Annotated in this window: 75 protein-coding genes and 1 riboswitch (2 of these 76 running past the window's edge); of the genes, 47 read left to right on the plus strand and 28 right to left on the minus strand. The window is 44.1% G+C overall.

The genetic code is table 11. The annotated features are described in order from the left end of the window. The 11 genes from GKC25_RS01830 to GKC25_RS01880 all read left to right on the plus strand — a co-directional run. Window positions 1-1,039: the 3' portion of a hydantoinase B/oxoprolinase family protein gene (locus tag GKC25_RS01830; protein WP_342689890.1), read on the plus strand. 947 nt of this gene lie to the left of the window's left edge; only the last 1,039 of its 1,986 coding nucleotides appear in the window; the start codon falls outside the window, past its left edge; its stop codon occupies window positions 1,037-1,039. Next, window positions 1,036-2,121, plus strand: a complete 1,086-nt coding sequence (locus tag GKC25_RS01835; RefSeq protein ID WP_034664150.1) for an ABC transporter substrate-binding protein — start codon at window positions 1,036-1,038, stop codon at window positions 2,119-2,121. Before GKC25_RS01830 ends, GKC25_RS01835 begins: the two co-directional genes overlap by 4 nt. 8 nt (window positions 2,122-2,129) lie before the next feature. Continuing rightward, a complete protein-coding gene (locus GKC25_RS01840) occupies window positions 2,130-3,221 on the plus strand; it encodes an ABC transporter ATP-binding protein (protein ID WP_034664147.1) in 1,092 nt (363 codons plus the stop codon). Further along, entirely contained in the window at window positions 3,221-4,090 is an 870-nt protein-coding gene (locus tag GKC25_RS01845) for an ABC transporter permease (protein ID WP_034664145.1), read from the plus strand. The genes GKC25_RS01840 and GKC25_RS01845 overlap by 1 nt, the downstream gene beginning before the upstream one ends. Beyond that, a complete protein-coding gene (locus tag GKC25_RS01850; protein WP_034664143.1) occupies window positions 4,083-4,886 on the plus strand; it encodes an ABC transporter permease in 804 nt (267 codons plus the stop codon). Before GKC25_RS01845 ends, GKC25_RS01850 begins: the two co-directional genes overlap by 8 nt. A 369-nt stretch (window positions 4,887-5,255) precedes the next feature. Continuing rightward, window positions 5,256-5,348, plus strand: a riboswitch (cyclic di-GMP riboswitch). A 144-nt stretch (window positions 5,349-5,492) separates the two neighbouring features. Then, window positions 5,493-16,199 carry an amino acid adenylation domain-containing protein gene (locus GKC25_RS01855; protein WP_342689891.1) on the plus strand — a complete coding sequence of 3,569 codons (10,707 nt, stop codon included), beginning with the start codon at window positions 5,493-5,495 and terminating at the stop codon, window positions 16,197-16,199. 20 nt (window positions 16,200-16,219) lie between these two features. Next, complete coding sequence (locus GKC25_RS01860; protein ID WP_342689892.1) at window positions 16,220-26,911, plus strand: amino acid adenylation domain-containing protein; 10,692 nt, start codon at window positions 16,220-16,222, stop codon at window positions 26,909-26,911. A 44-nt stretch (window positions 26,912-26,955) separates the two neighbouring features. Next, window positions 26,956-30,789: a non-ribosomal peptide synthetase gene (locus GKC25_RS01865; protein WP_268496460.1), complete on the plus strand. Its 3,834-nt coding sequence runs from the start codon at window positions 26,956-26,958 to the stop codon at window positions 30,787-30,789. Between the two features lie 63 nt (window positions 30,790-30,852). Next, window positions 30,853-40,983 (plus strand): amino acid adenylation domain-containing protein, encoded by a 10,131-nt coding sequence (locus GKC25_RS01870; RefSeq protein WP_034664135.1) that lies wholly within the window; start codon window positions 30,853-30,855, stop codon window positions 40,981-40,983. Window positions 40,984-40,996: 13 nt separating this feature from the next. Continuing rightward, window positions 40,997-49,192 carry an amino acid adenylation domain-containing protein gene (locus GKC25_RS01875; RefSeq protein ID WP_342689893.1) on the plus strand — a complete coding sequence of 2,732 codons (8,196 nt, stop codon included), beginning with the start codon at window positions 40,997-40,999 and terminating at the stop codon, window positions 49,190-49,192. A 6-nt stretch (window positions 49,193-49,198) separates the two neighbouring features. Beyond that, window positions 49,199-49,939, plus strand: a complete 741-nt coding sequence (locus tag GKC25_RS01880) for a thioesterase II family protein (protein ID WP_034664131.1) — start codon at window positions 49,199-49,201, stop codon at window positions 49,937-49,939. Window positions 49,940-49,967: 28 nt separating this feature from the next. Here GKC25_RS01880 and GKC25_RS01885 read toward each other — a convergent pair whose 3' ends face one another. From GKC25_RS01885 to GKC25_RS01910, 6 genes are all read right to left on the minus strand, one after another. Continuing rightward, window positions 49,968-50,507 (minus strand): hypothetical protein, encoded by a 540-nt coding sequence (locus GKC25_RS01885; RefSeq protein ID WP_034664129.1) that lies wholly within the window; start codon window positions 50,505-50,507, stop codon window positions 49,968-49,970. 20 nt (window positions 50,508-50,527) lie between these two features. Next, complete coding sequence (locus GKC25_RS01890; protein ID WP_034664127.1) at window positions 50,528-51,061, minus strand: stage II sporulation protein M; 534 nt, start codon at window positions 51,059-51,061, stop codon at window positions 50,528-50,530. Next, complete coding sequence (locus GKC25_RS01895; RefSeq protein ID WP_034664125.1) at window positions 51,018-51,707, minus strand: ABC transporter ATP-binding protein; 690 nt, start codon at window positions 51,705-51,707, stop codon at window positions 51,018-51,020. Before GKC25_RS01895 ends, GKC25_RS01890 begins: the two co-directional genes overlap by 44 nt. Window positions 51,708-51,715: 8 nt before the next feature. Next, complete coding sequence (locus GKC25_RS01900) at window positions 51,716-53,137, minus strand: hypothetical protein (RefSeq protein WP_034664123.1); 1,422 nt, start codon at window positions 53,135-53,137, stop codon at window positions 51,716-51,718. Between the two features lie 67 nt (window positions 53,138-53,204). Next, window positions 53,205-53,504, minus strand: a complete 300-nt coding sequence (locus tag GKC25_RS01905; protein ID WP_034664121.1) for a hypothetical protein — start codon at window positions 53,502-53,504, stop codon at window positions 53,205-53,207. Window positions 53,505-53,875: 371 nt separating this feature from the next. After that, window positions 53,876-54,790 (minus strand): DMT family transporter, encoded by a 915-nt coding sequence (locus GKC25_RS01910; protein WP_034664118.1) that lies wholly within the window; start codon window positions 54,788-54,790, stop codon window positions 53,876-53,878. A gap of 130 nt (window positions 54,791-54,920) precedes the next feature. Between GKC25_RS01910 and GKC25_RS01915 the strand changes: the two genes are divergently transcribed. After that, window positions 54,921-56,258 carry a PLP-dependent aminotransferase family protein gene (locus GKC25_RS01915; protein WP_106038512.1) on the plus strand — a complete coding sequence of 446 codons (1,338 nt, stop codon included), beginning with the start codon at window positions 54,921-54,923 and terminating at the stop codon, window positions 56,256-56,258. Here GKC25_RS01915 and GKC25_RS01920 read toward each other — a convergent pair. From GKC25_RS01920 to tcyA, 5 genes are all read right to left on the minus strand, one after another. Next, complete coding sequence (locus GKC25_RS01920; protein ID WP_034664114.1) at window positions 56,255-56,947, minus strand: 4'-phosphopantetheinyl transferase family protein; 693 nt, start codon at window positions 56,945-56,947, stop codon at window positions 56,255-56,257. The two genes, GKC25_RS01915 and GKC25_RS01920, sit on opposite strands and share 4 nt — an antisense overlap. A 186-nt stretch (window positions 56,948-57,133) precedes the next feature. Then, on the minus strand, window positions 57,134-57,778 hold the full coding sequence (locus tag GKC25_RS01925) for a YczE/YyaS/YitT family protein (protein WP_034664112.1): 645 nt from the start codon (window positions 57,776-57,778) through the stop codon (window positions 57,134-57,136). Between the two features lie 144 nt (window positions 57,779-57,922). Further along, window positions 57,923-58,666, minus strand: a complete 744-nt coding sequence (locus GKC25_RS01930) for an amino acid ABC transporter ATP-binding protein (RefSeq protein WP_003214030.1) — start codon at window positions 58,664-58,666, stop codon at window positions 57,923-57,925. Between the two features lie 12 nt (window positions 58,667-58,678). Further along, on the minus strand, window positions 58,679-59,371 hold the full coding sequence (locus tag GKC25_RS01935; RefSeq protein WP_034325166.1) for an amino acid ABC transporter permease: 693 nt from the start codon (window positions 59,369-59,371) through the stop codon (window positions 58,679-58,681). Next, entirely contained in the window at window positions 59,358-60,173 is an 816-nt protein-coding gene (gene tcyA / locus GKC25_RS01940) for a cystine ABC transporter substrate-binding lipoprotein TcyA (RefSeq protein WP_003213831.1), read from the minus strand. Before tcyA ends, GKC25_RS01935 begins: the two co-directional genes overlap by 14 nt. A gap of 325 nt (window positions 60,174-60,498) precedes the next feature. Here tcyA and GKC25_RS01945 point away from each other — a divergent pair, with 325 nt between their 5' ends. Then, window positions 60,499-61,932: an amino acid permease gene (locus GKC25_RS01945; protein ID WP_187704332.1), complete on the plus strand. Its 1,434-nt coding sequence runs from the start codon at window positions 60,499-60,501 to the stop codon at window positions 61,930-61,932. Window positions 61,933-61,977: 45 nt separating this feature from the next. Here GKC25_RS01945 and GKC25_RS01950 read toward each other — a convergent pair whose 3' ends face one another. Next, window positions 61,978-63,471, minus strand: a complete 1,494-nt coding sequence (locus GKC25_RS01950; RefSeq protein ID WP_034664107.1) for a peptide MFS transporter — start codon at window positions 63,469-63,471, stop codon at window positions 61,978-61,980. Window positions 63,472-63,733: 262 nt separating this feature from the next. Between GKC25_RS01950 and GKC25_RS01955 the strand changes: the two genes are divergently transcribed. The 8 genes from GKC25_RS01955 (at window position 63,734) to GKC25_RS01990 (ending at window position 72,353) form a co-directional block, all read left to right on the plus strand. Continuing rightward, on the plus strand, window positions 63,734-65,518 hold the full coding sequence (locus tag GKC25_RS01955) for a right-handed parallel beta-helix repeat-containing protein (protein ID WP_095285963.1): 1,785 nt from the start codon (window positions 63,734-63,736) through the stop codon (window positions 65,516-65,518). 200 nt (window positions 65,519-65,718) lie between these two features. Further along, window positions 65,719-67,044, plus strand: a complete 1,326-nt coding sequence (locus tag GKC25_RS01960) for an LLM class flavin-dependent oxidoreductase (RefSeq protein ID WP_034664103.1) — start codon at window positions 65,719-65,721, stop codon at window positions 67,042-67,044. Between the two features lie 17 nt (window positions 67,045-67,061). Beyond that, window positions 67,062-67,565 carry a GNAT family N-acetyltransferase gene (locus GKC25_RS01965; RefSeq protein WP_095285964.1) on the plus strand — a complete coding sequence of 168 codons (504 nt, stop codon included), beginning with the start codon at window positions 67,062-67,064 and terminating at the stop codon, window positions 67,563-67,565. Window positions 67,566-67,587: 22 nt separating this feature from the next. Next, window positions 67,588-68,379 carry an amino acid ABC transporter substrate-binding protein gene (locus tag GKC25_RS01970; protein WP_034664099.1) on the plus strand — a complete coding sequence of 264 codons (792 nt, stop codon included), beginning with the start codon at window positions 67,588-67,590 and terminating at the stop codon, window positions 68,377-68,379. A gap of 24 nt (window positions 68,380-68,403) precedes the next feature. Next, window positions 68,404-69,078 carry an amino acid ABC transporter permease gene (locus GKC25_RS01975; RefSeq protein ID WP_060595532.1) on the plus strand — a complete coding sequence of 225 codons (675 nt, stop codon included), beginning with the start codon at window positions 68,404-68,406 and terminating at the stop codon, window positions 69,076-69,078. Window positions 69,079-69,090: 12 nt separating this feature from the next. After that, window positions 69,091-69,837, plus strand: a complete 747-nt coding sequence (locus GKC25_RS01980) for an amino acid ABC transporter ATP-binding protein (RefSeq protein WP_060595533.1) — start codon at window positions 69,091-69,093, stop codon at window positions 69,835-69,837. 33 nt (window positions 69,838-69,870) lie between these two features. Further along, window positions 69,871-71,028: an amidohydrolase gene (locus tag GKC25_RS01985; RefSeq protein ID WP_106038518.1), complete on the plus strand. Its 1,158-nt coding sequence runs from the start codon at window positions 69,871-69,873 to the stop codon at window positions 71,026-71,028. After that, entirely contained in the window at window positions 71,019-72,353 is a 1,335-nt protein-coding gene (locus GKC25_RS01990; protein WP_187704333.1) for an MmgE/PrpD family protein, read from the plus strand. The genes GKC25_RS01985 and GKC25_RS01990 overlap by 10 nt, the downstream gene beginning before the upstream one ends. Window positions 72,354-72,408: 55 nt before the next feature. Here GKC25_RS01990 and GKC25_RS01995 read toward each other — a convergent pair whose 3' ends face one another. From GKC25_RS01995 to GKC25_RS02010, 4 genes are all read right to left on the minus strand, one after another. Continuing rightward, entirely contained in the window at window positions 72,409-73,254 is an 846-nt protein-coding gene (locus GKC25_RS01995; RefSeq protein ID WP_034664090.1) for a GAF domain-containing protein, read from the minus strand. A 164-nt stretch (window positions 73,255-73,418) separates the two neighbouring features. Beyond that, on the minus strand, window positions 73,419-74,795 hold the full coding sequence (locus GKC25_RS02000) for an aspartate kinase (protein ID WP_034664088.1): 1,377 nt from the start codon (window positions 74,793-74,795) through the stop codon (window positions 73,419-73,421). A 173-nt stretch (window positions 74,796-74,968) separates the two neighbouring features. Then, window positions 74,969-76,402, minus strand: coding sequence for an MDR family MFS transporter (locus tag GKC25_RS02005; RefSeq protein ID WP_034664086.1), 1,434 nt, complete (start codon window positions 76,400-76,402; stop codon window positions 74,969-74,971). A gap of 16 nt (window positions 76,403-76,418) precedes the next feature. After that, on the minus strand, window positions 76,419-77,285 hold the full coding sequence (locus tag GKC25_RS02010) for a TetR/AcrR family transcriptional regulator (protein ID WP_066031326.1): 867 nt from the start codon (window positions 77,283-77,285) through the stop codon (window positions 76,419-76,421). A 478-nt stretch (window positions 77,286-77,763) separates the two neighbouring features. Here GKC25_RS02010 and GKC25_RS02015 point away from each other — a divergent pair, with 478 nt between their 5' ends. After that, window positions 77,764-78,075 (plus strand): ArsR/SmtB family transcription factor, encoded by a 312-nt coding sequence (locus tag GKC25_RS02015; protein WP_034664461.1) that lies wholly within the window; start codon window positions 77,764-77,766, stop codon window positions 78,073-78,075. Window positions 78,076-78,104: 29 nt separating this feature from the next. On the opposite strand, the gene GKC25_RS02020 is transcribed toward GKC25_RS02015, so the two are convergent. Next, complete coding sequence (locus GKC25_RS02020) at window positions 78,105-79,529, minus strand: PLP-dependent aminotransferase family protein (protein WP_187704335.1); 1,425 nt, start codon at window positions 79,527-79,529, stop codon at window positions 78,105-78,107. 108 nt (window positions 79,530-79,637) lie between these two features. On the opposite strand from GKC25_RS02020, the gene gabT reads away from it, so the two are divergent. From gabT to GKC25_RS02035, 3 genes are read left to right on the plus strand one after another with little or no spacing between them, the layout of a single operon-like run. Then, window positions 79,638-80,954 (plus strand): 4-aminobutyrate--2-oxoglutarate transaminase, encoded by a 1,317-nt coding sequence (gene gabT, locus GKC25_RS02025; RefSeq protein ID WP_187704336.1) that lies wholly within the window; start codon window positions 79,638-79,640, stop codon window positions 80,952-80,954. A 21-nt stretch (window positions 80,955-80,975) separates the two neighbouring features. Continuing rightward, entirely contained in the window at window positions 80,976-82,364 is a 1,389-nt protein-coding gene (locus GKC25_RS02030) for an APC family permease (protein WP_034664075.1), read from the plus strand. Then, window positions 82,339-83,733, plus strand: a complete 1,395-nt coding sequence (locus GKC25_RS02035) for an NAD-dependent succinate-semialdehyde dehydrogenase (RefSeq protein WP_106037096.1) — start codon at window positions 82,339-82,341, stop codon at window positions 83,731-83,733. Before GKC25_RS02030 ends, GKC25_RS02035 begins: the two co-directional genes overlap by 26 nt. A gap of 44 nt (window positions 83,734-83,777) precedes the next feature. Here GKC25_RS02035 and GKC25_RS02040 read toward each other — a convergent pair whose 3' ends face one another. The 3 genes from GKC25_RS02040 to GKC25_RS02050 form a co-directional block, all read right to left on the minus strand. Then, window positions 83,778-84,374 carry an NAD(P)H-dependent oxidoreductase gene (locus tag GKC25_RS02040; RefSeq protein WP_034664068.1) on the minus strand — a complete coding sequence of 199 codons (597 nt, stop codon included), beginning with the start codon at window positions 84,372-84,374 and terminating at the stop codon, window positions 83,778-83,780. A gap of 157 nt (window positions 84,375-84,531) precedes the next feature. Continuing rightward, a complete protein-coding gene (locus GKC25_RS02045) occupies window positions 84,532-85,146 on the minus strand; it encodes a YcnI family protein (protein WP_034664065.1) in 615 nt (204 codons plus the stop codon). A gap of 16 nt (window positions 85,147-85,162) precedes the next feature. After that, window positions 85,163-86,797, minus strand: a complete 1,635-nt coding sequence (locus GKC25_RS02050) for a copper resistance CopC/CopD family protein (RefSeq protein WP_034664062.1) — start codon at window positions 86,795-86,797, stop codon at window positions 85,163-85,165. Window positions 86,798-87,303: 506 nt separating this feature from the next. On the opposite strand from GKC25_RS02050, the gene GKC25_RS02055 reads away from it, so the two are divergent. The 5 genes from GKC25_RS02055 (at window position 87,304) to GKC25_RS02075 (ending at window position 92,867) form a co-directional block, all read left to right on the plus strand. Next, window positions 87,304-88,746: a PTS mannitol transporter subunit IICB gene (locus GKC25_RS02055; protein ID WP_034664061.1), complete on the plus strand. Its 1,443-nt coding sequence runs from the start codon at window positions 87,304-87,306 to the stop codon at window positions 88,744-88,746. 97 nt (window positions 88,747-88,843) lie between these two features. Beyond that, entirely contained in the window at window positions 88,844-89,278 is a 435-nt protein-coding gene (locus GKC25_RS02060; RefSeq protein ID WP_034664060.1) for a PTS sugar transporter subunit IIA, read from the plus strand. Between the two features lies 1 nt (window position 89,279). Next, window positions 89,280-90,401 carry a mannitol-1-phosphate 5-dehydrogenase gene (locus GKC25_RS02065; protein WP_106038526.1) on the plus strand — a complete coding sequence of 374 codons (1,122 nt, stop codon included), beginning with the start codon at window positions 89,280-89,282 and terminating at the stop codon, window positions 90,399-90,401. A gap of 98 nt (window positions 90,402-90,499) precedes the next feature. Then, window positions 90,500-92,248 (plus strand): methyl-accepting chemotaxis protein, encoded by a 1,749-nt coding sequence (locus tag GKC25_RS02070; protein WP_034664058.1) that lies wholly within the window; start codon window positions 90,500-90,502, stop codon window positions 92,246-92,248. Window positions 92,249-92,474: 226 nt separating this feature from the next. Beyond that, on the plus strand, window positions 92,475-92,867 hold the full coding sequence (locus tag GKC25_RS02075) for a RidA family protein (RefSeq protein WP_034664057.1): 393 nt from the start codon (window positions 92,475-92,477) through the stop codon (window positions 92,865-92,867). A 41-nt stretch (window positions 92,868-92,908) separates the two neighbouring features. On the opposite strand, the gene GKC25_RS02080 is transcribed toward GKC25_RS02075, so the two are convergent. Genes GKC25_RS02080 through GKC25_RS02090 form a run of 3 tightly spaced genes read right to left on the minus strand, consistent with a single transcriptional unit; the run spans window position 92,909 to window position 93,855 of the window. After that, window positions 92,909-93,133: a DUF2651 domain-containing protein gene (locus GKC25_RS02080; RefSeq protein ID WP_392387686.1), complete on the minus strand. Its 225-nt coding sequence runs from the start codon at window positions 93,131-93,133 to the stop codon at window positions 92,909-92,911. Window positions 93,134-93,158: 25 nt separating this feature from the next. Then, complete coding sequence (locus tag GKC25_RS02085; RefSeq protein ID WP_106038527.1) at window positions 93,159-93,452, minus strand: DUF5316 domain-containing protein; 294 nt, start codon at window positions 93,450-93,452, stop codon at window positions 93,159-93,161. Window positions 93,453-93,477: 25 nt separating this feature from the next. After that, a complete protein-coding gene (locus GKC25_RS02090) occupies window positions 93,478-93,855 on the minus strand; it encodes a VOC family protein (RefSeq protein ID WP_187704337.1) in 378 nt (125 codons plus the stop codon). A 184-nt stretch (window positions 93,856-94,039) separates the two neighbouring features. On the opposite strand from GKC25_RS02090, the gene GKC25_RS02095 reads away from it, so the two are divergent. The 8 genes from GKC25_RS02095 (at window position 94,040) to GKC25_RS02130 (ending at window position 100,726) form a co-directional block, all read left to right on the plus strand. Then, window positions 94,040-94,309, plus strand: a complete 270-nt coding sequence (locus GKC25_RS02095) for an excalibur calcium-binding domain-containing protein (RefSeq protein WP_080769491.1) — start codon at window positions 94,040-94,042, stop codon at window positions 94,307-94,309. Window positions 94,310-94,412: 103 nt separating this feature from the next. Further along, entirely contained in the window at window positions 94,413-95,192 is a 780-nt protein-coding gene (locus tag GKC25_RS02100) for a Cof-type HAD-IIB family hydrolase (protein ID WP_370876201.1), read from the plus strand. A gap of 183 nt (window positions 95,193-95,375) precedes the next feature. Then, window positions 95,376-96,134, plus strand: a complete 759-nt coding sequence (locus tag GKC25_RS02105) for a LamB/YcsF family protein (RefSeq protein WP_034664046.1) — start codon at window positions 95,376-95,378, stop codon at window positions 96,132-96,134. Between the two features lie 26 nt (window positions 96,135-96,160). Continuing rightward, on the plus strand, window positions 96,161-97,378 hold the full coding sequence (locus GKC25_RS02110) for an NRAMP family divalent metal transporter (protein ID WP_034664043.1): 1,218 nt from the start codon (window positions 96,161-96,163) through the stop codon (window positions 97,376-97,378). A gap of 5 nt (window positions 97,379-97,383) precedes the next feature. Beyond that, window positions 97,384-98,175 (plus strand): putative hydro-lyase, encoded by a 792-nt coding sequence (locus GKC25_RS02115; protein WP_095285971.1) that lies wholly within the window; start codon window positions 97,384-97,386, stop codon window positions 98,173-98,175. A gap of 18 nt (window positions 98,176-98,193) precedes the next feature. Further along, entirely contained in the window at window positions 98,194-98,940 is a 747-nt protein-coding gene (pxpB, locus tag GKC25_RS02120; RefSeq protein ID WP_034664039.1) for a 5-oxoprolinase subunit PxpB, read from the plus strand. After that, a complete protein-coding gene (locus GKC25_RS02125; RefSeq protein ID WP_034664037.1) occupies window positions 98,937-99,950 on the plus strand; it encodes a biotin-dependent carboxyltransferase family protein in 1,014 nt (337 codons plus the stop codon). Before pxpB ends, GKC25_RS02125 begins: the two co-directional genes overlap by 4 nt. A 14-nt stretch (window positions 99,951-99,964) precedes the next feature. After that, window positions 99,965-100,726 (plus strand): IclR family transcriptional regulator, encoded by a 762-nt coding sequence (locus GKC25_RS02130; protein WP_034664034.1) that lies wholly within the window; start codon window positions 99,965-99,967, stop codon window positions 100,724-100,726. Window positions 100,727-100,771: 45 nt separating this feature from the next. On the opposite strand, the gene GKC25_RS02135 is transcribed toward GKC25_RS02130, so the two are convergent. Further along, window positions 100,772-101,407, minus strand: a complete 636-nt coding sequence (locus GKC25_RS02135; protein ID WP_034283819.1) for an FMN-dependent NADH-azoreductase — start codon at window positions 101,405-101,407, stop codon at window positions 100,772-100,774. Window positions 101,408-101,811: 404 nt separating this feature from the next. Here GKC25_RS02135 and GKC25_RS02140 point away from each other — a divergent pair, with 404 nt between their 5' ends. The 3 genes from GKC25_RS02140 to GKC25_RS02150 all read left to right on the plus strand — a co-directional run bounded on the left by GKC25_RS02140 (window position 101,812) and on the right by GKC25_RS02150 (window position 105,831). Further along, window positions 101,812-102,441: a GDSL-type esterase/lipase family protein gene (locus tag GKC25_RS02140; RefSeq protein ID WP_034664032.1), complete on the plus strand. Its 630-nt coding sequence runs from the start codon at window positions 101,812-101,814 to the stop codon at window positions 102,439-102,441. Between the two features lie 89 nt (window positions 102,442-102,530). Beyond that, window positions 102,531-103,613 (plus strand): C45 family peptidase, encoded by a 1,083-nt coding sequence (locus tag GKC25_RS02145; protein WP_342689894.1) that lies wholly within the window; start codon window positions 102,531-102,533, stop codon window positions 103,611-103,613. Between the two features lie 130 nt (window positions 103,614-103,743). Next, the gene (locus GKC25_RS02150; RefSeq protein ID WP_187704338.1) at window positions 103,744-105,831 is read left to right on the plus strand and encodes a BglG family transcription antiterminator; all 2,088 of its coding nucleotides are present in this window, start codon (window positions 103,744-103,746) and stop codon (window positions 105,829-105,831) included. 17 nt (window positions 105,832-105,848) lie between these two features. Here the strand turns inward: GKC25_RS02150 and GKC25_RS02155 are convergent, their stop codons facing one another. Continuing rightward, entirely contained in the window at window positions 105,849-106,487 is a 639-nt protein-coding gene (locus GKC25_RS02155) for a class I SAM-dependent methyltransferase (RefSeq protein ID WP_254637603.1), read from the minus strand. 128 nt (window positions 106,488-106,615) lie between these two features. Here GKC25_RS02155 and GKC25_RS02160 point away from each other — a divergent pair, with 128 nt between their 5' ends. Together GKC25_RS02160 and GKC25_RS02165 are read left to right on the plus strand one after the other, a co-directional pair. Beyond that, complete coding sequence (locus GKC25_RS02160) at window positions 106,616-107,485, plus strand: SDR family oxidoreductase (RefSeq protein ID WP_034664026.1); 870 nt, start codon at window positions 106,616-106,618, stop codon at window positions 107,483-107,485. Window positions 107,486-107,778: 293 nt separating this feature from the next. Further along, on the plus strand, window positions 107,779-108,201 hold the full coding sequence (locus tag GKC25_RS02165) for a pyridoxamine 5'-phosphate oxidase family protein (protein ID WP_034664024.1): 423 nt from the start codon (window positions 107,779-107,781) through the stop codon (window positions 108,199-108,201). 480 nt (window positions 108,202-108,681) lie between these two features. Here the strand turns inward: GKC25_RS02165 and GKC25_RS02170 are convergent, their stop codons facing one another. Continuing rightward, on the minus strand, window positions 108,682-108,864 hold the full coding sequence (locus tag GKC25_RS02170; RefSeq protein ID WP_095285977.1) for a hypothetical protein: 183 nt from the start codon (window positions 108,862-108,864) through the stop codon (window positions 108,682-108,684). Window positions 108,865-109,254: 390 nt separating this feature from the next. Here GKC25_RS02170 and GKC25_RS02175 point away from each other — a divergent pair, with 390 nt between their 5' ends. Next, window positions 109,255-111,504, plus strand: a complete 2,250-nt coding sequence (locus GKC25_RS02175) for a hypothetical protein (RefSeq protein ID WP_342689895.1) — start codon at window positions 109,255-109,257, stop codon at window positions 111,502-111,504. A gap of 177 nt (window positions 111,505-111,681) precedes the next feature. On the opposite strand, the gene GKC25_RS02180 is transcribed toward GKC25_RS02175, so the two are convergent. Continuing rightward, complete coding sequence (locus GKC25_RS02180; protein ID WP_034664017.1) at window positions 111,682-111,978, minus strand: DUF3817 domain-containing protein; 297 nt, start codon at window positions 111,976-111,978, stop codon at window positions 111,682-111,684. Window positions 111,979-112,114: 136 nt separating this feature from the next. Then, on the minus strand, window positions 112,115-112,789 hold the full coding sequence (locus GKC25_RS02185; RefSeq protein WP_034664015.1) for a GntR family transcriptional regulator: 675 nt from the start codon (window positions 112,787-112,789) through the stop codon (window positions 112,115-112,117). Window positions 112,790-112,943: 154 nt separating this feature from the next. Between GKC25_RS02185 and GKC25_RS02190 the strand changes: the two genes are divergently transcribed. From GKC25_RS02190 to GKC25_RS02200, 3 genes are all read left to right on the plus strand, one after another. After that, window positions 112,944-113,771 (plus strand): helix-turn-helix domain-containing protein, encoded by an 828-nt coding sequence (locus GKC25_RS02190; protein ID WP_034664455.1) that lies wholly within the window; start codon window positions 112,944-112,946, stop codon window positions 113,769-113,771. Next, window positions 113,761-114,693, plus strand: a complete 933-nt coding sequence (locus tag GKC25_RS02195; RefSeq protein ID WP_095285978.1) for a DMT family transporter — start codon at window positions 113,761-113,763, stop codon at window positions 114,691-114,693. The genes GKC25_RS02190 and GKC25_RS02195 overlap by 11 nt, the downstream gene beginning before the upstream one ends. A gap of 99 nt (window positions 114,694-114,792) precedes the next feature. Further along, window positions 114,793-115,343 carry the 5' portion of a tartrate dehydrogenase gene (locus GKC25_RS02200; protein WP_034664012.1) on the plus strand. 505 nt of this gene lie beyond the right edge of the window, so 551 of the gene's 1,056 nt are visible here — the first part of the coding sequence; it begins with the start codon at window positions 114,793-114,795; the stop codon falls past the right edge of the window.

Genomic DNA, 115,343 nt, shown 5'->3' on the forward strand with positions numbered 1-115,343 from the left:
GATTGAAGTGATTTCACCTAAAGGGACGCTGGTGCATCCAGAATACCCGGCCTCTGTTGGTATTCGGCATTCGATTACGATGAGGCTGTATAATGTCGTGCTAGGCGCCATTGGTAAGCTGTTACCTGAAGCAGTGCCGGCAGCAGGTGCAGGTCAATCTGCTATTGTTGTTCTCTCTGTTCCTGATGATCAAACAGGTGGCAGGAAAATGTCTGTTGTCGAACCATTAGGCGGAGGCGGCGGTGCTCAAAATGGAACGGATGGAGTAGATGGCATTGATCATTCATCTGGCTTTTTGAAAAATACACCCATTGAGAGTTTAGAACAGCATATTGATATTCATGTTCACCGATATGAGCTTTTGCCGAACACAGGCGGGGCAGGAGAAAACCGAGGTGGACATGCGATTGGTTTGGAATTTGAAATGATCAAGCCTGAATCTATGGTGACCGCACGAGGAATGGAACGAATGAAGTTTCAGCCTTGGGGGTTAATGGGCGGCCGAGCAGGAGCTGTTGGTGAGGTCAAGCTGATCACAGCAAAAGGTGAAAAACAAGACCAGCCAAAAATAGATGTTCTGCGTCTTGAAAAAGGTGATATTGTGCAATTAATATCACCAAGTGGAGGCGGCTGGGGAAATCCATTTGCTAGAAATAAAGAAAAAGTGCTTCAGGAAGTGGAAGCAGGTCTATTAAGTGAAGAAAGAGCGCTGCAGCAATATGGCGTTAAAGTGTATCTAGACCAAAATGAATGGAAGATTGATGAAAAGCAAACGAATAAGCTTCGTGAAAAGGTTGATCATCCTGCTGATATCATGTGGGATTTCGGAGAACACAGAGAAGCTTATGAGAAAGTATGGACGGATGAAGCCAGCAGCGAGCTTGCCGTGCAGCTGCGTTCTTACCCAGCTAATGAACGTACGCATTATAAACATGCAGTTCATCAACATTTCAGTCATAGAGATGAGCCGTTAACAAAGAAAGATATTATTCAAGCACTTCGTCATATGGATGGACAAAAAGGGGGAAATCAATCATGAAAAGAAGATTAATCACTATTTTTGCAGGTGTACTATCAATGATTCTACTGCTGACAGCTTGCGGTGGAAATGGACAGGATCAAGGTAAACAGCAGCAGACTGTGATCGTTGGCGTATACGGAGGCGATTGGGAAAAGAATATCAAACCAATCCTCGAAAAGTTTGAAAAAGATACGGGAATTAAAGTCCAAACCGTCTCTGGAGCGGATTCTGAATGGTTTACGAAATTAAAAGCGTCCAATGGAAAAAATCCACCGTATGACCTGCTTATTTTACAGCCTGATACGATTCAAAGAGGCATTGCAGCAAATGTTCTTGCGCCGATTGACGAAGAGCAAGCACCGAATGTCAAAAAACTTTACCGTTCTGTCCAAAAGAAGCTCACTATTGATGGGAAACAATATGCAGCAGGCTTTAGCATGGGGCAGCTAGGAATTGCTTATCGAAAAGATCTTGTGAAGCAGGAACCAAACAGCTGGACAGACCTATGGAGCAGTCAGCTAAAAGGGAAGGTGGCGATATCATCTCCGACTTATTCAGCTGGTTTGCAATTTTTTTCTGCGCTTGTCCATGCTCAAGGTGGGACAGAATCAAATCCTAAGGATATTGATAAAGCCTTTAAAAGCCTTTCACAATTAAAAGGACATGTAGCTGCTTTTCCAGATAATCCAGGGTCTATTCAAACCTTGTTAGAACGTGGTGACGTGGCAGCAGTTCCATATTGGGATGGACGAGTATTTGCACTTGAAGAAGAAGGAATGGATATAGGTTTCTCATATCCGAAAGAAGGCGCTGTTGCAGCTGTTGCGAGCTGGGCTTTAACGAAGGGAAGTCAGCATGAAGAAGCGGCTTACAAACTATTAAACTATTTAAGTGGAAAAGAAGCTCAGGAGGCTTTCTCGGAAAAATCTTATTATGGCATGTCGAATTCTGATGTGAAATACGGTGACAAGATTAAGGGGAAGGTCAAGGTTGGAGAGAATTATTATAGCAAGCTGACTTGGGTAGATTACGAAACAGCAACTTCAGAGCTTGGCAATTGGACAAATCGATGGAACGAAGTATTAGGCGGAGGAAAATAGGTGATCGCATGAGTGGAATCCATTTAGAACATATCAGCCAGCATTTCGGCGAGCAGATTGCTCTTAACGATGTCAGTCTTACGGTGAATGAGGGAGAGTTTTTCTCCCTTCTTGGCCCTAGCGGCTGCGGAAAATCAACGTTATTAAACATCATTGGCGGTTTTTTAGAGCCAACAAAAGGTGTCGTCTATATTGGTGATCAGGATGTGACGACTTTACCGCCTTATCAAAGAAAAACGGGTATGGTCTTTCAAAGCTATGCACTCTTTCCGCATCTGACCGTATTTGATAATGTGGCGTACGGGTTAAAGGTTCAAAAGAAAAAGAAGGCAGAAATCAAAGAGAAAGTAATGGAATGTTTGTCTCTTGTGCAATTAGAGGCGTTTGCGAAACGTATGCCGCATCAATTAAGTGGTGGACAGCAGCAGCGGGTAGCGATTGCAAGGGCGCTTGCAATTCAGCCGTCTGTTCTTCTTCTTGATGAACCGCTCAGTAACCTAGATGCAAAACTTAGAAAAAATATGCAGACAGAGCTTCGAAATATTCAAAGGAATGTCGGAATTACAACCATCCTCGTGACCCATGACCAAGAGGAAGCATTAAGCCTTTCTGATCGGATTGGGATTTTAGGTGAGGGAAGAATCCAGCAGATTGGGACGCCTTTAGAGGTGTATCGCCAGCCAAACAATCGATTTGTTGCTGAATTTATCGGACAGGTGAACCTATTTGAAGCAGTATATGATGAAGCTAAAGCTGCATTTATCGTTCCTCATTTAACCCAGTCAAACGGGCAGCATGTTGAGTTAAAGGCTGCGGCACACCAAGAGAAGAAGGGGAATCATTTACTCATGCTCCGTCCAGAAAGAATCAGCATATCTTCTGAGTGGGAAGACGTTCAGCCCAACCATGTATCAGGCGTGCTGGCAGATGTCAGTTATATTGGTCACTCATTACGTTTAGTGGTGGGGCTCGATAGCGGTGAAATGATTGTCCATGCTTCTGATGCAGCATTTCCTGAACTGCCGAAAGCTGGAGAAGCAATTCATATCAATTGGCAGCCTGAAGATATCGTTTTCCTAGATTCGAAGGTGCATACGTGATGCGTATCAAGAAAAAGAATCAGCGATTTCATTGGTTCATGCTGCTGCCTGCGTGTTTGTTTCTTGTTGTATTTCTACTAGCGCCGCTTGTGATGATGTTCGTCCTCAGTTTTCGTGATGTGGATTCAATGATGAATACATTACAAACATATAGCTTTTCTCAATATATTCATGTGTTCACGACAGATGCGTATGTGAAGGCGATTGGAAGTACAGTGTGGGTAGCCCTGCAGACAACGGTGATTTGTTTATTGATGGCATACCCCGCAGCATACGTGCTCGTCAAGGCACCTCATCCGCGTCTGCGGGCATTTTTCTATATCTTACTTGTCTCGCCGCTTTTGACAAGTGTTGTGATTCGGACGTTTGCATGGATTGTCCTTCTTTCGCAAAATGGTCTGGTCAATGGCATGTTATTAGATTTACATGTGATTGAAAAGCCGCTCTCTATGCTGTGGAATATGAATGCGGTGATTATTGCTTATGTTCAGGTCATGCTGCCTTTTGCAGTGCTGCCTATCGCGACGAGCTTAACCGATATGGATCGTCATTTACGACCGGCTTCTATGAGTCTAGGAGCTGGACGTATTCGAACCTTCTTTCATGTGACCTTTCCACTGACCATTCCAGGTATGGTGACTGGAGCTATTATTGTCTTTTCACTGGCGGCTGGGAGCTATATCACCCCGCTGTTAGTCGGCGGAAGGATGCAGCCTCTGCTGCCGCTGTCTATTTATCAGCAGGTCATGCAGGTGTATAACTTGCCTCTTGCTGCAGCGATGTCCTTTACGTTATTGGTTTGTGTGCTTGTGGTGGTCAGTTTATTAAGCTATCTATTGAAGCGTTGGGAGGCGAGGATGCATGCGTAAAAAATCATTAGGTGACCGCTTGCTTTCAATCCTGATTTGGACTGCTGGGTCATTGGTTTATCTCTTTTTAACCATACCTGTTCTTGTCATCGTCCTATCTGCTTTTAGTCCAAATGCCTTTCCTGAATTTCCGCCGACTTCGTTCTCCGTTCGTTGGTTTCAAGAGGTCGTGTCGAATCCAGAATGGATGGAGTCTCTGCGTATCAGTGTGATTTTGCTATTCATCGTAACGCCGCTCACGGTTCTTTTAGGCACGATGGCTTCGTATGCTTTAGCAAGGCTTACCTTTAAGGGAAAGGAGGCCATCCAAGCCTTCATTTTGTCACCACTTATGATTCCTCAGGTAGTGTTGGGGATTGCCATGCTTTATTTGTTTACGGCTATGGGGTTTACGGGATCTTTGTGGGCGCTTGTCATAGGTCACGTCATTATTGGCTTTCCCTATGTGGTTCGAACAGTAGGCGTCAGTGTCTCGAATTTGGACCCGCGGCTTGAGCTAGCTTCAATGAATCTTGGTGCAGGACCCATTCGCACATTCTTTCGAGTGACGCTGCCTTTGATTAAGCCAGGAATTATTGCAGGCGGGGTGTTTTCAGCTGTGACGTCATTTGGGGAAATATCGATCAGTTTGTTCGTTTCCTCTCCCCAAACCATTACGATTCCCATCAGGACGTTTAATTACATTGAGCAAACCTTTGATCCGAGTGTCAATGCGATATCTGTCATATTTATTATCATTTCTATCATTGCGTTGCTCATCATTGAGAAAACGATTGGCCTGTCTAAGGTGATGTAAATATAATGAAGAAACAAGGGAGCTGTCATTTGAAATGGCAGCTCTTTTTGTGTTGTTTTTACGGTAAATATTTTCAATTTTTCAGGGAATATAGTTCTTAAGATTTAAGAAATTTTGGATAATGAAAGGAGACCTCTATCCTGCATTTTCGGTCATATTTGCAAATTTTAAGGGGAAACATGAAATTTTTGCGGTATTTAGTCGATTATTTTCGGTTGAACGCAACTATTATTAGTTATTTTCGGTAAATATCGTAAATTATCATGTGATTCATTCGGTATAACGCATGAATCTTTACACCCATTTTTCGGTGAAAAAAACAATAATTTCATATAAAGTGGACGTAAATAGAAAATATTTAAAAAGAAAAGAAGAAAAAGGCAAATCTATGGAAACGTAGAGACGCAAAGCCATGTCCTAAGGTAAATGTTGCTTTTTTACTATGGTCGGCAGGTTACCGAATCAAAATGGGAGTCCCTCCGTTTTATTCGGGGTGGGCTTCTTTCCGTATTGCGTCTATTTAATCAAATAGACTTGGTTCTTTTGATATAGAGGGTTCAGGGTGTCACATTGGTGGAGAAAACATAAAAGAGGCGGAGGATAAGAATGAATACAGTTTATTACCCCTTAACACATGCGCAAAAGCGAGTATTCTACACGGAAAGATTTTATCCAGGTACAAGTATTTCTAATTTGGGTGGATTCGCCAGATTGAGATCGGTATCAGGTTTAGATCCATCTTTAGTCGTTGACGTGCTTCAAGCGTACATTCGCCAAACTGACTCCCTTCGTTTGAGGCTGGTGTATCGACATGAGCAGGAGGAGCCTGTTCAATATATGAAGCCTTATGAAGAACAGCCGATTCGCATGGAGAAGGGCTGGAGTGAAGAAGAAGTGAGGGCTTGGGCGAATGAGCAAATCCGTGAGCCAATGCCGTTAATTGACAGCCCCTTGATTGAATTTACGGTCTTTCAAATCAGTGATCAAGAGTGCTGGCTGTTCTGTAAAGCACATCATATTGTGGCGGATGGTATCTCGATTATCTTGATGGGAAATCGCATTATCGACTTATACCAGGACATGCTGCACGGGGTAGACATCTCACCGGTTGAGGAGATTTCCTTCGTTGATCACATCATGAGTGAGCAAAGCTATGAAACTTCTAAACGATTTCAAAAAGACCAAGCCTTTTGGAATGAGCAATTTGCCAATATTCCAGATTTCGCTTCTTTAAAACCGCATAAGGGATACGAGATGAGTTTACATGCGCAGCGATTTTCGGGGGATATTCCAGATTCTTTGAAGGAGAAACTTCGTGCTTTTTGTGAAGAGCAGAAAGTCAGTATGCTCTCGATGTTTATGTCCACTGTTTATGTATATTTACATCGTTTTAGCGGCTTGGAGGATGTTGTTCTTGGAACCTTTATGGGCAACCGAACGAATGCCAAAGAAAAAAAGATGATTGGTATGTTTGTTTCCACGATTCCAATGCGTGCATCTGTTCATGGATCGCAAACATTTCTTGATTTCGTAAAACAGGTCATGGCGGATCAAATGAAGATCTTGCGTCACCAAAAGTACCCTTACAATCTCCTCATGAATGATTTGCGAGAAAGAGAAGGGTTTACAGGGCGCCTTTTTGATATTTCTTTAGAATACCAGGTCATGCAGTGGCAGAAAAAAGAGAATCTGTCTTTTATTACTGAACCGATTTTTAGCGGGAGCGGAATGAATGATATTTCAATCCATGTAAAGGACCGCTGGGATACAGATACATTGACCATTGATTTGGACTACCGTACAGATGTATTCACCGAAGAAGAAATCAGTAAAATGTTTGATCGATTTTTGATCATACTAGAGGCGGCGGTCTCTCAGCCTGACCAGCTGATCGGGAGACTTCCTTTACTTCCATCAGATGAACAAAAGGAACTGCTGCAACTATCTGAGAGAATTCCGTTTGAAAAACCAGCTGAAAAACCGGTTCACCACATGTTTGATGAGACAGCAAATAAGTATGCAGAGCGGACAGCCGTTGTAGCGGAAAATGGAGCATTTACTTATGGAGAGCTGTATCAAAAGGCAGAAAAGCTGGCGCGGTTTTTACAAATGAAAGGTGTCTCGCGTGATGTGCCTGTTGCTGTCCTAATGGATCGGAAGGCAGATGCTATGGTGGCGATCTTCGGCATATTAAAGGCTGGCGGGGCATATGTACCGATTGATCCGGCATTACCTGAGGAGCGCATTCAATATATTGTGGAGGATTCTGGTGCTTCCATTGTGTTAACAGAGGAATCGTTCGTTTCAACATACCGTGCCCTCTCGGAAAAAATGGTCGTTCAGCAGCAAATCGAATTAGATGATGGTCTGCTGCCTGAGCTTGTAAATCAGTCGGCACCTGAGGATTTGGCTTACATGATTTATACATCAGGTACGACTGGAAAGCCGAAAGGCGTCATGATTGAGCATCTTCAGCTGCATCATTTGGTCCATGCCTTGCATCATGAGATTTATCAAGGGGCGAGTGAGCTTCAAATGGCGCTTCTTGCACCATTTCATTTTGATGCATCGGTGAAACAAATCTTTGCTGCTCTTTTATTTGGGCATACGCTTCATATCATCCCGCGAGAAACGACGAGAAATGGTGTTCAATTAGCGGCTTATTATAAAAAACATCAAATTGAAGCAGCAGACGGAACACCGGCGCATGTGCAGCTTTTACTTGCAGCGGATTTGGACGGGCTGTCATTGACACACATGTTGATTGGGGGAGAAGCATTGCCTGCGAAAGCAGCACACTCTCTTATCGAAGCGGTTCGTATGAGTGAGCCTGATTTTACTTTGTGGAATGTGTATGGTCCGACTGAGACGTGTGTCGATGCGGCGGTTCATCGTCTGGAACTAAGTGAGCTGCGCGAATCATCTGAACAGCAGCGTTATGTGTCGATCGGAAAACCACTCGGTCATCACCGTCTTTATATTTTAAATGACCATGATCAATTACAGGTGCAGGGGGCTGTTGGAGAGCTATGCATTGCAGGGATAGGTGTTGGACGAGGCTATGTGAATCAGCCTGAATTAACGGAGAAGGTATTCACGGCAGATCCGTTTTCTCCACACGAGCGTATGTATCGAACGGGGGATCTAGTCAGATGGCTTCCGGAGGGCACGATTGATTATCTTGGCAGAATGGATGATCAAGTAAAAATAAGGGGTTACCGCATAGAAACAGGCGAAATTGAAGCAGTGATGGAGCAGGTAGATGGAGTCGATCAAGCTGTCGTACTTGTGGTTGATGAAGCGGACGGGGAAAAGGCGTTAAGTGCTTACTATCAAGCTCGTCAAGAAGGTGTGTCAGTTGACATGCTGCAAGCCGCTATCAAACATCAGCTTCCAGCTTACATGATGCCGCTCTATTTCAAAGAGCTTGATGCATTTCCACTCACAGTCAGCGGCAAAGTCGATCGTCGTGCACTTGCTGCTTTAAAAGGCGACAAAGCAGTTCATGCTGTATATGCTGCACCTAGAAACGATCTCGAAACGAAGCTTGTGCGTTTGTGGGAAGAAATCCTTGGTCAAGAGAAGATTGGTGTATATGATTCTTTCTTCGAGCGAGGTGGTCATTCACTTAAAGCGATGACAGTACTCACACATGTTCAGCGAGACTTTCAGGTGGAAGTGCCGCTCTCCATTTTATTTGAACAGCAGACCATTGCCGCTTTGGCTGCCTACATTGAGCAAGCGGAAACATCTTCTGAAACGGTGATACCAAAAGCGCCGGCAGCAGACCACTATCCATTGTCACCTCCACAGCAGCGCGTTTATATGGTGAGTCAATTGGAGCAAAGCACCGCATACCATATGCCAGCTGTTGTGAGGTTAAAAGGAACATTGCAGCGAGAGAAGCTGACTGAAGCCTTTGAAAGACTCATCACACGTCATGATATGCTGCGTACTTCTTTTCATACGTTGAAAGGTGTTCCATGTCAGCAGGTAGCTCCATCAGTGCCATTTCAAATAGAGCAGCTGACAGGCGGCACGATGGAAGAAAATATGCAGCAATTTGTCAGACCTTTTGACCTTGAGTGTGCACCACTTCTTCGTATTGGCTTGAAGTCATTACATGATCAGGAGCACCTGCTCTTTTTCGATATGCATCATCTCATCTCAGATGGTCTTTCGATTGATTTAATGCTGCGTGAGCTGTCAGATGCTTACGAGGGATCGGTCAAAGCACCATTGAAGCTTCAATATCAAGATTATGCTGTTTGGCAAGAACAACAAGATTTTCAAAAAGAAGAGGCATTCTGGCTGCAGGAATTTTTGGGTGATCTTCCTGCTTTACAGCTGTTGACCGATTATCAACGCCCAGCGGTCCAGTCTTTTGCAGGGGACCGTGTGATCAAAGAAATAGATGAAACGTTAAAGGAACAATTGCAGGAGCTTGCGGCAAATCACCACACGACACTGTATACGGTTCTGCTTTCTGCTTACTATACATTGCTTGCGAAGTACACGGGTCAAAAGGAATTCGTGGTTGGAACACCGGCGGCAGGGCGTGTGCATGCAGACCTGGATGACATGATCGGCATGTTTGTCGAGACACTTGCTTTGCGGTCAGAGGTTGATCCGAATGGAACCATGTCGCAGTTGATCGAGCAAGTTAAGGAAAAGACGATGCATGCATTTGAGCATCAGCAATATCCATTTGAACGGCTGCTTGAAAAGCTGAATATACCAAGAGATTTTAGCCGTCATCCTTTATTCGATACCGTTTTTACACTCATGCCAGATCATGGAGCAGCCCAGCATATTGGAGAGATGCAAGTTGAAATTGAAGAAACCAATTTCCATATTGCAAAGTTTGATTTAACGCTGCAAGCGATGGAGTCAGATCAAGGTTTATCCTTTGTCCTCGATTACAGTACGGCGCTATTTAAACGAAGTACAGCCGAGCAAATGCTGCATCATTATATGTATTTGCTGGAGCAGATGGTCCAATCGCCGGAGGAAGCGATTCGATCCTATCGATTACTGTCTGAACAGGAAGCGGAAGCTCAACTGAATCTGTGGAATCCGTTACCGACGCCTTATCCGGCAGAAGAAACCATTGTGACGCAGTTTGAAGCGCAGGTGCAGGAGCATGGTCATAAGTCTGCACTCCAATGTGAAGGTGTGATTCTTTCTTACCAAGAACTGAATGACCGAGTGAACCAGCTGGCTCATTATTTGCGTGAACATGGGTTTGAAAGAGGGATGAAAGCGGCCTTATTCTTTGAACGATCCAATGAGATGGTACTCTCTGTTCTAGCTGTGCTTAAGGCGGGCGGCGTCTATGTACCAATTGATCCTGATTTCCCTGATGAGCGCGTGAAGCACTTTTTGACAGATAGCGGTGCACAATTTTTACTGACACACCAGGTGCTGCGCCAACGTTCGGTACTCGCTTCTTTTGAGGGAACCGTCGTCGAAACAGAAGATCAACTGATTGTTCAGCAGTCAGGCAGCAATATAGACATACCTATTTTACCTGAGGACTTGGCGAATTTGACCTATACATCTGGTACAACTGGCAAGCCGAAAGGAAATATGGTGACACACCGGAATATTTTGAGAACGGTGAAGCAATCAAATTATCTTGCCATTCATCATGAAGACACGGTGATGAGTCTATCAAACTATGTATTTGATGCTTTTATGTTTGATGTGTTTGGTGCTTTATTAAACGGAGCGAAACTGATTGTTCTGCCAAAGGACCATATCTTAAATATGAATGAGCTTTCTGGAGCGATTGAGAAGGAAAAAGTCAGTATTTTAATGATCACGACAGCTCTTTTTCACTTACTCATCGATATGAAAAAAGACAGCCTGAAGAACGTCAGAAAAGTTCTGTTTGGCGGAGAGCGAGCTTCCGTGCCTCATGTCATGACTGCACTTGAAACGGTGGGGGAAGGCAAGCTTGTTCATATGTACGGTCCTTCTGAAAGCACGATTTTCACTACGTATTATCCAGTGAATCACATTGAGAAGCAGGCGTTATCCATTCCAATTGGAAAGCCAGTGAGTCAAACGGCTGTTTACATTGTAGATGAATTTGGACATGTGCAGCCGCCGGGTGTTGCGGGAGAGCTATGTGTCGCTGGTGATGGACTGGTGAAAGGATATTATGGGCAGCCAGAACTCACAAGCGAAAAATTTGTGGAAAATCCTTTCCGCCCTGGTGAGGTCATGTATAAAACGGGTGATCTTGCACGATGGCTGTCAAATGGAGAGATTGAATTCATTGGACGGATTGATCATCAAGTGAAGATTCGAGGTCAGCGTATTGAACTTGGAGAAATTGAGCATCAGCTGCTGCGACATCCGCAATTGAAGGAAGCCGTCGTCATTGCAGCTCCAAATGATACATTATGTGCGTATTTCACAGCAGAAGGGTCTGTCTCATTAACTGATTTGCGCGAGCAAGCAGGACGTGAACTGCCTGTGTATATGATGCCGTCGTTCTTCATGCAATTAGACGAGCTTCCGCTGACGAATAACGGCAAGGTAGATAGGCGCGCCTTACCGGTGCCTGACCTAAGTGAGCAGGGGGTAAATGAGTACATCCCTCCTCAAACCGAAACAGAGCATCACGTAGCGCGCATTTGGGAGGAAGTTCTTGAAGTGCCGAGAATCGGCAGGGACGATCATTTCTTTGAATGCGGTGGCCATTCGCTGCGCGGCATGAAAATGCTGAACAGGCTGTATGAAGAGATGCACGTGGAGCTCACTTTGAAGTCTTTATTTGAATCTCCAACATTAGAGGCGTTTGCCTTTGCGGTTGATCAAGCGGATCAAACGGAGATCAAGCGGGTGGAGGTTGCAGAAGAAGCGGCCTATTATCCAGTGACATCTGCTCAGAAAAGGCTGTTTGTATTGGAGAAAATGACCGATGCGGAGCAAAGCTATCATATGCCGGCTGCTTTAAAGCTAGAAGGTGTTTTTGATGAAAAACGATTTAAAAAAGCGATTGAGCAGCTTGTCCATCGTCATGAAGCATTTAGAACGAGCTTTGACTTTGTTCAGAATGAACCTGTTCAACGGATTGAATCAAATATTTCCTTAGACATTGAGGAAATCGAAGGGAACGGAAGAGACATACAGGAATTGATGAATGACTTTATCCGTCCATTTGATGTAGGAAAGGCGCCTTTACTCAGAGTAGGTCTAGTTTCTGTTTCCGTAAATGTCCATTATTTACTGATTGATATGCATCATATCATTTCAGATGGCGCATCTGTTGGCATTTTAATTGAGGAGCTTTCAGCCTTGTATCGAGGAGACAAACTACAGGAATTACCTGTTCAATATAAGGATTATGCGGTTTGGTCAAAAAGTGAGACGTTTGCTGCACAAAAAAGAGCTGAAGAGGCGTTTTGGCTGGAGCAATTACAAGGAGAGCTGCCTGTACTGGGACTGCCAGAAGACCTGCCAAGACCAAAAGTGCAAACATTCGCAGGAGATCGCGTCTCATTTACAATCAATGGGCCGCTTAAAGCGAAATTGGATGAGCTGGTCAGAGCGCTCAACAGTACGACGTATACAGTCCTGCTCACTTGCTACAGTACCCTTTTAAGCAAGCTATCAAGACAAGAAGATATCATCATCGGTTCACCGATTGTGGGCAGAACTCACCCTGATATTCAATCTGTCATTGGTATGTTTGTGAACACGCTGGCACTTAGAACAAAGCCAGCAGGACATCTGACAGCTGCAGAATTTGCGTCAAATGTTCATCAACTTGTGTTAGAGGCAAATAAGCATCAGTTGTACCCATTTGAAGAATTGGTAGACCAAGTACAAACGGTTCGAGACACTAGCCGTCACCCAATCTTTGATGTAGTGTTCTCGATGGAAAATGCGGATATCCGTGATTTAACGATGGATGGACTTTACATCGTTCCAGAGCCATTTGAAGAAAATATCGCCAAATTTGATTTGACCTTAACTGGAAACGAATCGGCTGATCACATTGAGCTTGTGTTCGATTTTAATACTTCTATCTTTCAACAGTCTTCGATTGAAAAGTGGAAGGAGTTTTTCCTTCATTTATTGGAACAAATGGTATCAGCGCCAGATCAATCGTTAGATCAAATGCAGCTATTATCACCGAAGCAGCAGCAAAAACTGCTCAGCGAATGGTCAGGACCTGTCCTAGACGTCCCGTCAGATCAAACGGTCCATGCACTGATTGAGGCCAAGGTACATGAGGCACCCCTACAAAAAGCGGCGACTTTCTGCGGAACGAGCTGGACGTATGAAGAGCTCAACAGCCGGGCGAATGTAGTTGCTTCAAGACTTATCTCAAGCGGTACAAAACCAGGAGACCGCGTCGGTATTCTCACCCGCCCATCGCTTGATATGACGGCCGCTGTCCTTGGAGTTCTCAAGACAGGTGCGGCATTCGTTCCAATTGATGCGGATTATCCTGATCAGCGTATTGCTTACATGATGGAAGACTGCGGGGCAGAGATACTTCTGATGCAAAAAGGATTAACTGCACCAACTTCCTTTGCAGGTCATGTCCTGCTGATAGAAGATGCGGTAGAAGGCGAAGCAAAAGAGATTCAGGTTCATATGAAACCAACAGATCTCGCCTATATGATTTACACGTCTGGAACGACTGGACAGCCGAAGGGTGTCATGGTCGAGCACCAGTCCCTTGTCAATCTTGCTTTCTGGCACAATGATGCCTTCCAAGTGACAAATGCGGATCGAACCGCCAAATATGCCGGCTTTGGCTTTGACGCCTCCATTTGGGAGATGTTCCCGACATGGATCGCCGGCGCAGAGCTGCACATCATCGATGAAGCGATTCGTCTCGATATGATCAAGCTCAACGCGTATTTCAATCAAGAAGGTATCACCATTGCGTTCCTGCCGACCCAGTTATGCGAGCAGTTTATGTCAATGGACAATCATTCACTGCGCTACCTACTGACTGGCGGAGACAAGTTGAAACAGGTAAAGCCTGTTCCATATAAACTCGTTAATAACTACGGTCCGACGGAAAATACAGTCGTGGCGACAAGCGGGATCATCAACCCAGATCAAGGAACGCTTCCAATCGGAACAGCGATTGCCAATACCCGTTTTTACATTATGGGTTCGTTATATGACCTCTCGCCGCCAGACGTACCGGGTGAGCTCGTGATTGCGGGGAAAGGACTGGCAAGAGGGTACTGGAATCTTCCAGAGGAAACCAACAAACGATTTGTCCCAGATCCATTTTATCCAGGTGAGCGCATGTACCGTACAGGCGACTTAGTGAAATGGACAGAGGATGGCGAGCTGATCTATCTCGGCAGAAAAGACCATCAGGTCAACATTCGAGGCTTCCGGATTGAGTTGTCAGAAATTGAGGCGCAGCTTCTTGAACTGAATTCAGTCAAAGAAGCAGTTGTGACAACGGTGAAAGATACGAGCGAACAAGATGCGCTTGCCGCATATGTCATCACGGAGAATGAAACAGAAGACTTAAAAGAAAGCTTAAAACGCACGTTGCCAGACTATATGGTGCCATCATACATCATCAAGCTTAACCAACTGCCGATGACGGCAAATGGCAAAGTCGATCTGAAAGCATTGCCAGCGCCTGATATGGAAGCAAACCAAACGGCATACGAAGCCCCAAGAGACGAAGTTGAAACACTGCTTTGCGATATTTGGGCAGATGTCCTTGGCGTGAGCCAAGTCGGCATTCACGACCACTTCTTCTTCCTTGGTGGAGACTCAATTAAAGGCATCCAAATGGCAAGCAGACTCACGCAAGCGGGCTGGAAGCTTGATATGAAGCTATTGTTCCAATATCCAACGATTGCGGAGCTCCGCCCATATATTGAAGAAGCTGATCAAATGACAGCCGACCAATCACCAGTTGAAGGGGAAGTCATTTTCACACCGATTCAGCGCTGGTTCTTTGAGCGAAACTTTACGAGTCAGCACCATTGGAACCAATCGGTTATGCTCCATGCGCTAAATGGCTTGGATGAAGCCATCGTTCAGCAAGTGTTGGAGCAGCTGATGATCCATCATGATGCCTTGCGAATGGTGTATCAGCTTGAAGAAGGGCGCATGATCCAGCGTCATCGAAGAATTGAGGAAAACATGGTGGCTGTTGAGGTGATGGAAGTACAAGGAGAACTGTCGCAGCAAATCCAGCAGGTAGAAAAGCTTGCAAATGAAGTGCAGGCGAGTATATCGCTGGCGGAGGGACCTTTAGTGAAGCCAGTCATTTTCCGAACGGATCAAGGGGATCACTTATTGCTCGCTGTACACCATCTTGTCATCGATGGTGTGTCATGGCGTATTTTCCTTGAAGATTTTATGGCTCTTTATGAACAGTCGAAGCGGGGGGAAGACCTGACACTTCCTGAAAAAACACACTCCTTCCAAGAATATGCCCAGAAGCTGACGGAATACGCGATGTCAGATGAACTGCTATCGGAAAGAGCTTATTGGAAAAAGGTACTTGCACATTCCGTTACACCGCTTCAAAAGGATCATGTGACGGAGGATCAGCGGATGCTTCATACACAGACCATTCGCTTTACATTGTCTAAGGAGGAAACACGCAGTCTGCTGACAGATGTACATGAAGCATACCAAACAGACATCAATGATATTTTGCTGACAGCATTAGGATTGTCCATGAAAGAGTGGACAGGTGAAGAGAGACACTTTATTCATCTTGAAGGACACGGAAGAGAGGAAATCCTCCCTGGGGTCGATGTATCACGAACCATCGGCTGGTTTACAAGCATGTATCCTGTGTTACTGGATATGTCGCATGCAGACGATCTTTCTTATCAGATCAAGCATTTAAAAGAGGAACTCAGGCACATTCCGAACAAGGGAATCGGCTATGGCATATTAAAATATTTAACCCCTGACAAGATGAAGGACGATATCTCATTTGATGTCACACCAGATATCAGCTTTAACTATCTTGGTCAGTTTGATGAACAGATCGGCGGTGAGTTAAGCCGCTCAACGTGGCATCCAGGACAATCGTTGAGCCCTGAATCAGAGAAGCCTCATGCACTTGATATTGTTGGTTTCGTAGAACAAACAATGCTCCATGTGACGATTTCTTATCATCATCTTGAATTTGAAGAAGGTACGATGGAACAATTCAAGAATCTCCTTGAAAAGAATGTGAAGGCGCTGATCTCACATTGCGTATCACAGGAGGAAACCCAGATGACACCTAGTGATGTAGGGGATGAAGATCTCACCATGGATGAACTTGAAAAGCTAATGGATATATTTTAAGCAAACGAAGAGGTGGACTTATGAGCAAGCAGAAGATTCAAAAGGTATATCCTTTAACACCCATGCAGGAGGGCATGCTGTATCATGCCATGCTAGACCCTAATTCCTCCTCTTATTTCACACAGCTTGAGCTTGGAATAAGCGGAGAGTTTGATCTCGCTCTTTTTGAAAAAAGTCTCAATGAGCTCATACGGACATATGACATTCTCCGTACAGCCTTTGTCTATCAACAATTGCAAAAGCCTCGTCAGGTTGTACTGGCTGAACGTCATCTAGATGTGTATCGAGAAAATCTATCTCATCTGAATCATCAAGAGCAGCAAAAGGTATTGGGTCAATATAAAAAGCAAGTGAGAAAGCAAGGATTTCACTTAACGAATGATCTATTATTGAAGGTCGCTGTTTTTCAACTAAATGAAACAAATTGGCATCTGATTTGGAGCAACCATCACATCATCATGGACGGTTGGTCCATGGGTGTTTTAATGAAAAAACTGTTTCATTACTATGAATCTTATCGGAACGGTCGAACGCCGGATCGCTCACAGGGTAAGCCTTATGCAGATTATATCCATTGGCTTGGAAAGCAAAATAAACAAGAAGCGGAAAGCTATTGGAAGAAGCGTCTAGATGGCGCTGTTCAACATCAAGGACTGCTGCAGCAAAAAGAATCGAACGGACAATACGACCATCGGGAATGGACGTTTACATGGGATGCTCATACGGTACAAGCCATTCAAGATGTGGCAAGACAAAGCCAAGTGACGGCACCGAACTTGTTCCAAGCGGTCTGGTCCGTTCTTTTAGGCACCTATCATGCAGCAGATGATGTGACATTCGGAACCGTTGTATCAGGCAGACCTCCTAGTGTATCTGGGATTGAGCGCATGGCAGGGCTGTTTATCAATACGATACCCGTTCGGGTGACATTGGATCAGGGGCAGACGTTCAAACAGTTGTTTCAAAAGGTTCAGCAGCATGCACTGGAAGCGGAAAACTATGATTTTATGCCGCTTTATGACATTCAGCAAAAGACAGCTGCTGGAGGGCAGCTCTTTGATCATTTGGTTGGGTTTGAGAACTATCCTTTAGATCAGGAGCTGTCTGGTGATACCATGTCTGCACGGCTTGGTTTTTCCATTGATGTAAAGGACGGATTTGAACAAACGAATTTCGACCTAAATGTCCTTGTTTATCCAGGTGAAACGTGGACATTGAAAATCAAATACAACGCCATAGCTTTTGAAGAAAAGATCATTGAAAACATATCAAAACATCTGACCAATCTCATGAAGCAAATCATCCAAAACCCTGATGTACGCCTTCATGATGTGACATGTATCACAGAAGAGGAGAAGCAGCAGATTGAAGCGTGGAATCAGACAGAGCGAGATTATCCGAAGCATCTGTCTATTCCTGAGCTGCTTAATGAACGTATGAAGGCGCAGCCTGACTATCTGGCATTAGTTGAAGGCGATCGAACATTCACGTACGGGGAGCTTGGACAAGAAATCCGTCGTTTAGCCGGCAGTCTTGTTGAAAACGGCGTACAGCCGGGGGATGCTGTCGCGGTGTATATGAACCGATCAACAGATGCGGTGATCGCCATTTTAGCAGTTCTGCACGCAGGGGCTGCTTATGTGCCGATTGATCCTTCCCAGCCTGAGGAGAGAATCCGATGGATGCTTGAAGACAGCGGCGCATCCATTTTGCTTCATGCTGACAATCAGCCGCCAGTTGATGAACATATCAAGGCTGTACATGTGACGAGTAAGCCTCATCACTCACACGTGGATTTATCAGCCCGGACGTCTCCATCTCAATTGGCGTATATCATGTATACATCAGGATCAACTGGACAGCCAAAAGGGGTTCAAATTGAGCATCAGCATATTGTGAGATTGGCTTGCTCTCAGGAGAAATTAGGCTTGACCCAGTCGGATCGTATGGCGCATACAGGGGCCGTTAGCTTTGATGCTATTACCTTTGAGATATTTACCACGCTGCTAAATGGGGCGACGCTTTATCCTGTTGACCGTGATACTTTATTGGATATCCATCGATTCGAACAATTTATCCAAACACATCAGTTGACGGCGCTCTTTTTAACAACTGGATTATTTAATCAGCTCGCTCAGCAGCGGCCGCAAATGTTCGAAGGATTAACCACATTAATTACAGGCGGTGACGTCATCAATGTGAAGAGTGCGGAGCTTGTGAAACAGCATCATCCAGCACTTGTCTTACTGAATGCCTATGGCCCAACAGAAAATACAACCATCTCGACCATTTACGAAGTAAGAGGAGATGAAACGGGGCCGATCCCAATTGGCCAGCCGATCAACCATTCGTCAGCTTATATTTTAGATGATGATCAAAGATTGCAGCCAATTGGAGCGCCAGGAGAGCTGTATGTTGGTGGAGATGGTGTCGCAAGAGGGTATTTCCATCGTCCAGATTTGACCAATCAAGTGTTCATGGCAGATCCTTTTAAGCCGTCAGGCCGTTTGTATCGAACAGGAGATTTGGCTAGATATGGCGCGGATGGCCAGATCGAATTCCTCGGCCGGACAGATGATCAGGTGAAAATTCGAGGCTTCCGTATTGAGCTTGGTGAAATTGAAACAGTGCTTCAGCAAGAAGCGGGCATAGATGATGCGGTTGTGCTTGTCCATTCGTTTTCCTCAGGTGAAAAGGAAATCACCGCTTACTTCACAGGGACAATGACAGAAGAAGAGGTGCGGGATTTATTCAATCAAGAGCTGCCAGCTTATATGGTGCCGCACCATGTGATGAAGCTGGATGCTTTTACGCTCACGTCGAACGGGAAGGTAGATCGAAAAGCTTTACCAAAGCCGGACGCGCATCGGGATGAAAAGGAAATCATTCCGCCTGAGACGGAGACGGAAAAGGCACTTGCTCAAATTTGGGAGGAGCTCCTTGGGAAAACGGTAGGAGTAGATGAACATTTCTTTATGGCTGGCGGGCACTCTCTCAAAGCGATGATGATGTCCGCGAAAATTCAAGAGGTGCTTCAAAAGGAAGTACCGATTCAAGTGATATTTGAGAAGCCGACAATTCGTTCATTAGCGGCGTACATCGATCAGGACGGTCAAGAAGAAACGGGGCATCCTATTTTACCAGCAGAGCAGGCGGAAGAATATCCGGTATCACCAGCCCAGCGCCGTTTATACATTTTGCAGACACTTGAACCTGACAGCACGAATTATCATATTCCGATCGTCTTAACGGTTGAAGGGACACTCGAATATCAGCGGCTCAGATCGGCGTTTGATCAGTTGATCCAAACGCATGAAATCTTAAGAACGAGTTTTCATATAAATGGAGAAGACATCGTCCAAAGGGTGAATGAATGGACTGCATTTGACCTTCCCGTTCATGACATCAAGGAAGAAGAGGCGGAGGCATTCCTTTCTGAAAGTCAAACACCATTTGATTTAACAGCTGCGCCTCTATTGCGAGCTCAGTTGTTGAAGGTCAGTGAGAACCGTCATCTTCTCGTCTTGGAAGCACATCATCTCATTACAGATGGCAGCTCCATGAAGACGTTCATTCAAGATTTGGCGAAGGCCTATGATGGAGAAGCTCTTGCAGAAAGAGCCATTCATTATAAAGATTACGCTGTCTGGCAGTTAAGTGAAGAAGAGACGGAGAAACAGAAGGAGCATGAAGCATATTGGTTGAAGCAATTCGAAGGGGACTTGCCGGTATTAGAGCTGCCAACTGATTATCCGCGTCCAGCGGAACGTGATTTTTCCGGGGAACGATTCATGTTTGGTTGTGATCAAGCGACAACTCAGCGGATTCATGAATTGCTTCAGAAAACAGATACGACCATGTACATGTTCTTGTTATCTGCTTTTCAAGTGCTGCTTGCCACTTATAGCGGCCAGGAAGATATCATTGTTGGTTCCCCTGTTGCAGGACGGACACATCCTGATATACAGGACATGCCGGGGATGTTTATCAACACCGTTGCGATGCGCGGAAAACCAGAACAAACGAAAACATTTTTACAGCTGCTTGAAGAAATAAAAGAAACGAGTGTTGACGCTTTTGCTCATCAAAGCTATCCGCTCGAAGAATTAATTGCACGCCTTCCGCTAGATCGTGATACAACCCGAAGCCCGCTCTTTAGCGTGTCATTTAACATGCAGAACATGGAGGTTCCAGCGCTAAAGCTCGGCGATCTGCACATTTCGCCTTATGCCATTCAGCATCACTCTGTCAAATTTGACTTGTCTCTAGAAGCATTTGAACGAGAGGGAGCATTAAAGCTGAGCTTTGACTATGCAGCGGCATTATTTAAAGAAGAGACGGTCCGCAGGTTCGGAACTCATCTTCTAGCGATTATTCGTGAAGCGGTCCAACACCCGGATGAACAGATCGGCTTGCTCCGTATCCTTGATCAGCATGAGCAAATAGAGCGATTGGAGAAAAAAGACGAAGTGCAATCGAATCGTCATGAGCCCTTCCATGTCCAATTTTCGCGTCAGGTAAAGGAAACACCAGATGCCATTGCGGTGATGGATGATCAACGGAAGCTCACTTACCGCGAGCTGGAAGACATGGCAAATGCGCTTGGCAGTGAACTGAAGGTACGAGGCGTCGAGAAAGAAAAGACTGTAGCACTGATTCTTGACCGCTCTGTCTATGTCATCGTCTCAATGCTTGGTGTGATGAAAGCAGGTGGTGCATTTGTACCAATTGATCCGGCCTTCCCTGCGGAACGTATCCGTTACACATTAGAAGATTCAGGTGCACAAGTGATCGTGACAAATGAGTCTCTTGCAGGTTCCTATCAAGATCACAAGTCGATTCAGGTGGTGCAGGTAGAAAAAGCAGTGCAGCAAAGCCGCTCGCTAGATCTGCCGGAAGGCTCAGCCGATCAGCTCGCTTATGTAATATACACATCTGGTACAACAGGGAAGCCGAAGGGTGTACAGCTCACGCATCGTAATCTATCACACTATGTCAACTGGCTGACAAATGAGGTGACATTGCAAGAATGCGATCGGACGGCACTGCTTTCTTCTTATGCATACGATCTCGGTTACACAAGCATTTTCCCTGTCTTAAAAGCAGGAGGGACACTGTATGTGCCTCGTGAAGATGTGTATACAGACCCGGTGCGTCTCATGCGTTTAATTGATGAACAAGAGCTGACGTATATCAAAATGACACCATCCTTATTTCATATGATGGCAGATTCGAAGGATCATGCATTTAACGCTTTACGCCTTGTGATACTTGGAGGGGAACCGATTGTCTCTGAGGATGTTGAAACGTTTATGGAGCAGCACCCATGTGTGGCAGTGATGAACCACTATGGCCCGACAGAGACAACTATTGGGACTGTGACCAAGCTGATCACACCGCAAGAGCTAGGCGCTTTGAAGGATCGCTCTGTGATCGGGCAGCCAATTGCTCACACAAGAGCGCTCGCACTCAATCGTCAGAAGCGCCTCGTCCCTTACGGCGCACCTGGAGAGCTTTATATATCGGGGGAAGGTGTATCGAGAGGGTATTTGAATCAGCCTGAATTAACAGCAGAGCGTTTTCTTGAAAATCCATATTATCCTCAGGAGCGAATGTATCGCACAGGGGATTTGGTCAGACAGCATGCAAATGGAGACATTGAGTTTCTCGGAAGAATAGATGATCAAGTGAAAATCCGCGGTTATCGTATTGAGAAACAGGAAATTGAGCATGCCGCGCGTGCACGATTATCCATTCAAGAGGTGTATGTCAAAGTAATTCACATGTCCCGTTTACCGGAGCTTGCACTCTATTACGCAGCGCCTGAACCAATTGGAACACTGACGTTTAGAGAAAAGCTTGCGGAGACACTGCCGGATTATATGATTCCAACGTACTTTGTCAAAGTCGACCACATTCCGCTCACACAAAACGGAAAGATAGATGCGAAGTCTCTGCCGCTTCCGCACGAGGTGCATATGAACCGCGCGGTGCATGCAGCACCAGAAACGGCACTTGAGCAATCGCTGTGTGACATTTGGTCAGAAGTACTTGGGGTTGAACAAATAGGTGTTCATGGTCACTTCTTTGAATTGGGAGGTCATTCTCTCAAAGGCATGGTGCTCATTTCGAAGGTACAAGCCAAGCTGAACAAGCATGTGCCGCTCAAAGTCCTTTTTGAAAAGCCAACGATACGGGCGATGGCAGCCTATTTGGAAGAAGTGGATTCTTCGGACATCACATCCATTCATCCGGCGGAGAAGCAAGATTTTTATCCTGTCTCTTCCGCTCAAAAGCGGATGTATGTGTTACAGCAGCTGCATCCAGAAGCAGTTACTTACCATATGCCTGCCGTTTTGATGATGGAAGGCAGCCTTGATGTAAAGCAGCTAGAAGAAGCGCTGCAAGCCTTGATCGAACGACATGAATCATTGCGGACAGCCTTTGTAGAAATTGACGGCGTACCAGTTCAAAAAGTCTATCGCCGAGTGCCGTTTACGTTAGAGGTTGTTGAAGTAGAGAGAGGTCATGAGCAGCCTGTCATAGACGCATTTATCACCCCATTCTCATTATATCAAGCACCATTAATGAGGGCAAAGGTGGCGAAGCTTTCTGATGTGAAATATGTGTTCATGATGGATATGCACCATATCATCGCAGATGGTGTCACACGCAGTTTGCTCATTCAAGAATTGGCAGAGTTGTATGAGAAAAAGACATTACCGCCAGTTCAGCTGCACTACAAGGATTATGCGGTATGGCAGCAGGAAGAAAAGCAGCAAGCGCTGCTCGAGAAACAGCGTCAATATTGGCTGGAGCAATACGCTCAGCCGCCTGAAGATTTGGCGCTGCCACTTGATTTTCCACGCCCTCATGTTCAGTCATTTGAAGGAGACCGCGTCGATAGATGGTTATCTGCTGAAAAGGTGCAGTCCATTAAAACGCTCATGGCTGAAAAAGGTGTGAGCTTGAACATGGTCATGCAAACGGCATTTGCCATTTTCCTTTCCAAATTAACTGGGCAGACAGATATCGTTATAGGCGCTGTGACAGCAGGACGTACGCAAGCTTCAATCGAACGGGTTCCGGGCATGTTTGTGAATACACTGGCTCTTCGACATGAAGTGCAGTTAGAGGAAACGACAGCACAATTGCTTGAAAAAATGAAAGATCGCAGCCTAGCAGCCTATGAACATCAAGAATTCCCGTTTGAGGAATTGGTGGCACAGTTAGATCTTCCGAAAGACACGAGCCGCAACCCATTGTTTAGTGTCATGCTGACAACGGATGACCGAGACCTGACGTTACCGGATCTGGATGGACTCAAGCTTTCGCAAAAACAGCAAGAAACAGTTCAAGCAAAATTTGATGTAACGCTCGGTGTATTTGAAGAAAAAGACCAAGTGGGCCTGCGTTTTGAGTATGCAACGGCACTGTTTAAAAAGAAGACCATTCAGCGTTGGAGTCAATATTTTGAACAAATCATAGACGAAATGCTGGCTAAGCTAAATCAGCCAATTTCAGCGCTATCGATCTTAACTGAAGAGGAAAAACGAGAACTGATCAATGAATGGTCAGGTCCTGTCCTAGACGTCACGTCAGATCAAACGGTCCATGCACTGATTGAGGCCAAGGTACATGAGGCACCCCTACAAAAAGCGGCGACATTCTGCGGAACGAGCTGGACATATGAGGAACTGAACAATCGGGCGAATATAGTTGCTCAGAAATTGATCTCTCTTGGCACAAAACCCGGAGATCGCGTCGGCATTCTCACCCGTCCATCGCTTGACATGACGGCAGCCGTCCTTGGCGTCCTGAAGGCAGGTGCGGCATTCGTTCCAATTGATGCGGATTATCCTGATCAGCGTATTGCGTACATGCTAGAGGACTGCGAGGCAGAGGTGCTTCTGATGCAAAAAGGACTGACTGCACCAACTTCTTTCACAGGTCATGTTCTGCAAATAGAAGATGCCGTAGAAGGAGAAGCACAAGAAATTCAGGTACATGTGAAACCAACAGATCTCGCCTATATGATTTACACATCGGGAACGACTGGACAGCCGAAGGGTGTCATGGTCGAGCACCAGTCTCTTGTCAATCTTGCTTTCTGGCACAATGATGCCTTCCAAGTGACAAATGCGGATCGAACCGCCAAATATGCCGGCTTTGGCTTTGACGCCTCCATTTGGGAGATGTTCCCGTCGTGGATCGCCGGCGCAGAGCTGCACATCATCGATGAAGCGATTCGTCTCGATATGATCAAGCTCAATACGTATTTCAATGAAAAAGGGATCACCATTGCGTTCCTGCCGACCCAGTTATGCGAGCAGTTTATGTCAATGGACAATCATTCACTGCGCTACCTACTGACTGGCGGAGACAAGCTGAAACAGGTAAAGCCTGTTCCATATAAACTCGTCAATAACTATGGCCCAACAGAAAACACAGTCGTGGCGACAAGCGGGATTATCAACCCAGATCAAGGAACGCTTCCAATCGGAACAGCGATTGCCAATACTCGTTTCTACATCATGGGTTCGTTATACGACCTCTCGCCGCCAGACGTACCGGGTGAGCTCGTGATCGCAGGAAAAGGACTGGCAAGAGGGTACTGGAATCTTCCAGAGGAAACAGAGAAACGATTTGTCCCAGATCCATTTTATCCAGGCGAGCGCATGTACCGTACAGGCGACTTGGTGAAATGGACAGAGGATGGTGAGCTGATCTACCTCGGCAGAAAAGACCATCAGGTCAACATCCGCGGTTTCCGTATTGAACTGTCAGAAGTTGAGGCGCAGCTCCTTGCGCTGGTGGAAGTCAAAGAAGCAGTCGTGACAACGGTCAAAGATGCCAGCGATCAAGACGCCCTTGCCGCATATGTCATCACGGAGAATGAAACAGAAGACTTAAAAGAAAGCTTAAAACGCACGTTGCCAGACTATATGGTGCCTTCATGGATCATCAAGCTAGACCAACTGCCGATGACGGCAAATGGCAAAGTCGATCTAAAAGCATTGCCAGCGCCTGATATGGAAGCAAACCAAACGGCATACGAAGCCCCAAGAGACGAAGTTGAAACACTGCTTTGCGGTATTTGGGCAGATGTCCTTGGCGTGAGCCAAGTTGGCATTCACGACCACTTCTTCTTCCTTGGTGGAGACTCAATTAAAGGCATCCAAATGGCAAGCAGACTCACGCAAGCGGGCTGGAAGTTCGATATGAAGCTATTATTCCAGTACCCAACGATTGCGGAGCTGCGCCCATATATCGAAGAAGCCGATCAATTGACAGCTGACCAATCATCGGTTGAAGGGGAAGTCATTTTGACTCCAATTCAACGCTGGTTCTTTGAGCGAGCATTCAGTGACCAGCACCATTGGAATCTCTCGATGATGCTTCATGCGCCAAACGGATTTGACCTTTCGATTACAGAACAAGTGATGCAGAAATTACTTTCACATCATGATGCACTGCGCATGGTATACAGGCAAGAGCATGATGACATTCTGCAATACAATCAGCGGGAGCTCACGGAATCGATTGCGATTATTTCTCATGATGTCTCTAAAGAGCACGACGTGAAAAAGGCCATTTCCACATATGCCAACGAGTATCAGCGTCAGCTGAACCTCGAAACAGGTCCGCTCATGAAAGTGATTTGTTTCCGTGCAAAAGATGGCGATCACTTACTCATCGTGACACACCATCTTGTCATTGACGGTGTTTCATGCCGAATTTTACTAGAGGATTTTATGTCTCTTTATCAGCAGGCAGCTCAAGGACAAACGCTCGTTCTTCCGCCAAAAACCCATTCCTTTAAAGAATGGGCAGAGGCAATCGAACGATACGCACAGTCCAAGCCGTTAAAAAGCCAAAGTGAGTACTGGACAGAGATTGACACTCTGCCATTGACCACTTTACCTGTTGATCATGAAGTAACGAAAAGAAAAGTTGCTCAAACAAAAGCAGTACAGTTGCAGCTTTCAGAAACCGAAACCGAGCATCTTTTAACCGATATTCATCTACCGTATACAACGGAAATGAACGATATTCTTCTATGTGCTCTCGGTCTTGCCGTTCAGGAATGGACAGGGAAGTCCCATGTACATGTGCAGCTTGAAGGTCATGGAAGAGAGGATATTTTATCAGGGCTGGATGTCTCCCGCACGGTTGGCTGGTTTACGAGTATGTATCCAGTTGTTCTTGAAGCAAAGCCGGATCAGACCATAGCTGATGCTATTAAAGGAACGAAAGAGATGCTGCGGCGTGTGCCAAATAAAGGAATTGGCTACGGGATTTTGAAATACATGACAGCCACTGAGCCGTCAGGACAGCACGTACATCCTGAAATCAGCTTGAACTATCTTGGGCAGATCGATCAGGAAGTGACGACAGAACTCTTTGGACCGTCCACCTATGATATGGGACGACAAGCAAGCCCTGATTCAGAAGCTGTCTATAAGCTGAACCTCAGTGGTCTTGTTCAACACAATCGATTCATGTTGTCGTGTTCCTATTGTACAGATGAATATGAAGAACAAACGATACAGCAGTTCATGGCATTGTTGAAAGAAAAAATCCAATCCATCATTACCCATTGTTTAGCGCAGCACGAAAGAGAATTTACGCCAAGTGACTTCTCTGCGGCTGATCTTGAAATGGATGAAATGGACGACATTTTTGACATGCTTGAGGAAAAATTGACCTAACAACACGAGATCAGTCATACAAACGGGAAGGGAGGATGAAATAGATGAGTTCATTTAAAAGGGATCAAGTTCAAGACATGTATTATCTGTCACCGATGCAAGAAGGAATGCTGTTTCATACCCTCCATCATCAAGAAAAGGGATTTTATGTAGAGCAAATGGATATGAACGTAAAGGGCACACTGCGTCATGACTTACTTGAGAAAAGCATGAATGTCATCGTGGAGCGGTACGATATTTTTCGTACCGTATTTCTCCACGAAAAAGTGAAGCGCCCTGTCCAAGTTGTGCTGAAGAAACGCCCTTTTACGCTTGATGTGGTGGACATGCAGGATCTTTCTGAAGACGAACAGCTTGTACGTATTGAGACATTTAAACAACAGGATCAGCTGAGAGGATTTGATCTCTCGAAGGATTCTCTCATGCGGGCATCCGTTTTCCAAACGGGCCCTGCCAGCTATCGCTGGATATGGAGCTATCACCATATCCTCCTTGATGGCTGGTGCTTTGGGCTTGTGGTGCAGGAGTTATTTGCGATTTATCATGCACTTTTGCATGACATCCCTTACAAGCTGGAACCGGTTAAACCATACAAAGAATATATTCAATGGCTGGAAAAACAAGATAAACAAGCATCACTTCAATACTGGCAGCAATCATTAGCCGGGTTTGATGGACAATCAACCTTTAAAGAACAGAGAAAACAAACGAATGAACATGAATTAGGCGAAATGGAATGGTCGATGAGCAAAGAAGAAACGGCTGCTTTATCAGAGTTAGCGTTGCAGCAAAATGCCACGTTAAGCAGCGTGCTTCAATCGGTGTGGTCAATTCTGCTGAGCAGATATCAGCGTTCAAATGATGTGTTGTTTGGCACGGTTGTGTCGGGACGTCCGGCAGATTTGGCTGGTGTTGACAGAATGGTTGGCTTGTTCATCAATGTCATCCCAAGAAGAATTCAGCTGACAGATGACATGACATTCCGTTCTCTTCTATCAGAGACTCAGCAGCAGTCTCTTGCAGCCGAGCCGCACCAATATATTCCGATTTATGATATTCAGGCAAAGACAGGTCAGCAGCCACTCATTGATCATATTGTCGTGTTTGAAAACGTCCCAGCCGCAAAGAAGGACGAGCAAGAGGCGCGATTAGGGTTTACTGTGGAAAACATGAATGTATATGAAAAATCGAACTATGATCTCAATTTGCTGGCATCACCAGGAGAACAATTGCAATTGAAGCTGGCCTTTAACCAAAAAGCATTTGATCCTCAATTTGTCCACCGGTTAAAGGAGCAGCTGAGTCTATTGATGAACGAGGCGATCAAGCATCCCGATCAATCGGTTCATACACTTACACTCGTCACGAAACAGGAAAAGCAGCTGATTCTTGAGGAATGGAATGCGCCTGAGCTTGAGCATGACCAGCTGTATTTGTCGAAATGGTTTGAGCATAATGTCCGCAAACAGCCGAATGCAGTGGCATTATCAGCAGGTGAGCACACGATGACATATGCGGAGCTGAATGAACAAGCCAATCGATTGGCAAGGCATTTGCAAAAAAATGGGGTCACGCATCAAACGGTCATCGCCATTTTAGCCGACCGCACGCCTGAACTTATTGTCAGCCTGCTGGCTGTCTTAAAAGCAGGCGCAATCTATGTGCCAATTGATCCCGATTATCCAGAAAGCCGCATTCAATACATGCTTAAAGACAGCGGGGCAACGCATCTTCTGACTCACTCATGCTTTATCGGTCAGGCGAAGGCACTTGCGTTTGATGGTACGTATCTGTTTGCGGATGATCAGGAAATTTCACTGATGAGCTCAGAGAATCTTCTGCTAGAAGCAGGCTTACACGATACGGCTTACATCATGTATACATCTGGTACAACAGGTCAGCCAAAAGGCATCATGACGACCCATTCCAATATTGCCCGGGTGGTCAAAAATACGAACTACTTAACCATTTCAGAAACAGATACACTGCTGTCACTATCCAACAGCGTATTTGATGGCTTTACATTTGATGTGTATGGCGCACTTTTAAACGGAGCGAAGCTTGTCCTGCCGAAAAAAGAGATCATTTTAGACATGGGCGAGCTGACGGGGCTGATTAAAAGAGAAAGCATTTCTGTCATGTTTGTTCCGACTGCATTATTTAATCTCCTCGTTGATGAAGAAACCGACTGGATGCGCAGTGTGCGCAAGGTGCTGTTCGGAGGAGAGCGGGCATCGGTACAGCATGTGAGGAAAGCCTTTGATGTCATGGGGAAAGACAGACTGATCAATGTCTACGGTCCAACCGAATCAACGGTCTTCGCCACCTATTATCCAGTAGATGAGGCTCTGCCGGTAGAGACGCGTTCGATTCCAATCGGAAAGCCGCTCAACCAGACGGGTGCTTATATATTGAGCCCGCACGGACAGCTTCAGCCGATTGGAATGGTCGGAGAACTATGCCTGAGCGGAAAAGGGCTTGCGAAGGGGTATTTGAATCGTCCTGATCTGACAAAACAAGCCTTTATCGCCCATCCATTTGCTGCGGGAGAAAGGCTGTATCGTACGGGAGACTTGGCTTATTTTCGAGCAGACGGTTTAATTGAGTATGCAGGCAGAGTGGATGATCAGGTGAAAATTCGCGGTCATCGAATTGAGCTGACAGAAATTGAAGCCCACCTTCTCATGCATCCAGGCGTAAAGCAAGCTGCCCTTATAGCTGATCAGCATAACACGCAGCATACAAGGCTGCTCGCCTATATGACGTGTGAGGAGGAGTGGAAGGACAAACTCGATGTGATCAAGTCAGGGCTGAAGGAAAAACTTCCGGCTTACATGCAGCCTCATGAGCTGATCAGACTTGAGAAAATGCCGCTTACGCCAAATGGAAAGGTTGATAAACGTCAGCTGCCAAAGCCAGAGGCGCCTCAAGGAAACCGCCATGTGAAGCTTCCAGTAAATGAGGTAGAACAAAAGTTGCTTGTGATGTGGAGGGAAGTGCTTGAAAGAGATGATATCAGCACAGATGACCATTTTTTTGAGCTTGGCGGGCATTCATTAAAAGCGATGTCGCTTTTATCCAAGGTGTCGAAGGAATTCGATGTTCAGGTGCCCATTCACTTGCTGTTTGAGACGCCTACTATTGAAGCAATCAGCCGTTATATTCAACAGCAGGATCAGGAAGCCGCAGGCTATCTTGTATTCAATGAATCTCAAACGCCAACAGTCTTTGCTCTCCCGCCATTACCAGGCTATGGCTTTATTTATCAGGAAGCCGCAAAAACGCTTGATGGTGTTCGTTTGATCGCCTTTGACTTTATTGAAGCCGATCATCGAATTTCGCAATATGTTCAGCATATCCAGCACCTTCAGCCTGAAGGACCGCTGACTTTGATGGGATACTCTGGCGGGTGCTACCTAGCCTTTGAGCTTGTTCAATCGCTCGAACAAGCAGGGCGGACCGTCGAAAAGGTCATCATGATCGATTCCTATAAGAAAATAGGAGAAAGTGATTTAGAAGGACGATCCATTGATGACGATATAGCAGCGATCGTCCATCAGTCGCAGCAAAGTGAACTTGCCCAAGCGGAGCTCATCCAAGACGCGCTGGCTCAAAAAACGAGAGCCTACTATGAAACTTTTGTTAAGGGGGTGAACCAAGGAGAGATACAAGCAGACATTGACTTCATCCAATCCGAAGAGCAAATTGCGATACCAGACTGGATGGAAAATTGGGAAGCTGCGACGACCGGCGCTTATCGACAATATCAAGGCTATGGTCAGCACGCTGACATGTTCAAAAACAAAGAATGTGCCGCTCAAAATGCACAGCTGATCCAAAAGATAGTCCATCATAAAAATAGAGAAGCAGTCTTGTAAACTTTAGATTAGGCAGGGGTGCACACTGGCAGCCCTGCCTGACAAAAAAGGAAAGGAACTCATATGAAACCATCAACCATCAATCAATCGAATGTACATGAATCAATGGATACGATTTTACAAGATGTACAGAAAACCATTTTACAAACCAACGAAATCGAACGCTTCGCTGTTTTTTCTCGTGAAAAAACCATTCGACCTCGGCCATATCACCTCTCTCATTTATTTCTCGACCATCACATGGAGCAGGAGGCCGCAGTTGAATGGATACAGACGCAAATGGCTTCGCCTATTTTAGCGGACATGCCCCCAGCCATTTCCTATGGGGGGGATATAGATGTTAGTGCAGGAGCTCAAACCTTGCAGGACGCTCTAACTGAGGCAGCCAAAACGACAAACGGGCTGACTTATATCATCAATAGTGAAAATGAACTCACGCAATCCTACGCACAGTTAAAGGAGGATGCCGAACGGGTTCTGACGGGTTTAAGGGCACTAGGGCTTGAGCCAGGTGATCCTGTCTTCTTTCAATTTTCATCGAATCATGCGATGGTCACGGCCTTTTGGGCATGTGTGTTAGGCGGATTTGTCCCAACACTTGTATCGGCAGCCCCGACCTATCGGGAAATGAATGCCTCAGTGAAGAAGCTTCATCACGCTTGGAACCTGCTGGAACACCCGCTCATTCTCACGGATGACTCGCTAATTGATGAGGTGCAAGGCTTAGCTTTACTGTGGCATACAGATCAATTACGTGTGGCAGCCGTTGAACCGATGCTCACTTTAGAAAGAGATCTAGAAGCACATCCAGTCACGCCTGATGATTCAGTCTTTTTTATCTTAACGTCTGGAAGTACGGGGATGCCTAAATGCGTAGAGCATTCTCATAGAAGTGTGCTGGCGAATGTCAAAGGGACAGTGGCAGCCAATCAGTTTACACAAGAGGATGTCTCGTTAGACTGGATGCCATTAGATCATATTGGCGGCATTGTGATGTTCCACCTTGTCAATGTGTACACAGGCTGTGAACAGATTCGGGCAAGGACAGATGACTTCATCGCTCAGCCGCTGCGCTGGCTTGACTGGATGGACCGCTATCGTGCAACGAAGACGTGGGCACCTAACTTCGCATTTGCGATGATCAATGATTATGAGAAAGACATTTCTTCAGGTTCCTGGGATCTTTCTGCCATGACGTGTATGATCAATGGGGCAGAAGCGGTCGTACCGAAGACAATTCACCGGTTTTTACACCTGCTCGCTCCGCACGGCTTAAAGGGAGACGTCATCAGACCGGCTTTCGGCATGTCTGAAATCTCATCAGCCGTTGTCTTCTCTTTTGCGATTGAGCGGGGAGATGAAAACAGCGGGGTTCTGACCTTTGAGGAAACGTCGCTGACAGAGCAGCTAAGACCAGCGGAGGCACGTGAGACAGGAACCGTCAGCTTTACAGAGCTGGGGAAACCGATTCCGGGTATCACGATTCGTATCGTCAACCATCAGCATGAGCTTCTTCCCGAAGATCACATTGGCAGCGTGCAAATCAAAGGGCCGACGACGATGAAGGGCTATTACAAGAATGACGAAGCGAATCAAGAGGTTTTTCAAACAGAGGGCTGGTTTCACACGGGTGATTTAGGTTTTCTGCACGAAGGAAGGCTGACATTAACCGGTAGAGAAAAAGACATGATCATCATCAACGGGAAAAATTATCACAACTATGAGATTGAAGCCATGGCAGAGGAAGTACCAGGCGTAGAAACGAGCTTTGTGGCTGCTTGCTCCGTTCGGATGGAGGCATCTGCATCCGATGAACTGATTCTCTTTTTTACACCGAAGCTGTATGAGCCTGCTTATATCATGAGGGCTAGCCAGCACATTAAAACCCATATTGCGACAAAAATGGGTCTGTCTGCATCAAAGGTTATCCCTGTCCAGAAGCATGCCTTTCCGAAAACAAGCTCTGGAAAAATAGAAAGGGCACAGCTCAAGACAAGGTGGCAGGAAGGTGAATTCGACGAAATCATTAAGGAACTGGACATCAGACTTGAAAATGAACACACCTTGCCTGATTGGAGTTATCAAAAGAAGTGGACACCTGCTCCGCTTCATGAAACTGAAAAGCAAACAGCAGGGGACATGGTGATCTTTGCAGATGCATTAGGGCTGGCAGATCAATTGAGATCTCTCTCAAACAATGAACAAACCTATATTACGGTTGAACCGGGTCAAGCATTCACACAACTCACACATACTCACTTCATCATCCACCCGAATCGGCCGTCAGACTACGAACAACTCTTTGAGACGCTCCGTTCGTATGGCGTTTCGGTGAAACAAATCATTCACCTTTGGAACTACACAAACAAGGAAGACACACTTCAAGCGGCAATGGCGAAGGAAGCGCAGAAAACTGGCAGCATGAGTGCATTATATGTAACAAAAGCGATTGCCGCCTATGAGGAACCTGTAGAGATCACCTTTGTCTCAGCTCATGCGATGAATTTGCCAGAAGATCAAACGCATCATGTGGAAAAAGCAACGACAACAGGATTGATGACAGCTGTACAGCATGAATGGCCGTTTATCAAGGTGCGATGTCTTGATTTTTCTCTAACAGAACCGGCTGACCGTTCTCATGCATCAGCGATCATGACAGAGCTTACACATGACACAAGCCATCATATCGCTGCTTACCGCGAAGGTGTTCGTTATATTCCTCTTTTATCACCGCTGCATCTGGAAAAAGATCAAAAGAGGAAGAAACCGCCATTTGAATCATCTGGGCTTTACGTGATGACAGGAGGGCTTGGCGGCATTGGGCGGATGCTGAGTGAACACCTTCTGACGTCCTATCAAGTGCATCTTGTGCTGCTTGGAAGAAAAGCACGAAAGGCTTTATCTGCGGAGCAGCAAGACGTTTTGACCTCACTTGAGAAACAAGCGAAAGACCATGGCGGCACAGTTTTTTATGAAGAAGTGGACATGACGGACGCAAAAGACATTGAAGCGCTCATCTCAAGACAAGAGGCGGCTCAAGGAAAAAAGCTGCATGGCGTGATTCATTTCGCTGGCATCATTCAAGAGGAGCTGCTTGCTGACATGACGTCTGCGTCCTTACATGCGATGTACGAAGCGAAGGTATATGGCACGATTGCGCTTCATGAAGCGGCTTCTAAACGGCAGAACGTCTTATTTCTATCTAGCTCGTCAGCACGAACGTTAAAGGGCGGGATGACCGTCGGCGCTTATTGCGCTGCCAATGAGTTCGTTGAACAATTTGCTCATTATCAAAGGCTGACATCTACAGTGAAGCCGTATTGCTTTAGCTTTAGCATGTGGGATGAGGTCGGCATGAGCGAGGGTTCGATGATCAAAGGCATGTTAAAAGAAAGAGGCTATCTCCCGATTCCGAAGCGGGCGGGCTTCCAGACAATGCTGGCATGTTTGATGACAGATGCGCCACTCATTTATATGGGATTAGATCGGTCGAAGCAGGACATTCAAGAAATGAGCCAAGCGGAGAGGCAAACAGAGCAAGCCGTGTATGTCTTTTTTAAAACCGACAAAACAAAGGCCATTGAAGAACGGCTGTATCAGTCCATTTATACGTGTTTGCAGTCTCATCTATCTGGTGAATATTCCGTGCATCTATTTCCTGAGGAATATTGGAAAGAATCAGAGGGTGGCATGCCGGATGAAGCGTATTTCAAAGCATTCATTGAGGAAAGTGGACAGGATGCAGAGGACAGAGCGCCTCAAACGGAGACGGAGAAACTTTTGGCAAACATTTGGTCCGAGCTGCTTGATGTCTCACATGTCAGCTGTGGTGATCATTTCTTTCTACTCGGGGGTCATTCGCTCAAGGCAACGCAAATGCTGTCTGCGGTGAGACAAAGAATGGGATTTGACGTGCCGCTCGCTGTTCTTTTTGAGCATACGAGACTTGGGGAATTAGCGGAATGGATCGATTCGCATGCAAAAGTGGATGAAGCGGTACAGGTGCGGAAAATGGAAAAGGGTCAGGAGATTCCGATGTCTTATGCCCAGCAAAGACAGTGGTTTCTCTATCAATTACAGCCCGATCTGCCATTTTACAATAATACAATTTCCTTTCGGATGAATGGACCTTTAGATGTGAAGGTGCTTCAGAGCAGTCTTCAGCAAATGGTGCAAAGGCATGAATCGCTCAGAACTTCCTTTACCATGAGCGGCGATGAACCAGTGCAGATCATACATGAGCATATGACTCTTCCAGAGCTTGAAGTGGTGGATCTATCAGATCTGACAGCACAGAAAGAAAAAGAACAAAAAGCGGCTGAATGGGCAAAAAGAGAGGCGGGCACACCTTTCCGCTTAGAACATGATCCGCTCTTTCGAGTGAAACTGATTCGGCTGTCGGAAACAGATCATTTACTGCTGATGTCCATTCACCACATTGTGTCAGATGGCTGGTCGGTTGGGATTGCCGCAAGAGAGCTGTCTGAGTGGTATACAGCGATGATTGACAAGAGAGAGCCTGATCTTTCGCCGCTGCCAATTCAATATGCGGATTACGCACTATGGCAGAAGGAGTATTTGACTGGAGAGACGCTGCAGAAGCAGATTTCCTATTGGAAGGAGCAATTTGCGGTCCCTGTAGAAGATTTGGTTTTGCCGTATGACTACCCGCGGCCAGCCGTTCAATCCTACAAGGGAAAAACGAAAAAATACCACTTGTCGAAGTCGCTGTCTGAGCAGCTGGCTGCCCTTTCTAAAAAGACAGACAGCACCCTTTATATGACGTTACTGACTGCCTTTTCTACCTTGCTGCATCGATTGTCTTCACAGGATGAGTTTGTGATTGGATCAGTCATTGCTGGGAGAAATCGGACGGAGATGGAGCATCTCATCGGATTTTTCGTAAATACGCTGGCACTTCGGATCGATCATAGCGGGAATCCTGCTTTCACTGAACTATTAGAGCGGGTGAAAGAAACAACAATGGGCGCCTATGCGCATCAGGATGTGCCGTTTGAGATGGTCGTAGATGAGCTGAATATTGTACGTGAGGCTGGCAAGCAGCCGCTGTTTCAGGTCATGTTCGTTCTGCAAAACCTACCGCTTGAAGCTTCTCCGATGGGGGAGGCGACATCCGTTTTAGCCATTGAAGATAACGATACCGCCAAATTTGATCTATCCCTGTTTGTTTTTGAAGGGGCGGAGGGTCTTCAATTAAAACTGGAGTATGATGTGGACTTATTTTCTGACGACACGATGGATCGGTTCCTTCGGTACTACGAGCATCTGCTTGCGTGTATTTGTGAAAATCCAGCACAGCCGATCAGACAAATGAATTACCTGCCAGAGAAAGAAAAGTATCAGCTGCTCTATGAATGGAGCGGTAAAACCAATCAGCCTGCAGGCCCGCTTCTCATCACGGAACGGTTTGAAGCGCAGGTGAGAAAGTCACCCGATGCCATTGCTCTCGAATTCGGGGAAGAGCAGTGGACGTATCGTGTGTTACAAGAGAAAGTCGACCGGCTTGCTGCTTCTCTGCAGCAGCGAGGTGTGACGCCGCATGAACCAGTAGGGCTGCTCATCGACAGGTCGCCTCAAATGATTCTTGGGGTGCTGGCGATTGTGAAAGCAGGAGGTGCCTACGTGCCAATTGATCCTGAATATCCAGATACACGGATTGATTATATGCTGAGGGATACAGGTATTCAGCTGTTACTGACAAAAAATGAATGGCTCAAAAAGGTGTCCATCAGCCAAACCGAACTCATTTGTCTTGATGAGGGATATGAAGAGTTTTTATCAGAAGCAGAACTCATACCTGCTGCCCTAAAACCTGATGGACTCGCTTATATCAATTACACGTCAGGATCAACTGGACAGCCGAAAGGGGTTTTGATCCCGCATCAAGCAGTCATCCGGCTTGTTTGTGAAACAGATTATGTCACCCTTGATGAACATACGCGCATTTTACAAATCGCCAGCTTCTCCTTTGATGCCTTTACGTATGAAATATGGGGAGCCCTGCTAAATGGGGGAAGGCTGATCCTGACCGATCGAAATACGATTTTATCAATGGATACGCTGGCTGAAACGCTGACATCATACAAGATTACAACAGGATTTCTGACGGTGCCGCTGTTCAACCGGTTAACAGAGGAACATCCTGAAGCCTTATCTGGATTCGATGCATTATTGGTTGGTGGAGATGCGCTCTCAGCTGCTCATATCCGCAAGGCACTGCCGTATTTACCTGAAGGGCTTTTAAACGGCTATGGACCAACTGAGAATACGACGTTCTCCTGTGTGCATCACATTCGCTCATTAGACGAAGGGCAGGCGACAGTTCCTATCGGTCAGCCAATTGCTTATTCACAAGCCTATGTATTAGACGACCAGCTGCAGCCGGTTCCGCAGGGTGTTATTGGAGAGATCTACGTTGGCGGAACAGGGCTGGCACTCGGTTACCTTGGAGATGAAGAAAAAACATCGCAATCATTTATCCCGCATCCTTTCCAAAAAGGAGCGCGTTTATATAAAACAGGCGATATGGGCCGCTGGCTCTCAAATGGCACCATCGACTGCATTGGAAGAATGGATCATCAAGTGAAAATACGCGGACACCGCGTCGAATGCGGAGAAATTGAAGCCGCTATGCTGAGTGTTGAAGACATCATAGAATGTGCTGTCATTCCGCATCAGCACGAAAGTGGTCATAAGCGGCTCATCGGTTATTTTGTCCAAAAAGGTGCATGGATCCAGCAAGACATTCGCAGCGCCTTGAAAGACAAGCTGCCAGATTATATGGTACCAAGTCTATTCATAGAGCTAGAGGAACTGCCGCTCACGCCAAACGGCAAGGTAGACCAAAAGCGTCTCCCGCCGCCAGAGTGGAGACAGGAAGAAGTGGACAAACCAGCAGATAAGGCACTCAGTGAGGAAGAACGAGTGCTGGAAAAAGTGTGGACTCAGCTTCTTGGCACTCCTTCAATTAGTGTACATGATAACTACTTTGAGCTTGGCGGAGATTCCATTATTGTCATACAAATGGTGGCACGTCTAGCACAGGAAGGCTACATCATTCAGCCAAGAGATGTATTTGAAAAACAGACCATTTCACAGCTGGCACGCGCTATGAAAAGAGCGGATGTGTCTGTGTCCTATGATCAATCGCCTGTTACAGGAGAAGTTCGTCTGCTTCCAATCCAATCTTGGTTCCTTGAGCAATCAATGACAAACCAAGATTATTGGAATCTATCAGCGCATATTGAATTCAAGCAATCTATACAACCCGAACAATTATCAAAAGTTCTTTCAAAGCTTGTCGATCATCACGATATGCTGAGAGCCATTTATACAAAAGCAGCAGACGGCACATGGATTCAAACCATTCGTGCGCCTGGCATCATCCCTTGTGTCACATTTTTTGATTTGACGGATGTTTCTCACGAGGAAGCGCTGGAGCAAATTCACTTGGAGACAAGCGCTTGTCAAGGAACATTGTCATTAGAGCGGGGAGAAGTGATCAAAGCCATTCTTTTTCAGACAAGTGGTCGTACGTCTGAACTCTTTATCGCAGCCCACCATCTTGTGATGGATGGAATATCGTGGCGCATCATACAGGAAGATCTATTAAATGGATTGAAGCAGCTTGCAGCAGGGCAGGAGATCACACTTGCAAAGAAAACCGCTTCCTATCAGCAGTGGGCAGATGCACTCTATGAATATGCACAAACCGATCAATTACAAGAGCAGGTTCCTTTTTGGCAAAAGATCATGGATCAAGAGGAAGAAGGTTCTCCTTTTCAAACACCTGCGCTTTTCAATATAGAAGAACATGCAGAGATCCTGACTGTTCAATTGACGAAGGATCAAACAGACATTTTACTAAGGCACGCATCACAAGCGTACCGAACTGAGGTCAACGATTTACTTTTATCAGGACTTGCGCAAGCCGTTGGAAAGCCAATATTGATCACGTTAGAAGGACACGGACGCGAGGATTTATTTGAACAGATGGATTTGTCACGGACAGTCGGCTGGTTTACAAGCTCTTATCCTATTTTTATTCCTTTTATTCAAACCGATGTGGAGAGACAAATCAAAGATGTCAAAGAAACCTTAAGAGCTGTGCCGCAAAAGGGGATCGGCTATGGCTTGCTTCAATACATGACAGCATCTCGCTTACTCAAAACGGCAGCGCCGCAGATGAGCTTTAATTACCTTGGACAGTTAGATCAAATAGATGGTGAAGCAAATCTGTATTTAGCAGATGAACGAAATGGACATGTACATGATCCAAAAGCAGAAAGACAGCATTTAATCGATGTGTACGGATACGTTGTCAGTGGCCAGCTTCAGATGAATTTTATGATCAATCGTGAACTGCTTCAGCATGAAGAGGTGCGCCATTTACCTGAACGGTTCAAAGAAAAAATGGAGGACATTCTGACGCATTGTGTAGAGACAAAAGGCGGCTTTACGCCATCTGATTTTCCAATGGTCCAGCTGACACAAAAGCAAATAGATGAGCTTCCAGACAATGTGGTGGATGTGTATCCACTATCTCCGATGCAGCAAGGGATGCTGTTTCATGCACTGTTAGATCAAGCGTCACAGGCTTATTTTGGTCAGGTGCATATGACGCTCGAAGGCTTAACGGACGGCGAAGCCTATGAAAAAGCATGGAATCTGCTTGTAGAACGTCATTCGATTTTGCGGACAAGATTTGCTTGGGAGGGGCTAAAGGAGCCTGTCCAATTGATTCAATCAGAAGGAAGCATTCACCTCACTCAGCACGATGTGCGCCACCTGAGTGAAACGGATCAGAAGAAAACCATTGAGCGTTATTTACAATCCGATCGTTCAAAGGATTTCGAATTAGAGGATGCGGCTGAACCGCTCATTCGTATCGCTTTATTCCATCGTGACGAGAAAACATGCACGTTTGTTTTTAGCTTTCATCATATTTTAATCGATGGCTGGAGCCTGTTCGGCTTGATTGAGGAATCCTTTTCAATGTATCGCTCTCTTGTGGATGAACGAGAGATGAACCTTCTGGCTGTGCGTCCATATAAAGATTTTATTGAGTGGCTGCAAAAGCAGGATCAAGAGAGGGCGCAAGAGTTCTGGAAACATTATATGTCAGGAGTGGAGGAAGCCACACCACTTCCTGGGGACGGAGAGCAGACTTCGAATGAAGGAGCAGGTATTGATCAATTTAGTATCAAACTGACGCCTGAAATGCAGCAGAAGCTGGAGAAGATGACAGGCACACAGAAGGTCACGATGAGCACACTGATTCAGGCGGCATGGGGACTGCTCTTGCACCTTCATTCAGGCTCAGAGGATGTCGTGTTCGGTGTCACAGTATCTGGACGGCCGGCGGACTTACCAGAGGTTGAAAGCATGACAGGGCTCTTTATTAACACCTTGCCGCTCCGTTTGCCGATCACACCAGACAGGACCATTGCCGAGCTGCTGGCACAGACGCAGGAAACGGTTTTTCACATGCGAGAATTTGAGTATACCGTATTGCCAGATATTCAGCAGATGACCCAAATCCCGAATGGAGAATCATTGTTTAACAGCATTGTCGTGTTTGAAAACTATCCGATTGAATCTGTAGAGCCGTATGGTGTACGGATATTAGACATTGCAAGTCATGAAGAAACAAACTATGACCTGACCCTTGTGGCTGTCCCAGGAGATACGCTGGAGCTTCGAGTCACATACCGCTTCAATCAATATACAGAAAAACAAATACAATCGCTGATGCAGCAGCTGGGCCACACACTTGAAGCCATGACAGAACAAGTGGAGACACCACTCTCTGATTTCACGATGGTAACAAATGAAGAAAAAGAGCGGATGATCACCGAGTGGGCGAAAAACGCACAAGTCAGCGTGCTGTACCCAGACCAAGAAGAGGTCTACTCAGGAGTGCACGATCCTTCCTGTGAGACGGAAATATTTGTGCTAAGCGAAGAGCATCAGCTCATGCCGATAGGATTTTCTGGAGATATTTTTATCGGCACGAAGGATATCAAAGCACTTTGCGGGGAGCTTGCCGATTGGATGGAGACGCATAAAATTCCGCATCCATTCAAACATCAAACAGGCGAATACCTCTATCCGACAGGGGATGTCGGCGTTTGGACTGAAAAAAACAAGATTCAGATTTTGGATTGGATGTAGGAGGAGAAGAACGATGTTAGTTAGTAGACGAAAAGGACATGCAGCAAATCATATCGTCAGAATCAACGGAAAACGAATCGATCTCAAAGCATTAGAGCAAGTCATGATGCTTCATTTTCCGCTAAAGGAATGTGTGTTAATCCCTAAGAAAAATCAAGAAGGCAGCCTCTCGCTTGTGCTATTTGCACAGGCGAAGGACCCTTCGCTGACAAGAGAGGACTTGATGAAAGGCCCGCTTCATCCCTATGAAGTACCAGCCGCTCTCGTCTTATTGCCTTCCTTGCCAAGGGCAGAAAGTGGAGCCATCGATACAGAAGCATTGCTTTCGATTGACATCATAGATGAAGAGGGTTTAAGAAAGATAGAAGAGCGTACGAAAGCCATAGATGGAGTGGAGGAAGCGGCCGCTCTCATTGAAAGTCAGACAGAAAAACAAATGCCTTATCACCTAGATGACCTGTTTCCTAATCGGCAGCGTGCGCAAGGGAACGTATCGATCTCGAAGGATGAAGCGGGCGAAACAAAGCAAGCATCCGCTCATGAAAAGCCGCCAGCACTTGTGTATGGCGGGGATGTCATCAAAAAACCAGGCACACCTGTCACACTGACAGAGGTGCTGATTCGATCAGCCTTTATGTCACCTGACCGCGGGGTGACCTATATCAAAGAAGGCGGGCGCACATTGACCCAAACCTATCCTGAGTTACTCACAAACGCAGAACGGGTTCTGTCTGGTTTAAGGAAAGCAGGGCTGACAAATGGCGATCAAGTGTTACTTCAATTAAAAGATCATCATGATTTCATCACCGTGTTTTGGGGCTGTATTCTCGGTGGCATCATTCCGACTCCAGTCTCTGTTCCGCCTGTTTATGATGAGATGAATCAAGGAGTGAACAAGCTCAAGGGCGTGTTTCAGCTGCAAAATGAACCGTTTATTATTACAAAAGAAGCAAGTGCTGAAGACATTGCTGGGCTGCGTGAGACATTTGAGGCAAAAGAAATACCTATTTTAACAGTAGAAACATTGCTTACGTGTGAACCGGATGAACAGCATTATGAGCCAGAGCCGGATGAGCCTGTGCTTCAGCTGCTGTCTTCAGGAAGTACGGGTGTGCCTAAGTGTATCCGTCACAACCATCAAAGTATTTTATCTCGGATCATCTCCTTTGAGCAGACAAATGGCTTTACGCATGAGGATGTGTCGCTTAACTGGATGCCGCTTGATCATGTAGGAGGCATTGTCATGTTTCATGTGCATGACGTCTACCTTGGCTGCCAGCAGATTAGTCCATCCATCGATCAATTTATCGAGCGGCCGATGGTGTGGCTGGATTGGGTAGAAACATACGGCGTCACAAGGACATGGGCACCGAATTTTGCTTTTGCCATGATGAATGAATATGAGGACGACATTCGCAAGGGGAGCTGGGATCTCTCCACACTGACTTATATTATGAATGCAGCCGAAGCGGTTGTTCCAAAAGTGACGCAGCGCTTCATGCATATCATGGGTCAGCACAGATTAAGCCGCCATGCGATGGTGCCGGCGTACGGCATGTCTGAAACATCCTCAGCCATTGTTCAATCAAAGAAATTCATGCGGCATGATGATCAGGATGGACAGCTGACGATTGATCAGACCTCGTTAACAGGTGAAATTCAATACGTGACGCAAGATCATCCGCACAAGATGACGTTTACAGAAGTCGGCGTACCTATTCCGTCTGTATGGATTCGGATTGTAGATGAACATCATCATGTGCTGCCAGAAGATCAGGTCGGACGCTTACAGGTGAAGAGTCCAACGATTATGATGGGCTATGATCAAAATGAGGAAGCCAATCAAGAGGTATTTGCGGAAAATGGCTGGTTTCACACAGGGGATTTAGGGTTTATTCATGAAGGGCGTCTTGTTCTGACAGGCCGGGAAAAGGACATCATCGTCATCAACGGAGCCAACTATTTGAATTACGAAATTGAAGCGGTTGTGGAAGAGGTGGACGGGGTTGAAGTCACCTTTGCCGCTGCGTACGGCATTTACAATCCCGAATCAAGCAACGACACGCTTGCCGTCTTTTTTGTCTCGCAAAAAGATTCAATAGAGGAACAAATCACGATGATTCAGCAGATTAGAGAGGCCATCATCCGAAAAATCGGGATAGAGCCTGATCACATCATTCCGGTGAAAAAAGACCAATTTCCGAAAACAGAGAGTGGGAAAATCCAACGTGCCCAGTTAGGTGCAGCGCTAAAAGAGGGAGTATTCCGTGACATTGAAAGGGCACTGGATCTTGCTTCTGAAAATGAACAAACACTCCCAGATTGGTTTTTCAAACGCACTTGGGCAAAGGAGCATATTGGTCCGTCTCAGCCTTCTGCTGATCATGTACTCGTTTTCGAGGATGAAAAAGGGCTGTACCAATCACTTTACGCACAATTTGAACAAAGAAATCAGCCCTATGTTTCTGTGAAAAAAGGGCGTGAATTTTTGCGTTTGTCCAAAGGGATGTACCAGATGAATCCGAGAATCAAGGGGGATTATGTCAGGCTCGCTGCAGCACTTGAAGCAGATGAATTAAAGACAGGGCAGGTACTCCACTTGTGGAATGTGACAGACAAAGAAGCCATCGTTGAGCCTGCGCAGTTCAAAGAAATGCATGCGAGTACCAATCAATCTATTTTGTACTTGTATCAAGCTTGGAGGCAAGAAAACAAAGAGCCAGTCCGGCTTGTCGTGGTGACAAAGGGTGGTCAATTTGTAAGCCCTGAAGAAGATCTTCATGTGGAGAAAACGTCGCTCGCTGGTTTATTAAAAACCATCCCGCAAGAATGGGAAGGAGCAGAGGTGTCCCATATTGATATTGAAGCGGAGCGTGTGGAACAGGATGCAAAGCACATTGCTGAAGAGCTGTCAGCGATTCATATAAAAGCAGAGGTGTCATACCGAAACGGGCACAGGTTCGTACCAAAGCTGGAAAAAGTCAATATGATGAAAGCACCTCAAACAGAAGGGTTTTTAGAATATGAAGGTCTTTATTTGCTGACTGGAGGTCTTGGCGGTATTGGATTTGAGCTGTCTAAGCAGATGCTCCAATTTGGCCTAAAGCTCGTATTGATTGGAAGGACTTCTCTGGAAGACAGCCTGGAAAAGAAAGAGGCGTTCTCACAGCTAAAAGGCCTCGGTGATGTCATCTATGTACAAGCGGATGTGACCAATTTAGCTGACGTCGAGCGGGCGATTTACAAAGCAGAAAAACATTTTGGTCAATCGATCCGAGGCGTGCTGCATTTAGCTGGGGCTGGCAATGTGTCAGAGCATTTTCAGCATGCGGATAAGTATGCATTGGCTCATACGTCAGAAGAGGATTTCACAAAGGAGCTGTCAGGGAAAGCAGACGGAGCGTTTGTCCTGCAGGAAGCCTTCAAGCATGACCCGGCAGTACCACTCGTCTTTTTTGGATCGGTGAATGGCTTTTTTGGCGGCACAACATTCGGGGCATACTCTGCAGCCAACAGCTTTTTAGATGGACTTGCGCACGCTCTCACCTTTCAAGAAGGAAGACGGGCGATCTCTTTGAACTTCAGCATGTGGGATAATCTTGGTTTGTCTAAGGGACATACCGGCGCAGCGCTAACCGTTCGCAAGGGATTTCAATTGGTTGGAAAGAAGCAAGGTCTCCATTCATTATGTCTAGGTGCCCGGCTGAATGAAGCGCATCTATTTATCGGCCTAGACGGAGCCAATCCAGAAATCGCTGAGTATCTTCAGCCAGCACCAATACCGACTTTTGAGAAAAAGCTTTTTTACACGGTTCAGTCTGGCAAAGAAGTGCATGTTGAAGATATCGCAGGCGTAACAAAAGGTGACTGGGATATTCAGCAAGTACAGGAAATACCGAAAAAACAAGATGGCTCTATTGATCATGAAGCCCTCAAGCTGAATCATCACAAAAATGGACAACCCCTTGAAAAACAATTGCCAGAAACGAAAACAGAGCAAATTCTTGCTGCCATATGGGAGGACATTTTAGACGTAGATCGTGTGTACAAAGAGGATCAATTCTTTGATCTTGGCGGGCATTCATTAAAGGCGACTCAAACTATTTCTCGGATCAATCATGAATGTTCAATCAAGGCGCCTTTAAAAATATTATTTGAAAGTAAGCATCTGGCCCATCTGGCGCAAATGGTTGATGACATCAAAGGGGCACCGGCTGTTCAGGAAGCCAAGATTCCAAAGCTTGAAAAGCGAACAAGCTATGAGCTGTCACATGCTCAGAAGCGCATTTGGTTCTTATCCACATTAGAAAAGAGCCATCATTACAATATATTAGGTGCTTGGAAGCTGACAGGACAACTGCACATTCAAGCGTTAACAAAAGCGATCGGTCTCTTAACGAAACGTCATGAAGCACTGCGTGCAACATTTAAATCGCTTGGGGGCAAGCCAGTTCAACTGATACGTGAAGACCTTCCGCCATCCGTCACAGTTGCGAATTTCTCATTATTTAATGAAAAAACGAGAACGAGAAGACTCAAGCAGCTTATTCAGCAAGAGGCAAACCGCGTCTATGATTTAGAAAGAGGACCTCTTTCACAGTGGACGATTGTGGATATGGGCAATGAGGAATTTTATCTTCTTTGCGCGCAGCACCACATCATTTCAGATGCATGGTCGCTCAGCCTGCTCATTCAGGAGTTAGAAGTGGCATATGACGGGCTTCTTTCAGATGAATCGCCGCAGCTCCCGGCGCTGGAAATCGAATGGACAGATTATGTTCATTGGGAAAATGAGCAACTAACGCATCATCAAGCAGACCAAACCTATTGGCTCGATACCTTACAAGGTGAACTTCCAGTGCTAGAGCTGCCGTTTGACCGCCCTCGTTCGCCGGTTCAAACATTTAACGGCGCTACAGAGCAAATCGTCTTGGAAGAACCGCTTATCCGCCGTTTGCAGGCTTTGTCCAAGCAGCAGGGCACAACGCTGTTCATGACGATGCTGTCAGCGTACTACGTCCTGCTTCACAAGCTGTCCGGACAGACAGATATCATCATTGGCTCGCCGATCGCAGGGCGAGATGCCAAACAATCAGAGAAGCTCGTTGGGATGTTTGTGAATACACTTGCGCTGAGGCAGGATATCTCCACAGCAGATACATTTGCTGATGTCATGGAAAACGTGAAAGAGATGACGTTAAAAGCATTTGAGCATCAGCGTTATCCATTTGACAAGCTTGTCGATGATCTTTCGTTGGATAGAGATTTAAGTCGATCGCCTATTTTCCAAGTGGCCATGGGGTATGTAACAGATTCGCTCAATGTAAATCTCAAAGGGCTGACAAGTGAACATGTGATGGTCCATCATACAGTGTCTAAATTTGATCTCACCCTGCATGTATTTGAACAGGGAGATCAGCTGTCGATCCATGTGGAATATAATACAGATTTATTTGATCAAGAGACCATCCATCGTTATATGAATTATTATCTTCATCTGCTAGATGGTATGACGGCTCAGCCTGAACGTACATTTTCTGACTATTGCTTAATGGACAAAGCGGAACAGGCCGCCATGATCATAGGAAAAAACCAAACGGCTACATCATATCCAAAACGGACCCTTCAAGAGCTGTTTGAAGAACAGGTGCAGCGTGATCCGCACCGTATTGCCTTGTCCTATTTGGAAGAGCACATGACTTATCAAGAGTTGGATGAGAAGGCGACACAGCTTGCTGCTTACTTGCAGTCTAAAGGAGTTGGACCAGGTTCACTGGTACCGATGCTTTTTGATCGTTCCTTTGACATGATTGTCTCGGTGCTAGGTATCGTCAAGTCTGGTGCTGCGTATGTTCCGATGTCACCTGAATATCCAGATGCACGCATCCGCCTCATCGTTCGCGATACGCAAAGTGATGTGATCATCACTCAGTCTCATTTTGCAAGTCGTCTAGTAGACTTTACAGGTACAAAGATTAACATGGACAAGCCGTTATCAGAAACAGATGCAGTGTATCAAAGAGAACAATCGATCATAGGGGAAGCCCAGCTGGCCTATGTCAACTACACATCAGGCTCAACAGGTACACCAAAAGGCGTGATGCTCCCTCATGCAGGAGTTGTCCGCCTGGTTAGAGAAACAAACTATATTGAACTAGGTCCAGATGACAAGATGCTTCAGCTCTCAAACTATGCTTTTGATGCCTTTACATTTGAATTATGGGGAATGCTGCTGAATGGCGGTCAGCTGATTCTGATCCCAAAATATGCCGCACTGAATATGGATGAATTATCACGGTTGATCAAAACGCATCAAGTGACAGCCAACTGTCTGCCAACCGCCTTATTCAATCGGCTGGTGGAGCACGATCCAAAAAGTGTAGCAGGCTACCGCACATTACTTGTTGGCGGAGAAGCGATGTCTAGTGAGCATGCACGAAAGGTACTCCCGCATATGGAGGGTGTGCTCATCAATGCTTACGGTCCAACAGAAAACACGACCTTAGCAGCAACACATCAAGTCAAGCACATGCCAGAGGGTGCAAGATCAGTTCCAATTGGTGTCCCGGTATCGAACTCAACTGTCGTCATACTAGATGAAGCGCTCAACCCAGTGCCAGCAGGCGTCAAAGGAGAAATCTATATCGGCGGAACAGGGCTGGCAAAAGGCTACCTTCATGATCCAGAGCGGACGCAGGAGCGTTTTATTGACAATCCATTTCCTGAACTAGAGGGAGACAAGCTGTATCGTTCAGGTGATCTTGGTACATGGCGCTCAGATGGCACCATTGAATATCTCGGCCGAAAAGACAACCTCGTGAAAATTAGAGGCTACCGGATTGAATGTGGGGAAATTGAAACAGCTCTCCTCAAGCATCCGCAAGTAAAGGAATGTACAGTCATCGCCAAAACGTATGGCAGCTCTAAACGGCTGGCAGCCTACCTTGTCACAGACGGGGAGAATCCTGTTCCGGGCTGGAAAGCATTTTTGCAGGAAAGCCTGCCAGGCTACATGATTCCAAGTTACTTTATTGTAATGGACGAAATGCCAGTCACAACGAACGGAAAGGTTGATCAAAAAGCACTGCCAGAGCCGACAGAAACGATCTCTCTTTCCCAGGGGGATGACAAACCAGTCACCGAAACGCAGGAACAAATTGTCACAGCTTTCAAGGAAGTGCTTGGTGTCAAACAAGTAGGCATGCATGACTCCTTCTTTGATTTAGGCGGCGATTCGATTATGAGTATCCAGGCTGTTGCCAAATTAAAAGAAAAGGGGATTCGTGTTGATCCAAAATGGATTTTCATGCATCCAGCACCTGCGCAGCTAGCCGCACATGTGGACGCAATTCCAGAGGCCGGGGAGCATGTCGAAAGGTCTCCGAAGGACTATGTGATTGAGCTGAAAAAAGGCGATCCAGCTGAACCGAGAATATTCTTTGCACCGCCTGCCGGTGGAACGGTCATGGGCTATATCGATGTTGCTAAGCTGATGACACATCAAGGCGCTGTTTATGCCATGCAGTCTCCTGGCTTATATGAGGATGAAGAACCGCAATTCCTTCATTACACAGAGCTTGTCACCATTTTTATTGAAGCCATTGAGACCTTCTATCGACCAGGCATTGACTATCTAGCAGGGCATTCAATGGGCGGGCATCTTGCCTACGGAATGAATCAGCGGCTCTGCCATGCAGGAAAAGCGCCGAAAGGATTGATCATTTTAGATACGGTGCCAGTGCTAAGAGATGAGGCAGATCAGGCGCTCCATGCCGATATGAACGAAGAAGAAGTGAAAATGCTTGCGCTTGTCCTAGGAATGGGAAATCTCGTCGGCATCCAGCCAGAAGCATTACAAGGGCTGAGCTTCCAAGAAGTGAAACAGACAATACTCAAAGAGGCGGAAAAGGATGAAGTGGTTCATCAATTTATGAATGATCAATATTTAGATAAATATTTGCAAATGCAAACGCATAATACGATCATGTCACAAGCCATTGAATTAGAAAAAGAACCATTCCCTGTGCCGTTTTATATTGTACAAAGCAGTGATCACGCCATCGATTTCCAGAAGAAGTTCTCAGACTGGGAGGCTTATACGAAAGGGTCGTGCTCGTATTATCACATCAAAGGAGACCATGTCACCATGATGAAAAGGCCGCAGGCAGATGAACTGGCACGGATTCTTCAAACGATTATAAAGGGGTAAGGACGTATGAATCAGTTATTTAAAACCTTTGAAAAAAAATCAGACCTTATTCAGCTTATTTGTTTTCCTTTTGCAGGCGGTTATTCCGCCTCGTACCGCCCGCTCTTTGAACAGCTAAAAGGCTCTGCCGAAGTAACAGCAGCAGAGCCCCCAGGGCATGGAACCAATCTCATGCCGCTCGAAACGAGCATTGACCAATTGGCTGAGCTGTACAAAGAAGGGCTTACAGGCAACCTGAACCGCCCATTTATCCTGTTCGGACATTCCATGGGAGGACTTGTCGTGTATAGACTGACGCAGCTGCTAGAAAAGGAAGGGGTCTATCCTGCAGCAGTTGTGATCTCGGCCATTCAGCCGCCGCAAACAAAACGGCAGATCCTGACCCATTTATCCAATGAAGCATTTGTTCAGCATATTGCCGAAATGGGCGGGATTCCAAAGGAATTATTAGAGAACAAACCAATGATGGATTACTTTACGCCGTCCTTACGTGCAGACTACCAGGCACTGGAAACCTTCCAGCACAAAGATCAATCCGTCATCGAAACACCCGTTTATTTATTCAATGGAACACAAGATGAAAAATGCATGCAAGATGCAAACGGCTGGCTGCCATGGGCAAAGACCATCAAACGCACCAATTTCGATGGAGGCCACATGTACATCAACACACACCTCGAGCACTTCGCAGAACAGATGAGACATGTGATTGACCTTGCAGCCAAACAACAATTGATAAAGAAATAAGAAAAAACGGCCCATATTGGGTCGTTTTTTACTGAGGAAGAATACTTGAAAACGCTGATATGGCCAAAGAAAATAAGAATAATAATACGAATGGGATGTAAAATTTATAACTTCTATTTTCTTGATTTTTCACGTAGGAATAGCACCATACACTAAATGAGACTATAACAAAAATATTAATATTCCACAAAAATGGAATTGTGATCGTGTGTTCAGCATTAGGTACATTAAAGAGGTATAAAATAATGACAATCAAGTTACCTATTAAGATGAAATAGTAAGATAATACCCCTCTTTTAAATATACTTTTATAGGAATCTTTTATTCCAAAAATTATAAAGCTTAGAAAAATGATTAATGAAAAAAATAAAACTTCTACTATAGGCTTGAATACTTCTCCAATAACAGCAAGAGAAATACCTATCCACTTACTAAATTCAATTATATCTTGATTTCCTTCAAGTTGCAGCTCAAGTAGATTTTTATTTATTTCATCCATTTTTAATATAGAAAGGATAAAAGCTATAATACCAGAGAGCATACATACTAATAAAATGTGTTTTTTCATAATAACACCCTTTAACAATATCAAATTTTTATGAAATAAAATTCAATAATAGAAGCAATAAATAAAAAGAAAACCCCGGTTATGAGCTGACTGAAATAGATTTTCCCTTTTGTTTTAAAAGAGATTTTGTCTTTAGATAGTATATACCGCATAATTTGCCTTGATATATCAAATGAGACAAAATAAAAAAGAAACAACCCGACAATTTCCACCGGAGAGTGGAAAATAATATAGTATAGTGCTATGTCAATTCCGTATATATACGTATACGATATGAAAAATGCACCTAGGAAAAACCCATTTAAAAAAATAATAATACTAGATAACAAGCCTAAACTAACTATTCCAGAAACTAATATAAGAAGTGACACAAAAAGGTTATTAAAGAAAATTTCTTGATAGCTGTCAATATTTATGTTGTTTTTAAAATCAATACTATCTATAAATGTTGAAGCAAAAACACTTAAACTAAAACCTCCTAAAAAAAATATAATAAAAACTAAAAAATTTTTAAGATAATTTTTCAAAAAATTTCTTTTCGAGTTGATCTTCATGAAAAGTCACTCCTGAAGATTTTTTTTCTGAGTGAATAATAGTACCATTATCAATAAAAAGGATTTCATCGCATAAGTCTGCTGCAAATTGAATGATATGAGTGGAGAGCAAAATGATTTTGTTGGCTTCTTTGAAATTTCTTAAATGTTTCTTCATGTCAGCCATGTTTGTAGGATCCAAACCTGTAAATGGCTCATCTAATAAAATAATGTTTGGATTATGTAATATTGTTAGAATAAAGGACATTCTTTGTCTCATTCCTCTTGAAAGAGAAGAGGAACGCCGATGTGTTTGCTCTTCTAATCCATAGTTACGCAACATCTCATTGATCTGGTCATTTTCTAAAGGTTGTTCTACAAGCATAGATTGATATTTTACCAATTCAAAACAAGTTAAGTTTTCAAATAGAGTTGGATCGTCTTCCATATATCCTATAGATGAGAAATTTTGCTTGCTATGATTTATCAATATTTGGCCTTCATCAGGTTGTATTAATCCAGCTATCATTTCTAGAATAGTAGTTTTTCCAGCACCGTTTTTACCTAATAAGCCAATTATTGAACCTTCTTTGAAATGCATCTCAGAAATCATAACTTTAAAGTTAGAATCTTTATATTCTTTAGTTAGATTATGAAGTGATAACATACAATCCCTCACTCAAATAATGTTTTAAATGATTTGTAGTTTTTATTTATTGTTCTATCCCAAAATCTAATTATTAAAAATATAATAATAAGTGAACTAGTGACCATAACGATATTTGTTACAATAAAATATACTGTGCTATAGGATGAAATTACTGATAAAGCTAAAATGAAACCATAACAAATATTTAAAGTCAATTTACTAAGGGAACTAGGAACTTGATAAACAAATTCCCACTTGAAATATGGAAATACGACAGTAGAACCTACAGTGCAAATAGCTACAAGTATACAGGTGTTTACTAAAGTGATTATCACGTATACAGGCTCATCTAGTTTTATTGTGAAACTTGAAAAAATGGTGTATAAAATACAAAACAACAAATGTAGTATGATAGATAAAATAACCTTATTTTTGATTTTATTTTTAACTAAGTTAGGTAATTTTCGTTTTAAAGGGAGAATGGGACCGTCAATATCAAAAGAAACATACGGTTGTATTGCATTTGATATAAAAATCATAGGAAAAATAACACTAAAAATAAATAAAAAATCATTTTCTATATTTAATGTTTCAAGTTGGTTCGTATTAACACCATAAAGAATTAAACCAAACAGTCCCCCGGATATTGTTAATATAAATAATAATACTGACCATTGAATAGGGGGATTTCTCATGAGGAGTGTAATTTCATAAAACAATATATGATTAAATTTTCTAGATGTCCCTTTTTGTTCTTTCGCTTTTTTCTGGAAATGGAAAATTGGCACATTACGAACGTTTCTTCTCCAATAAATCACTAAAAGTATACTAATGAATGTGAAGGCTAAAATAATATATATTGAATAACTAGATAAAGAACTTTTTAATAAATTGAATTTGAATACAGTGAATACCCAAAGTGCAATGAGACCTGTAGTTATATATCCAATAGTTGATGAAATTGCGAAAAATTTGGTGTTTGAAAGTAGTAACAATACATGCAATCTAAGTAGGTAACCTAAGATGAAAGAAGTGATGGCCAGAGCTGCTAGTGTTAAAGATCCTTGAAACCCATGTATACTTAAATTTGTTAAGTAAGAACCTAGAATGAAGAATAATAATCCAACCATAATACTAAAAAACTTACTCATATCTTTACCGAAAATATATTGATCTAGCTGGAGTTTTAAAATAGCCATCTGTTTTTTATCTGAAGAGAAAAGTATCCTCATTAAACTCTTATCAATATTTACTGTGAACATTAATATAAACAACGATAGATAGATTATTGATAAATTTTTAACTAAGTAAGTAGTTAATACACCTAGTAATAGGGGAGTAATTATGTATAAGAAAGAAAAAAATACAAAAATGAGAGCATTATTACGTTGATGTCTTCTTAAATCATTGATTAACAAGATTTTTGTGTATATTAAATATTTATGCATTTACAACACTTCCATTTTAAAGGTGTAAAGAGAAGGCGTTTACACCTTCTCTATAAAAATTCATTTTTTAGAAAGCAATAGCGTATTTAACCCCATATTTTCTAGCATAACTAATTACTAGAGAGGCAATAGCACCAAGTCCAAAAGTACCTAAGACAGCAGCAATAGCACCAACTGTACCAGCAGCATTTAGAATTGCACTAATAGAAGTTAATGCCCAAGTAGGTATTTGAGGATAGTTTGCTGCTAGATTTGCAAAAGGTGTGACTGGTTCAAGAGTCAATAAAATCATAGTTGTTAAAGTTAAAGTGAAAATAAGACTCAAGCCTAGGATTGCGAACAATCTATTTTTTAAACCCATTTCCATATTTAACACCTCCCCCCTTGATTATATACCCATATTATACATAAAAAGGATTTTAGATAAATAGGTTTTTTATACTTTATTTTCCATTATAATGGAAAATTTAGATTTATTTTGATGAAATAACAGGACTGATGGCGAATTTATTCAGAAAATAACACCTCATAAACTTGTATTTTATTAATTTGATAATGATAATACTTCAGTAACTATCTATGAAGTGCGAAGTAAATAGAACCATTATGTAATTCTAACTATTTTGTTACAATATTTCTCGCTTGGATAAATAGAGGAAGGTGCATTGACCTGACAAGCAATCAACACTTCATCAGACATTAAAAAAAAGCGGTCCTCGTTTGAGAGACCGCTTTTTCTTATGAATTCCGCTTCTTCACTACATTCCCGCCAATCACTCCGCCAATAACCAGCACACCTCCGATGAGATGATACCAATCGATTGTTTCATGTAAAATGAGAACCCCAGCGGCGACCGTAATAAACGCAGATAAATTGTTAAAGATGCTGACCTTTGCCGCTTCAAGCTGAGAGAGGGCATAGTTGGATAAATATGCCGTGAGAAGTGAAGAAAGAATGCCTAAAAAGAGCATTGACCATACAAAGGATGCTTGTGTAAATGGGCTGAAAAATTGCGGCATTGTCCCGTTGACCGAATGCCGAATGAGCGCAGCGGCATTGAAGAAGACAAACCCAAAGAATGTCATCACGAAGGTGAGTTCAATCACATGGAAGCGCCGTGTAATCACCCGGGCAAATACACTATATGCACTGGAGGATAAGGCTGAAAGCAATATCAGCACATAGCCGATCATGTGTGAATGCTTTACATCAATTCCTTTCATAACAAAGAGAAGCATCACCCCGCACACAGAAAGAATGGTAAACAGCACTTGTATCCATGTCGCGCGTTCCTTTAAAAACCACGCGGCCAGCACCATCGTCAGAATGGGAATCGTTGCCTGGATAATACCAGCCTCTGACGAAGAGGTATACATCAGCCCCCATACTTGAAAAGCAAAAAACAACACAGGGTAAAGCAAGGAAAACGGTACGATGTAGAGAAGATCACGCCATTGAATAGAGAGACGGTTCTTCTTTCGTAAAAATGGATACAGCAATAGTGCGGCTGCAAAAGAAATCGTAAAGCGGTGTGCCAATAAATCGATCGGATTTGCTGATTCTAATGCAATTTTGACAAACAAAAATGAAAAACCAATAATCGTGGCGTAGCCTATCGCGGCAGCATACGCTTTCTGTTTTGAAATGTTCACAAGTTGACTCCTTACACGAGCATGCATGCTTCAGATGAATTGACCGGTTCTGTTCTTCTATCGTAATCGGATCATCTAAGGTGTACAATAAGAGAACATGATATCTGTACCGGTACAAGGAGGAAGCGGTGTGAGGAAATATGATCAGCTTATTCTCAGCTTAAAAGAGAAAATGGCGTCTGGTGAATACAGTGCTGGCATGAAGATCCCTTCCATTCGCCATTTAGCAACTCAATATGCAGTGAGTAAAAGCACTGTCATCAAAGCGCTGGCTACATTAGAACGTGAACATCTGCTGTATTCTGTAGAAAGAAGCGGCTATTATGTTGTGAAAACGAAGCAGTCGGCGGGCAAACAGGACAGCACATGGATTGATTTTGCTTCATCTGCACCTGATCCCGTCGTGTTTCCATATGTCGATTTCCAGCACTGCATCAACCAAGCCATTGATTTGTATCAAAATGACTTGTTTATTTACGGCACAGCCAACGGATTACCATCGCTGCTTCCAGTCATTTCTAAGCGATTAATGGATTATCAAGTATTTGCAAATCCAGAACAGATCGTCATGACCTCTGGTATTCAGCTGGCGTTATCCATTTTAAGCACCATTCCTTTTCCGAATGGAAAACAGACCATACTAGTCGAACAGCCTGGCTATCACCTATACCTCCAATATTTAGAGAAAAATCAACTGCCCGTGCGGGGGATTCAGCGGACGGAAAAGGGAATTGATCTTCAGGAATTGGAGCGTATCTTTCGAGAAGAGGAGATTCGTTTTTTCTATACGATGCCAAGGTTTCAAAACCCGCTTGGAACGAGCTTGTCAAAACAGGAGAAAAAAGCGATTGCAGCTCTTGCCGAGAAATATGATGTCTATATCGTTGAAGATGATTATATAGCCGATTTAGAATTCGATGCAAAAAGAGACCCGATCTATTCATACGATCAGGCGGGTAAGGTCATTTATTTAAAGAGCTTCTCCAAAATTATCTTTCCGGGACTTCGAACAGGAGCAGTCGTTTTACCTGAGGAACTGATTGGACCTTTTAGTGAACACAAACGGCTCATTGACATCGACAGCTCCATGCTGTCACAGGCAGCCTTAGAAATATATTTAAAAAGTGGGATGTTTGAACGGCATCGAGAAAGAATGCAGACAACCTATCGCAACCGATCCAAACAGCTGGTGACTTGTCTGAAAAATGATCAAATCGCTTATCAACTGGGAGAAGAGGGGCCAGCTACTCATACACATGTACGTGTCGATCGGTCGATTCCGATGAATCAGCTCATTCAGCACCTAAAAAAGGAATCTGTTTCCATTCAGTCAATCGACCGCCATTACCTGTCAACCCATCAAAAAGACCCCATTCTTCAGCTGAACATCTGGCATGTGAAAGAAGAGCAAATCACACGTGGAGTCGATTTGCTAAAGACAGCATTTCAGCAAATTGGGCGATATTAAAGGCGGGACAGCACATCTCTGCAAGAGAGTATCTCAACACTTTCAGCCGCAGCAGGCTTTCGTGTGCACACCGCCATTTGGTAGGCAGGATCGAGTGAGTATGTTTGAACAAAGCAGGGCGCTTCATGATCAGGTAATATCAACGTCGCCAGTCCATCCTCTGACAGACGGGCTGTAAAGGACGAAAGACCATAAGATAATCCCTTTCCAGTCAGCTTGATAAAGGCCTCCTTCATTGACCATAAATGAAAGAAGTAGGCTTCCTGCCGTTCTGCCGGTTGTGAAAGTAAATCCTCATACTCATCTGCTGAAAAAAATCGTTTAGCAATCGCTAGATCAATCGGTTTGATCTCCTCAATATCAATACCTACAGGTGCATCATCTATTGCGCATACGACCCAATCACCAGAGTGAGAAAGATTAAAGTGAAAAGAAGGAATGTGCCGGACGAAAGGCTTGCCGTTGCCCTCTGTTGCAAAAACGATTTGATCAATAGGCAGATCGTACATATCATGGATCATTTGACGAACCAGCACCTCACCTAACAGGGTCCTTCTTGCATCGACCAAAAAACGAAAGCGCTCAGCCGCAGCACGCTTTGCAGGTGATACAAAAGGTTTCAGGCAATCGATTTGTTGTCGTGCACCTATTTCATCTAAGTGTAGTAATTGGATAGCAAATATCTTCATAACGAACCTCAATTTTTTACATTGATTGTAACATTGGAGAGCGCTGGGAAAAAGGGAAACAGGCCTCCTTTTCACTGAAAGCCTAAAATGACAGATGTAGGCTTATTTCATCTTATGAATATAAGAAAAATCTGTTTATTTATTTCAGCACAAGAAAAGCCATTCTTTTTGTAGAATGGCTTGTTCTTATCTGATAAGCGTTTGAACAGGTTTCTCTGCTGTTTTAGTAATAAGCAGCTGCAGGAGCCGTGTAGACTGCGGCAAGGAGAAACGAAGGACGATACCTGTAAAAATAGCAGTCAGAATCGTGCCAATGCCAATCGGTCCGCCGAGCATCCATGCAAATAAAAGCACTGTTAACTCAATGCCATTTCGAACCCACTGCACGTTCAATCCTGTTTTCGCTGAGATGAGCAGCATTAATGAATCTCTTGGCCCGGCGCCAAGATTGGCTGAGACATAAATGCCAACACCATACCCTGATACCACAACGCCTGTAATAAACACATATAAAGCGGGTAAATACCCATGTGGTGCAGGCAATACCGCATTAAAGAAATCTATAAACACGCCAATCAGCACCATGTTCAGTAATGCGCCGATCTTTGGAAATGATTTCGTAAAAACAGAAGTCAGTGTCACAATCAGTGCACCAATAATGATGGACCACTGTCCAATCGTGAGTCCAAAGTGCTGAAACAGTCCGTAGTGGAAAGCGTCCCAAGGACCAATCCCAAGAATCTTTCCTTTCACTGTCAGCGATAATCCAAAAGCTAGTACGATCAATCCAACAAAATAAAAAAACCAACGTAAAAGATGTTCCCGCTTCAAAAGCATTCCCTTCTTTCTTAAACACTCGAATTCAATCGTAACATACTCCCACGCCCCTTTAAATGGCTTTGCTCAATTGTAATCGCTTACTTTTAAAAATATGAAAAAAGGCTGCTCTCATCTCATGAGAACAGCCTTTTTTCATCATACTGGATTCAAAATCCGGTTTAAGAATTGTTTTGTTCGTTCTTCCTTCGGTCGTTTGAAGATTTCTTCCGGAGGGCCTTGTTCGACGATGACGCCGCCATCAATAAAAATCACTTCGTCTGCCACTTCTTGGGCAAACTTGATTTCATGTGTGACCACTGCCATGGTCCAGCCTTCTTTCGCTAGATCCTTCATGACCTTTAAGACTTCCCCGACAAGCTCAGGGTCAAGTGCAGAGGTTGGTTCATCAAAAAGCATGAGCTCTGGCTGAATGGCAAGTGCACGGGCAATCCCGACACGCTGCTTTTGACCGCCTGACAGCTGGAATGGATACAGATCTTTTTTATCTTCAAGACCGACCTTTTGCAAGAGCTGGATGGCTTCTTTTCGAACCGTTTCCTTCGGACGGCGCTGTACTTGAACAGGACCTTCCATCACATTTTCAAGCACTGTGCGGTGTGGGAACAGGTGATAATCCTGAAACACCATTCCTGATTTCCTGCGAAGCTTCAGCAGGTCAGCTGATTTATTTTTTTTCGAAAAATCTATCGAGAAATCATCGAAGGTAAAGGAGCCGCCATTTGGCGTTTCAAGTGCATTTAAACAGCGAAGCATCGTTGTTTTTCCTGAACCTGATGGACCGAGAATGGCCACAACCTGCCCTTTGTTGATTGTAAAATCTATTGACTTTAAAATCTCATTTTCACCAAAGGATTTCTTTAGACCTTTGACTGTTAGCATGTCGTTCCCTCCTTACCTTGCGACATATCGATCAAGTCGTTTTTCAATTTGATGCTGAACGAGCGATAGAATGAAGCAGAATACCCAATAGATCAGGGCTGCTTCCATATAAATGAACAATATCTGATCCAAGTTCGCTGCAGCAATTTCCTGAGACTTACGGAAAAGCTCTGCCACGAGGATTTGGGAGGCAAGAGATGTATCCTTCACCAAACTAATGAATGAATTAGATAGCGGCGGAATCGATACACGCACAGCCTGCGGTAAAATGACGCGGACGAGTGTTTTACGATGCGTCATCCCGATCGAATAACCAGCTTCCCATTGTCCTTTTGGAACAGACAGGACGGATGCACGGATAATTTCCGACGCATACGCACCTACGTTTAATGAAAAAGCAATAATGGCACTTGGATATGGATCCAGTGTGATATTAAATGTCGGAAAGAAATAGAAAATAATAAACAATTGCACAAAAAGCGGCGTTCCGCGAACGGCCGACACATAGATGGAGAAAATCCATCTGAGGGCTTTGATTTTAGACATTCTAGCAAGAGCTGTCACAAGCGCGATAAAAATACCAATGATAAAGGCAATGATGGCGAGGGGAATTGTATAATAAATCCCCTGCATCACCATTGGCCAAAAAGATTGCTGAAGAAGATCCCAAGGAATGACGACTCCCAGGGTATTACTTTGTAACATCTTCACCAAACCATTTCTTAGAAATCTTTGCGAGTGTACCGTCTTTTTTCATTTCTTTTAATGCGCCATTCACTTTGTCAACGACTTCGCCGCTGCCTTTTCTGAATGCAAAGTAAGTTTCTTGAGGATCTCCTGTTTCAAATGCAACTTTTAGGTTTTTGTTACCGCTTGTTTTCAAGTAATTCAATACAGCCAGCTTGTCATTGAACGTCAGATCAGCACGTCCTTGCTGAATCAATTGAATGGATTGTGCAAGACCTTCAACGCCTTCAATTTTAGCACCAGCATCTGTTGCTAGCTTATTGTAGTTACTCGTTAATGATTGTGCTGCTTTTTTGCCTTTTACATCAGATAGTTTCTTGATGTCGTTGTTATCTGATTTTGTCACAACAATGGCTTGAGACGTTGTGTATTTGTCAGAGAACTCATATTGATTTTCACGTCCAGTTTTACCAACTTGGTTCGCTACCACGTCAAAACGTTTTGAATTCAGTCCAGCAAACATGCTGTCCCATTGTGTTTCTTTGAATTCAGGTTTTAAGTCAAGTCGTTTTGCTACTTCTGTGATGACTTCTACATCGTAGCCAGTTAATTTATCTGTCTTTTTGTCATGGAATGTGAAAGGAGCATAAGTACCCTCTGTTCCGATCGTCAGAACACCTTTATCCTGAATGGATTTCCAAAGGTCACCTGATTCCTTAGACCCAGATTGTTTATTCGCGTTGTCGCTTGCACCAGATCCACATGCCGTGATCAATGCAACACAAGCGCCTAACATAATGGCAAAGAACATTTTTTTCATTTTATTCCCCACTTTTCTTGTTGGTATTTACAACATATGATCTTACAGAGAAGCAACCTAAAAGTAAAGCATTTGAAACTAGCTTGAGCGAATCTCACCAACTTTATGCCCGCAACCCATTTCTTTCAAACCTCTCACGTCTATAAAGCCTATCATCTTTTATTTGTGCGAACATTACTAAAATAAAGACTTTGTGACAGTGACCATAGAAGGAAGAATATTTATTATAAAAGATGTATAATTAGTAGGTTGTTTTGAAAATGGAATGAATCACATGGAGACATGTTTTGATAACTGAGCATCTTAGAAGAAGGAGGGCATCATTGTGGATGTTGGACAAAATCAGCCCGAACAACTGAAAAGGGCGATGACCTCCCGCCATTTATTTATGATTTCACTTGGCGGTGTCATTGGGACAGGCTTTTTCTTAGGAACGGGCTATACGATTGGACAAGCAGGGCCAGTTGGAGCCGTTCTTTCTTATATTGTGGGCGGATTGATTATGTATTTAACCATGCTCTGTCTTGGAGAGTTGTCGGTCGCACTTCCTGTGTCGGGGTCGTTTCATACGTATGCGACGAAATTTGTCAGCCCTGCAGCGGGTTTTGCTGTCGGCTGGATTTATTGGCTTGGCTGGGCGGCAACGGTCGCCCTAGAATTCTTATCAGCAGGACAGCTGATGAGGCGCTGGCTCCCGCAAGTGGATGTGTGGATTTGGTGTCTCATATTTGGACTGTGTCTTTTCTTATTAAATGCCCGATCGGCGAAAGCGTTCGGGGAGTCGGAGTTTTTCTTTTCAACCATTAAGATTATTGCGATTTTACTCTTTATAGGTGTAGGCGGAGCGGCGATGTTTGGTTTTATTGAAACAACGAGCGGAGAACCTGCCCCTTACTTCAGTCATTTTGTGAGTGATGGTTTGTTTCCAAATGGATTGCTCGCCGTTGTGGTCACGATGATCACCGTGAACTTTTCATTCCAAGGAACAGAGCTGATCGGGATTGCAGCAGGAGAAAGTGAAAACCCTGAGAAAGCCGTTCCTCGTTCGATTCATCAGACTGTTTGGCGTACACTCGTCTTTTTCGTCTTATCAATCTTCGTCTTAGCGGGTATGGTGCCTTGGAAGGAAGCGAGTGTGCTGCAAAGTCCATTTGTTACTGTATTTGAGAGAACGGGAATTCCTTTTGCGGCAGACATCATGAACTTTGTCATTATCATCGCTTTATTATCTGTTGCCAACTCTGGCTTGTATGCATCGACGAGAATGCTGTATTCCTTATCGAAGGAAGGAATGGCAGGAAAAGCATTTAGACGCGTGAATCAGCGCGGTATTCCGATGAATGCCTTACTGCTCACGTTCCTGTTTACAGGGATTTCGCTATTATCCGGGTTCTTTGCAGAGAAAACAGTATTTGCCTGGATCGTGTCCATTGCCGGCATGAGTGCCCAGACTGGCTGGATCACCATTACATTATCACAGATGCTTTTCCGCAGAAGATATCTTAAAGCAGGCGGAAAGCTGGAAAACTTAAAATTTAAAACCCCTCTCTATCCGGTTCTGCCAATTATTGCGATTACACTCAACACAATCGTTTTAATCAGCCTTGCCTTTGATAAGGAACAGCGCATTGGGTTATATGTCGGCGTCCCTCTCATGATCATTGGGTATGTCGTCTATCACCGCTATGTGAAAAAGCATCAGGCGAAAAGTGAACCGCTTAAGCTGCAAATTCATGGAGATGATGAGATTCGGTTTTAAACGATGAAAAAGAAGCCAACCCAATCGGGAGGCTTCTTTTTTTATTTAATGAATGCCTTTCATTGCTTTCTTGATCACTGGTGTTAAGAGCAGCATCACACCGCATAAAACGATGGCAAGCATTCCGATGATACCGAAATAGACGGTTTCTGGCACTTTATCAAACAGTTTGACCACTTGCGCATTGATCGCCTGTGCCATCGCATTTGAAAGGAACCAAAGGCTCATCGTTTGCGCTGAGAAGGCAGCAGGTGCAAGCTTTGTTGTTGCTGACAGCCCAACTGGTGATAAGCAGAGCTCTCCGATCACGACAAGGAAGAAGCTCAGAACAAGCCATAATGGGCTCACAAGTGTATTCGAACCAGACATGTAGGCAGGAATGATCATGATGATGAAGGATAATCCTGCAAATAGAAGGCCAAGTGAGAACTTAATCGGGGTAGACGGCTGTTTCTTTCCAAGTCTAATCCACAACCAAGCAAACACAGGAGACAGCAGCACAATAAAGATTGGGTTCAATGATTGGAACCACGAAGAGGCAAGTGTCATCCCTAGGAAATTCAAGTTTGTTCGTTGATCTGCATATGTGGCTAAAATGTTTGAGCCTTGTTCTTGAATTGCCCAGAACATCACCGCAGCAAGGAACAATGGAATATAAGCGAGAACCCTGGATTGCTCCACTGGGCTCGTCTTTTTACTGAAATACATGACGATGAAATACACAATCGGAATGAGCACACCAAGCACACTGACAAACCAAGTGAATAGATTAATCGTGAGTGCGCCTGTTTGAATGCCAATGACAACAAAAACAGCGAGCACAATGATGATCAATGTTCCGAAAATTTTGAAGTTCTTGCGTTCAGCAGCTGATAACGGATTTGTCACATAAGTGCCGGCAAGACCAAGGTTCGGTTTTTTCGTGATCACAAATGTAATAAGTCCAACAAGCATCCCAACGGCAGCAAGTGAGAATCCGAGGTGGAAGTTCACTTTTTGACCGAGTGTTCCGACAATTAATGGGGAAATAAAACCACCCATGTTGATGCCCATGTAGAAAATACTAAAGCCAGAATCCCTGCGAGGGTCCGTTTTGGTATACAGGTCGCCAACAATGTTTGAAACGTTCGGCTTCAAAAGACCCGTCCCAATAATAATCAGTCCCATACTAATAAAGAGCGCTGTTGCTCCGCTTGGCAAAGCTAAAATGACATGTCCAAGCATAATGAAAACCCCGCCATAAAAGACCGTACTGGACGAACCGAATACTCGATCGGCAAGCCATCCTCCAATAATGCCTGACATATAGACAAGCGCACCGTAGACAGACATGATCGAATTGGCTGTCGTCTGATCAAAACCAAGACCGCCCTTTGTCACCTCTGTGTACATATAGTAAATAAGCAGTGCACGCATGCCGTAATAAGAGAAACGCTCCCAAAATTCAGTGAAAAACAGTGTGTAAAGTCCTTTAGGATGTCCAAAAAACCCTTTTTGAGGAACACTTTTAACAATTTTATCGTGGTCAATTGTAGACATGGCATAGATCCTTTCTTAAAAAAAGAGATATGAGAAAAATGATATTCTTGTATAGTTCTTGTGTCAATATAAAACTATTCTAAAACAGGAAAATGTTAGTTCAATAGGCGTAAAGACTCAAAAAAATGAAACATTCTTTCAAGTGGGAATGGTCAGAAAGTTATATCGAAAAATTTACTTAAAATTTGAAGAATTGTACAAGCAAACCTTTTACATATGCATAGGATGACAAGAGGACTTGTGTGAAAAGGAGGGATTTAGGTTGGGGGAATTGAATGAATCTGTTCTAAAAAAACCTGTTGTCAATGTACAAGATTTTGGTGTGATTGCGGATGGGGAAACGGACTGTACAGCGAGGCTCAATGAATGCTTAGAATGGACGAAAGCACAGGGGTATTCCCACGTCTGGCTGCCGAGCGGCACGTATGTAATCGATGCAGTGTACAGAGGTGATCGATTTTTTCCTTTCCGAGGTGCAGGCATACGGGTGCCAAGTCATATGTACATTGAGATGGCGCCGGATGCCGTGATTAAGGTAAAACCAAATGATTCGTGGGGGTATGCGGCCTTTTATATAGGAAAGGTTCAGCATGTGACCATCAGAGGCGGGCGAATCGAAGGGGATCGTCATGAGCATGTGTACAAGTCGCTTCCCCCTGAACGAAAAACCCATGAGTGGGGCTTTGGGATATGTATTGAAGGGGCCTCCCATGTGGAAGTGAATCGTGTGCAAATCAAGAATTGTACGGGAGACGGCATCATTGTAAGTCCCCACGGTTTATTATCACAAGCTGAATCGTACTCGCCTGCTTCATCTATTCATATTTCTGGCTGCCACATCACAGATTCAAGACGAAACAATATCTCGATTACAGGCTGTGATGGGGTCATTGTGGAGGACTGTCTGCTGGAGAGAGCAGGAGTAAACGGAGTCGAGCCGAGAATGGGTATTGATATTGAAGGCTACGGAGAAAACGCAGTTAATATGGAGGAACCGCTGAATATTCAAATTCGAAACAACATTGTAAGAGGTGGTGCTGCAAGTTCCATTTATAATTTCAACGGCTATGGTGTCATCATTGAAGGCAATCATACAGACAGCAGTATCTCCTATGGCTTTGCCACCGAAACAATCATTGCCAACAATTTGATCCGTGCAGTGGGAGGAGGCGTTACAAAAGCAGGAATTACGAGCTTAGGTGTCTCTCTTGGTCAAACGGAAAACAATGTGATCATTATTGGCAATATGATTGAGGGATTTGAAAAAGGGATTGATGTGAGGGGCGACAGCGTTCACATTACAGGAAATAAGATCAGTCTATTTGAAGATGCGGCTGTGTCCGTTTATATGGCGAATCGTATTCTAATAGAAGGAAATCATATTGAATCGGGGACGAATACAGGGCAAAGAAGCGCAGCGCTGCGTATCTATCAATCGGATAGCGTCGTCTTTTCAAACAATACAATCTACTCGGTGATCGATGGGGCGATGGTGAGAGGAACGAATATCCTGATCCAGCACAATCAATTCAAAGATTTCAGCAGAGGGATATGGGTGCAGGAAGGGGAAGCTGGAATCAATGGCAACCATTTTATTCAAGAAGGACACCCAGAGCTTGCGTCTTCGTATACGATCAGTATCACTGGGAATGCAAAGGCTTTCATCTGGCAGAATCGCTTTAAGCACTACCAAAATTACGCCTTATACAGCAGCACGACGGGTCCATTAGAAATTAAAGATAATTCCTTTGAAGAAACATCTTTATATGTGGTGATGTATATTAAAAATGGTTCACCGCAAATTGGAGATAACCGCTTTTATTTAAATCGTTCGTTCGGACAGCCGACGGCGATCTTTATCGATCAAGCCGCCTCAGCCCGTGTGCTGCGGAATAACATCATTAATTTATCTCCTCAAAAAGCGATTGCCGTCCGCACTATATCTTCCACTCATTCCGTGATCGCCCATAACATGCTGGAACGCAGCCAATTGGTGACACATACCACAGACCGGCTCATCGGAAATATTGAAATCGACACACCATGATGAACAGGTGAAATCCCTAATTTTGGAGGTTCAGAAGGCGGTTGACAATCCTGTAAAAAGGGCATATAGTAATAATTATTTTTCATTTTTCGCAACATTTGCCCTTTTTTTATTGATAAAACCGATTAATTCAATCAGAAAAATGTATCTTCTGAGGACTTCAGTTTGATACAGCAGGATATAGAAAGGATGAAGAACAAGTGTCACAGCCGAAAAGAAAGCTCAAGCTAGGCGTATTCATCGCAGGAACTGGACATCATGTTGCCTCTTGGAGACATCCGAACGCCGTATCAGATGCAGCCATGAACCTGGATTATTTCAAACAATTAGCGAAAAAGGCAGAGGAAGGAAAGCTAGATTTACTCTTTTTAGCTGACAGCTTATCCATTAACCAAACCTCTCATCCGAATGTATTGACGAGATTTGAACCGCTCACCCTGCTTTCGTCCATTGCTGAGTCTACTTCATCAATTGGTTTAGCAGCAACAGCATCCACTACATACAGTGAGCCTTTCCATATTGCAAGACAGTTTGCCTCCCTTGATCATTTATCAGGCGGAAGAGCGGCATGGAATGTGGTCACATCTTCTATTGAAGAAACAGCGAAAAATTTTAGCGGAGAAGAGCATTTAGCACACCATAAACGATACGAACGAGCAGAAGAGTTCGTCGAGGTCGTCAAAGGTCTGTGGGATTCTTGGGAGGAAGACGCCCTTGTCAGAAACAAGGAAACGGGAGAATTCTTTGAATCTAGTAAGCTTCATGAGCTCCAGCATAAAGGTGAGTTCTTCTCAGTACGGGGTCCTCTCAACGTATCACGCACGCCTCAAGGGCAGCCAGTGATCATTCAAGCAGGATCATCCGAGGATGGTCAAAAGCTTGCAGCGAAAACAGCTGAACTCATTTTCACTGCACAAAACGATCTCGAAAAAGCGAAGGAATTTTATCAAAGCTTGAAGGAGAAAGTAGTGGCTGCTGGCCGTGCTAGAGAGGACGTCAGCATCATGCCGGGTATCTTCCCGATCATTGCTGATACAGAGGAAGAAGCCAAAGCAAAATATGAAGAATTACAGGAGCTGATTGTTCCTGAGATTGGGCTGAGCATTCTGCAAAACTACTTAGGTGGGATTGATCTGTCTCAGTATCCTTTAGACGGACCGCTTCCAGAGATTGATCCAAGCACGTCAAATGCGGTGAAAAGCCGCTTTGATCTTGTGATGAATATGGCGAGAAAGGATAACCTGACCATTCGCCAGCTCTATCAATCGGTTGCCGGCTCTCGTGGTCATAATATTTTCATTGGCACACCAGAGCAGCTAGCAGATGTGATGGAAACATGGATCAATGAAGAAGCAGCAGACGGCTTTAACGTCATGCCGCCGCTCTTGCCAGAAGGGCTGGATGTGTTCGTAGACCGCGTCGTCCCAATCCTTCAGGAAAGAGGTCTATTCAAAACAGAATATACAGGACAAACCTTACGAGAAAATCTAGGATTAACACAGCCAAAAAATCGCTACACGACATAAGGGTGAGGTGACTAACGTTGGGATACACATTTCGTCTGGCAACAGAGGCAGATATAGAGGCGCTGCTTGAACTGACAACAAGAGCCTATGAGCCAATTCGTGAGCTCGGCATCCAGTTCCAAGCAGCACATGCTGATTTCGCTCTCGTGCAGAAAAATGTACAAAAGAATCTTTGCTATGTGATGGAAGAAAACGGAGAACTTCTCTCCACCTTGTCGCTCCGTATGCCTTGGGGAGAGCAGCCAGGACCGTTCGGCGTCCCTCACATTTGGTGGTTTGCTTCAGAGCCTTCCGCCAAAAAAGGGACAGGCTCTGTCTTGCTGGAATGGGTGGAAACTGAAGTGCTAAGGGATACCCTGAAGGTGCCATACGTATCTCTAGGTACAGCTGATAAGCATCCGTGGCTCATGGACATGTATGAGCGCAAAGGCTACGTCAGAGCAGGAGAAAAGGATTTAGGCAAGGGTCACATCACGGTTTATTTTAAAAAACAACTAAGGTCAGATATGACACAATTATAAGAAGAAAGAAGGGTTTACGAACATGAAAAACAAAAAGTGGCTAGTCGTTCTATTTGCAGCAATGATGGCAGTTTTAGCAGCTTGCGGCGGCAACAATCAGAGTGAAGGCAAAGAAAAAGTGTTAAAAGTAGGCGCCACAGGACAAAGCTATCCGTTTGCTTATAAAGACAATGGCAAGCTTGTTGGCTTCGATGTCGAAGTAACTGAAGCCATCGCAAAAAAACTCGGCTACAAACTAGACTGGCAGTTGAGTGAATTCAGCGGACTGATGGGACAGCTGACATCTGGTAAGCTGGATACAGTGTCAAACCAAGTCGCAGTCACAAATGAGCGTAAACAAACGTTTAACTTTACAGATACGTACGCTTACGCAGGAACACAAATCATCGTGAAAAAGGACAACAACGACATCAAAGGTCTTGATGATTTAAAAGGAAAAACAGTGGCGGCGGTTCTTGGCTCTAACCACGCCAAAAACCTAGAGAGCAAAGACCCGGACAAAAAAATCAATATTAAAACATATGAAACGCAAGACGGTGTATTAAATGAAGTGGCAAATGGCCGCGTAGATGCTTATGTCAACGGACGCAGTGTATTACTTGCTCAAATTGAAAAAACAGGTCTGCCGCTCAAAATCGTTGGCAACCCAATTGTGTATGAAGAAGTAGGCTACCCATTTGCCAAAGATAAAAAGCATGACAAGCTAAGAGAAGAATTTAACAAAGCGATCAAAGAATTAAGAGAAGACGGGACACTGAAGAAATTGTCTGAGAAGTATTTCAAAGACGATGTCACAGTGCCAATTAAAAAATAACGACAGCGGCGGTGAAGAGCAGACATGAACAAAATTGATTGGCAGTATATGGTGACGGTTTTTCCGACATTGATTCAATACTTGCCGATAACGATCTTCATGGCGATTGTCTCCATGGTATTTGCCATTATCATTGGTGTGGTATTCGCTCTCATTACGAAAAACCGGATACCTGTTTTATACCAATTTGCCAAGCTGTATATTTCTTTTTTCAGAGCGGTTCCAACCTTGGTTCAGCTCTTTCTCATTTATTTTGGTCTTCCGCAGCTATTCCCTGCGATGACCTCAATGGATGCCCTAACAGCGGTCATTATCGGATTAAGTATTAAAAACTCAGCATACTTAGCAGAAATTTTCAGAGCGGCCCTCAATTCTGTAGATGAAGGGCAGCTAGAGGCATGTCTATCTGTCGGCATGACAAGATGGCAGTCTTACGTCAGAATTATTTTCCCGCAGGCAGTCAGAAATGCGATTCCAGCGACGGGGAATACCTTTATCGGTCTTTTAAAAGAAACATCTCTTGCCTTTACCATTGGGGTGGCAGAAATGTTTGCACAAGGAAAGATGATTGCGTCCGCGAACTATAAATACTTTGAAACCTATTTAGCCGTAGGGATTGTGTATTGGGTGATGACCATCATTTATAGCTTCCTTCAAGACCTATTTGAACGAAAAATCAGCAAACCTTACCGGAATTAAGGAGGTGTGGACATGATCAAGCTCACCAATTTGAAGAAATCATTCGGCGATCTTGTCGTCTTAGACGGAATCAATCTCGACGTGCAAAAAGGGCAGGTTGTGGCCATTATCGGACCTTCTGGCTCCGGTAAATCCACCTTGCTGCGCTGCTTAAATTTATTAGAAATACCAGATGAAGGCATGATTGAAATTGGCGATGCGAAGCTCGATGCGTCCAAGTATACACGTAAAGAAGCCCATCATCTGCGTCAACAAACGGCCATGGTGTTTCAAAACTATAATCTATTTAAAAACAAGACAGCACTGCAAAACATCACAGAATCACTGCTTGTGACGAAAAAAATGACGAAGCAGCAGGCAAATGAGATTGGGATGAAGCTGCTGAAGCAGGTAGGATTAGAGCAAAAGGCTGACAGCTATCCAGTCACGTTATCTGGCGGACAGCAGCAGCGAATTGGAATTGCCCGTGCGTTAGCGGTTGATCCACATGCTATTTTACTCGATGAACCAACGTCAGCGCTTGATCCAGAGCTTGTCTCAGGTGTACTTCAAGTTATTAAATCCATTGCGATTCAAGAAACAACGATGATCATCGTCACACATGAAATGGCGTTTGCAAGAGAAGTGGCAGACCATGTGATTTTCATGGCGGATGGTCATATTATTGAACAGGGCACACCAACTGAGTTATTTGATGAAACGAAGAATGAACGGACAAAACGATTTATCCAAAAAGAAGCAGCGGCTGAAGAAGCATAAGCTGCTTTTTACTCTTTAGAGGGGTGAGTATCAGTGAAATCAATAGGAAATGAAGCTTTAAACAAACGTTTAATTAACATTCGCCGAGCGCTTCATGAACATCCAGAGCTGGCATTTGAAGAATATGAAACGACAAAAAAACTGCGCAGCTGGTTAGAAGAGGAAGGGATCACCGTACTCGATTTTCCAGCTCTTCAAACAGGAATCGTCTGTGAAATCAAAGGAGAACAAGAGGGACCAACGATTGCCCTGAGAGCTGATATTGATGCACTTCCGATTGAAGAAGCATCAGGCGAACCATTTTCCTCAAAGGTACCTGGGAAAATGCATGCATGCGGTCATGATTTCCATACAGCTTCTATCTTTGGAGCGGCTCTTTTATTGAAAGAGCGGAAACACGAGATCAAAGGAACGGTCCGCATTTTGTTCCAGCCGGCTGAGGAAGTCGCGCAAGGAGCGAAACACGTCATAGAGGCAGGCGTATTAGATGGAGTGGATGCGATTTTTGGTATGCACAACAAACCTGATCTGCCAGTAGGCACCATTGGTATTAGAGAAAAAGCATTAATGGCAAGTGTTGACCGATTTGAAATCGATATTAAAGGAACAGGTGGCCATGCAGGTATTCCGAATCACACGGTGGACCCGATTGCCATCAGCGGGCAGATCACAAGTGCTCTTCAGCAAATCGTCAGCCGCCGCATCAGCTCATTGCATCATGCAGTAGTCAGTATCACACGCATTCAAGGCGGTACTTCATGGAATGTGATTCCTGATCGTGTTGAGATGGAAGGAACCGTTCGGACGTTTGAGCCTGAAGTGAGAGCGATGATTCCAGATCTCATGAAACAAATCGTGAGTGGGATTGCCGAAGGATTTGGGGCAAAAGGCGAAGTGAAATGGCATCCGTATTTGCCTTCTGTGTTGAATGACGAGCGTTTGACAAAGGTGGTAGAAGAAACGGCTGGTTCGCTTCACTTAAATGTAGCGCAGGCAGAGCAGTCACCGGGCGGAGAAGATTTTGCCCTTTATCAAGAACACATTCCAGGCTTTTTCGTATGGATGGGGACAAGCGGTACCGAGGAATGGCATCACCCTGCCTTTACATTAAATGAAGAAGCACTCCCTGTTGCCGCTGCCTTCTTTTCCGAGCTTGCTGTTCAGGCATTGGAGTCACGATCATGGAACTAACAAAAAAATTGGCAGAGGCTGTGCTTGTAGCTGATCCACTTCAAGATCAGCGGGCGGTAGAAATGGCTCGAAATGGTCTGTTAGATGCTGCGGCGGCGGCGCTTGCTGCGAAAGAGGATGAAGGAATTCAAAAGCTCATGGCACTTGTGGAACAAGAAGGCGGAGCCGCTCAAATTCCTGTCATTGGACAAGGGAAGAAGGTCAGCCGTCAAGCCGCAGCCATGCTGAACGGCTACTTGATCCACGCCCTTGATTATGATGATGTGCACTCAGATGTGAGAGGACATCCCAGTGCGGTGATCATCCCAGCATTGCTTTCACAGCTGACAGACAGCAAAGGGTATGGTGATCGATTTTTAGCAGCCTACATTACAGGCGTTGAAGTGATGGCAAGGCTTGGCGAATCCATCGGCAAGGCGCATTATGAGCGGGGCTGGCATAATACCGGAACCCTCGGAGCCATTGCAGCAGTATGTGCCATTGGGTATTTAAAACAAGTCTCGCAGGAAGAGCTGGCGAAGGCAATCGGCTTTGCCGGAGCGCAATCAGCCGGAATGAGAAAGCAGTTCGGCTCTGATATGAAACCATTACAAGCCGGCTTAGCGGCTAAAACAGCCGTCTGGTCTATGGACTTAGCTTGTTCAGGTTTTGGCGGGAATGAATCGGTTCTTGATGGTACGCTTGGTTTCTTTTCTCTCTATGGAGATCAGGAGCTGGCAGAAAATCGTTTACTAGAGGAGTATGGTATAGCGTGGCGTATTGTCTCGCCGGGGCTGTGGTTCAAAGTATACCCGTTCTGCTCAGCAGCGCATCATGCAGCAGATGCGATTCTATCCTTAATGGAAGAGCATACTTTCTTATCGGATCAGGTGAAACAAGCAGAGGTCATATTCCCGCCTGGCGGAGATGCAGCGCTTATTGAGCGGACACCTTTGACGGGCGAAGAAGGACGATTCAGTGTCGAATACGTCATCGCACTTGCCGTATTTGGACAGACGCTTACGCTGGATGCCTTTACGAAAAAAACCATTCCATCAGACATGCGCACATGGATGAAGCGGGTGAGCAGAGAATATGATCAAACGAAAGAACCCCATCCAGACGCTGTCCCAAAAGGTCGCTTTACGATTGTGAAGCTTACCTTATCTGATGGCACCACCTTTAGCAAACGAGTCGATCTTCCGCGGGGAGCACCAGGCCATGCACTATCGAAAGAAGACATCATGCAAAAATTAAACAGTGTCACAGACGCATCACATGCACAGCAGATTTTACAAGTTATTGAAGACGGAAACGATTCTTCTTATTTGCAGCTGCTGGCATGATTTAAAAAGAAGAAAAGGGCTAAAATTTATTTAGCCCTTTTTTGTGTATCATTTCTTATTCCATTTTAGTAAACGTCAAGCCAATATGAGCAAGTGCCTGCGGCAAGTCTTTCCGGATGGTGATGTCTTTAAATGAAATATTCGACTGAATCGCACTTAGAGCAAGATCTTGTTTAATTCCTGTTAAAACAGCCGAAATTCCTAAAAGTTTCAGCGTTTGTGCATAGCTGACCAAATATTGAATGCTCTGTTCATTCAGGCGTTTTGTTCCCGATACATCAATGACCAAATGAGAGAGCGACAGTCTGTAGCTTTCCTGTAAAATGGTTTCTAAAATATGCTGAGCACGTGTCTCTTCGATATCACCTAGGAGAGGAAGCACGGCGACACCGTCAACAACAGGGACGATCGGTACAGATAATTGCTGAATCTGCCGGTTGGCACGGTCGAGTTCGAGGACGTAGCTTAATAAAGAAGCCATCGTTTCAAACATATGCACGTGTTCTTCTGTGAATTGCTGCGGCCTTAGATCAAGCCCGCAAATCGTTCCGTAGTTCGTACCATCTGTAAAATCAATCGGTACTCCAATGAATGATCCGCCTTGAAGACGTTTCGTGACTTCTAAGTATTTAGAACGATCATCCAATGATATATCAGGGATCACAAGCGTATCCTGATGATCGACCGCCAGCTTGCAAAATGTCTTCTCGTAAGGAATTTCTTCTCCTTCTTCAAGAAGCTGCTCGTCATGATTTAGCACCTTGACAATCTGATTGGTGGTTTGATCGTTTTTAGCAATAAACAGTGTATTCACATCAGTGAATTGACTCATCATGTTTAAAATACTCGTAGAAGCATCATGAAAATTGCGAAACTGTTTTAATAGTTGTTGACGAGGCATTGTTTTAGGACTCCTTGTAGCTCCGATCATAGACCGGAACAATAGTTGATTTGTCTCTATCATACAAAATGAAACGAGAAATAGATATATTTTAATGCGCAAATTCATGTGAATCGGGCGAGAACAAAAAAGACTGCCGATCCTGAGATCTGGCAGTCTGCTGGTTAAAGGGAGACAGGGACGGTAGACATAGAGAAAAATTCCTCATACAACGCTTGCACGGCTTCTTTTTCTTGAGCCGCTTTGACGCCAAACATCATGCTGACCTCTGAAGAGCCTTGATTGATCATTTCAATATTGACCTTCGCTTTTGACAGCGCCTCTGCCGCTCTTGCTGTGGTTCCAACATTGTGACGCATCGCTTCTCCTACAACCATAATGAGTGAGAGATTCGGCTCTAAAACGACCTCATCTGCATCAAGCACGAGCTTCAAGCGGTCGAGCAGCTCTTGTTCAATATGCTGCTCCTCCAGCTGATCCTGTCTTAAAATAATGTTCATATCATCAATGCCAGAAGGGACGTGTTCATACGTAAGCCCATATTCCTCTAGTGTTTGCAGCACCTTGCGTCCAAAACCGACTTCTCGGTTCATCAAATACTTGCTAATATAAATGCTGCAAAATCCGCTGTCTGAGGCGATTCCGACAACTGGTCCATTTGTATGATCTCTCTGGTTCACGATTTTTGTGCCTTTTGCCGAGGGATTATTGGTGTTTTTAATTTGCACAGGAATGCCTGCACGGAAGGCTGGAATGAGTGCTTCATCATGGAACACAGAAAAACCAGCATAGGACAGCTCGCGCATTTCCCGGTACGTCAGCTCTGTAATCTCCTTCGGCTCATGAACGATCGTTGGATTAACAGCGTAAACAGCATCCACATCTGTAAAGTTTTCATACACTTCTGCCTTCAAACCGTTTGCTAAAATGGAACCGGTAATATCGGAGCCGCTGCGAGAAAAGGTGACAATATCTCCCGATAGGCTAAAGCCAAAAAAGCCAGGGAATATGATGATGCCAGAGCGCCCTCTTAATTTGTACAAATGATCATATGACTCCGGAAGGACTTGCGCTTGGCCAGGCTCATCGCTCACAAATAAACCAGCTTCCTTTGGATTCACATAGTGAGCTTCGACACCTTGATGGCGGAAATAGGCGGCAATGAGCTTTGCGTTATTGTCTTCACCGCTTGCTTTGATGGCATCAAGATATCGCTCTGGACGAGACGAATCAGCCTGTAAGAGGGCGTCTAGATCTTGCCTGATGGTGTCAATCACGTCATGACTTAATCCGAGTTCATCCGCAATGGAGGCATACCGTTCGATGACGGCTTCCTGTAAATCGTGTGCTTCGCCTAAACGTAAATATTGCTCACCGCAGCTAATTAATAGATCGGTGACCTTCGTATCCGTTGAATGCCGTTTTCCTGGTGCGGAAACAACGACTGCTTTTCGAGCTGGATCTGCTGTTACAATGTCAAATACCTTTTGCAGCTGCTTGCCAGATGCAAGTGAACTGCCACCAAATTTAACGACCTTCAATGCATACATCTCCTATAGTAAAAATTTTCTCACAAATTGAATAGTTCCTATTATCAACTCTTTTCTTTAAATTATCAAGGTTTTTCTTCGCTGTAAATACAAATGTCCTTTTGGAGAGGACGATATAGCGTGAGTATATGAAAAAAGAGCCGGCAATATGCCGAGCTCTTTTCTTATGAAGAAGATGAGGAGGAAGATAGCTCCTGCTTCATCACTTTATTCTCGCGTTTTTCCTTTAAGAAAAAAGAGAGGACGAGTCCAAGGACCGCAATCAAACCAGACACGATAAATGATGTGTTCATGCCGTGAACGGCTGATTTTAATGGGCTGGCTAATTCTGCATTTGCAGCAGAACTGCTCATGATGGAGACAAGCACAGCCGTCCCAATGGAGCCGCCCATTTGTCTCATCGTGTTATTCATCGCTGTCCCATGCGGGATCAAATGAGGCGGTAAAGAGTTAATACCTGCGGTTGTCAGCGGCATCATGATCATCCCAACCCCGATTAAGCGAAGCGTGTAGGCGACCGTAATGAGGGCGATGGATGAATCAAGGGTGAGCAGCATAAATGGCAGGGTAGTAACAGTAAGTATCGTAAACCCGCCTAATGCCAGCCCTTTTCCACCGACTTTATCAAAAATCCGTCCAATAATTGGTGAGAGGAGCCCCATAAAGAGAGCACCAGGCAATAAGATCAGTCCTGTATCAAGAGCAGACAATCCTCTGACATTTTGCGTATAGAGCGGCAGAATCGTCTCTGTCCCAATCAATAAAGCAAAGACAAGCATCCCAAGGAAGGTCGTTAAGCTAAAGATCGCAAACTTAAAGACACCAAATTCAAGCATCGGTCTTGTCAAATTCGACTGGCGCAGAATAAAGAAGAACAAGCTCACAGCGCCGACAATCAGCGATATGAGGACAGTGGCACTCGTCCAGCCATATGTTCCGACACTAGAAAATCCGTAAAGCAGCCCACCGAAACCGAAGGACGACAAGATGACTGATAAAACATCAATACGTGTCTCTCTTTGCTGCGTTACATTTTTCATTAAGAAGAAAGCAAGAATGAGATCAATGATACCGATTGGCAGAACAATATAGAACAAGAACTTCCAGCTGAAGGAATCAACAATCCAGCCGCCAAGTGTCGGCCCAAGCGCTGGTGCGAACGAAATGACAAGACCGACCATGCCCATCGCCTGCCCGCGCTTTTCTTTCGGGAAAATGGTTAAAAAGATCGTTTGCATCAGCGGCATTAAAATCCCTGCGCCGGCTGCCTGCACAATACGCGCTGCAAGTAATACAGGGAAATTCGTTGCAAATGAAGCAAGAATTGTACCGGCTGTAAAGATGCTAAGCGCCGTTAAAACTAAAGAACGGCTTGAAAATTTCTCGATTAAGAAAGCCGTGATCGGGATGAGAATCCCGTTTGTCAGCATAAAGGCTGTGGTGAGCCACTGTCCCTTGCTGACATCAATATTGAATTCCTCCATGATATGTGGGATCGCTGGAATGAGCAGCGTTTGGTTTAAAATCGCGACGAATGCCCCAACGAGGAAAATCCCCACAATCACAGATCGATTATACGATGTTGTTGATTGGTTCATGTTATCCCTTCTTTATCTATAGAATGATGCTTTTCAGCTGTGACACGTTTTGTGATAAAACGCTGTTTTTACCTAAATAATCGAGCAATGAGCTGATTAAAAAGGTTCTCGGTTGGTCCTTTGATAATTCTTGGCTCAGCAGCTCAAACGCAGAGAGGAGATCGTCCTTTTCTTCTCCGTTTGGCAGTGCGTGAAGCTCTTGTTTGATCTTCGTTAAGGACGAGATGACAAGCTTTTCTTCATCATATTCGTCCTGTGAAGAAAGCAAATAAGAGTCCATCAGCTGATCTGTTAACACAGGCTCAATGGAACAAGGCTTTTTCGACACACGGTCCATCACGCCGATAATCATTTCGGCGGCATTTTCTAATTGGATGTTCTTGTGCTCAATCGCCAGCATTAAGATGAATTCTCTCATTAATCCGTTGAGGACGATCACAAGATCCCAGACATAAGGCGCAACAGATTCACCATATGTGCTTAAAATAATGTCTCTGTGCCGCTGCATGATAATGGAGCGTGTCTCACGTAAATGCTTAATGACAATGGGCGAATGCTGCGAAAAAGCTTCAAAGGACAGCATATTCAAAAATTTATGATTCTCTTTAAACTCTTCAAGCTCAAGCTTAATCTTCTTTGTGAATTTTTCCTTCTTGGACAGCGTCGTTTCTGAATGAATGATCTGAGAAATCTCTCTCATTTTGCACTGATTGTATTTAATCAGTTCTAATAGAAGAGCTTCCTTTGAATCAAACAGTTTATAAATGGACGCTTTTGATATTTTACAGGCATCGGCAATTGACTGCATGGAGACACTCATATAGCCTTTTTGAGAAAATAATTTCTTTGAAACCCGCAAAATCTCTTCTTGCTTTTCGTTCATCTTCATAAGTCCTTTCCGAATCGGTAAAACCATATGGTCACAATGGAAACCGAGTGGTCACTTTTGCAATGATAACAAAACCAATGACCCATGACAAGAAAAGAAACTTAAAAAATACCTATCTATATGACAGGTATTTTATCCTTCCGCATGTGCGGCATATATGATGATCTGTCCGTTAAGTTCGACGATCAAAAGGTCTTTTCGCTGCTTTACAGAGTAAATCGCTGTCCCTTTTTTCAACTGGGAAGCTGTGCCGTGATCAAAATGTTCGGCAGCTGTTTTCTGAATGATACCTACTTGCTGATCTTTAGTGACGGTTAGTTGATGGGTCCAATCTACATTTGCTTGATAGACAGTTCCTTCCCTTCAAGACAGCTTTTATATAGTCATAGTCGTTCCCGAAGGATGTATCGTTACTTTGTATGAGGCGAGTCATGAGATTGTATGTTGGCACAAAATACGATACATTTATCGTATGAATAATCCAATCCATCCAACTCAAGAAGACATAAGACTGATTTCTGTGCTGCACGCATTGGCTGATCCAATCCGGTTAGAAATTGTCCGCTGCTTAGCAGAAGCGGGCGAGAGGACATGCGGTACGTATGAGATGAATATTGCCAAATCTACGCTTTCTCATCACTTCAAAGTGCTGAGGGAGGCAGGCGTCGTGAAAGTGAGAATTGACGGTAAACACCGCTACTATTCTTTAAGAAAAGAAGACATCGAGACCGCTTTTCCTGGACTCGTGTCATCCATTTTAGCCGTAGATAAAGAGCGGTGGTAAGCCAGCTGTCTGTAAAGCAGCTGGCTGTTTTATTTCCCATAAATCGACTCATACAGCCTTTTCACCGCCGGCTCAATATCCTCTGGCCGCATATGAGAGAAGCCGAGGACGAGTGGAACAAAGCCTTCCTGATGCCCCGGCAATTGCTCATCAAGGGTAAAACGGTCCATCCCGTACATTTTCAGCTTTCTTTCTTTGGCACGCTGTAAAATCTCATGCTGCGTGCGGTTTGAGCGGAACTCTGCGATAAAATGAAGTCCAGCATTTTCCCCAATAATCCGTACATTGTCAGTAAAAACCGTGTCGAGCTCTTCAATGAGCTGCTTCCGCTTTTCCTCATATAAACCATTCATCCTCTTAATATGCCGCTGATACGCCCCATCTTTTATAAAATGAAGAAGGGTGTATTGTGTAAAAAGGTTGGCTGTTTGAATGAAGAAGTGCTGTTCTTTCTTATAGCGTCTCAATAAATGCTGCGGGAGCACCATGTAGCTTAGTCTTAAGCCTGGCAGCAATGACTTTGAAAAGGTCCCCATATAAATGACTTTGTCATATCGATCCAAACTTTGCAGCGCTGGAATGCTGTCTGTACCATACTTGAATTCACTGTCATAATCATCCTCAATGATATAACGGCCGGGATGATCGGCTGCCCAGTTTAAGAGCTGAATCCGCCGGGAAATCGGCATAATTACCCCTGTTGGGAATTGATGTGAAGGGGTAATGATTAAGACATTCGGCTGTTTTTTGTGAATGTCACTCATCCGCACCCCTTTTTGATCAATGCCAATCGTTTCAATTCGGTGATGATTGTTTTTCAGCATTTGATAGAGCCGGCGATAGCCAGGGTTTTCTAATCCGTATACTTGATCGGCTGGAAGAATGCTTGATAAAGAATGGATAAGTGACTGCGTGCCTGCGCTTAAAATGAGCTGTTCTGGGTAGCATTTGACCCCTCGCGCAAGCCCGATCAACCGGGCAATCGTTTCCCGAAGCTCGTACACACCTTGTGGATGCGGAAGCTCACCAAAGGCTTCTTGGTGGAGACTGATCGCCTTTTGTTCACTTTTCAGCCAGCTTTTAAATGGAAAGTTAGTGGTATCGACAGAGATATGTGAAAAGGAATACCAGTCGTCCCGTGCAATCGGCTCCTCCTTTAAATCTGCTGGAAGGGAAGAGGGTTTCAGCTGACCTGACTCATGAAACGTTTCTAGTGATTCCACAAAAAAGCCTTTGCGTTCAACCGAATATAAATATCCCTCAGCAAGCAGCTGCTGATACGCGCCATTCACTGAATTCACGCTGACGTTTAATGTATCGGCTAACTCTCGTTTAGAGGGTAATTGATCGTGCGGCTGAAGGTTTCGATTTAAAATTTCACCTTTAATTTTCGTATAAATTTGATGATAAATAAATCCGTTTGCCCCTGTTTGATCTAGTTGAATTGTCAGCATCTCGTCATTCCATCCTCTCTGGTACCATGAAAAAAATGATATTGGTACTTTCTATCATACCAAAAAATATTCAGAATAATAAAAAAGACATAAAGGGGATGGATGACAATGAGTCAAACGACAACAAACCGTTTTTCAACAGAAGAATGGCAGGGGAAAAGAGACCAATACGTCGCAAGAGGCGTGAGTAATGGCAACCGTCATCTTGCAGCGAAGGGGAAGGGAGCCGAGCTGTTCGATATCGATGGGAAACGTTTTATCGATTTTGCAGGCGCTATCGGTACATTAAATGTAGGCCATTCACATCCAAAGGTTGTGGAAGCCGTCAAAGCACAGGCAGACAGTCTGATTCACCCAGGATTCAACGTCATGATGTACGAATCGTATATTGAATTGGCAGAGAAGCTATGCCGCCTCACACCAGGCGATCATGACAAGAAAGCCATTTTTCTCAATTCAGGTGCAGAAGCTGTTGAAAATGCGGTGAAAATTGCACGTAAATATACGAAAAGACAGGCCGTTGTGTCGTTTACAAGAGGCTTTCACGGCAGAACGAATATGACGATGAGCATGACGAGCAAGGTCAAGCCATATAAATTTGGGTTCGGACCATTTGCGTCAGAGGTGTATCAAGCGCCGTACCCTTATTACTATCAAAAGCCAGAAGGATTAAGCGATGCAGCCTACGATGAGTACATCATTGATCAATTCAATCAATTCTTCGTCGCAGCCGTTGCACCAGAAACCGTTGCTTGTGTGGTCATGGAGCCAGTCCAAGGGGAGGGCGGTTTTATTGTACCATCGAAGCGTTTTGTACAGCACGTTGCTTCATTCTGTCAGCAGCACGGGATTGTCTTTGTGGCAGATGAGATCCAAACAGGCTTTGCGAGAACAGGGAAATATTTTGCCATTGAGCACTTTGATGTAGTGCCGGACTTAATCACGGTGTCAAAATCTCTTGCCGCTGGATTGCCGCTAAGCGGTGTAGTAGGCAGAAAGGAAATGCTTGATGCGGCAGATCCAGGTGAGCTCGGGGGGACATATGCAGGAAGTCCATTAGGCTGTGTGGCAGCACTAGCGGTTCTTGATATTATTGAAACGGAACAATTGAATCAACGATCTGAGCACATCGGACAAGTCATTGAGGACAAAGCAAATGATTGGAGAACAACGTATCCATTCATTGGAGAAGTCCGCCGATTAGGGGCAATGGCGGCGATTGAAATTGTGGAAGATCAAAAAACGCGTACACCAGATAAGAAAACAGCCGCAGCGATTGCAGCATATGCAAATGAGCACGGGCTGCTCTTATTAACGGCAGGGATTAATGGGAATATTATTCGCTTCTTAACACCACTTGTCATCACAGATGAGCTGCTGAATGAAGGACTAGGGATCATCGAGGACGCCTTCAAAGCACGCTAAACAACAAAGGGGGATGGTTGTATGCAAAAACAACAAATGGCAAAAACCATGTCGCAGTCTGACGTACTGTTTTTATCCATTGGTGCAATGCTTGGATGGGGCTGGGTTGTACTTTCGGGAGATTGGATTTTAACAGCAGGATTTTTAGGCAGTGTCATCGCCTTTGTCATCGGCGGTATTCTCGTCATCTTTATTGGACTCACGTATGCTGAGCTTTCGTCTGCAATTCCAGAGACGGGAGGAGGGCTCGTCTTTGTCCAGCGGGCATTTGGGATGAAATCAGCGTTCGTCTCAGCATGGGGCGTATTGTTTGGTTATGTGTCCGTCATTACGTTTGAAGCTGTTGCCTTGCCGACAGTTATTGATTATGTCATTCCAACACAGCATGTTGGCTTCCTATGGAATATAGGGGGATGGGACGTTTATTTCACATGGGTGTTGATTGGATCTGGTGGTGCATTGTTTTTAACAGCACTGAATTACATTGGGGCAAAGCCTGCGGCCATTTTTCAGTCTGTGTTCACTGTAGCGATTATTTTGACAGGCTTTCTCCTTTTAGGTGGCGCGACATTTAATGGAGATTTTGCAAACCTTGAGCCAATGTTTCAAGGCGGGGTTGGCGGTCTTATGGCCGTGTTAGTCATGATTCCTTTTTTATTCGTTGGATTTGATGTGATTCCGCAAGTAGCAGCAGAGATTAATGCGCCAAAGAAAATCATTGGGAGAATATTAATTATCTCCATCGTGAGTGCGGTCGTATTTTATCTGCTTATTGTCTTTGGGGTAGCTGCGGGGCTGTCAAAAGGACAGCTTGAAGCCTCTTCATTGGCGACAGCAGATGCGATGGTGCAGCTGCTCGGTCATCAGGCGTTTGGAACAGTGCTTGTCATTGGCGGTGTAGCAGGGATTGTGACGAGCTGGAATGCTTTTATCATCGGTGCAAGCCGTATTCTATATGCGATGGCGGAAAGAGGCATGATTTCCAAATGGTTTGCGTATATTCATCCAAAGTATAAAACGCCGACAAATGCCATTTTATTTCTTGGTGCTTTGGCTTTTTTTGCTCCATTACTAGGGCGTCCTGCCCTCGTGTGGATTGTCAATGCGGGCGGTGTCGGAATTATCGTTGGGTACTTAATAGTGTCCATTGCCTTTATGAGACTTCGAAAAGCAGAACCAGAGCTTGAGCGTCCATACCGCATTAAGTATTGGCGGACGACAGGCGTTTTAGCTATCGGGCTGAGTCTCCTTTTTCTTTCATTTTATTTTCCAGGAATGCCGGCCTCCTTATCATGGCCAGCTGAATGGATATTGCTTTTAGGTTGGGCACTCATTGGGTATATACTATATGTAATGAATCCAAGAACGAAGGAGACGGTAGAGCATGACAAACGAACTCAAAGTGTATAATCCTGCAACAGGAGAAGAAATTGCTTCAGTTGCTCAGCATACAAAAGAACAGATCGAAGACGCCATTACCCGCTCACACAAAGCATTCAAAGCATGGGCAAAAATGTCTGCGCATGAACGTGCCAATATCATTCGCAAGTGGTTTGACCTCATGATTGAACATAAAGAAAGGCTCGCGAAAATCATCACGGAAGAAAACGGGAAGCCGTATCAAGAAGCATTAGGCGAAATCGTCTATGCAGCTGGATACATTGAATGGTACGCAGAGGAAGCCAAACGGATATACGGCAGAACCATTCCGTCACATACGACGAACAAACGCCTTTTTGTCACAAAGCAGCCAGTTGGTCCTGTTGCGGCCATTACACCGTGGAATTTCCCAGCAGCCATGATCACGAGAAAGGCTGCACCAGCACTTGCAGCGGGCTGTACGTTTATTGTGAAACCTGCTGAAGACACGCCGATGACGGCTATTGAACTTGTGAAATTAGGCCACGAAGCTGGAATTCCAGAGGATGCACTGCAATGGGTGGTTGGAGATGGAAAAGAAGTCGGTGAAATATTCACAGATAGTCCATTGATTCGCAAAATCACGTTCACAGGCTCAACGCCAGTCGGAAAGCATCTGATCAAAAACAGTGCGAGTACAGTCAAGCACGTATCAATGGAGCTTGGCGGTCATGCTCCGCTCATCGTAGACAAAGATGCCAATCTTGAACTAGCTGTCAAACAAGCAGTGGCATCTAAGTTCCGTAATGCAGGACAAACCTGTGTCTGTGCCAACCGCTTAATTGTACATGAAGACATTCATGAAGCATTTGCTCAAGGCTTCAGCAAAGAAGTAGAAAAGCTGAAAGTGGGAAATGGCTTTGAAGAAGGCACATCCATCGGCCCAATTATCAATAAGCGCGGCTTTGATAAAATTGTCGGTCAAATTCAAGATGCAGTCGATAAAGGAGCGAAAATTCTTGTCGGCGGAGATACGCATTTCGATGATGAAAAGTCGTATTATTTTGTCCAGCCAACGGTTCTCACACATGTAGACCCTTCAATGAACATTATGCATGAAGAAACCTTTGGGCCAGTGGCGCCGATTACGACGTTCAAAACGCTAGATGAAGCGATTGAATTAGCGAACGATACACCTTTTGGTCTTGCAGCTTATTTCTTTACAGAAAATTATCGAAACGGACTTTACATGTCAGAGAATCTTGATTACGGGATAATCGGCTGGAATGATGGCGGTCCATCGGCTGTTCAAGCACCATTCGGAGGAATGAAAGAAAGCGGAATTGGCCGTGAAGGCGGCATCGAAGGCATTGAACCCTATTTAGAAACCAAATATGTATCCATTGGTTTAGACGAATAGACGTGAAAAAGACTGCCTGAGGAATCTTGGCAGTCTTTTTTATGTTAAACAGCCGGCGGAAAAAGCTGCTCCACCGTTTCTTTTGTTTCTTTTAGAATTTCGTGGATGTAATCTGCTGGTGCCTGCTCCATGCTGCTGAACAAAAGTCGTTCAACAGGCTCAACACCAATAAAATTGAAGACTTCTGTATCTGTTGTCATGCGATGGGAGGCGGAAACGATCCGCTTAGAGTCAAGAAAGGTCCTTGGAGCATCATGCGTGTTGATAATGACACCTTTTTTGTGCCGAAGCAGGTTTTCAATAGCCCCATGCTCATTGATTTGATAAGCGAAGCCCTCAGAAAAAACGCGTTCTACATAGCCCTTTAGCATAGCGGGTAAGCCTGTCCACCAAATGGGAAAAATAAACGTTAGGACATCTGCTTGCTGAATCAGCTTCTGCTCTGTTTGAATGGCAATTGGGACATCACCCCGTTTGATCGCAGCCTTTTCCAACATGCTTAGCTCTGGCGAAAAACCAAGAGCATAGACATCACGAACAGTCACTTCATGACCATTGTTCAAAAGAGTGCTGACAACAAGATCTAATAAGGTTTGATTTAAGCTTTGCTGGGGATGAGCAAATATAATTAAATGGTTCATCTCATAGCCTCCTAGGTGGTCATGTGTCTCATTATGGCACGCGCCACCATCCTATTCAATCCTATATTGGTAATAATAGGTTGGAAAAATGATCTCGTGTTCAAGGTGGAAAGAAACAAAGCGATCGTTTCCGTGAAAACGATCGCTTACGAATCAATTATTTCTTTCTAAAAGCAAGCCCAAGCGCAATCAGTGCTACGACTAGAGCAGCAATGGACAACCCTAGCACAAGTGGTGAGGAAGAGTTGGAGGCTGTTTCAGATGCCTTTTCTTCTTTTGGTTTTTCTTGTCCATGTGAATCCGTTACCGTATTAGATGCCACAATGTTTGTGATCGAATGCGGCTTATCAGCATCTTTATCGCCTGTCCATTCAACGACCGTTCCATCCTTATAATATTGATATGCATCCCATGCAGCTTCACCTGCTTTTTCAGGGTTTTTCGCTACAAAAACGAATTGCTGGAACTGTCCGGCAAGCACGCCTTTACCCGTTGCTTCCCAAGTCACTCTTGTCACCTTGCCATCTTTTTCTTCAGTTGACGTTTTCCATCCAGGGACTGGCTCATATTGCTGGAATTCTACGCCTTTAGGTATTGTCACGACAACCTTAGTCGTTGGACTGTCACTCTCAGAAGGAACTTTTAACGTATAGGTTTCCCACGCATTTGTCGCAGACGTATCAGGCTTGACTGTGACATGAGCACTCACAGGAATCGCCAATAAAAATGAAGCGAGAAGCATTGGTAATAAAGCTTTAACGTATTTTTTCATATGGTATGAACTCCTTTTAGTTTCTTCTAATAAATGTGGTATCGATATTTTCAAAAGAACCAGTTAACGCATGGATTTCAATTTTCCAAGTGCCTTTTTCATTTAACAAGAGATTTTCAGCAGAGAAATGACCATTTTTTAATCGTTTCAGCTGAAATTCACTCGGTTTCTCTTCACCGAATAAGGCGACTTTATGGATCTTGGCTGTCACAGATTGAATATCAGTAATCGTTTGTCCATCCTTCTTCGTAAATGCGACCTCGAATGTGTTTTTTCCCGGGGCATTCGGGGTAATGCTCATGGACACAATGTCACGATGCTCGACCTGGTTTGCGCCAAAGAATGGCTCAGGTGCAGGCGGAGGAGGGCTCGGAATATTGGTGAACACAGCCGTTAATAACAAAATGGCGATTCCGATGATCCACTCAGCTCGTAACGAAACGTTTTGTTTCTGTTTCTTTTCCCATCTCAGCATCAAGTAATGGACAAGTCCTAGAAGGCCCATCAAGATAAATAAACCAAGCTTGATTAAAAAGGTTCGTCCATACGCTGATTCGAAAAGAGCATCAAACGATTGCAAAATGAAGATGGCATTCACAAATCCTGAAAACACAATGAGTCCAACAGAGAGCATCGCCCAAGGGTGAAACGCTGTTAACGTACTCCGTATGAGCGGCTGATCTTCATTTGGCAGCTTCTTCAGCAATAAAAGCACAATGGCTGTTAAACCACCGACCCAGATCGATGCAGAAACGAGATGGATGAAATCAAGGGACGTTGTCAGTATTTTATTATCTGTTGCTGCTGGATGTCCGATTTGTGCTTTCAGCCAGAGAAGCACTGCGAATAGGAGCAGTGGAAACAACCATACCCGAAAAGAAGTAAAAACCCCTTTTTTCATCGCGACTATGCTCCAAATGGTCAGAAGAACAAATGACACCATGAGCATCATCCACAAACTGCCGCCAGAAGTCGACGCAATGGTTTCTTGTAAGAGCGATGGTTGAAATGCCCCCAAAAAGGACACGTCTGCCGCTGATTTTGTTTGAATTGGCAGCTGGAACACGAGTGCTCCGCCCATCATGATCAGTGACAAAGTCAAAAGCCTCTTCATTCGTTTCGCTAATACAGGTGAAATGGATGTTTTAAACCAAAACAGTCCAAACAAAATGGTCCCGAGAAATAAGCTAAACGATGTATAAAGTAAGGCTTTATCAATGGTCGAGGCAACATCGATGGATTCATTCGTTTGACCTTGATCTAATTGGTCAAAGCCGCCATCCGCTTTGCCAATACTAAACGGGATCATGCCAGAGACAGAGTGTCCGTCTGCTGAAACCGCATTCCACTGAATGGTATATATTCCTTTTGGTAAATCCTTTTTTAAAGCAGCTTCCATGATTTTTTGATCTTTAATGACCGTATCTCCCTTATCTACACGATCACCTTTTGCATTGAGCACCTTAATGGCATGAAATCCGCTTTCGATTCCTTCACTAAATGTGATAGAGACCGAAGGAGGCTGCTTCTCCAGCTCTTCATTTGCCGCTGGATTCGAGCTGACGACGTATGCATGAGCAAATGCTTCCTTTGGAATGAAAAAAGCCAACGTGACGATAAGGAGTAGAAGCCACTTACTATGTTTCAACAAGTGAATAACCGCCTTTCTACCTATGAAAATGTCTCATGTATCAGAAAGAAAGCGGCAGTAAACTGTGAGTCACAGAAAAAACCGCTCCTCCTATTGTGCCGCTCACTCTAAAAGGTAAACGAAACAAACAGCAAGATGGTTCACTTTTTCTGTGTCATGTCTGCGCAGACATTTCTTGATTGAATAGGTTTGATCATGTATAAGCCTATTCGATTTAAGAAGAGGAAACAAGAAGAGACTATTTGAAAGTTGTGAAATTCCAATGAATTTTGCATCAAAACCACGGCACGTCAACCTTTTTACTCCATTTGTCCTATGCTCTGACAGAGAATTCACATCATATTTCAATTTTGTCACACACTAAGTGACAAAGTGACATTTAGTTTCAATTGAAGGGAAAGTGAAAGCGTTTTACGATAAGGTTAAGGGCTTCACTGACACTTGTTATTATATCTTTTGACCTATAAAGCCCTGAATAAAGGGAGAGAAGAAAGGAGTTTTCATAGATGCAGGAAAAAAGTGGATTCCGCGTAAAAGTACAGCGCTTTGGAAGCTATTTAAGCGGCATGATTATGCCGAATATTGGAGCATTTATCGCTTGGGGACTCATTACGGCATTGTTCATTCCGAGTGGCTATTTGCCAAATGAACAATTAGCTTCACTTGTTGGTCCAATGATCAACTACTTACTGCCGCTCTTAATCGGTTACACAGGCGGTAAGCTCGTATACGACCATCGAGGCGGGGTACTCGGTGCAACCGCGACGATTGGGGTCATTGTCGGTTCGGACATTCCAATGTTTTTAGGTGCCATGATCATGGGACCACTTGGCGGTTACTTGATTAAGAAAATTGATCAGCTGTTCAAAGATCGAATCAAATCGGGCTTTGAGATGCTTGTGAATAACTTTACGGCAGGGATTCTAGGTGCCATTCTTGTCGCGATTGCCTTCTACGCCATCGGCCCAGTGGTACTTGGTCTAAATAAAGCCCTTGCAGCTGGTGTAGATATCATTGTGAATGCACATTTGCTTCCGCTGGCAAGTATTTTCATTGAACCAGCGAAAGTCTTGTTCTTAAACAATGCGATTAATCAAGGAATTTTAGGTCCTTTAGGGGTGGAGCAAGCGGCAAAGACAGGGCAGTCCGTTCTGTTCTTGCTTGAAACAAACCCAGGACCAGGGTTAGGTGTTCTACTTGCGTACATGTTCTTTGGTAGAGGAAATGCGAAACAGTCTGCACCGGGTGCGATTGTCATTCAATTCTTAGGAGGAATTCATGAGATTTACTTCCCGTACATCTTAATGAAACCAAAGCTCATTTTGGCGGTGATTGCAGGGGGAGCAAGCGGCGTTCTGACCTTTACCCTGTTAAATGCAGGCTTAAAGGCTGTGCCGTCACCAGGAAGTATTATCGCCCTCATGCTGATGTCACCAAAAGGCGGACACCTTGCCGTTCTTGCAGGTGTTGTCGTGGCAGCCGTCGTATCATTCCTTGTCGCTTCTGTGATTTTGAAGGCTTCAAAAGCTGTTGATGAGGATCTAACAGCAGCAACAGAAAAGATGCAGGACATGAAAGGGAAGAAAAGCGCAGCAGCTGCTGCTCTCACAGCTCAAAAAGAAGATGCTGAAGCAAATGAGCAAGCAGCATCTCCAAGTGATGTCAATCCAGATGACGTGAACAAAATCATCTTTGCCTGCGATGCAGGAATGGGCTCAAGTGCGATGGGCGCATCCATCTTAAAGAATAAAGTCAAAAAGGCAGAGCTTGATATTGATGTGACAAACACATCCATCAGCAACATCCCAGATGACGCCGATGTGGTCTTTACTCATAAAGATTTAACAGACAGAGCCAAGGCGAAACTGCCGGGCGCTGTGCATATCTCAGTTGATAATTTCTTAAACAGCCCGAAATACGATGAGCTGATTGAGAAATTGAAAAAATAACATGACGAAACGGGTTGAGTTCAATTTTTCTTTATTGAACTCCCCGTTTTGGTTGTTTTTCTGATTTTCCATTCTAAAAAAAGGTGTGTGATCATTCATGAAACAAGTACTTTCAAAAGACAATATTTTTCTAAACGAACAAGCAGGCTCAAAAGAAGAAGCCATTAAAAAAGCGGGCGAGGTCCTAGTGGCAAACGGCTATGTCACAAGTGATTATGTTGACAAAATGTTTGAAAGAGAAAATATCTCATCTACATTTATGGGCAACGGGATTGCGATTCCTCATGGAACAGAGGATGCGAAAGCGGCTGTCCTTCATTCTGGGATTTCCATCATTCAAATTCCAGAAGGTGTTGAATACGGAGAAGGAAATATCGCCAAAGTTGTCTTTGGCATCGCTGGTAAAAACAACGAACACCTTGATATTCTTTCTCAAATTGCGATTGTCTGTTCAGAAGAAGAAAATGTAGAACGCATCATCCATGCAAAGGATCAGGATGAACTGATCGCCATTTTTAACGAGGTGAACTAACATGAAGGCACTTCATTTTGGAGCAGGAAATATCGGCAGAGGGTTTATCGGATCTTTGTTAAAAACATCAGGCTTTGAGCTTGTCTTTACCGATGTAAATGAAGCGGTCATCAACGAGCTGAATGAAAGAGGAGAATACACGGTTGAACTCGCAGCGCCGGGTCAAAAACAAGAAGTAGTCGGCCCAGTGAAAGCGATCAATTCTGCACAAGACACAGCGGCATTAACAGAGGCCGTCGCATCAGCCGATTTAATTACAACAGCTGTTGGACCAGCCGTTTTGAAGATCATAGCTTCATCGATTGCTGAAGGATTAAAACAGAAAAAGCCTGACCATATCATCAACATCGTGGCATGTGAAAATATGATTGGAGGCAGCTCTCATTTAAAAGAAGCCGTTTTCTCTCATTTAACAGAAGAGGAACAAGAAGCGTTGTCACAAACAGTTGGTTTTCCAAACGCTGCTGTGGACCGCATTGTTCCGATTCAGCACCATGAGGACATTCTGAAAGTATCAGTTGAGCCTTTTTTCGAGTGGGTCATTGATGAGACTGGCTTTATTGGTGACGTTCCTCAGATTGAAGGAGCAACCTTTGTAAAAGATTTGACGCCGTATATTGAGCGCAAACTCTTTACTGTCAACACAGGGCATGCACTAGCTGCTTATGTCGGGTATCAGCAAGGCGTTCAAACGATTAAAGAAGCCGTCGATACACCAGAGATTCGCCGAGTTATTGAAGGAGCACTTCGTGAAACAGGCAGTTATTTAATCGACACATATGGCTTTCAGAAAGAAGAACATGATGCCTATATTCAAAAAAACATCAAACGATTCGAAAATGCTTTTATCTCCGACGAAGTCACTCGTGTCGCACGTTCTCCTCTTAGAAAGCTGGGAGCAGACGACCGTTTAATCGGTCCAGCGAAAAAGATCAAACAGCCAGTGTACTTAATCAAAGGTATCGCTGCAGCTCTCGCTTATGACTTTGCCGAAGACGAAGAAGCGGTTCGTTTGCAGGCATTAAGAAAAGAAAAAGGCATTGAAGGTGTGCTGGAAGAAGTATGTGGCCTCACGCCAACAGACTATCTCTATCAAGCCATTCTGAAAGAAACAGCTCGATAATCAGAAAATCCCTTTCCAACGAGTGAAAGGGATTTTTTTACGACTTTTTTAATAGTTTTCCCCGCTTGACGATATATGATGTAAGGGGGAATTTGTATATGAAAAAGAAAACGTTTGCGTCAAGAAGTGTCTTTTTTCAATTAATGTCTGCCATTATCGTGATCACGATCTTAACCGGCGGACTTGTTGGGACAACGGGGTATTTGTTAGCGAAACATGTCTTAATTGATGCGGGGAAAGCAGATTTAAAGCACATCGTCAGCGGAGCAATGGCCACACTTGAACAGTTGAATGATCGTGTAGAGAAAAAAGAACTGACGCTTGAACAGGCGCAGGAACAAGCCCGTATTTACTTGAGCGGGCCTAAAAATGACAACGGGAAAGGGTACCAATTTCAAAAATCAGATTTTATCTATAAAAATAAAGGCTATCTCGTCGCATATGGAGCAGATTATTCCTCTCAAGTCCATCCTGTCAACGACATTGGCGTCATTCCAGATAACACGACCAATCGTGAAAAAATGGTCGCTGGAGCCAATGCAAAAGGCGAGGATACACACTATGTGACCTATCTAGATAAGGACGATGCCACCGGCGAAGAAAAGCAAAAGCTTGCCTATATGAGCCAGTTCACGCCATGGAATTGGAGTATCGGTATCGCCGTCTTCCAGGATGAATTTTATAAAGAATTAGAGCAGATGAAGCTCTATATCATGCTCATTACAGCAGGTGTCGCTCTTCTCGGTCTTGGCGTCTTTTATTTAGCTGCTCGAGGAAAAGTCAGACTGCTCAAGCAAGTCACTGCTGCTTCAAAAGAAATTGCGGCGGGGAATCTTGAACGCACGAGTTTAAAAGAAACAACAGATGAAATTGGACAGCTGGCAAAAGGCTTTAATCATATGTCAGGAGAACTCAGGGCACTTGTGAGCGGTCTACAGGAAACGAGCAGCCAGCTTGTTGAATCAGCGACAGATTTATCGGCGATATCTGAAGAAACCTCAGCCAGCAGTGAAGAAATTGGCCGAGCCATTGGCGACATATCGACCGGAACGCTTCATCAGGCATCTGACCTTGATGCAGCCAATCAACAAATGACCCAGTTCAATCAATCCATCGAAAATGTCAAAGAACAAAGCGATCAAATTAAACGAATCTCTGACCAATCGAGTCAATCATCGCAGCAGGGCCAGCAAATTGTTCAGCAATTAAAACAATCAAATGAACAATCAATTCAGGCGTCTAAAGGTATTAGAACAGGAATCGAGCAGTTAAGTATAAAAGTACAGGATATCTCTAAAATCACTGATACGATTGAAAGCATTTCAAATGAGACGAATTTACTAGCGCTGAATGCAAGCATTGAAGCAGCACGCGCAGGAGAGCAAGGCAAAGGCTTCTCGGTTGTGGCGAGTGAAGTGCGGAATTTAGCTGAGCAGACAAAGCAATCAGCCGTTCAAATTCAGCAAATGGTACAAGGCATTAAAGAAGAAACGACGGCAACAGCCGGTATGATGTCGAGCACAATGGATCGTTTTGCTGAGTTAGATGAAGCGGTACATGCAACAGAACATGAATTCAATGCCATCTCTGCGTCAATTTCACAAACCATCGTTGAAACAGACGCAATGGCAAAAGAGCTGAATGCATTGCTGGAGCAAAACGATCTCATCACAAAAGCGATGCAAGGCGCCGCCCATATTTCTCAAGAAAATGCCGCTGCGATCGAAGAGATCACCGCATCCACAGATGAACAAGTGACAGCCATCTCCAATGTGGCAAAAGCAGCAGAAAGGCTTAATGAATTAAGCATGAGATTGAATCAAGACATTGCGCGTTATCGTCTATAAATCATTTTGACTGTGTGTCTCGTATCAGGTACTATATAGTTAATCAAAACCTTGCTCACGCAATAAAAAGGAGTGTTTCGGTCATGAAAAAGAAGATATTGATGTTCTTACCTTGTGGCTATGGATACTCCACTGCTGTTTTCTTTTAGAATAGATAGAAATTGGTGAAGTCTGTCTACATGAGGAAGAATCTAGCAGAAAAATTAAAGTGAGTGAGGGATATAACATGGAAAAAATCACGAGAAAAAACCCAGAAAGTATGCCGAAGCCCGTTGGCAGCTATAGTCATATCACAAGAGTACCAAAGGGCGCGGGATTATTTGTTACATCGGGTCAAGTCGGAACAGATATCGATGGACAGGTCCCATCAAGTTTAAACGACCAAGTAACCAATACATTTGAAAATATTAAAAAAATCCTTGAATCAGAAGGATTGAATGAAGAGCATGTCATCAAGGTCAATATATGGGCAACGGAAGAAATCGACTGGGATCATCTATATCCTCAGTGGGATACGATCTTTAAAACAGCTTATCCATCAATGACGGTTGCTTATGTATCAGCTTTAGGATGGCCTGAGCTGAAAATTGAAATTGAGCTATGGTGCGCCGATATATGAACCAAAAAAAGAACAGTGCAAACTGTTCTTTTTTACTTGAGCTACTTTTGTAATCCATGCAGCAATAAACGTAAAGACGGTGTAGGTGATGACCCAAATGAGAAAGGATTCATTCCCGCCAATGTATGTGTACATGAGAATGACCTTGCCAACAGGACAATCAAAGTCGGCATCCAAACATTCTTCAAAAGCATTGTCCCAAAAATGCCAATCAGCACGGAAATAATGGGGAAGCCAAATACAACGAATAAGACAAAAACAGCCATATGACGAACTCCTTTTAACAAGTGTTTACATCAAAACATAAAAGATTGATACTGCCATGTGCGGAAGTGCAAAGATCATAATGAGAAAGGCCGTATCAAGACGCCATATGCGGTGCTCTTTTGTTTCAGAATGATAGGCTGCCCGCGTCTCTTCTCCGCTTGTCCAAGCCCCCATTAGAAGTCCAGACATCATGACGCCAATAATAGAGATTCCACCACTGATCCACCCTATCCACTCATGGTGCTGCAAAATAATAGCGGCACTGCAAATCACAGTCATTGAGCAAACACCGGCGATAAAGGCATGTTTTTTTCTCATGCTGATTCACTTCCTTCAAAGAAGATTAGGAGATGGCATCACATATTTCAATGAAATGCCCATCAGGATCAGCGACATAAGCGACGGTTTGACCCCATGGTTTCTTTACAGGTTCTTTGATGATCGGAACCCCTTTTTCCTTCATTGATGCAATGGTTTGATCCACGTCATCCACAACAAACCCTATCTCAAACGTTTGAGAGGATTGATTTGCTTCAGGGACAGGTAATCCAAGTGCATCTTTGACATCCTGGCGTGAATTAATTGATAATGTCACGTCCCCCGTGTCAAACTCAACATAGGATTCAACCCTGAGTTTGATAGGAAAGCCAAGTACATGTTGATAGAAATGAATACTTGCCTCAACATCGTTTACATATAGAATGGTATATTTCATTTTCATGTGAAAAACTCCTCTCTTCATATACGTGTCAAAAACGGAAAGGTTTCCCACTCATTGTACCACATAGGAGATAAAGCACATTTTATTCCAAAAAAATCAATTTTTTTAGCGCAATAGTCTTGAAAAACAAAAAGTGGTGACATATGATAAAAATGTAAAAATAGAAAAAATAGGGGGATCATACATGTTGAAAAAAATCATGGTGGCTGTCTTGTCATTAGGTCTTTTACTAAGCTTTACACAAGTCGACACCCACACTGCAGATGCAAAAACGGTCAAGTCCTACAAAAACTGCAAAGCACTGAACAAAGTCTATAAAGGCGGCGTGGCAAAAAGCAAAAACACGAAAAACAAAGGCGGCAAAACAAAGTACAAGCCGTATGTGTCAAAAGCACTTTACCAAAAAAATATGCGACTTGACCGTGATAAAGACGGCATTGCGTGTGAACGCTAAGCCAATGCAAAGAGACCTGTAACAAGGTCTTTTTTCTATGGGATCAAACTCGTCCCTTTGTGCCAGCTTCCTCTTTATATTAAAATAAAGATAGTTACAAAAAATGATACAAAGTGGGGTACTCAATTTGTCCATACAAGCTGATAAGAAAGACATCCGATTGATTGCCATTGATATGGATGGCACGCTGTTAAACAGTGAACACGTCATTCCAGAGGAAAATAAACAAGCCATTAAAGATGCTGAAGCAAAAGGGGTTCATGTGGTGATTAGCACAGGGCGGACGCTGATGACATGCCGAGAGCTGGTTGAGCCGCTTAAGCTGTCTTCTTACCTTGTGACAGCAAATGGAAGTGAAATCTGGGATTCAAACTTCCAACTGATCGAACGAGATCTGCTGCATCCTGATCACGTCCAAATGATGTGGGATCTAAAAAATAGGTTCGAAACCGATTACTGGGCTTCCACTGTGGAGAAAGTGTGGAGAGGTGAATTCCCAGAACGAATTCATGACCATGAATGGTTGAAATTTGGCTTTGATATTCATGATGATGACGTTCGTGAGGAAGTACTTAATACATTGAAAGCAAATGAGCATCTAGAGATCACAAATTCAAGTCCGACCAATATCGAAGTCAATGCGGCAGGGATTAACAAAGCTGCGGCTCTTGCAAAGGTAGCAGAACGCATTGGCTGTACGATGGACAATGTCATGTCACTTGGCGACAGCCTAAATGATATGGCCATGATTCAAGAAGCCGGATTAGGAATTGCGATGGGAAATGCGCAAGAAGTGGTGAAAGAAGCCGCTGATTGGATTACAGCTCCTAACACAGAACACGGCGTTGCAAAAGCCATCCAACATTGGGTGCTGTCTAAATAAGATGTATTTCATTACAAGAAAAAGTGAGAGGACTTTGCCTCTCGCTTTTTTTGTTTTCTCCTAGTTCTATTGTTATGTTTTCTGACAATGTCATGTGCAATCTATCCAAAATTGATATAATCAATATAAATTCGAATATTCGGACTTTATATTCCGTTATTCGGAACAACAAGGAGGGATCCTATGTATCAAGTGGATATCAACTGTGATTTGGGAGAAAGCTTTGGTCAATACACAATCGGTGCGGACGAACAAATTCTTGAATATGTCACGTCAGCCAACATTGCTTGCGGTTTTCATGCAGGAGATCCAACGGTCATGAGAAAAACGGTCAGAATGGCGCTGGATAAAGGGGTCCAAATTGGTGCGCATCCAGGTTTGCAAGATTTGGTCGGCTTTGGCAGACGTCCAATGGCGATCTCGGCAGAGGAAGCCTATGATCTCGTCGTCTATCAAATTGGCGCTCTATCAGCCTTTCTCAAGGCAGAAGGCGGCACGATGCAGCATGTCAAGCCGCACGGCGCCCTTTACAACATGGCGGCTAAAAATACTGAATTATCTGAATCGATTGCGAAGGCTGTGTATCATGTCGATCCAAGTCTTGTGTTATTCGGTCTCTCAGGCAGTGAACTTGCGTTAGCAGGTGAGAGAATTGGCCTTCAAGTGGCTCATGAAGTATTTTCTGATCGGACCTATCAAGCAGACGGGACGCTGACATCTCGCCGCGAACCACATGCACTCATTGAAGATGATGAACGGGCAGTTCAGCAGGTCGTTCGTATGGTGCGAGAAGGGAAGGTTCGTACCGTTCAAGGGGAAGATATTTTGCTTAAAGCAGATACGGTCTGTATTCACGGAGACGGCAGCCATGCGCTTCAATTTGCCAAAACCATTACATCAAAACTAAAAGAAGCGAGTATTCATCTCAAAGCCTTTCAATAAAAATCGTCATCAAAGGGGGAAACAGCATGAAAAAAGAGGAAGTCAAGCACACGAAGGCACCAAAGGGGAATCGTTCTATGCTGATGGGCGCAGCCTTTTTAATGGCGACGTCCGCAATAGGACCGGGATTTTTAACACAAACGACTGTCTTTACACAGCAGCTTGCGGCTAGCTTTGGGTTTGTCATTCTCATCTCTATTTTGTTGGATATTTTTGCACAAACGAATGTATGGCGCATCATCGCCGTGTCAGAAAAGCGAGGTCAGGATATTGCGAATATGGTTCTGCCGGGGCTCGGTTATGTGCTGGCCTTTTTGATTGTCATTGGGGGACTTGCCTTTAACATCGGAAATATCGCTGGTGCTGGTCTCGGTTTTCAGGTCATCTTCGGAGTCGATCCGCGAATCGGAGCAGGGGTCAGTGCTGTCATTGCCATTCTGATCTTTGTGATCAAAGAGGCTGGAAAAGCGATGGACCGTTTCACACAGGTAGCAGGCTTTGTCATGATCGGCCTGATGCTGTATGTGGCGATTTCAACAGCGCCGCCCGTTGGGGAAGCAGCACTCAGAACATTTGTCCCAGAAGAAATTGATATTCTATCGATTGTGACACTTGTCGGGGGGACAGTTGGCGGCTATATCGTTTTTGCTGGCGGACATCGTCTATTGGATGCTGGAATTAAAGGGAAGGATGCACTTCCTCAAGTGACAAAAAGCTCTGTTTTCGGCATCCTGATTACATCTGTGATGCGTGTCGCTTTATTTTTAGCCGTACTAGGAGTGGTCTCAAAGGGTTTACAGATTGATCCAGCGAATCCGCCTGCTTCTGTATTCCAGTTAGCGTCTGGAAAAGTTGGATATAAAATGTTCGGGATCATTATGTGGGCTGCGGCGATTACATCGGTTATTGGAGCGGCTTACACATCTGTTTCTTTCTTTAAAACCTTCTCGCCAAAAATTGAGCAAAATCAACGTGGCATTATCATCGGCTTTATTGCCCTCTCTACTATTTGTTTTATTACGATCGGACGACCTGTGAACATATTAGTTTTAGTTGGGGCCATCAATGCATTGATTTTACCTCTCGCACTTGGCACCTTGCTGGTTGCGGCCTATAAGAAAGAAATTGTCGGCGATTACCGTCATCCATTCTTTTTGACAGCGTCAGGTGCATTGGTTGTCATCATCATGGCTTTGATGGGCGGATATACCATTATGACTGAAATCCCGAAACTATGGAGTTGATTTGAATGAGTATTGATCAAACATATGAGCCTTCACAGATCAGAGAGTTGATTCGTAAAAAAGAAATCACAGGACCAACGGCGGGTTTAGCAGAGGGATATGCTCAAGCCAATTTAATGATCGTTAAAAAGGAACTTGCCTTTGACTTTCTTTTGTTTTGTCAGCGCAATCCGGCTGCATGCCCCTTGCTTGATGTACTGGAGCCGGGTGATCCAGTGCCGAGAAGGTCGGCACCCCAAGCGGATATTCGTACGGACTTTCCTAAATACCGTATTTACCGAAAAGGGATTCTTCAAGAAGAGGTTTCAGATATCTCTGCTTATTGGGAGGATGATATGGTTGCCTTTCTCATCGGTTGCAGTTTTACGTTTGAGCATGCGCTCATGCTGAATGATATCCCTGTTCGCCATATTGAAAACGGTCATAACGTTCCGATGTATCAAACGAATATCTCTTGTGAAAGAGCAGGGGTGTTTCATGGCCCGATGGTTGTCAGCATGAGGCCCATTCCGGCGCATCAGATTACAAGAAGTGTACAAGTGACGTCTAGATTCCCGTCAGTTCATGGCGGCCCCATCCATATAGGCGACCCAGCGATGATTGGAATTGCCAATGTGGATCAGCCGGACTTTGGAGAACCATCTTTGATCAAAGAAGGAGAAGTCCCGGTGTTTTGGGCATGTGGTGTGACGCCGCAAGCCATTGTCATGCATACAAAACCAGACATTGCGATTACCCATGCACCTGGGCATATGTTCATCACAGATCAAAGAGATCAACAGCTCGGTGTGCTTTAGAAAGAGAGGGATCCTCAAGTGGCATTTTCAACGATAAAAGATTTTATCACCTTCCACCCGCTAGGAGATGCAGCGATCGTTATCCAAGCAGGAGCAGACATATGTGAAGAGATTCATGAGCGTGTTGTGCAGCTGTTTTCGTGTATTGAGCAGCATCCATTTGCTGGATATGTGGAAGCTGTTCAAGCCTTTACAAACGTGACTGTTTTTTACGAGCCTTATACTGTTCATCAATCTGCCCACCTTCAAAAAAAGGACTTGTCTCCGTATGAATGGGTGAAAAACTATATTGAAACACTTCTTGAAGAGAAATGGCAGGAGGGGGTTCAGTCGAAGCGCCGCATCGTCGATATTCCAGTCTGCTACGGGGGAGAGGTGGGACCTGATTTAGAAGAAGTCGCCCGGATCAATCGTTTAACACCTGAGGAAGTCGTGCGTATTCACACCGCAGGGACGTATCTTGTTTATATGATTGGATTTGCCCCGGGGTTTCCATTTTTAGGCGGGCTGTCTGAAAAGATCGCAGCCCCGCGCAGGGAAACACCGAGAATGTCCATTCCAAAAGGATCTGTCGGCATTGCGGGAAAGCAGACCGGCGTTTACCCCATTTCCACACCCGGCGGCTGGCAGCTCATTGGACAAACCCCGCTGCCACTCTTTTACCCAGACGAGAAAGTCCCAAGTCTATTGAGAGCAGGGGACGAGGTCAGATTTGTCCAAATGTCTGAAAAGGAATTTTTCAGCATGAAGGAGGCAGAACGTTGAGTATTCATGTCATCAAGTCAGGAATGTTCACAACCATTCAAGATAAAGGTCGGAAAGGCTATCAAAAGTATGGCGTCTTAACGAGCGGCGGCATGGACCCGCTCTCACTTAGAATTGCCAACATTCTCACAGGCAACGAGGAAAACGAAGCCGTACTGGAAATAACTTTAATGGGGCCGGGTCCTGTGTTGACGTGTCAAAAGGATGAGCTTATTGCAGTGACTGGCGCTGACGTGGAAATCGACATCGATGGAGAGCCAGCCCCTTTATGGAAGCCGCTCTTTGTTCGATCAGGAAGCACGATCACCTTTGGTCCTTGTAAGAGAGGCTGCCGCGCTTACCTTGCTGTGGCAGGTGGATTCGATGTGGAGCCGGTCATGCAGAGCAAAAGCACCTATGTGAGAGCAGGAATAGGTGGACTGAACGGACGTCCGCTTGAAAAAGGAGACGTCCTGTCCATTGGAAAGCCTTCAATCGTAGCGGATCGATTGTCTGATAGGCTCAAAAGCGAAGTGAAACAGGCGGCGTACAGCGCACCCGATTGGACTGTAAGTCATACGCATTTTTTGCCGCTGCGGAAATCGCCCGTGATTCGGGTGCTGCCAGGGAGACACCTTTCTTTTTTTCAAGAAATATCTCAACACACCTTTTTCGAACAGCCTTACCAAGTCACGCCTCAATCAGATCGCATGGGCTGCCGCTTGAAGGGGGAGCCGGTTCATTTAAAAGAAAAGCTTGAATTGATTTCAGAAGCGGTTGCCTTTGGTTCTATTCAAATTCCTCCTGACGGCCAGCCGATTATTCTGCTGGCAGATCGGCAAACAACAGGCGGATACCCGCGTATTGGAGAAGTAGCGACGGTCGATCTGCCGCTCATTGCACAAGCGATGCCTGGGGCGAATCTGTATTTTAAGCGAATCGATCATCAGGACGCAGAGCAGGCGCTATTTAAGCAAGAAGCAGAATTGAAGGAGCTGGCTGCCAGAATCAAGCTGGAAGCATTCGTTTAGAAAAGGGGATGGACATGCAAAATACAAATAAAACCGTGGTGAAATCAATGGAGATTTTGCGGCTGTTTATCGCTCGTGACCAATTAACGTTAAATGAAATGATCGAGCTCTCCGGCATGCCGAAAACGTCTGTGCACCGCATGGCGAGCTCGTTAGCCGATATGGGATTATTAGAAAAACATGATTCAGGTGTTTATCGTTTAGGCCTGATGTTTCTTGAATACGGTCAACTTGTGGCGGACCGCCTTGATATTCGGAGAATTGCAAGACCATTTATGGAAGGCTTGCGGGATGAAGTGGGAGAAGCTGTACAGCTCATCGTTCGTGAAGGAGACGAAGCCATTTACGTGGATAAAATCGAAGGGACGCAGCCTGTTCGTCTCTACACCGCCGTCGGCAGGCGCTCTCCCCTATATGCGGGTGCTTGTGCAAGAAGTATTCTCTCCTTTTTACCAGAGCGCGAGAGACTCGCTTATATTGATTCGATTGAGCTAGGGAAAATCGGAATCGGGACTATTACAGATAAAGAGGTTCTTCGAAACATACTGGATGAATCAAATGAAAGGGGCTATACGTTAAGCTATTCGGAGCTTGAAAACTATACCGCTGCGGTTGGAGCCCCTATTTTCAATCACCTTGGAGAAGTCGCAGCAGGTATTAGCATTGCAGGGTTTGAAGCAGGCTATCAAAAGGAACGCCTTCCATATTTAATTGAGCAGGTCAAAAAAGCCGCGAGTGGTATCTCTAGAGAGTTAGGCTTTCATCTAAACAAATAAAAAGCCAATGACCGTTAAGATCATTGGCTTTTCGCGTTCAGTTTATTAGAAAGTTTTTCCTAAAGCTTTTGCACGTTCGATCGCATCTGCTTTAATTTGCTCTGCTTTCGCAGGTTCAGCATTGTGACCTTCAACGATAAGACCTTCGAAGGAAGGAATTCCGAAGAAGCTCGCAATTGTACCAAGGTAACGGTGGCCTGCTTCAAGTTCAGCAGCAGGACCTTCAGAATAGTATCCGCCACGTGCTTGGATGTGTAGAGCTTTTTTGTCTGTTAATAATCCAACAGGACCTTGCTCAGTGTATTTGAATGTTTTACCAGCTACAGCGACAGAGTCGATGTATGCTTTAAGAACTGGTGGGAATGAGAAGTTCCAAAGTGGTGAAACAAATACATATTTGTCAGCAGAAACGAATTGATCGCTTAATTCGTTTAGGCGAGCAACTTTCGCTTGCTCTTCAGCTGAAAGTGTATCGAAGCCAGCACCTGATTGCAGCTTGCCCCAGCCAGCGAATACATCTGCATCAATGTGAGGGATGTTTTCTTTGTACAAATCGATATGTACAACCTCGTCACTTGGGTTTGCTTCCTTATAAGATTCGATAAATGCTTTAGCAGTAGCCATACTGTAAGAAACTGTTTCATCATGCGGATGTGCAGTGATGTATAAAACTTTTGCCATGTTCATTCAATCCTTTCTATTTCAGTGTTTTTTTTAGTGTATCCCAAAGATACACTGAATATGTGGCATCTTTAATCATATTGGAATGCTATGAAAAAGATGTAACAAGCACAGTTACATAAAAACTGATATTTTCATTGTAATCACAATGTAGTTTGAAGTCAAGGTATAAAGTCTCGAAATCAAGATAAAAAGTTTGTAAATTTTTCTGAAACGCTTGGAGATACGGATTTCATCATAAAAAACCTACTCCTATTGAACAAAAAAACAGTCGATCTCACAAGTAAAGAGTTTGTAAAGACGTCTCATGAAAAAAAGATGAATGCCCCTAAGCCATCTGCTACAAGCATCTGTTCTCCGATTTCGTATATATAAGAGAAGGCAGGAGAGAGTGAGGGATAAGAGTGGGACGATCCTATGTTGCGATTGGAGATTCCTTAACAGTGGGAGTGGGGGCACGTTTATTTGGCGGAGGCTTCGCTGAGCGGTATCAATGGATGCTTGAAAAAAAGACACAGGCGTCAGTCGAGCTCTCCGTATTTGCAAAGTCAGGGTTAACGACGGATCAGATTTTACAGCTGTTCAAACGATCTGATGTGAGGCGTGCTATTGCACCAGCTGACATCATCACCATCACAGGCTGCGGGAATGACCTTGTTCAAGCTGTTCAGCAGTATGAAGAGGGTGAAGATGAAAAGAAATTGCTGCAAGCGACCTTGCATTGCCAAGCGAATTTTAGCAAGATGATTCAAGAAATCGCTCATATCAAAAGAGGGCAGCAGCCCTATTGCGTGTATCTCATGAATTTATATAATCCTTTTCCGCAAATACCAATAGCGGAGCGGTGGCTTCAGCAATACAATCATCAGCTTCGCTTGCTTGCTGCAAATCCGCATGTAGAGGTTGTGGATGTGTACCGGGCGTTTGAGGGACATGAAAGAGATTACTTATCGATTGATCAATTTCATCCGAACCATAAAGGATATGAAGCAATGGCAAAAGCATTGTTTCAACAATCCTGGAAACAGCTGTAATCCGTTGGGGTTGCAGTTTTTTTCATCCTTTTCAATAAATGACGGTTTCGATATGATAAAAGAAACGAAGTCGAAAGAGGTGTGCAGTCATGGAGGAAATCAGTGCATATTTTCATGAAATGACAGGAACCGCTTATGAAGTGGGAAAACAGCAGGCTGTCTGGTTTAAGGAGAACCCGTTGCTACAGACACAATATATTCGAACAGAACCGCTAGAAAAAGAGGCTGTGAAGGAAACGAAGCAGCTGATGCGCCCTCATCTTCCTCAGTTAGAAGAAGAGATAGCTAGATTTTGTGATGAACTGCAATTAGATGAGCGTTATTTGACCTTTTTCTATTCATCTCATTTTCAGCCAGGCTGTTCCCACTGCGTGAGGCAGGGGAATATGGCGGCCGGTCAACAAACGGTCATGCTGCGTAACTATGATTTCTCCCCAATATTTGATGATATGCGTCTTGTGACGACACATGTGAAAGGCTCGGCATGTCATACGGGCTCGTCACTGCTCTTGTTTGGCAGATCTGATGGGATGAATGAGCATGGTCTTTCTGTGACATTCTCTGCTTGTGGTCCGCCGGTTGGAAATGAAGCCGGTTTAAAGGCTCCAGCAGTTGCCGGTTTGCAAGTGTATCATGTGATTCGATCTGTTCTGGAAAACTGTAGAACGGTTGAGGAAGCCATTCACTCTATTCAGGAAATGCCCGTTGCCTCAAATGTTCACCTCATGCTTGCCGATCGAAAAGGAGAAGCGGCTGTGATTGAAATCATTGATGGCCGCAAAATGGTCAGAAGACCGGAGACAGGTTATATTGCAGCCACAAATCATCCGATTGCTGATCAAACAGGAAAAGGGATGACCAAGCATCATTCTATTGTCAGATACGACATGTTAATGGAGGCTTTAGAAGAACAACGATCAAGTGATTCTCTTGCTAAGCTGTTCCAGACAGAATATCCAGATGGTCTGACTGTGCACAATTATGAGGAGCTGTTTGGGACGATGCGAACCGTCATCTTCCGCCCGGAGGAAGGAACGATGGATTATTGCTTTGGCTCTCCAATATATAATCCGACTTATTCTTTAAAAGCTGGGGGTACACTGCCTTTTCGTGAACAAAAGGTTCAATTTCATCAAAAGGAGTATGGACCGTCATTTTGGAGAAGCGTCTGATGAATCCTTGTTTTTAATTTTGTCACAGCCACTGTGCCAAAGTCAGATCAACTTAAGATTGCATCGTTTGATGAAAGCGTTTTATATTAAGGTGTGACAATAGACCTATTTTTGCAGAGGGAGGCATTTCATGTACATAACGGCACGAGAACAGAAGATCATCAAATACATCATTCAGCAAAATCGTTATGTCACCATTCGTGAGATAGCCGATTCTGTTCAGGTGAGTACAAGAACCATTCATAGAGAACTAAAATCGATCAAACCGATATTAAAGAATTATGATCTTTCACTAGATAAACAGCCGGGGAAAGGCTTGAAGGCAGTCGGTGAACAGGAGGATAAACAGCGGCTTCTTGCTCATATGTCAAATGAGGATCAAATTGAATATAGCTCTGACGAACGGAAGCTCTTAATCCTTTGTGCATTGCTTGAAGCAAAGGAACCGGTGAAATTATATACACTCGCAGCCGATTTGCAGGTAACAAATGCGACCATCAGCTATGACTTAGATGAACTGACGGAGTGGATCGCTCCTTACGGTTTGCAGTTGATCCGAAAACGCGGGTATGGCATTGAATTAAAAGGACCGGAGGAAGCTAAACGAAAGATTGTCGGCAACCTGATTGTCGACCGGCTCGATATTCAATTATTTTTAGAAACAATTGAAATGAATATCAAGCATCGAACGAAAGCGACGGAAAAGGTGTTTGGCGTTGTCAGCAGAGGGCAGCTGCTTAAGGTAGAAAGACTGCTCTTTCATTTGAAAAATAGACTGTCACTCTCTTTATCTGATAGTGCCTATATTGCGCTTGTCGTTCACTTAACCTATGCCATTGAACGGATTCAGCTTGGCGAAACCATTCGAATGGAAGAGGAAGAGCTGCTTGAACTAAAGCGGACGAAAGAATTTGAATCATCACTGCGAATCGCAAGAGCACTTGAACGCATGTTTAATGTGGAGATCCCTGAAGCAGAGGTCGGTTATATGACCATCCACCTGCGCAGTGCAAATCGCAGCTTTGGGGCAGAATACCGTATTGATGAGATCGAGCTGGATATAGCGATCAGAACGAAGAAGCTCATTGATTTTATTTCAAATAAAACCGGCTATCATTTAAATGAGAATGATTCATTGTATGAGGGACTCGTGTCTCATCTCGAACCTGCCATGAACCGTTTAAAGGAAAAGATGAGAATCTATAATCCACTTACACAACAAATTAAAAAGGACTACTTTTTGCTTTTTATGGCGATTGAAGAAGGAGTCGAGCGTTTCTTTCCAGAGATTGAATTTCCAGAGGATGAAATCGCCTTTATTGTGCTTCACTTTGGCTCAGTGCTTGAAATCAAAAAAGAAGAAACGAACATTCATGCATTGGTCGTTTGCTCAAGCGGCATCGGTTCCTCCAAAATGCTCGCTTCTCGTTTAAAAAAGGAATTGCCAGAAATCGCCGAATTCGATCTATCGTCTTTGATGGAGCTAAAAGAAATCGATGCATCAAGCTATGACATGATTGTATCGACTGTTCCGATCCCATATGACCATATCGATTACATCATGGTCAGTCCGCTCCTAAACGAGGATGACGCTATGCGTGTGAAGGCTCATATTAAACGAAAGATTCCTTATATGATTGAGAAAAAAAGGTTGAAAGAAGCTGCCAAAGAAACGGTACAAGAATCCGTTAATATGATGGCGGTTGCAGAAAAAGTGACGAATTACATGTCTGTGATTCGCAGCATCTTGTCCCATTTTACCATCGAAAATAGAGAGACGCTGCCGCAGCATGAGGCAACAATCAGGCAGCTGCTTCGTCAGCTTGAAGAAGAAGGATCTATCACACATGCGGATGATGTAGCGAGCGGCTTACTGGAACGTGAACAGCAAGGCGGTTTAGGCATACCTGGTACCGAGTTTGCTCTTTTTCATTTAAAGCATGAATTCATCAAGGAACCAATCTTTCATATTTATGATCTTGATCAGACATATGAGGTCAAAAGCATGGATGGCGGGCAGCAAATGATGTCACGAATGCTTATGATGCTGGCGCCGCAAAAGCTTGGCAAGGAAGGGTCTGAAATGTTTAGTCTGATCAGTTCATCCATCATTGAAAGTGAGGAAAGCATGGTGCTTTATGGACAAGGATCAAAGGAAGAGATTGAACAGAAATTGCATCAGCTGTTCTATCAATTTGTAAAAGAAGCAAAATGGTAAGAAAAAAAGCCGAGAGCTTATTCGCTTCTCGGCTTTTTGGCTGTGACACAGACAGCAAGTGTTGGACGAATTTCCTCATACTCAACAGAAAAATGGTCAAACCCCGCAAACTGTAAGTCATTCAATATGTTTTCACCCATCTCTTTTGTCCGGCTGGCGTCAGCACTTTTTTCTCTTGGCTGCATCACAATGACGAGTTTCCCGCCTGGTTTCAACGTGTGATAAAGGTTGAGTAGGCCAGTCTTTGGATCATCCCAAATCGTAAAGTTGTTGACAGACAGTACTTTGTCATACTGCTCTCCGGGCAAGCGTGTTTTCTCGATTTTCCCTACATACAGCCGGACCTGTTTGTCTTTTGACCGTTTGCTGACGCGGGACTGTGCTTGCTCCTGCATGGTGGCGGAGGCATCTAGACCATCAATGTGAAGATCTTCATAATGCTTAAGCATATGTTTGATGCTGTAGCCGGGCCCATAGCCGATTTCCAAAATGTTTTCACTATCTGTCAGATCTAAGTGCTGGATGGCCCACTGATTCAATGCTTTATTTTCATTTGCCATAATGAAGCCTGCGATGCTTCCGAGCCAGCCTTTTGGTCTGCTAAAGGTTTTCGAAATGGTTGACAGCATTTGAGAACGCTCCTTTTTAATGATCATGTAACCGATTTTCCCCATCTTGAAACATGCCGATTTACAAAACGCATCTGTGCAGTTTAGGGATGTTTGAGTAAAAAAAAGAGGTGGTAATGAAAGGATACATCAACAAATCAAGGAGGAGCTTACACATGGATTTACGTGAATACTTAACAAATGGCATTCCGCGCCAAACACAGGATCAGCAGCCAGGCAGTGAAAGAGAAATGAATCCTGCGCCGATCTTTGAGGATGAATCATATCAAGGGTCTGGCAAGCTCAAAGGGAAAGTCGCACTGATTACAGGCGGAGATAGTGGAATTGGACGTGCTGTATCTGTTGCCTATGCAAAAGAAGGTGCACACGTCGCCATTGTGTACTTAAATGAACATGAGGATGCAAAGGATACGCAAAAGCGCGTAGAACAGGAAGGCGTTAAATGTTTAACGATTGCAGGAGATGTCGGTGACGAAGCCTTTTGCGAGAAAGCGGTAGAAAAAACAGTTGAAGCCTTTGGGCAATTAGATATTTTAGTGAATAATGCGGCTGAACAGCATCCGAAAGAACGGATTCAAGATATTTCTAGTGAACAGCTTCACCAAACCTTTAGAACCAACTTCTATTCTTATTTTTATTTTACGAAGAAAGCACTGGATTACTTAAAACCGGGAAGTACAATTATTAATACAACATCCATTAACCCATATCGAGGCAACAAAGTGCTGATTGATTATACGGCGACAAAAGGGGCCATCAACGGCTTTACGCGTTCTATGGCACAGTCGCTTGTGAAAGATGGGATTCGGGTGAACGGTGTAGCGCCAGGTCCAATTTGGACGCCGCTCATTCCATCTACATTTGATGAGGATAGTGTGGAAAGCTTCGGGGCAGAAACCCCAATGGGAAGACCAGGACAGCCTGTAGAGCATGTCGGCTGCTATGTGCTGCTTGCTTCTGACGAATCGTCTTATATGACAGGACAAACACTTCACGTCAACGGCGGTTCCTTTATGAATACATGATCAATAGCGCCACCGCCCAGCATTGATTGGGCGGTGTGTTTAGTATTTCTTGCGATTCTTCTGCACAGATAAGACAGACCATACGATAATGCCCACTACAACTGCCGCAATGACAAGTGAACTTAAATGGAACATCGTTTCATGATGCATGTTCAACTTCTCCCTTCATTGAGCCTCTTTTCTATAGCATCAGCCAGAAGATCTCTTTTTATGAAAAACACATTTCTTTGTTTAATGAATGGATTGTCGTGGAAACCTAAGAGTACGGATGAAATTTGAAGGAGTGAAACGATATGTCACAAGAAGAATTAAAACAAAAGGTACTCAACCTATTAGATGAACAAAAGGTCGGAACACTGGCGACCGTTGAACAGGATAAGCCGCATACCCGCTACATGACTTTTTTCCATGAAGGGCTGACATTATATACACCAACGAGCAAAGAAACACATAAAGCAGACGAAATTGAAAAAAACCCGAATGTCCATATTCTCATTGGTTATTCAGGTGAAGGATTCGGTGACACGTATGCAGAAATCGCAGGTACCGCAACATTAACCGATGATCCAGAACTGATCGACCGCCTTTGGTCTGAGGAGATGGAGAAATGGTTTAAAGGAAAAGATGATCCGAATCTAGTGATTCTGAAGATTGATCCAACCTCCATTCGTTACATGAATGAAGGAAGCCGTACGCCGGCAGAATTATCACTTTAACACTTGCGTAAGCTGGGGGTATGTGTTATAGTTTTATATTAAGTGTTGAAATAAGCAAATAAATAAAGAAAGTAAACTTTCTTTTTTCTATGACATAATGAGAAGCAATAGAGCTTCTACTTGATAAGAACGAGACGCTGTCAAAGCGAACAACTTATTCTTTTCCTTCTGCACCCGCCCCCCTATAAAAGCGGAAGAGTGGAAAAAAGACGTTTTGATTTACAATTCACACTGGCACGGCTTCGGAGCCGTAAGGACGAATGAGAGGTAGGGCTTTCGTTGTCTTGTTATCCAGAACTTCCATGGCGTTTACTTTCAAACGTAGGTTCACTCGGAACACATATGACACACTGATATGATCGAATCTTAATTCATACACTCCGTAACGGAGATCACACATTGATTATTTATTTGCATGATAAAAGCAAGGAAAAGGCTGCCATCTATTTGGCAGCCTTTTTCATTGGGTCAATTTCATGATCACTCACTTCTTCCTTTCTTCTGATAACGCCAAATCCGCCCGATAAAAAAGAACATCACCGCAAACAAAATAGAAAAGACGAACATGTCTAGGAGTGTCACGCCTCTATTTGGGTGCACGATGCCAAACCAAACCCATTGCAGAACAAAAGAGATAGCAAAATAACTGATGGATTCTTTCATGATTTTCCCCATTTCATTTATTTTTTTGACCTTTTATCCACAACATCCAAATGAAGAAAGAACCAATCACGCACGAGCACAACGTAACAGGCGGCAAGGTATGCCAGCTAGTCAGCCCCTTTACAAAACACATATAAAAAAAGAAAATGGAAATGGATACAAGCACCCATTGCTTGAACCAACGAGGAACACGCAGCCAAGCCGCTAGAAAGTAGAAGATAGCTTATCCAATGAGAAAAACTCCTTTTTTGAATCTGATTGGATTTTATCGCAAACAACGAAGTTTGTAAAATATGGAACTGGAAGGCTGGAATGGTATTCTTCTAGCATAGAACATTTTCGCTGCACTGACGTATAAGATAAAGGAACCTCATGAAAGGAAGCGATCAAGTGAAAAGAATACCAGTGATTTTTCTACGATATATTGTCTTCTTTATTCCAGCTATCATTATCAGTTTCATGGTGTGGAACCATTACCAAGATGATTTGTCAGCAGGGAAAGTGACAGAATATGATGTCAAACGAATGTTTACATTTGATGAAGGAAAACGAGTGGTGAGTGCTGTATCAAAAGACCAGCAGCTTCATTTTGGTATGTATGATCCTCAATCAGGAAAAAGAATCAGTGATTGGACCACGGAAAGCGATCCGTTTAATGAAATGCTGCCATCCATTCAAGGTAACAATCTCTTACTTGCTTTAAAAAATAAAGAGGGGCAGCTGGTGATCGAGAAGCTGTCTCCAAGCGGAGAAAAGAAAGAGCTCGTTAAGCAAAATTTACAGATACCCTCGTTTTTAAAAACGAATACATATCAATGGAATGGACGGCTTGTGTTTACAGGAGAAATGGAAGGCGCCGCTGCGGTCCTCGGTGAGCTAAAGAATGGTCAGTTTCATGTACACAACCTCAACGAGCTAAAACTGCCAGCAAGGCCAGTCTCTATGGATGTCGTCATGAATTCCTTTAGAGGACAGACTCCTATTCCTATATTTGAATTGACTTTAAAAAATGACCAGAAAGCATATGTCAGCGGAGTCTCAAACGATAAGCATCAGCTTGGGGTCTATGTCTCCAAAAACGCTGAACCGTTTAGCCTCATTGAAGATAAAGTGGAAAAGCAGCTGGAAAAAACGATCGGAACATCCCAAAACTTTGCAGTCGCTGTCGAATCTAACTATCCAAAAAGACCAAGGAAAGTGAATGCAGAGGGAAGGCTTGGGGAAGCCCTCCCAACACCAAAACCGATTTATCAAACCTTTATCTACCAGCTTAATGAAGAAGAAGTTCTTCTTGTAGGCTCTACAGCAAAGGACGAAGCAAAAGGCAAGCTGACTGGTTATATTTATAACCACCGCACGAATAAGACGACGTCTGTCAGCAAGCTTTTTCAGTCGTTTTCATATGAAACTTTACAAAGAGAAGGACTCTCTTTCAATAAAAATGTGAAAAGCGATTGGATCTATTATTCATTCGAAAATCAATTAACGGGTGCATTTGAGACGAAAAGCAAACAGCTAAAGGAATTTCCTCTGCAAAAAGTCATCTCAATCGAAAACGCAAGTCCTGCTCACCAAACGTCTGTTGACACCTTTATGCAATATGTCATGAAAGGCGGACCGCTCATTCTCAACTGGGCGATATGGCTGTTTATTCCACTGCTGTTATTTGTGCTAGCCATCTTCCTGCCGCCGATTTTGAGACTGGTGAGAAAGAACAAGATCAAGGACAGTATCACATTAGAAGCCAATATTGTATCTGTCAAAGAAACGGGTACCTACATCAACGAACAGCCGCTTGTCAAAATGCAGCTGCAATTTCAATATGATGGGGAAAACATCGAGAAGACAGTTAAAACGGTTGTATCCTATACCCAGATACCACAGCCGGGTCAGCGTATCGCCATTCTCTACAATCCGAAGAAGAAAAAGGCGCTGCTCTTAAAAGAGGGGAACTTCTCACAGACAAGTGAGCCAAAGTTCATCAAAGGCGCTGTTTTAAGAAATATAGAATCATGTGGAACCGTAGGACGAGGCACTGTCTTATCGCTTACATTTGAAGCAGATCAGAAAAGGTATACCATTCCGATGATTCAAGCCGCTGGTTTTGAATTTAGAACAGGAGAAAAAGCCGACCTCGTCGACATCAACGGTCAGCTGAAAATGGCAGCCTATGCCCATGAAGTGCGGAATCGATCGGGGAAAGACGTGACATTAACAGGAACCATCCAGCGGGTGAAGCAATATCCAGTCACGATTCATGATCAGAAACCTATTATGCTGGATGTGACGGTTTCTAGCGGAGATCAGTCCATCACAAAAACGGTCAGTCAATTCATCCCTGACCATATGGAGGTCGCGCCAGGAACTCAAATCACGATGCAGACAAAACAAGAAGAGTTGGATAAAGAAATCAGTCTCATGCAAGAGAAACAAGGAAGTGCAAAAGTGACCCATGTCGCATTTTCTGGTGTCATCGGCAATCAGCCGTTAGCGATCATTCAGATTGAGAGAGATGGCGTGATGTATGAAGTGAAGCAGCCAATCGATCCAATCACTAGCGTACTGCCGGGTGATGAATTATGGGTTGCATATCACGAAATGACACGTCAAGCAGCCATTGTGAAATATGCATCAATTTAAAAAATACTTCAGCGTGTAGACAAACCCTCGCATTCGGTGTCAGTCCTGCGTGCTGGTGCTCACGAATGTCAAATTCGCTCCGCGCCAGTACTCGTCCTTCCTAGGGCTGCAAAGGTTTTCTATCACGCTGAAAAGGAGAAAAAGGGCTAAAACGAAATTCGTTTTAGCCCTTTTTGATTAAGCTTTTGTATCATACTGGCGGAGCACCTTATCATAGGCGAAGTTGCCGAAAGGAATGAACGCCGCAAAAAAACCAGCGATGGACCATTTCAAATGCCAGCGAACTTTAAAAGTCACATATGCCAAAACAAGCATATAGATGACAAACAATGCGCCATGAAGAGAGCCTACAATGGTGACTGCCATCGGAATATCCGCAAAATATTTCAGAGGCATGGCAATTAAAAGAAGGGTTAAAAGAGACATACCCTCAATAAAACCCGCCTGTCGAAGACGGCTAATACTTGTATGCATATACAAATCCTCCTGTATAAGAGCTAGTTTCTCATCTTCTAATATAAACGAAAGATCGTCTGGACATGCTGAAATCTACGAAAAATTCAAAATATGTTCATGTAATGCTTAAAAAATGGAAAAAAGGAAAAATCACTTAATCCTTATTTGTTTCAGAGAGTACTTGCTTTAAGTGCATCACATCATGTAACAAATGATTCGTCATCGCTTGAACGGCTTCTGTGGAGCGGCGCTCTTTCATTTCAGAATAAATGGCCGCATGCTCTTTTTGAATCGTCTCAGCACGCGCTCCGCCGCTAAAATGAAAGATACGGCAAAAATGAATGAGTGCATTCACATGATTCAATTGTTTACATAAGCGGTGATTGTGACTCGCTAGAATAATTTTTTGATGAAAGGCTTCATGTAACTGGACGATCTCTTTAGATGGCAGCTGCTGCTTGATTGCTTCGTCTGCCTGCGTGAGGACCTGCTCAATATCATCAAGCTCTCTTTGCGCGGCTTCCTTGCATGCAAGCTCAACAGCTAGCGTTTCTAGGGCGGTTCGAACTTGATAAAGCTCCTCGACATCTTTTTCCGTTAACGTATAGACAGAGTAGCCTGACCGATGATCAGCGATCAAGAGCTCATCTTTTTCTAAAAGCCTCATCGCCTCTCTAACCGGTGATCGGCTTACACCAAATTGTTTGGCAAGCTGTGTCTCATTGATGCGTTCCCCTGGCTGAAACTGCCCATCAAATATCATTTGCTTCAGCTGTTCATAAAATTGCATATGGTATGGTGCTGGTCTTTCCATCTCGAATGAATTCATCCCGTCATTCCCTCATTTACACATCATCTTTTGTCTCATGTTATCCAAGTTTTTCCCTCTAGGCAAGCCTGCATCGGAAAAGTCAATATCGTACAATTCAAGAGAAAAAGGGTGTGCTACACTAATGATCAGTTCAGTGAAAGAGGGGATCGACATGAAAACACAAGAAGAACGAACGGTACATTTTGATCAGGACTTGCAAATAGAGGCGTATCGCTTTCATGGCATCATGCAAAAGTTCCCGAATCATTTTCATACATACTATGTGATTGGATTTATTGAGGACGGTCAAAGACGTTTGATCTGCCAAAATGAAGAATACATCATTGAAAAGGGAGACATCCTTCTTTTCAATCCATATGACAATCACGCATGCGAGCAGATTGATCACAGGACACTAGATTATCGTTGTTTAAATATAGAAGCAGATGTCATAGAGAAAATGTTTCAGCACAAGCCGCATTTTAAAGCCCCTGTGTTTTCACAAAGTGAACTGACAAAGCCATTATATGATCTTCATCAAATGATCACAGAAGAAGCTCCAGCTTTGAATAAACAGGAAACGTTTTATTTCTTTATGAAGCAGCTGATTGAAGCCTATGCTGATACATCAGAGGAAAAAGCGTCAGCAGCGCATGCCGCCGAACAGAAAGTCCAAGATGTACAGCAATATATTGAAACATACCGCACGGAAAATATATCGTTGGACGACTTAGGAGAGCTTGTGTCCATGAACAAATACTCTCTTCTGCGTGCTTTTACAAAGTACAGAGGGATCACGCCATATCGTTATTTACAGACAGTGAGAGTGAATTATGCGAAAGAACTTCTCTCACGAGGAGTAAAGCCTGTAGATGCGGCAGTCTCCGCTGGTTTTTCTGATCAAAGTCACTTGAGTCATTTCTTTTCAGAATTTATTGGGCTCACCCCAGGGCAATATCAGCAAATTTTTGCAAAGCAGGTAACAGCAGATGAAAAATAAACAGCTGCTTGGTCATCTAGCGGTCATGTTCACTATTTTTCTATGGGGCTCGACCTTTATCTCAACCAAAATATTGTTAACGGCTTTTTCTCCAACAGAAATATTATTTTTTCGCTTTTTTATTGGATATCTGGCTCTGATGATGATCTACCCGGTCACCATGAAGGTGCAGCGTAAAAAGCATGAAGCGATGTTTGCGCTCGCAGGATTATGCGGTGTGGTCTTATACTATTTTTTAGAAAATGTCGCACTCACCTATACGTTCGCTTCGAATGCAGGTGTCATCAGCTCAGTTGTACCATTCTTCTCATTTTTATTGGCTTATTTTTTATTGAAAGATGAGCCTTTGCACCGCCGGTTTTTCATAGGCTTTTTCATCGCGATGACAGGAATTGTACTGATTAGCTTTAATGGAATGACGACGTTCCAATTGAATCCAATCGGTGATGCGCTAGCATTAACGGCGACCATTGTCTGGGCCTTCTATTCTATTTTATCGAAAATGATCAACCAATATGGATACCATATCATTCAAGTGACGAGGCGTGTCTTTTTTTACGGCTTGCTTTGGATGCTTCCCCTGATCTGGTATTTTAAGATTCGTTTAGACTGGGAGCGATTGACGAACCCGTCGTTTGCCTTTCACTTGCTGTTTTTAGGCCTGTTCGCATCTGCCATTTGTTTTCTAACATGGAGCTTTTCGGTGAAAACGCTCGGTGTGGTGAAATCGAGTGTGTATATTTATGGCGTTCCTATTATTACAATGGTCATTTCAATGATCGTTCTTCATGAGAGATTGACCCTCATGTCTGTACTTGGAACGGCACTGACCTTAGGAGGACTGCTGCTTTCAGATAAAAAAGATGCGGGGAGGAAGAAACAGAAACCCTCGATGCTTTTCCAGGATAAACAGGCGCTTTGATCAAAAAAGCGTCTTTTGTCCATTGAAAGAACGTGGACGGTCTAGTAAACTCAAGCTTAAGTGGTCGACGGTCGACCGATAATGAAGGGGGAAAAATGAATGAAGCATGTTTCAATTGCGGCGATACCAGGTGACGGGGTTGGGAAGGAAGTTGTACCTGAAGCGATACGAGTATTGAAAGCGGTATCAGAATTACATGGCGGTCTGTCTTTTACCTTTCAGGATTTTCCGTGGAGCTGTGAATATTATTTAGAGCATGGCGAGATGATGCCAAAGGATGGATTGAATCAATTGAAAGCCTTTGACAGTATTTTCTTAGGGGCTGTCGGAGATGCCAATTTAGTGCCGGATCACGTATCGCTTTGGGGACTGCTTATTAAGATTAGGCGGGAATTTGAACAGGTGATAAACGTCAGACCTGCAAAACAGCTGAGCGGCATTCGCTCACCGCTTACGCAGCCAAAGGATTTCGATCTTCTAGTTGTCAGAGAAAACGGTGAAGGTGAATATAGTGAAATTGGAGGCCGTATTTATCAAGGGGAAGATCAGCTTGCTGTTCAAAATGCGGTGTTCTCAAGAAAAGGGACAGAGCGTGCGATGCGTTTTGCCTTTCAATTAGCAGAAAAAAGGCGAAAGCATGTGACGAGTGC

The sequence above is a fragment of the Bacillus pumilus genome (assembly GCF_038738535.1).
Lineage (GTDB): Bacteria > Bacillota > Bacilli > Bacillales > Bacillaceae > Bacillus.

What these genes read in the sequence shown, in the direction of transcription:
- GKC25_RS02155 (WP_254637603.1), bottom strand. Translation starts at nt 106,487, where the DNA reads ATGATCATTAAAAAGGAGCGTTCTCAAATGCTGTCAACCATTTCGAAA.
- GKC25_RS01840 (WP_034664147.1), top strand. Translation starts at nt 2,130, where the DNA reads ATGAGTGGAATCCATTTAGAACATATCAGCCAGCATTTCGGCGAGCAG.
- GKC25_RS02060 (WP_034664060.1), top strand. Translation starts at nt 88,844, where the DNA reads ATGAAACAAGTACTTTCAAAAGACAATATTTTTCTAAACGAACAAGCA.
- GKC25_RS02055 (WP_034664061.1), top strand. Translation starts at nt 87,304, where the DNA reads ATGCAGGAAAAAAGTGGATTCCGCGTAAAAGTACAGCGCTTTGGAAGC.
- GKC25_RS02020 (WP_187704335.1), bottom strand. Translation starts at nt 79,529, where the DNA reads ATGCTGACAATTCAACTAGATCAAACAGGGGCAAACGGATTTATTTAT.
- GKC25_RS02165 (WP_034664024.1), top strand. Translation starts at nt 107,779, where the DNA reads ATGTCACAAGAAGAATTAAAACAAAAGGTACTCAACCTATTAGATGAA.
- GKC25_RS02170 (WP_095285977.1), bottom strand. Translation starts at nt 108,864, where the DNA reads ATGAAAGAATCCATCAGTTATTTTGCTATCTCTTTTGTTCTGCAATGG.
- GKC25_RS01900 (WP_034664123.1), bottom strand. Translation starts at nt 53,137, where the DNA reads ATGCATAAATATTTAATATACACAAAAATCTTGTTAATCAATGATTTA.
- gabT (WP_187704336.1), top strand. Translation starts at nt 79,638, where the DNA reads ATGAGTCAAACGACAACAAACCGTTTTTCAACAGAAGAATGGCAGGGG.
- GKC25_RS02065 (WP_106038526.1), top strand. Translation starts at nt 89,280, where the DNA reads ATGAAGGCACTTCATTTTGGAGCAGGAAATATCGGCAGAGGGTTTATC.
- GKC25_RS02095 (WP_080769491.1), top strand. Translation starts at nt 94,040, where the DNA reads ATGTTGAAAAAAATCATGGTGGCTGTCTTGTCATTAGGTCTTTTACTA.
- GKC25_RS01855 (WP_342689891.1), top strand. Translation starts at nt 5,493, where the DNA reads ATGAATACAGTTTATTACCCCTTAACACATGCGCAAAAGCGAGTATTC.
- GKC25_RS01935 (WP_034325166.1), bottom strand. Translation starts at nt 59,371, where the DNA reads ATGTTACAAAGTAATACCCTGGGAGTCGTCATTCCTTGGGATCTTCTT.
- GKC25_RS01870 (WP_034664135.1), top strand. Translation starts at nt 30,853, where the DNA reads ATGAAACCATCAACCATCAATCAATCGAATGTACATGAATCAATGGAT.
- GKC25_RS02080 (WP_392387686.1), bottom strand. Translation starts at nt 93,133, where the DNA reads ATGGCTGTTTTTGTCTTATTCGTTGTATTTGGCTTCCCCATTATTTCC.
- GKC25_RS01980 (WP_060595533.1), top strand. Translation starts at nt 69,091, where the DNA reads ATGATCAAGCTCACCAATTTGAAGAAATCATTCGGCGATCTTGTCGTC.
- GKC25_RS01850 (WP_034664143.1), top strand. Translation starts at nt 4,083, where the DNA reads ATGCGTAAAAAATCATTAGGTGACCGCTTGCTTTCAATCCTGATTTGG.
- GKC25_RS01835 (WP_034664150.1), top strand. Translation starts at nt 1,036, where the DNA reads ATGAAAAGAAGATTAATCACTATTTTTGCAGGTGTACTATCAATGATT.
- GKC25_RS02110 (WP_034664043.1), top strand. Translation starts at nt 96,161, where the DNA reads ATGAAAAAAGAGGAAGTCAAGCACACGAAGGCACCAAAGGGGAATCGT.
- GKC25_RS02135 (WP_034283819.1), bottom strand. Translation starts at nt 101,407, where the DNA reads ATGGCAAAAGTTTTATACATCACTGCACATCCGCATGATGAAACAGTT.
- GKC25_RS02045 (WP_034664065.1), bottom strand. Translation starts at nt 85,146, where the DNA reads ATGAAAAAATACGTTAAAGCTTTATTACCAATGCTTCTCGCTTCATTT.
- GKC25_RS02005 (WP_034664086.1), bottom strand. Translation starts at nt 76,402, where the DNA reads ATGAACCAATCAACAACATCGTATAATCGATCTGTGATTGTGGGGATT.
- GKC25_RS02075 (WP_034664057.1), top strand. Translation starts at nt 92,475, where the DNA reads ATGGAAAAAATCACGAGAAAAAACCCAGAAAGTATGCCGAAGCCCGTT.
- GKC25_RS02180 (WP_034664017.1), bottom strand. Translation starts at nt 111,978, where the DNA reads ATGCATACAAGTATTAGCCGTCTTCGACAGGCGGGTTTTATTGAGGGT.
- GKC25_RS01995 (WP_034664090.1), bottom strand. Translation starts at nt 73,254, where the DNA reads ATGCCTCGTCAACAACTATTAAAACAGTTTCGCAATTTTCATGATGCT.
- GKC25_RS02190 (WP_034664455.1), top strand. Translation starts at nt 112,944, where the DNA reads ATGAAAACACAAGAAGAACGAACGGTACATTTTGATCAGGACTTGCAA.
- GKC25_RS02150 (WP_187704338.1), top strand. Translation starts at nt 103,744, where the DNA reads ATGTACATAACGGCACGAGAACAGAAGATCATCAAATACATCATTCAG.
- GKC25_RS02115 (WP_095285971.1), top strand. Translation starts at nt 97,384, where the DNA reads ATGAGTATTGATCAAACATATGAGCCTTCACAGATCAGAGAGTTGATT.
- GKC25_RS02040 (WP_034664068.1), bottom strand. Translation starts at nt 84,374, where the DNA reads ATGAACCATTTAATTATATTTGCTCATCCCCAGCAAAGCTTAAATCAA.
- GKC25_RS02015 (WP_034664461.1), top strand. Translation starts at nt 77,764, where the DNA reads ATGAATAATCCAATCCATCCAACTCAAGAAGACATAAGACTGATTTCT.
- GKC25_RS01930 (WP_003214030.1), bottom strand. Translation starts at nt 58,666, where the DNA reads ATGCTAACAGTCAAAGGTCTAAAGAAATCCTTTGGTGAAAATGAGATT.
- GKC25_RS01950 (WP_034664107.1), bottom strand. Translation starts at nt 63,471, where the DNA reads ATGTCTACAATTGACCACGATAAAATTGTTAAAAGTGTTCCTCAAAAA.
- GKC25_RS01865 (WP_268496460.1), top strand. Translation starts at nt 26,956, where the DNA reads ATGAGTTCATTTAAAAGGGATCAAGTTCAAGACATGTATTATCTGTCA.
- GKC25_RS02010 (WP_066031326.1), bottom strand. Translation starts at nt 77,285, where the DNA reads ATGAACGAAAAGCAAGAAGAGATTTTGCGGGTTTCAAAGAAATTATTT.
- GKC25_RS01990 (WP_187704333.1), top strand. Translation starts at nt 71,019, where the DNA reads ATGGAACTAACAAAAAAATTGGCAGAGGCTGTGCTTGTAGCTGATCCA.
- GKC25_RS01880 (WP_034664131.1), top strand. Translation starts at nt 49,199, where the DNA reads ATGAATCAGTTATTTAAAACCTTTGAAAAAAAATCAGACCTTATTCAG.
- GKC25_RS02195 (WP_095285978.1), top strand. Translation starts at nt 113,761, where the DNA reads ATGAAAAATAAACAGCTGCTTGGTCATCTAGCGGTCATGTTCACTATT.
- GKC25_RS01890 (WP_034664127.1), bottom strand. Translation starts at nt 51,061, where the DNA reads ATGAAGATCAACTCGAAAAGAAATTTTTTGAAAAATTATCTTAAAAAT.
- GKC25_RS02160 (WP_034664026.1), top strand. Translation starts at nt 106,616, where the DNA reads ATGGATTTACGTGAATACTTAACAAATGGCATTCCGCGCCAAACACAG.
- GKC25_RS02130 (WP_034664034.1), top strand. Translation starts at nt 99,965, where the DNA reads ATGCAAAATACAAATAAAACCGTGGTGAAATCAATGGAGATTTTGCGG.
- GKC25_RS02105 (WP_034664046.1), top strand. Translation starts at nt 95,376, where the DNA reads ATGTATCAAGTGGATATCAACTGTGATTTGGGAGAAAGCTTTGGTCAA.
- GKC25_RS02070 (WP_034664058.1), top strand. Translation starts at nt 90,500, where the DNA reads ATGAAAAAGAAAACGTTTGCGTCAAGAAGTGTCTTTTTTCAATTAATG.
- GKC25_RS01860 (WP_342689892.1), top strand. Translation starts at nt 16,220, where the DNA reads ATGAGCAAGCAGAAGATTCAAAAGGTATATCCTTTAACACCCATGCAG.
- GKC25_RS02035 (WP_106037096.1), top strand. Translation starts at nt 82,339, where the DNA reads ATGACAAACGAACTCAAAGTGTATAATCCTGCAACAGGAGAAGAAATT.
- GKC25_RS02030 (WP_034664075.1), top strand. Translation starts at nt 80,976, where the DNA reads ATGCAAAAACAACAAATGGCAAAAACCATGTCGCAGTCTGACGTACTG.
- GKC25_RS01875 (WP_342689893.1), top strand. Translation starts at nt 40,997, where the DNA reads ATGTTAGTTAGTAGACGAAAAGGACATGCAGCAAATCATATCGTCAGA.
- GKC25_RS01920 (WP_034664114.1), bottom strand. Translation starts at nt 56,947, where the DNA reads ATGAAGATATTTGCTATCCAATTACTACACTTAGATGAAATAGGTGCA.
- GKC25_RS01970 (WP_034664099.1), top strand. Translation starts at nt 67,588, where the DNA reads ATGAAAAACAAAAAGTGGCTAGTCGTTCTATTTGCAGCAATGATGGCA.
- GKC25_RS01975 (WP_060595532.1), top strand. Translation starts at nt 68,404, where the DNA reads ATGAACAAAATTGATTGGCAGTATATGGTGACGGTTTTTCCGACATTG.
- GKC25_RS02085 (WP_106038527.1), bottom strand. Translation starts at nt 93,452, where the DNA reads ATGAGAAAAAAACATGCCTTTATCGCCGGTGTTTGCTCAATGACTGTG.
- GKC25_RS01845 (WP_034664145.1), top strand. Translation starts at nt 3,221, where the DNA reads ATGCGTATCAAGAAAAAGAATCAGCGATTTCATTGGTTCATGCTGCTG.
- GKC25_RS01895 (WP_034664125.1), bottom strand. Translation starts at nt 51,707, where the DNA reads ATGTTATCACTTCATAATCTAACTAAAGAATATAAAGATTCTAACTTT.
- GKC25_RS01905 (WP_034664121.1), bottom strand. Translation starts at nt 53,504, where the DNA reads ATGGAAATGGGTTTAAAAAATAGATTGTTCGCAATCCTAGGCTTGAGT.
- tcyA (WP_003213831.1), bottom strand. Translation starts at nt 60,173, where the DNA reads ATGAAAAAAATGTTCTTTGCCATTATGTTAGGCGCTTGTGTTGCATTG.
- GKC25_RS02090 (WP_187704337.1), bottom strand. Translation starts at nt 93,855, where the DNA reads ATGAAAATGAAATATACCATTCTATATGTAAACGATGTTGAGGCAAGT.
- GKC25_RS02100 (WP_370876201.1), top strand. Translation starts at nt 94,413, where the DNA reads ATGATACAAAGTGGGGTACTCAATTTGTCCATACAAGCTGATAAGAAA.
- GKC25_RS02185 (WP_034664015.1), bottom strand. Translation starts at nt 112,789, where the DNA reads ATGAATTCATTCGAGATGGAAAGACCAGCACCATACCATATGCAATTT.
- GKC25_RS01885 (WP_034664129.1), bottom strand. Translation starts at nt 50,507, where the DNA reads ATGAAAAAACACATTTTATTAGTATGTATGCTCTCTGGTATTATAGCT.
- GKC25_RS02145 (WP_342689894.1), top strand. Translation starts at nt 102,531, where the DNA reads ATGGAGGAAATCAGTGCATATTTTCATGAAATGACAGGAACCGCTTAT.